Here is a 112718-nt window from a genome sequence, read left to right as displayed (position 1 = left end):
TGGCAAGAGCCAGCCACCTCCCCCTTGCGGGGGAGGACTGAAGGAAGGGGTTACCGCGCTGGCGGCAACCAGCGCAGGTCGAGCCCTTCGAAGCGGTCGATGTAGTTCGCGGCCTGCGCCAATTGCACCTCGTTGAGCAACGTCACTCGGCCCATCTCGCGGCGAATCAGGCCGTCCTCTTCCAATTGTCGCAACATGCGGTTGACGTGGACCGCAGTGAGGCCTGTGGCGTCGCCGATCTCCTCCTGCGTCAGCCCGAGCGTGAAGCTGTTGCCCGTCGCGCGATCGCGCATCCGCAGGCGGTTGCGCATTTCGAGCAGCAACGCCGCGATCCGCGCCTTGGCCGAGGTCCGGCCGAGGGCGGCGAGACGGTCGGTCAGCGCGACCTTCTCCATCTGGTTCATGACCATGATCAACGCCGACAGCCGCGGGTGATCGGTGACGAGCCCGGTCATCGCCGACCGATCGAACGAACAGACCGTGCAGTCGGTCAGCGCGACCACCGTCTCGGGCGAATCGCGATAGACCAGCGCGGAGACCGCCAGCATGTCGCCGGCATAGAGAAAGCGCAAAATCTGGCGGCTGCCGTCGTCGAGCAGCACATAGCTCATCGCCATGCCACGTTGCAGGATGAAGAGTTCGGCCTGCGGATCATTCTCGCGCACGAGGACGGCACCGCGACGCAAGTCTCGCGGGCGCTCCTCCAACCGCGCTAACGCAGCCTTCTCGTTCATCGACAGGTCGATGAGATCGCCGACGCGGTCGGCGAAGCAGCTGTCCGGCACTCTGTAATGGTCCCCAATGTTCGAGAACCACAGAGCAAAGCTAGGATTTCCGCGCATTAAAGTCGATCAAGCGGGGTGTGTTAGCGCTTCGGAAGGCGCGCCCGGTCCCGACGCGGGACTCGACCCCCGGCCAGCATCCGCCTGTCGCCCGATCGATGCGCGGCCCTTGCGCAGAACGCCAGCCGCGATAGACACCCGGGATGGACCGTATTCTCATTCGCGGCGGCAATCGCCTGTCCGGGCGCTTGCCCATTTCCGGCGCGAAGAACGCCGCGCTCACGCTGATGCCGTGCGCGTTGTTGACCGAAGAGCCGCTGACGCTGCGCAATTTACCGCGGCTGGCGGATGTCGACGGCTTCGGCCATCTGCTCAACCAGCTCGGCGCGTCGACCGCGATCCAGGGCACGCGGCCGGAGGATTTCGGCCGGGTGATGACGATCCGTGCGGGTAACCTGACCTCGACCGAGGCGCCTTACGACATCGTACGGAAGATGCGTGCGTCGATCCTGGTGCTCGGGCCGCTGCTCGGGCGTGGCGGCGAGGCGACGGTGTCGCTGCCGGGCGGCTGCGCGATCGGCAATCGTCCGATCGATCTGCATTTGCGCGCTCTGGAAGCGATCGGCGCCGAGCTGGAGATGGCGGCGGGCTATGTGAAGGCGATCGCGCCGGGCGGGCGCCTGCCGGGCGGACGCTACCGCTTCCCGATCGTGTCGGTCGGCGCGACCGAGAACGTCGTGATGGCGGCAGTGCTCGCCAAGGGCACGAGCGTGATCGAGAACGCCGCGCGCGAGCCCGAGATCGTCGACCTGTGCAACTGCCTGGTCGCGATGGGCGCGTCGATCGACGGGATCGGCACCGAGACGCTGACGATCGAAGGCCGCGACCGGCTGCACGGCGCGACCTATGCCGTGATGCCCGACCGGATCGAGGCGGGCAGCTATGCCTGCGCGGCGGCGATCACCGGCGGCGACCTGGAGCTGGTGGGCGTGGCGATCCCGGACATGGGCGCGACGATCGATGCGCTGGTCGAGGCGGGCGTATCGGTGACGCCGACCAAGGACGGCGTGCGGGTCGCGTCGGACGGCGTGCTGAAGCCGCTGACGCTGTCGACCGCGCCGTATCCCGGGTTCGCGACCGACATGCAGGCGCAGTTCATGGCGATGCTGTGCAAGGCGGACGGCGCCAGCGTGCTGACCGAGACGATCTTCGAGAACCGCTACATGCACGTGCCGGAACTGGCGCGGATGGGGGCGGATATCCAGGTGCGCGGGCGGACCGCGGTGGTGCGCGGCGTCGACAAGCTGGTCGGGGCGCAGGTGATGGCGACCGACCTGCGGGCTTCGATGAGCTTGATTTTGGCCGGGCTTGCGGCGGATGGCGAGACGTCGGTTGGGCGGGTGTACCACCTGGATCGCGGGTATGAGCGGCTTGAGGAGAAGCTGAGCGCGGTGGGTGCTGATATCGAGCGCGCCAGCGACGGGTGATTGTGGCTGGGGCTTAGTTTGAGCCGGGGTAACCCTCTCCCCTTAGGGGAGAGGGTTGGGTGAGGGGCAGCCAAGCAATGCTGCGCCTGGAACAGCCCCTCACCCCGGCCCTCTCCCCGAGGGGAGAGGGAGCAGGATGCTGGGCATTTTGTGGTGGCACTCTTGTTCGCCGCGGACGCTGCGGGGTTCGGTTTAAACAGCGCAATCCTTCTTAGGTCCCCCGCGGGGGAGGGGGCCCAGGATCAAGCAGTACCGTCCTTGGTTATCCGGTAGACATCTACTCAGCGCCGCCGGCAAAGCCGCCGTCGGACGGGTTCGGCTAGCCGACCCGCCGGCCGTGCCGGGCGCTGCCCGCTTCGCTTTGCTCGCGGGCATCGGCGGCGCTTTGCGCTGCCTGCGCCCGTCAGTACATGTGCTGCCCGCCATTGATGCTGAGCGTCGACCCGGTGACGAATCCGCCCTCCTCCGAGCACAGGAACGCAACCCCGCGCGCGATCTCGGTCGCCTGGCCAAGTCGCCCGACCGGGATCTTCGCGACGATCTTCTCCAGCACGTCGGCCGGCACCGCCGCCACCATGTCCGTATCGATATATCCCGGCGCGATCGCGTTGACCGTCACGCCCGCGCGCGCGCCTTCCTGTGCCAAGGCCTTCGTAAAGCCGTGGATGCCGGACTTGGCTGCAGCATAGTTCACCTGGCCATATTGCCCGGCCTGCCCGTTGATCGAGCCGATGTTGACGATCCGTCCCCATTTGCGCGTGCGCATGCCGGGGAAGACGGCTTTGGCCATGTTGAAACAACCGCCAAGATTGGTGTCCATCACCTCTTTCCAATCCTGGTAGGTCATCTTCAGGATGGTGCCGTCGCGGGTGATGCCGGCGTTGTTCACGACAATGTCCACGTCGCCCAGATCGGCGGCGACCTGCGCGCAGCCGGCCTGGCACGCGTCGTAGTCGGCGACGTCCCACTTGTATGCCTTGATCCCGGTACGCTCGGTGAACTCACGGGCGCGGTCGTCGTTGCCGGCATAGGTAGCCGCTACGGTCAGGCCCATGTCCTGTAATGCGAGACTGATCGCTTCGCCGATTCCGCGCGTACCACCGGTTACAATTGCGACGCGTGCCATCAGTCTCTCTCCTCAGTGTTTTGTGGGAGGCTAGCCAGCCCGCACCCATCCTTCAAGCTCGCGCGCCAAAATGCTGCGCAACATTTCCACGCCGACCGGGCTGTCGTTGAGGCAGGGGAGATAGGCGAAGTGCGTCCCGCCAGCCTCTTCGAAGCTCTCGCGACCGCGGATCGACAGTTCCTCCAGCGTCTCCAGGCAATCGGCGGAGAAGCCGGGCGCGAAGATCGCCACCTTGGTCTTGCCCGCCTTGGCGAGCGCGACGAGCGTCTCGTCGGTTGCCGGCCCCAGCCACTTCTGCGGCCCGAACCGCGACTGGAACGCGATCGTAAGCTCGCGCCCCATCCGCTCGCCGAGCAGCCGCGCGGTCTTCTGGCAGTGGCAATGATATGGATCGCCCTGCTGCAACGTCCGCTTCGGCATTCCGTGGAAGCTGGCCACGATCGCGTCGGGGGTGAAATCGAGCGCCGACAGCCCCTCTTCGAGCGAGTCCTTCAGCGCGTCGATATAGAGCGTGTCGTCATAGTAAGGCGGCAGTGTGCGGATCGCCGGCTGCCAACGAAGCCCGGCGAGATGCTTGAACGCCTTGTCGTTCGCGGTCGCGGTCGTTGCTGCGCAATATTGCGGGTAGAGCGGCGCAAGCAGGATGCGTTCGCAGCCCGCAGCTTTCATCGCGGTCAGCCGGTCCGAGATCGACGGATTGCCGTAGCGCATCGCCCAGTCGACCAGCACTTCCGGACCGAACGAATCCTTCAGCGCGGCGGCCTGCAACCGCGTGATCGCGGCGAGCGGCGAGCCGTCCTCGCGCCAGACCTGCGAATAGGCGTGCGCGGATTTTTTCGGGCGCGTGTTGAGGATGATGCCACGCAGGATCGGCTGCCACGCGATCTGCGGGATCTCGACGACGCGTGAATCGGACAGGAACTCGCCGAGATAGCGCTTCACCGATTTCGCATCGGGGCCATCGGGCGTGCCGAGGTTCATCAGCAACACGCCGATCTTGGGTTTCGGAATCGGGGGATGATCGGGGGGCAGGGTCATGGCGCTGGTCTTAAAGGCAAATTGCGGATGCGGAAGCCCGTTGACGCATAGAGCGCGTTCGCGATCGCCGGTGCGACCGCGGGGACGCCGAGTTCGCCGACGCCGCCGGGGGCCTCGTCGCTGCGGATGACCTCGACCGTGATGTCGGGCGTGTCGGCGAGGCGGGGCAGGCTGATCGTGTCGAACCCGCGTGCGTGGGCGAGGCCGCGGGTGAAGCCCGTGGAGGCTCCGAGTGCGGAGGCCATGCCGAAGATCAGCCCGCCCTCGATCTGCTGGCGGACGATATCAGGGTTGATCTGCGCGCCGCAGTCGACCGCGGCGACGAGGCGGTCGACGACCGGGCGCTGGTCGGGCCCCATGTGCGCCTCTGCCATGACCGCGATGTAGCTGCCGCGAAAGGCGTGGGCTGCGATCCCCTGGCCGCTGCCGGCTACGCCGCCGTCCCATCCGCCGAGCGCTGCGGCGGTCGACAGGCAGCGTGCGAGTCGCGGTTCGCCGCCGAGCATGGCGATGCGGAACGACATCGGTTCGGACTGCGCGGCGCGCGCGAGTTCGTCGAGAAAGCATTCGGTGAAGAATGCGGTGTAGCCATGCGCGCCGCCGCGGAGGTGGCCGGTCGGGATGCCGATTTCGGCGGGGTGGTGCTCGATCGCAAAGGCTGGGATGCGATAGACGGGCGTCGCGCCCGCGACGGCGTAGCGATCGCCTTTGACGCCGATCAGCGCGGCTTCGGTCGGGAGGCCCGGCATCATCCGGCCTGCCATCTCGGCGCCGGTGGAGGGGGCGGCGATGTTTGCCGACCAGCCCATGATCGCGCCGTTGGGGGCGAGCCGTGCGGCCATCTTCGCGACGGCGGGTGGGCGGTAGTGATCGTGGAGCGAATCCTCGCCGCGCGACCAGACGAGGCTGACCGGGCGTCGTAGCTTTACCGCCAGCACCGCCGCTTGTTCGGCGACGTCGTGTTCGAGTGCGACGCCGAATGATCCGCCGATGAGCATCGGGTGGACGACGACGGCGTCTTCGCTGAGGCCCGCCGCGCGCGCTGCTGCCGATCGTGCGAGCCCCGGCGCTTGCGTTGCCAGCCAGAGTTCGAGGCGGCCGTTGGAGAAGGACGCGGTTGCGCTGCGGGTCTCGATCGCTGCGTGCAGGCCGAGGCCAGCGCGGTAGGTTGCGGTGACGAGCTTGGCGCCCTGGAAGGTTGCGGCGACATCGCCTGCGGACGCTATCTGCGTGCCGGGACGGGCTAGCGCGGCGTCGAGTGCTGCGTCGATCGACCTGGTATCGGGGAGGGGGGTATCGTTCTCGAACCGCGGGGCGAGCGCGTCGAGAGCCTTTTGCGCGGCCCACCCTGTCGTCGCGACGGCCGCGACCCAGCGCGGGTTCTCGACTACCGACAGCACGCCGCGGATGCGGTCGGCGGCGGCGCGGTCGACCCTTGTCAGGCGACCGCCGACGGGGCCTTGGCGGATTGCGGCGTGGACCATGTCGGCGAGGCGGACATCGCCTGCGAAGTTAGCCGAGCCGTCGACTTTCGAGGGGGTGTCGAGGCGGGGGACGGATTTGCCGACCAACTTGCCGGCGCCCTGGATGCCGAGCGGTAGGGGATCGGGGAGGGTAAACTTCGCGGCCTCCTCGGCGAGTTCGGCGAAGCGGATGCGCTTGGCTTGGTAGGTGCAGAAGCCGGCGTCGACGTTGACCTGGGTCCAGTCGGCATCCCAGCGCTTGGCCGCCGCCATGCAGAGCAGTGCGCGGGCGCCCGCGCCGGCCTCGCGACAGGCCTGCTCGAACATCCGGATCGAGCTCGATCCGCCGGTGAGCATCGGTGGTTGCGGGGTGCCTTGCGGGAGGCGGTCGAACAGGCCTTCGAACAGGTCGTGCGTGCCGATTGGGTTGGCGTAGAGCGGGTTGAGCGGGGCGGGCTCGACGCCGATCGTGCGCCAGTCCGCGCCGAGCTCGTCCGCGACGATCTGGGGGAGGGTGGTGTAAACGCCCTGGCCGTGCTCGACCTGCGGGACGGCGACGGTGACGTGGCCGTCGGTGCCGATCTTGAGCCACGCGCCGAACGGGGTTTCGCCGGGGTTGGCGACGAGGTTTGGGGCGTATGTTCGTGGCCAGAGGCTCCAGGCAACGACGAGCCCGATCCCTGCGCCGCCGCCGACTAAAATCTCACGCCTGTTGATCATGAGGTGGCTCTAATCCTTCTCCCTCACGGGGAGAAGGTGGCGCGAAGCGGCGGATGAGGGGGAGTGGGTCTCCGGGACTCTGCCGGGAGTCTCACTCCCCTCTCCCTTCCGTCGCCAAGTGGCTCCTCCCTCCCTCTCCCCGAAGGGGCGAGGGATATTAGGCCATCGCTCGATACGTGGCCTTGAGCGAGACCTTGTCGATCTTTTCCGTCCCCAGTCTTGGCAGCGGCTCTTCCGAAATCCAGATCCGCTGCGGTATTTTGAATGCGGCGATGTGCTGGTGGAGGAACGCGGTCAGGTCGTCGGAGGTCAGCGTTTCGCCGTCCTGTGGCACTACTACCGCACCGGGGACCTCGCCGAAGCGCTCGTCTGCGAGGCCGAAGACGGCAGCCTCCGCGACGGCTGGATGCTCGTACAACGCAGCCTCCACCTCCTGGCACGAGATGTTCTCGCCGCCGCGGATGATAATGTCCTTCTTGCGATCGACGATGAACAGATAGCCGTCCTCGTCGAGGTAACCGATGTCGCCGGTGCGGAAATAGCCGTCCGACGTGAACGCGGCGGCGGTCGCGTCGGGGCGGTTCCAATATTCCTTGAAGTTGCAGATCGTGCGGATGCAGACCTCGCCGCGCTGGCCCTGGTCGACCGAGTGGCCGGCATCGTCGAGGATCGCGAGATCGACCAACGGCGCGCCGGGGCGGCCGGCGGAATTGGGCTTGGCGAGATAATTGCCGCGCCAGTTGCCGGTGCCGACCGCGTTGGTTTCGGTCAGGCCGTAGCCGATCAGCGGCGCGCTTCCGCCCATTTCCTCGTCGATGCGGCGGACGTGATCGACCGGGCGTGGGGCACCGCCTGCGGCGAAATCGGTGACGGTCGAGAGGTCGTAATTCGCGCGGTCGGGGTGGTTTAGGATCTCGAAGCTCATCAAGGGCACACCGACGAAATAGGTGACGCCTTCCGCTTCGATCAGCCGCATTGCCTCGCCAGCATCCCATTTCGGCATCAGCACGAGTTTGCGCCCCATCGCGAAGCTCTGGAGGAACACGGGAACCTCGCCGGTGATGTGGAACAGCGGGATCGTCAGCAGCGTGACCGGCTGGCCGACCGGCGGATTGCCTTGCGCGGTGGCGATGCCGACCATCATCATCGCCTGGCCGAGATAGTTGAAGATGCCCTGCACGACCGCACAGTGTTCGGAGAGCGCGCCCTTCGATTGGCCGGTCGATCCGCTCGTGAACAGGATCGTCGCATGATCCTCGGGCCCGAGCAGCGGCAGCTCGGCGGTGTGGTCGTCCTTCGCCAGCACTTGCTCGAGCGCTTCGGCAAGCGGGCGCGAATCGTCGATCTCGACGACCGGCGCGCGTAGGCCCGCGATCTGGGCAAGGCGCTTTACGCGCGGCGGATCGGCGAACACGAGCGTGCAATCGACCTCGCCGATCGCGGTCTCCAGTTCCTCCGACTGCCACCAGCCGTTGAGCAGCGTCGTGACGCCGCCGGCCATAATGATGCCCATGTACAGGACGATCCACGATGGCGAATTGCGCATCGCGATGCCGACTCGGTCGCCCTTGGCGATGCCGTAGCCGCCGACGAGGGCGCGGGCGGTGCTCTCGGCCGCCGCGTAGACCTCGCCGAACGTCAGGCGCTCGGCGCCTGATACCAAGAAGACGGCGTCGCGGTGCTCGTTGGCGTAGTGCGCGAAATAGTAACTGAGTGCGGGCGGCGCGGCGGCGATCGTCGGCAGCGTCACGCCGAACCGCTCGGCCGACCCGAGCGCCAGCATGCCGTCGGGCGCGGTCAGCGCGGCCATCGTCGAATCCATAGCCAGGTCCAGCTCGGTCCGCATATCGCTCTCCTACTTGGTCTTATCGTTATCGGCCTTTATGCAGGGGCGAACGCGTGGGGAAAAGCCTTTGATCCTGTCGACCATCACCGCCGCTGCGGGCGCCGTAGCGCCTGCCGTCGGCAGTCACATCCGCTTCGAGGATCTCGGGCTGCATCCCGACGTCTTCTCGATCGGATTCTTCACGCTGCGCTGGTACAGCCTTGCCTATATCGGCGGGATCCTGCTCGGCTGGTGGTATCTGCTGAAGCTGCTCGCCCAGCCCGGCGCACCGATGGCGCGGCGACATGCCGACGACCTGGTGTTCTACGCGACGCTCGGCATCATCCTCGGCGGGCGGCTCGGTTATGTGATCTTCTACGCGCCCGAGATGTTCCTGCACCCGCTGCGGATCTTCCGGCTCTGGGACGGCGGCATGTCGTTCCACGGCGGTGTCATCGGCACGTCGATCGGGCTGATCCTGTTCGCGCGGAAGCATCAGCTCAACTGGTTACGCGTGCATGATTATATCGCGTGCTGCGTACCGTTCGGGCTGTTCTTCGGGCGGCTGGCGAACTTCGTGAATGGCGAGCTGTGGGGCAAGCCGACCGACGTCGCTTGGGGTATCATCTTCGAGCGTACCGTGCCGTTCGGCATGGTCGAGCCGGCGCGGCATCCGAGCCAGCTGTACGAGGCGGGGCTGGAGGGCGTGGTCCTGTTCGCGCTGCTCTGGTTCGCGTTCTGGAAGACCAGGGCGCGCTATGATCCGGGCAAGCTCGTCGGGTTGTTCGTGCTGGGGTACGGGATCGCGCGGTTTACCGTCGAGTTCTTCCGCGAGCCGGATTCGCAGCTGCGGGCGTTTGCCGAGCATACCGGGCTGCACATGGGGCAGTGGCTGTGCGTGCCGATGATCGTCGGTGGCGCGTATCTGGTGGCTACGTCGGCCAAGCGCCGCGTGCGGGTCGAATCGATCGCGGGGACGGCGAGCGTCGCCTGACGCCCCTTCCGCTTGCGGGAGGGGTTGGGGGAGGGCATGGCCGCAAATGTCATGGCCAACGATAATCCAGCCCCTCCCCTAACCCCTCCCGCAAGCGGAAGGGGGATAGACACCGCCCTCCCCGAACGCCTCGCCCGCGCGATTGCGCTCGCGGGTCCGATCCCCGTCGCGCAGTATATGGCGGCGGCGAACGCGCACTATTATGCGACGCGCGATCCGTTGGGGGCGGGGGGCGACTTCACCACTGCGCCTGAGATCAGCCAGATGTTCGGCGAGCTTGTCGGTTTGTGGTGTGCCGATCTTTGGGACCGCTCGGGTCGGCCGGATGTCGCGTGGGTCGAGTTGGGACCGGGTCGCGGGACGCTTGCTGCCGACGCCGCGCGGGCGATGGCGAAGGCGGGGCTCGAGCCGCCGGTGCATTTCGTCGAGACCAGCCCGGCGTTGCGAAAAGCTCAAGCCGAGCGGGTGCCCGCTGCCACGTGGCACGACGCGGTCGATACGCTGCCGACCGATCGGCCGCTGATCGTCGTCGCCAACGAATTCTTCGACGCGCTGCCGATCCGGCAATTGGTGAAGCGCGAGCAGTGGCACGAACGTCTGGTCGCGGCACAGGACCTGCTGTTCCTGCCGATCGCTGGCAAGCCGCTTCCGGATGCCGTCATTCCCGAGCCGTTTCGGGACGCGCCCGCGGGTTCGATCCTCGAAACCTCGCCTGCTGCCGTGACGATCATTCGCGGTCTCGCCAAGCGGATCGCCGCGCAGGGCGGTGCGCTGATCGCGGTCGACTATGGCTATGAGGGGCCGGCGCTCGGCGACACGTTGCAGGCGGTGCGTGGGCATGCGTTCGCCAATCCGTTCGATGCGCCGGGCGAGCATGACCTGACCGCGCATGTCGACTTCACCACGCTCGCCGCCGCGGCACAGGCCGAGGGGGCTGTTGCTTGGGGGCCGGTGACGCAGCGCGACCTGCTCGGTGCGCTCGGCATCGATTCGCGGACGTCGGCACTCGCCAAGGCGTCGCCTGCGCGAGCGGAAGCATTGGCAGCGGATCGAAGGAGGTTGATGGACGATATGGGCACGCTTTTCAAAGCGCTGGCGATCACCGCGCCGACTTGGCCGACGCCGGCGGCGTTTGCATGATCGCCTATCGTGATGCCGTGCCCGCTGATGGCGCAGAACTCGCCGCGATGGCGAAGCGCTCGTTTACCGACACGTTCGGTACGCTGTACCGGCCTGAAGACCTTGCCGCCTTCCTCGACCAGACGTTCGGTGAGACGGGGTTGCCTGCGCAACTGTCCGATCCTGCCTTCACGGTGCGGGTCGCGGTGAACGAGGCGGGTGCGATCGTTGGGTTTGCGAAGATCGGCCCGGTGGCATTTCCGGGCGACTGGCCGGCGGCGGCGATCGAACTTCACCAGCTTTATGTGCGGGGTGACCAGCATGGTGCGGGTGTCGGCCCTGCGTTGATGGACTGGGCGATCGATGTTGCGCGCGCCGATGGGCGGACGGAGATGATCCTCAGCGTGTATGTGGAAAATCACCGGGCGCACCGGTTCTATCAGCGTTACGGGTTCGTCGAGATCGGGCGGTATGTGTTCATGGTTGGGGAGCAGCCTGACGATGACCGGATCATGCGGCTCGTGTTGTGATGGTCGTTACCTTTCAGGAGCGCCACCCCGGCGGAGGCCGGGGCCCAGTTGGAAAGGTCTTGGTAACGGCGCGATGTCTGCTGTTAACAACGTCACCCAACTGGGCCCCGGCCTCCGCCGGGGTGGGGATGTGTTTGATGTTAGGTGACCTGAAATGACCATCGACCTCATCCGCGCGAAAGCGCTTGGCGACATCCCGCACGGCTTTTTTGGACGGCGTGGCGGCGTTTCGACCGGGGCGTATGCGAGCCTCAATGTCGGCATCGGGTCCGACGACGACCCCGCCGCCATTGCCGAGAACCGTCGTCGCGCGACCGAAGTCGTTCTACCCGGCGCGAAGCTGGTCGGTCTGTATCAGGTCCATTCCGCCGACGCGGTCACCGTGATCGAGCCGTTCGACGACGCGATCCGTCCGCATGCCGATGCGCTGGTCACCAACCGTCCCGGCCTCGCGCTCGGCATCCTCACCGCGGACTGCGCGCCGGTGCTGTTCGCCGACCGCGAGGCCGGTGTCGTCGCGGCCGCGCACGCCGGGTGGAAAGGCGCGCTCGGCGGCGTCACCGATGCGACGATCCTCGCGATGGAGGCGATCGGTGCGCACCGCGACCGGATCGTCGCCGCGGTCGGGCCGTGCATCGCGCGCGCCAGTTACGAGGTCGACGACGGCTTCATCCGCCGGTTCTGCGAGGCGGATCCGGAGAACGAGCGCTTCTTCGCGGACGGTCGCGCCGTCGAGAACAGGGGCGATCATTACCAGTTCGACCTGGAGGCCTATGTCGTCAGCCGGCTCGCGGTCGCTGGGATCGATCGGATCGAGGCGCTTGGGCTCGACACTTACACCGACGACGATCGCTTTTTCAGCTATCGGCGCGCGACCCATCGCGGTGAGCCCTCCTATGGGCGTCAGATCAGCATCATCGGCCTGTAACGGGAGGCCGTAACGGTTCCCAAAGCCCTCGCCGGTCGTTTAGGCTCCGCACATCGGCTCGCATAAGACGGGCCACGCAGGAGCATATTGATGTCCGATACCCCCGAAAACGCCGGCGCCGTACCCGCTGAGACAGAAGCGGACCTGACCGGCGTAGCGGCGCGCGTCGCGCCGAAGCCCGAGGTCGAGAAGATCGGCGGGCGCAAGTTGAAGCCGTCGACGCTGATGATGGGCCACGGTTACGACCCCGCGCTGTCGGAAGGCTCGCTGAAGCCGCCGATCTTCCTCACCTCGACGTTCGTGTTCCCCAACGCGGCGGCGGGCAAGCGTCACTTCGAAGGCGTGACCGGCAAGCGTCCGGGTGGTGCCGAGGGCCTCGTCTATTCGCGCTTCAACGGGCCGAACCAGGAGATTCTCGAGGATCGCTTGGGCGTCTGGGAAGAGGCTGAGGACGCGCTCGCTTTCTCGTCGGGCATGTCGGCGATCGCGACGCTGTTCCTCGCGATGGTCAAGCCGGGCGACACGATCGTCCATTCGGGACCGTTGTACGCGGCGACCGAGACGCTGATCGGTCGCGTGCTTGGCAAGTTCGGCGTGAAGTGGCTCGACTTTCCGGCGGGTGCGACTCGTGAAGAGATCGATGCGGTGATGACCGAGGCGGCGACGGGCAACGTCGCGCTGATCTATCTGGAAAGCCCGGCGAACCCGACCAACGCGCTGGTCGACGTCGAGGCGGTCGCGGCCAGCCGCGACGCGATCTTCAAGGGTGAAAAGCCGCCGATCGCGATCGACAACACGTTCCTCGGGCCGCTGTGGTTCCAGCCGCTCAAGCATGGCGCCGACATCGTCGTCTACTCGCTGACCAAATATGTCGGCGGGCATTCGGATCTCGTCGCCGGCGGCGTGCTGGGCACGAAGGAGCACATCAACACGATCCGGACGATGCGGAACACGATCGGGACGATCACCGATCCGAATACCGCGTGGATGCTGTTGCGATCGCTGGAGACTCTCGAACTGCGGATGAGCCGTGCAGGTGAGAATGCCGCGAAGGTCTGCGCTTTTCTCCGCCACCATCCGAAGGTGGAGCGGGTCGCGTATCTCGGCTTCCTCGAGGACGAGCCGGGTATGGAGCGGCAGGCGGATATCTATCGTCGCCATTGCACCGGCGGGGGCTCGACCTTCTCGCTGTATCTCAAGGGCGGCGAGCGCGAGAGCTTCGCGTTTCTCGATGCGCTCAAGATCGCCAAGCTGGCCGTTTCGCTTGGTGGGACCGAGACGTTGGCTAGCCATCCTGCGGGCATGACGCATCTGTCGGTGCCCGATGCGCGGAAGCAGGCGCTGGGGATCACGGACAACCTCGTGCGAATCTCGATCGGCGTAGAGGATCCGGACGATCTGATCGCCGATTTCGAGCAGGCGCTGGATACAATTTGAGCTGCTAAAACAACCCCCGCTTCTTGTTCTCCCGCGAAGGCGGGAGCCCAGTCTGGGTCCCCGCCTTCGCGGGGAAACAAGGAGTGGGCGTTACATCTATGGCGCAAGGCGGGCGGGTTTTGGGTGAAGTCTTCGTCATGACCCGCTAGCATCCTGTCGATGCCGATCTTTACCCCTATCCCGCAGCACGAGTTCGTCGCTGCGGTCCACATCCTCGCCGCCAAGCTGGTCGAGGATACCGCGTGGAAACCCGATTACATCATCGGCATCGGCCGTGGCGGGCTCGTGCCGGCGGTATTCCTTAGCCATGCGATCGGGCTGCCGACGCTGTCGGTCGATTATTCGAGCCAGGTGAAGGACTTTGCCGACGAACCGCTGGTGAAACTTGCCGCGCGGACGCGAGGGGGCGAGCGGCTGCTGTTTGTCGACGACATTAATGATTCGGGGCGGACGATCACGCATCTGCGGCGCGCGCTGGCAGCGGCGGGTGCTGTCGAGGGGGCGGTGCGATTTGCGATGCTGATCGACAACGTCAGTTCGGCCGAGCGGATCGAGTATTGTGCGCGGACGATCGACCGGGCTGTGACGAAGGACTGGTTCGTGTTTCCGTGGGAGGCGGTGGCGCCGGCGGCTGCGATTGCCGAGGATGCGGCCGAAGTGCCTGAGCGGATCGCGTAATGTCCTGTTCTCCTGCGAACTCAGGAGCCCAGGGTCTCGGGGGCTGGGCCGAGTAACCCTGGATTCCTGCGTTCGCCGGAAAACGATAGACGAACAAAGGGCCGGCTCCCGTACGGGAAGCCGGCCCTCGCCCTCGATACGCTACGCGAGGGAACTGGGAAACTGGTTGGGTGGCTCGAACGGGCGCGACGTCGGCAAAGCCGTCGTCGGTCGGGACAGGCTTAGCCTGCCCGCCGTCCGTGCCGGCGGTTGCTCGACCGCTTTCGCGGCGAGCACCGGCCCGGGCTTTGCCGGGCTTACCGCCGGCAATACCCCGGGTTATCCGACTTATCGATCGCGTTGCCGGCTAGGCCGCCACCGGCCGCACCGAGGACTGCGCCTAGCGTCCGGTCACCACGACCGGCGACGGTGTGACCGAGCAGGCCGCCGGCGAGGGCGCCGATGATCGTGCCGCCGGTGTTGTCGCAGCCGCGACGGCTGCGTGCGTTGTAGCGGCGGTCGTTGCCGCGATACTCGCGGTAGCCCCGGTCGTCGCCGCGATAGCCACGATCGTAGCCACCGTCGCGATAGCCGCCACCCTGATAGCCATCGTAGCCACGCTCGTAGCGCGAGCCCCAGCGCTGCGCATCGGCGGCGGCGGGAACGAGGGCGGTCGCACCCAATGCGAGGGCACTGGCGGCGAGAGTAAAAGTCTTGAACATCGTGCGTCTCCCGTTGGGGATTTCGGCGGCGGCGGGGGCCGTGCTTCCATCCTCGATGAAACGCTTATGAGTGATTCGCATTGAGCCGAGCCTGAATGCCTCCGTTATCCGCTGTTCATGCTTCCGCGGATCGCCGGACACCCTATGAGGGACGCGATGCGGCGCCTGATCACTGTCCTGTTCGTCGCCGTGAGCGTCTGTGCGATCGTGCCCACCTGGTCGGGCGAAGCGCGGCTCGACCTGCTCGGCAAGCGGGCACAGCTGACCGCGACGCGCGTGATGCTCGATCGCACCAACCCGCGGCATGTGCGCGTAGGCGGGCTCACTTATCTCGGCGGGGTGGCGCTCGACAGTCGCGATCCGGCGTTCGGGGGTTTCTCGTCGCTCGACGTTGCGCCGGCCGCGACGGGCAACCGCTTCACGATGCTGAGCGACGGCGGCAACATCGTGCAGTTCGACATGGGGACCGACTGGCGCCCGCACCGGGTCGTGTTCAAGAACCTCCCCGCTGGGCCCGGCATCGGCTGGGAGAAACGCGACCGTGACAGCGAATCGATGGCGATCGATCCGGTAACGGGAAAGGTCTGGGTCGGCTTCGAGAGTAGCAATTCGATCTGGCGTTATGCCGCGGGATTTGCGCGGTACGAAGCGCGAGTGGTGCCCGAGGCTATGCGGAAATGGCCGTCGAACGGTGGACCCGAATCGATGGCGCGGCTTCCCGATGGACGATTCGTCGTGATCAGCGAGGAGGCGCATGTGCGTCGGCCGGACTGGTCCGGGTCGGAACGCGAGCGGTTGCACACGCGGCAGGCGCTGATCTTCGCGGGCGATCCGACGGGGGCGGGGGTGCCTGAGCGATTCGCGTATGAACCGTTTGGGCGATACGACCCGTCGGACGCCACCGCGTTGCCGAACGGCGACCTGCTCGTGCTCGATCGTGGTTTCCGGCTGCCGTTCACGTTTTCGGCGCGGATATCGCGGGTCGCGGCGCGGGACGTGGCGGCGGGGCGAATCGCACGCGGCCGGCTGATCGCGACGATCGACGCGCCGCTGATCCACGATAATTTCGAGGGGATCGACACGACGGTCGTGAACGGCGCGAGGATCGTGTGGATCGTGTCGGACGACAACCAGATGTTTCTCCAGCGCACGCTGCTGCTGAAGTTCCGGCTGGATCGCTGACTACACAAACGCCGACGGCCCGCCCTGCTAGGTGCAGGGCGGGCCGCGGTGATCGCAGTACGACGTCGCTTGTAGGCGACGACCGCCAACCGTCGCTGTTAGGCGGCGACGGCCGAGGCTGCGATCTTCTTGACGACTTCGCGCTTCAGGCGACGAACGCGGAGCGACAGCTTGTCGTCCGAGACCTTCACCAGCCAGTTGTCGAGGCCGCCGTTATGCTCGACGGTGCGCAGGCCATGCGTCGAGACGCGCAGCTTGACGCCCTTCTCGAGCGAATCGGACAGCAGCGTGACGTTCTGCAGGTTCGGCAGGAACGTGCGCTTGGTCTTGTTGTTGGCGTGGGAGACGTTGTTCCCGACCATCCGGCCCTTGCCGGTCAGTTCGCAGATGCGCGACATGTGATTACCTATTCAAGTGTCGGGAGGAACCCCGGAAAGGCGCGCGGATAGCTGGCACGCCGGCTTTCGTCAACCGATTCACGTGAAACGTGCCTACGGTCGTCCGCAATGAGCATTGTGCAACCCACAGCGATCGACGACGTTGTTACGCTATCGAACTGTTCAATAAAAGGGGATGTCCCATGCGTACGCTCTTGTCACTGGTCGCGATTGTGGTGCTCGTCGTGGTCGGCCTGATGTATTTCGGGATCATCAACATCGACCAGACCCGCCAGGGCGTCGTCCAGGCCCCGAAGTTCCAGGCCGACGTCGCCAAGGTCACGCTCGGCACCGAGAACAAGACCGTGGCGGTGCCGACGATCAACGTCGAGAAGCCCGCCAACAGCCAGGCGCCGAACTGATCTTTACGCGGGTGTTTACGCGGGGCAGGCGGCAGGGCAGGGCCTGAGGCCATGTTCCCTGTCCCCGACCCTATGCGCCGCGCGCTCGACGCGGCGCGCAATGCGGCGCTGGCTGGGGAAGTCCCGGTTGGCGCCGTTGTCGTTAAGGACGGCGTGATTATCGCGACGGGGGCGAATGCGCCGCGGGCGTTGTGCGATCCGACTGCGCATGCCGAGATCCAGGCGATTCGTGCTGCTGCATTGGTTATGGGCAGCGACCGACTCGAGGGGTGCGATCTGTGGGTAACGCTGGAGCCTTGCGCGATGTGTGCCGGGGCGATCGCGCATGCCCGGATCTCGCGGCTCTATTATGGGGCAGCGGATGTTAAGGGCGGGGCGGTCGAGCATGGACCGCGGTTCTTCGGGCAGCCGACGTGTCATCATCGGCCTGAGGTTTATGCGGGGATTGCCGAGACCGAGGCGGCGATGATCCTGCGCGAGTTCTTTACAAGCCGCCGGTAGGGGCGTTGCGATCCTGCGATCCTCCCCCTGGCGGGGGAGGATCAAATCGGTTCAGCCCTCCAGGCTCTTGGACGCCTGCTCGAACACATCCTTCGACAGCCCCGGCGTCCGCACGATCCGCTCCAGTTCCGCGCGCATCAATCCGGCGCGCGCCGCGTCGAACCGGCGCCAGCGCCCCAGCGGCGGCAGGAGTTTCGCCGCGGTCTGCGGGTTGAGGCGGTCCAGCGCGATCAGCTGGTCCGCGAGGAACCGGTATCCACTCCCGTCGGCATTGTTGAACGCCCGCTGGTTCGCGCCGAACGCGCCGATGAGCGATCGCGCGCGGTTTGGGTTGCTCAGCGTGAAGTCGGCATGCTCGGCGAGCCCCGCGACGATCGCGCCGGTATCGTCTCGCGACGACTGCGCTTGCGCCTGGAACCACTTGTCGAGCACCAGCGGATTGTCGCAATATTGGCTGTAGAAGATGTCGAGCGCAGTGGTGCGGATCTCGGACTCGCTGCTGACCAGCGTCGTCAGCGCGCCCATCCGGTCGGTCATGTTGTCCGCCGAATCGAACTGCGCGAACGCGAGGTCCGCCGCATCCGCCGCGCCGCTCGCCGCTATATAGCCGAGTGCGACCGTGCGCAGGCGGCGCAGGCCCTTGCCCTCCGGGATATAGGCATAGGGCTGACCCTCGCCACGCGCATAAGCCTGCCGCCATTGCGCTTCCAGCCGCGTGCCGAGATCGCGGCGCAGTGCCTCGCGCGCACGGAAGATCGCGTCGGGATCGACGACGGCCATCTGGTCGCCGATGAAGCTCTCCGACGGCAGCAACACCGCTTCCGCAACGAACGCGAGATCGAGATCGGTATTGGCGAGCGTGTTCGCGACCGCGGCGATGACGCCCTCGTGATCCGCATGCCCGCCCGCCGAGGCGACCAGCGTATCGAGCATCAACTGCTGCATCGCCTCGTAGCGCGCGAACGGATCGTCGTCGTGCGCGCTGAGGAAGGCGAGGTCGGCGGCGGTGCGGTCGCTCTCGACCACCACCGGGGCGGAGAAGCCGCGGTTGATCGACAGCACCGGGCGTTCGGCCAGATTTTCGAATTCGATCGTGTCGAGCGTGTCGTCAAACAGGACGAGGCGCTCGTCGGTCAGCGCCGTACCCGATTCGGCACCGAACAGCTTCACCCGCAACGGTAGCACCATCGGCGACTTGACCGGCTGGCCGGGCGTCGCAGGTACCTGCTGTGCGAGGTGCAGGGTTGTGCGGTCGCCGTCGTGCGACAGGCTTGCCGAAACCCGCGGCGTGCCCGCCTGCGAATACCAGAGGCGGAACTGGGTGAGGTCGACCTTGCCGCCCTTCTCCATAGAGGTGACGAAATCCTCGCAGGTCGCCGCCGTGCCGTCATAGCGGTCGAAATACAGGTCGGTGCCCGCGCGGAAGCCCTTCGGTCCGAGGATCGCGGCCATCATCCGGATCAGCTCGGCGCCCTTGTTGTAGATCGTCGCGGTGTAGAAGTTCGAGATCTCCTGGTAGGATTCAGGCCGCACGGGGTGCGCGAGCGGGCCGGAATCCTCTGGGAATTGCGACGCGCGCAGGCCCCGGACGTCCTCTATCCGCTTGACCGCGCGCGAGCCCTGGTCGGCGGAGAAGCCTTGGTCGCGATAGACGGTGAAGCCTTCCTTCAGCGATAGCTGGAACCAGTCGCGGCAGGTGATCCGGTTGCCCGACCAGTTGTGGAAATATTCGTGCGCGACGACCGCGGCGATCGCGTCGTAATCGTAGTCGGTCGCGGTATCCGGGTCGGCCAGGATGTAGCGCGAGTTGAAGATGTTGAGGCCCTTGTTCTCCATCGCGCCGAAGTTGAAGTCGTCGACCGCGACGATGTTGAACACGTCCAGATCATACTCGCGGCCATAGGTCGTCTCGTCCCACGCCATCGCGAGCTCTAGCGCCTTCAACGCGTGGTCGGTCTTGGGGAGGTCGGCCTCGCGCACCCAGATACCAAGCGAGACTTCCCGGCCCGACATCGTCGTGAAGCTGCCGCGGTTCACCGCGAGATCGCCGGCGACCAGCGCGAACAGGTAGGAGGGTTTGGGGAAAGGGTCGTGCCAGGTCGCCCAGTGGCGGCCGTCGTCGAGATCGCCCTGTTCGACCGGGTCGCCGTTCGCGAGCAGCACGGGGAAGTGCTTCTTGTCGGCGGTCATCCGCACCGAATAGACGCTGAGGACGTCGGGCCGATCGGGGAAGTAGGTGATGCGACGGAAGCCTTCCGCCTCGCACTGGGTGCAAAGATTGCCGCCCGAGGCGTAGAGCCCCATCAACTGCGTGTTGCGATCGGGTGCGATCTCGACCTGAGTCTCGACGACGTGTGCGGCGCCGGTGAGCGGGATGACGAGCTGTTCGCCGTCGATCCGCCAGTCGTTAATGGTCACGCCGTCGACCGTGACCGACAGCGGCTTCTGGCCCGCGCCGTCGAGCCGGAGCGGTGCGGCGTGATCGCCGTTGCGCGTGACGGACAATGTTGCCGTTACGCGGGTGGTGGAGGGATCGAGGTCGAAATCCAGTTTCGTCTCGGGGACCAGCCACTCGGGCGGGGTATAGTCCTCGCGGCGAATGACGAGCGGGTGGGCGAGACTGTTCTGGATATCGAGCATATGTTTGCGAATATAGGGCTGCGCCCGCCTATCGCCAGCCAAAGCTTGCGCGGGTGACGGTGGGTGCTACGCCGCTGCAACACGTTCCCTTTGCAAGGATTTCCGGATGTATCGTCCTATCGGCGCGCTCGCGTTGCTCGCGCTTTCTACCTCTGCCCTTGCTCAGATTGCGCCCCAAGTTGCCCCCGCGCCGGCTCCGGTGACCGCTCCGAGTACGGCCGAGCTGAACGCCAAGCTCGCTGCGCCGCTGCCGGCGGATCAGGCGGCGATGAAGGCGCATGTGCTGTTTCTCGCGTCGGATGCGATGAAGGGTCGCGAGGCCGGCAGCCCCGAGTTCGACATCGCCGCGCAATATGTCGCCGCGCAGTTCTATGCCGCGGGGCTTCGTCCGGGTGGCGATGCGGGGGGATATCTTCAGGCGGTGCCGCTGGTCAGCTACAAGGCCGCGAGCAAGGGCGATTTCGTCTGGACGGGTCGCGGGCCTGCGCAGCCGCTCGTGTTCGGTGAGGATTACGTGCCCGCCGCGAACGGCGCGAAGGCGGAGACCAGCGTTTCGGCGCCCGTCGTGTTCGTCGGCTACGGCATCGACGCGCCGCAATATGGTCAGGACGACTACAAGGGCGTCGACGTGCGCGGCAAGATCGTCGCGTATTTCGGCGGCTCGCCCGCGCGGTTCGGTGGCGAGGAGCGTGCGTTCTTCGGCTCGGGCGGCACCAAGGCGGCGATCGCGCAGGCCAAGGGCGCGGTCGGCGTGATTACGCTGGAAAGCCCGCGCTCGGCCAAGGTGCGGACGTTCGGCAAGATGGCTGAGTTCTACGCGACGCCGCGGATGACGTGGGCGAATCCCGACGGCACCGGCAAGGTCGATGCGCCCGGCGCGCCCTCGCTCGGCACGGTCAGCATGGTCGGCGCGGCCAAGCTGTTCGCCGGTGCGAAGACGCCTTGGGCCAGAATCGTGAAGCAGGCAGACAGCGACAATGCGAAGTTCAAGGCAGTGCCCTTGGTCGGCACGCTGACCGTTGCGACCAAGACGAGCTTCGTGCCCGGCGCGAGCAGCAACGTGGTCGGCGTGATCCCGGGCAGCGATCCGGTGGTCGGCAAGGAGGTCGTCGTGCTCTCCGCCCATCTCGATCACATCGGCATCACGAAGCCCGTGAAGGGCGACTCGCTCAACAACGGCGCGCTCGACAATGCGATCGGCATCGCCAGCCTGATCGAGGAGGCCAAGCGCTTCACGGCCAGCGGGCAGGCGCCCAAGCGGACCATCATGTTCCTGGCCGTCACCGGCGAGGAGAAGGGGTTGGTCGGCAGCGATTACTTCACCAATCACCCGACCGTGCCGCTGAGCTCGATCGTCGCGGACGTGAACCTCGACATGCCGATCCTGACCTACAAGTTCGAGGACATGGTCGTGTTCGGTGCCGAGCGTTCGACGATCGGCCCGATCGTGCAGAAGGCGGTGGCGGCGATCGGCGTCGGCCTGTCGCCCGACCCGATGCCGGAGGAGGGCATCTTCGTCCGCTCGGATCATTTCCGCTTCGTCCAGAAGGGTATTCCGTCGGTGTTCCTGTGGCCGGGTCAGAAAGGGCCGGGCAAGGCTGCGGTCGCGTATTTCATGGCGAACAATTATCACAAGCCGTCGGACGACCTGACGCAGCCGATCCTGTGGGATCAGGGCGTGCGGTTCGTCGATGCGAACTACCGGATCGCGCGCGAGATCGCCGATGGCGCGCAGCGGCCGGTGTGGAACGCGGGCGATTACTTTGGGACGCTCTACAAGGGGCCGATGGCTGGCGCGGCGGTGGGCAAATGAGCCGGCTGCTGGTCTTCGGTCTCGGCTACACCGCGTCGCGGCTTACCGAGCGGCTCGCGGCGGATGGCTGGCATGTCGTCGGCACGACGCGGGATGGGCGGGGTGATACGCTCCGGTTCGACGATGTGGACGCGGTGACGGCGGAGATCGCGGCGGCGACGCACATCCTGTCGTCGGTGCCGCCCGAGCATGAGGCGGACCCCGTGCTCGGTCGCTACGGTTCGCTGTTGCTGCGGACGCGGGCGTCGCTCGGGTATCTGTCGTCGACCGGGGTGTACGGTGACGCTCAAGGCGCGTGGGTGGACGAGACGGCACCCATCGGTGGCGGTCGTCGGAGCGCGCGGGCGGCGGCGGATGCGGACTGGCTCGCCATTGGTGCGCGGACGTTTCGGTTGCCGGGGATCTATGGTCCTGGCCGCTCGCCGCTCGACCGGGTGCGACAGGGCAAGGCGCACCGGATCGAGCAACCCGGACAGGTATTTAGTCGCGCGCATGTCGACGATATCGTCTCGGGTGTGATCGCCGGGTTCGATGCGCCGGCAGGGGCGTATAATCTTGCGGACGACGTGCCTGCGTCGCAGAACGACGTGGTGGCGTTCGCGGCGATGTTGCTTGGGATGCCCGCGCCGCCGTTCGTGACGCTCGAGGAACTCTCGGCGATGGGGCGCGGATTTTATAACGAGAACCGGCGGGTGGCGAACGGCAAGGCCAAGCGGGTGCTCGGCTGGACGCCCGCCTGGCCCGACTACCGCGCGGGTCTGCGTGCGCTGAGTGCGATGACTAGTCCGATGCCCGACAGGATCGCGCCGGCGACGGCCAGCGTCGACCAATGATAGCGCTCGAAGATCGTCGATAGCAGCATCGCGATCACCGGCACGATGACACCCGAATAGGCCGCCTTGGCCGGGCCGATCGCGCGGATGACGTTGAAATACAGCGGGAAGGCGAGCGCCGACGCGAACACGCCGAGATAGAGGATGCCCGCGACATAGCCGAAGCGCGGCTCGAACACCGGCGGGCCGGTGGTGATCCAGGCGAACGCCGCGTCGAGGGTCGCGCCGATCAGCATCGCCATCGCGAGCGTCGGTGCCATCGGATAGCGCTTGGCGAAAGCGCTGCCCTGGATGACGTTGGCGACCGACGCCGCCATCACGCCGCACAAGGTCAGGACGATGCCGATCGTCGCCGAGCGCGGCCCGTGCGGATCGACCCGCGCCTCGTTGACGAACAGCAACGCGACCCCCGCCATCGCTACCGCGCAGCCGACCATGAGCTGTCGTCCAAGGCGCTGCTTGAGGAAGATGCGGCCGAAGATCGCGTTGGGGACGAGCAGCAGCGCAAACACGACCGCGACGAGCCCGGAGGTGACGTAATGCTCTGCGCGGTAGACGAAGTTGAAGTTGAACGTGAACAGCGCGATGCCGATCACGGCCGCGAACGCGTAGCCGCGCGCGTCGAACTTGAAGCTCTCGCGCTTGATGCCTGCGTAGATCGCCATCGCGATGCCGGCGACGAGGAAGCGGTAGCTGATCGACCAGCTCGGCGGCACCACCGCGATTTGGTCGCGGATGACGAGCCAGGTCGAGCCCCAGATCAGCGTCACGATGCCGAACGGGATCAGTACGGCCGCACGGGTCGACTGTGGTGGATCGGTGGGGCCGGTCACAGCTCGCGGAGGGCGTCGGCGAGGAGGCCGACTGCGTCCGCGGGGCTGTCCCATGCGGTGACGAGGCGAATCTCGCCCGCCGCCCAGTCGTAGAAGTCGAAGCCCTTCGCGCGGAGGGCGGCGGCTTCTTCGGGGGTGGCGCGGAGGAAGACTTCGTTGGCTTCGACCGGGTGGACGAGGCGGTCGCTGGCCGCGGTGGCGAGCTTGGCGGCGGCGTCGTTCGCAGCCTTGGCGTTGGCGAGCCAGAGGTCGTCTTCGAGCATCGCGAGGATCTGTGCGGCGAGATACCGCCCCTTCGATAGGAGGAGCCCGGCGCGTTTGCGGCGGTATTGCGTGACGGCGGCGAGGTCGGGCTTGAAGAAGACCAGCGCCTCCGCGCTCATCGCGCCGTTTTTGACGAAGCCGAAGCTCAGCGCGTCGACACCGGCGCGCCACGTCATCTCGGCGGGCGAGCAGCCGACGCGTGCCATCGCGTTGGCGAAGCGCGCGCCGTCCATGTGAAACCCGAGCCCGCGCTCCTTCGCCAGCGCGCCGATCTCCGCGACTTCGTGCGGCTGGTAGACGCGGCCATATTCGGTGGCGTTGGTGATCGAGATCGCGTGCGGCTGGACGCGGTGGACGTCGTCGGGGATCGCGTCGATGACGGTGCGGATCGTGTCGGGGGTCAGCTTGGCGCCGTCGCCGTCGGCTAGGAACAGCTTGGCGCCGTGGGTGTAGAATTCGGGGGCGCCGCCCTCGTCGTTCTGGATGTGCGCGTCGCGGTGACAGACTATGCCGCCGTGCGGGGGGCAGAGGGCGGCCAGCGCGAGGCAGTTGGCGGCGGTGCCGGTGGGGACCCAGAGGACGGCGACGTCGGTCTCGAACAGCGCGGACAGGCGGCCGTCGAGCTGCTGGCTCCACGCGTCGCCAGCATAGGCGGTGTCGAGCGTGTCGGCGGCGGCGATCGCGGCCATGACCTGCGGGTGGATCGTGGCGGCGTTGTCGGAGAAGAAGCGCATGCGTGAGACATGCTGCGATGCGGTGGTGGCGTCAACGGGGGTGAGGCCGCTCAGACGCACATCAAAGCTGCTCTTCCACCCCGGCGAAGGCCGGGGCCCAATTGGGGGCGGCAGGTGGCGAAGGCTGCGCGTCGTTACCGCGACCTTTCCAATTGGGCCCCGGCCTCCGCCGGGGTGGTGCCTAATAGCTGGGGGTGGTGCCTAATCTCTGAAGTGGTGCTGAGTGACGGATGGTGCCGATCAGGGTTCTACTGCCCATCGTCGGGCCCTTGTTCTTCCTCCGGCGGTCGGCGATCGTCGCGGGGGGGCGGGCCTTCCTGGCGGTCGCGGCGGGAGGGGCCGACGGAGATGGTGCCGTCCTCGCCCATCTTCAGGTTGAAGCCCATTCCTTCGATCTCCCCGCCCAACGGCAGAATGGAATTCTCCTGGTCTTCCGCCGGCAGTGCGTCAGGATCGACTTCCTCGACAGCGGGCGCCGGCGCAGCGATCGGTGCGATGCCCAGCGCGCTTTGCATGAAGTCGCGCCAGATCCGTGCGGGGATACCGCCGCCCGACAGGCCGGGGTTCGACGAATTGTCATCGTTGCCGACCCATACGCCGACCACCAGATCGCGCGCGAAGCCGACGAACAGCGCGTCCTTGTTGTCCGAGGTCGTGCCGGTCTTGCCGAACGCGTCGACCGTCAGGTTCGCGCCGCGCCCGGTGCCGGTGCGGATCGAAGCCGCCAGCAGGTCGAGCATCTCGTCGTGGATCTTGCTCGGCATCTCGGTCGCGCCACCCGTCAGCGACTGGTACCAGCCCTTCTCGCGGACGTCGGCGAGACCGCGCGGCTGGACCGGATATTGCTCGCGCGCGATCGCGGCATAGGCGGCGGTCAGTTCGAGCAGCGACACCGTCGAGGTGCCGAGGCCGATCGTCGCCTCACTCGGGATTGGCGTCGAGATGCCGAGATCGCGCGCCGCCTTGATCACCGCCTTGACGCCGACCTGTTGCGTGAGACGTGCTGCGGCGACGTTGGAGGAGCGCGCGAACGCCTGGCGGAGCGTGATCGTCCCCTGATAGCGGCCGTCGCTGTTCTTCGGCGTCCAGTCGCCGATCGTGACCGGGCGGTCCTCGATCGTCGAATCGGGCGTCAGCCCCTGCCGCATCGCGGCGAGGTAGACGAACAGCTTGAAGGTCGAGCCGGGCTGGCGCCGGGCCTGCGTCGCGCGGTTGAACGGGCTTTTCGCGTAGTTCTTGCCGCCGATCATCGCGACGACGCGGCCATCGGGACGCATCGCCACCAGTGCGACCTGTGCCTGACGCAGACCCGCGCGCGCTATGGTGCGTTCTGCTGCGCGCTGTAACCGCGGGTCGAGTGTCGTCTGGACGGTCGCCTCGGTCTTGATCTCGCCGGCTTGGTCGCGCGCTTCGGGGAGGATCCAGTCGGCGAAATAGGTGCCGTTGGGGAGCTGCGACGGACGGCTGCCGAGCACGCGCTGCGGCTGGACCGCGTCGCCCTCCGCCTTGGTGAGGAAGCCCGCGTCGACCATCGCGCTGACCACCACGGCCTCCCGCTTGCGCGCGCCTTCGAGGTTCGACGTGGGGGCGAGGCGCGATGGCGCCTTGACCAGACCGGCGAGCATCGCCGCCTGGCCGACGTTGAGCTTGTCGGGGGTGCGGCCGAAATAATGCTTGGCGGCGGCGCTGATCCCGTAGGTGTTGTCCCCGAAATAGACGTTCGAGAGATAGCGCGAGAGGATCTCGTTCTTCGACAGCCACGCCTCGAGCCAGAACGCGATCATCGCCTCGCGGATTTTCCGCGTCGCGGTGCGGTCCGAATCGAGGAACGCGTTCTTCGCGAGCTGTTGCGTGATCGTCGAGCCGCCCTGGCGGACGCCGCCCGAGCCCATGTTCGCCCATGCCGCGCGCGCGATGCCGCGCGGATCGACGCCCCAGTGCGAATAGAAGCGCCGGTCCTCGATCGCGAGGAACGCCTGCGTGACGTGGGGCGGGAGCTTCGAGGCATCGACCGACTTGCCGATGATCGCGCCGCGTCGCGCGATCGGCGTGCCGTCGTCCGCGGTGAGCGTTATCGAGGGCGGGGTCGGCGGCTGGAGCGACTTTGACAGCGGCGCGGTGATCGCCAGCCAGATGATTGCGATCACCAGCAGGACGATGCCGATCCCCGCTCCGCGCAGGATCCAGCGACCGATCGGGCGCTTGCGTCGTGGCGCGCTGGGGGTGGCGTAGGCCGCGCCGAAGTCGCGATCATACGGGGCGGGATCTTCGCCGTCCCGCTCGGCTTCGTATTTCTGACGCAGGCGCTCGCGTTCGGTGATCAGCCGCTCGCGCTCATAGGCGTAGGGCTCGCGATCGCCGCTGGAGCCGGAACGGTTGGTGTCGAAGGGATCGGGGCGCATCGGTCGTTCCAGCGGGTCGGCCAAGCGGCGGACTTCAGGTGTATTATCGTTCTATGACAGCTCGGGCAAGTCTGTGCTTACGCCGTTCGTTCCTGCGCATGCTTAACGTGTACAGGGGCTTAGCGACAGCGGCACGACGTTCGCGGGACGAGAACCGACCGAAGCTGTTGTCATCGCGCGACGAAACGGGAAAGAGCATCCCATGACGTTCGAACAGGATAAAACCGTGGCCGCTTCCGGCACTCTTCCCGCCGTTCTGCCGCTGGTCGTCGGCATAGGCGGCACGATCGGCGGCGTCTCGTCGACCGAGCGCGCGTTGCGGATCGCGCTCGATGCGGTCGAGAAGCAGGGCTATCGCACGCAGATGTTCGGCGGTGCCGACATGGCGCGGCTGCCGCTGTACGATCCGAAGGCGACCACGCGGACAGCGGACGAGCAGGCGTTCGTGGAAGCCGTACGTGGTGCATCGGCGGTGATCATCGCAAGCCCGGGCTATCACGGCAGCATCTCGGGCGTGGTCAAGAACGCGCTCGACCTGCTGGAGGAGACGTCGCGCGACGAACGCCCGTATCTGGCGGACATGCCGGTCGGACTGATCGCCACGGCGTACGGCTGGCAGGCGACGGGGAGCACGATCGCGGCGTTGCGCTCGATCGTCCATGCGTTGCGCGGGTGGCCGACGCCGTTTGCCGCCGCGATCAATACGCAGGTGACGAAGTTCGACGACGAGGGCGGGGCGAGCGATCCTGCGGTGCTCGAGCAGTTGCGGCTGGTCGGGCGGCAGGTTGCGCGGTTCGCGCCGTTGTCCGAGCCGGCGAACTAGGACCTTCTCGCCCCTCCCTGAAAGGGAGGGGTTCGGGGTGGGTCGGTTTCGATCTGTCCAGACGTCGCGACACTAGCAGGCCTACCCACCCCCAGCCCCTCCCTTCCAGGGAGGGGGGCAGGTCATGCCGTTGGAAGCGGGCCTTACTTCAGGCCACCGCCGAGCGAGCGGTAGAGTTCGACCGCGTTGCTGTCGCGGACCAGGCGTGTCGCGAGCAGGCTCTGTTGCGCGGTGTAGAGTGCGCGCTGCGAATCGAGCGTGTTCAGGAACGGGTCGATCCCGGCGCGGAAGCGGAGCTGCGACAGATTGTACGCACCCGCCGCATTATCACGCAGCGACGTCTGCGCCTCGAGCTGGCTGTTGATCGTGCCACGGCGCGCCAGCGCGTCGGCGACCTCGCGGAAGCCGGTCTGGATACTCTTCTCGTACGTGGCCAGCATCGCGTCGCGCGTCGCCTTGGCGTATTGCAGGTTACCCTTGTTGCGGCCGAAATCGAAGATCGGCTGCGTGATCGACGGCGCGACCGACCATTGCTGGCTGCCGCTGCCGAACAGGTTCGACAGGCCGAGGCTGAGCGTGCCGAACGCTGCGGTCAGCGAGATGTTCGGGAAGAATGCCGCGCGCGCCGCGCCGATGTTCGCGTTGGCGGCGATCAGATTATGCTCGGCCGCGGCGACGTCCGGACGGCGCAACAGCACCTCCGACGACAGGTTGGCTGGCAGATTCTCCAGCGTCGGCGTCTTGTCCGGCATCCGCGCGGGGAGCAGCTCCGGCGTCACGGTCGTCCCGGCGAGCAGGTTGAGCGCGTTCTGGTCCTGCGCGATCAGCGTGGTCGCGTCGGCAATGTCCGAGCGCGCCTGATCATAGGTGGTGCGCGCCTGACGCACTTCGAGTTCGGAGGCGATGCCGATGCGGAAACGATCCTGCGTGAGCTTCAGCGTCTGGCCGAACGCGCGCTCGGTATCCTGCGCGATCTTGAGACGGTCCTGGTCCGCGGCCATCGTCAGCCACGCGGTCGCTGTTTCCGAGATCAGCGAGACCTGGGCTGCGTTGCGGTTTTCCTCCGCCGCGAAATACGCTTCCTGCTGTGCCTGCGTCAGGTTGCGGATGCGGCCGAAGAGATCGATCTCCCAAGCCGAAACGCCGACATTGGCCGAGTAGATGTCGATACGACCGCTGCCGGCCACCGCGCCTGCGCCGGTTCCTCCGCCAACGCCACCCGTGCCACCGCCACCCGTGCCGCCGCCGACGCCACCGCCGCCGACCGCGTTGAACGGCGACTTCTGGTAGGTCGCGCTGCCGGTCGCGCCAAGCGTAGGGAACAGATCCGCGCGCTGGACGCGGTATTGCGCGCGCGCCTGCGCGACATTGGCGACCGCGATGCGGACGTCGCGGTTATTGTCGAGCGCGAGGCGGATCACGCCGCGCAGACGGTCGTCCGTGAAGAACGCCTCCCACGCGGTGTCCGCCGGTACGATCGCGTTCGCGGCGTTGCCGGCCGAATAGGCTGGCCCGATCGGTCCGCTCGGCGCCACGGGAAGCTCCGGGCGGACGTATTTGGGGGCGAGATTGCACCCGGCGAGCGTGAGCCCGGCAGCGAACGTGAGCGCGGTGCGGCTGGAGATCTTGGTCGAGAACATCTGGATCAGGCCTCCTGCGGCCGCTGGTCGTGGGGCGGATGGCCGCCGTCACGGTTGTCGTCACGGGTGTCGTCGTGGTCGGGCACCTGGTCGCGGTCTTGCCCCGAGCCGGCCTTGTCCTGCTTGAAGACGCGCTTCACGAGCAGGAAGAACAGCGGCACGAAGAAGATCGCGAGGACGGTCGCGGACAGCATGCCGCCGACCACCGCCCAGCCGATCGCGTTCTGGCCACCGGCACCGGCACCGCTCGACAGTGCGAGCGGCAACACGCCGAAGATGAACGCGAACGACGTCATCAGGATCGGGCGAAGGCGAAGCTTGGCCGCCTCGACCGCGGCATCGGCCGCGTTCATCCCGTCGCCCATCTTCTCCTCGGCGAACTCGACGATCAGGATCGCGTTCTTCGCCGCCACACCGATCGTCGTGATCAGCCCGACCTGGAGGTAGATGTCGTTGTTCAGCCCGAAGATCATCGCCGCGCCGACCGCGCCGAGAACGCCGAGCGGCACCACCAGCAGGACGGCGATCGGGATCGACCAGCTCTCGTACAGTGCGGCCAGGCAGAGGAACACGATCAGCAGCGACAGCGCATAGACCGTGGTCGACTGGCCGCCAGACAGGTTTTCCTCGTAGCTGAGCCCGGTCCACTCATAGCCGATGCCGGGGGGCAGCTTGGCCGCCATCTCCTCCATCGCCTTGATCGCGGTACCGCTGCTGACGCCGGGCGCCGGCGAGCCCATGATCTCGAACGAGGCTACGCCGTTGTACCGTTCGAGGCGTGAGGGACCGTAGTTCCAGCTCGTTGTCGAGAAGGACGAGAACGGCGCCATCGCGTTGCTGGTCGTGCCGCGGACGTAGAAGTTGCCGAGATCGGCGGGCGTCGTGCGGAACGGTGCGTCGGCCTGCACGAACACCTTCTTCACGCGACCGCGGTCGATGAAGTCGTTGATGTAGGCGCCACCGAACGCGGTGCTGACGGTGGTGTTGATGTCCTGCTGGCTGAGGCCGAGAGCGCCCGCCTGCGCCTGGTCGACGTTCAGTTTCAGCTGTGGCGCATCCTCCAGGCCGTTCGGACGGACCTGCATCAGGCGCTTGTCCTGGCTGGCCATGCCGAGCAGCATGTTGCGCGCTTCGAGCAGTTTCTCGTGACCGACGCCGGCATTGTCCTTCAGCATGAAGTCGAAGCCGTTGGCGTTGCCCAGTTCCTGCACGGCGGGCGGCACGAAGCCGATCACCATGCCGGCCCGGATCCCGGCGAGCGCCTGGTTGGCGCGTGCCGCGACCGCCGCGACGCCGTTCTCCTTGCCGCTACGATCTTCCCAGGGCTTCAGCTGGATGAAGGCGATGCCGACATTCTGGCCCTGGCCGACGAAGCCGAAGCCGCTGATCGTGAAGATGCCCGCGGTGTTGGCCTTCTCGTCGATCATGAAGTGATCGCGGACCTTGTCCATCGTCCGGGCGGTCTCCTCCATCGGCGTACCCGACGGCATCGAGACCTGTGCGAACATCACGCCCTGATCTTCCTCGGGGAGGAAGCCCGACGGCAGGCGGACGAAGATGAAGGCCATCGCGACGACGATTACGGCATAGACCAGCATCGTGCGGACCCAGCCCTTCTCGACGCGGCGCAGGCCGTTACCATACTTGCCGACGCCCTTGTCGAAGGTGCGGTTGAACCAGCCGAAGAAGCCCTTCTTTTCGCTATGGCCTTCCTTGGCAGGCTTCAGGATCGTCGCGCAGAGCGCGGGCGTCAGGATCAACGCGACCAGCACCGAAAGCGCCATCGACGACACGATGGTGATCGAGAACTGCCGGAAGATCACGCCGGTCGAGCCGCTGAAGAACGCCATCGGCAGGAACACCGCCGACAGAACGAGGCCGATGCCGACCAGCGCGCCGCTGATCTCGTCCATCGACTTTTTGGCGGCTTCCTTGGGGGAGAGCCCTTCCTCCTGGATCAGGCGCTCGACGTTCTCGACGACGACGATCGCGTCATCGACGAGCAGGCCGATCGCCAGCACCATGCCGAACAAGGTCAGCGTGTTGATCGTGAACCCCGCGACCTGGAGCACGGCGAGCGAGCCGAGCAGCACGACCGGGACCGCGATCGTCGGGATCAAGGTGGCACGGAAATTCTGGAGGAACAGGAACATCACGAGGAAGACGAGGACGATCGCCTCGATCAGCGTGTGGATGACCTGCTCGACCGAAAGCCGCACGAACGTCGAGTTGTCGATCGGGAACGCAACCTTCACGTCGGGCGGGAACTGCTTGGCGATCCGGTTGACCTCGGCCTTCACCAGCTTGACGGTATCGAGCGCGTTGGCACCCGGTGCCAGCTTCACGCCGAAACCTGCCGCCTGCTTGCCGTTATAGCGTGCCTGGAAGCTGTAGTTCTCCGAACCCATCTCGACGCGGGCGACGTCCGACAGGCGCACGGTCGCGCCGCTGGTCGCCGAGCGGACGATGATCGCGCGGAACTGCTCCGGCGTCTGGAGGCGCGACTGCGCGGTCACGGTGGCGTTGAGCGACTGACCCTTCACCGCGGGCAGACTGCCGACTTGCCCCGCCGAGACCTGTGCGTTCTGCGCGGTCAGGGCGGAGGTGATGTCGGTGACCGTAACGCCGAGGTTCGACATCTTGAAGGGGTCGACCCAGATCCGCATCGAATATTGCGCACCGAACACCTGCGTGTCGCCGACGCCCTTGATGCGGCTGAGCGGATCCTGGAGCTTCGACGCGATCATGTCGCCGAGATCGACCTGGTCGTGGTCGCCGTTTTCCGAATAGGCGGCGATGATGAGCAGGAAGTTGGCGGTCGCCTTGGTAACGCGGAGACCGGCCTGCTGCACTTCCTGCGGCAGGAGCGGCGTCGCCTGTTGCAGCTTGTTCTGCACCTGGACCTGCGCGATGTCCGGGTCGGTGCCCTGCTCGAAGGTGAGCGTGATCGCGAGGTTGCCCGAGCCGTCCGACGTCGAGGCGAAGTAGCGAAGGTTGTCGATGCCCTTCATCTGCTGCTCGATGATCTGCGTCGTCGTGTTCTCGAGCGTCTGCGCGTCGGCGCCCGGATAGGACGTCGCGACCGTCACCTTGGGGGCGGCGATCTCAGGGAACTGCGCGATCGGCAGCGACCGGATCGCGAGGATGCCGGCCAGCATCAGGATGATGGCGATGACCCATGCGAAGATGGGTCGATCGATGAAATAGCGTGACATGGGCGGTTACTTCCCGGCCTGCGCGGAACTGTTGCTGGTCGCACCGGACGCGTCGCCGCCTCCGGGTGCAGCGCCAGGCGCGCCAGCGGGCTTGGCGACCTGCTGCGGGGCGGCAGGCTTGACGGTCGCGCCGGGACGCAGGTTGAGCAGGCCCTCGACGATCAGCTTGTCGCCGGGCTTCAGGCCGCTGGTGACGATCCACTTGTCGCCGATCACGCGATCGGTGGTGACATTACGCTGCTCGACCTTGTTCTGCGCGTTGACGACCAGAGCGGTCGCGCCGCCGCGCGGATCGCGCGTGATGCCCGCAGTCGGCGCCATGATCGCCTGGCGACGCGTGCCCTCGACCAGCTTGGCGCGGACGTACATGCCCGGCAGCAACAGGCCGTTGGGGTTCGGGAAGCTCGCGCGCAGCGTCACCGCGCCGGTGGTCTGGTCGACCGTGACTTCGGCGAACTGGAGGCGCCCCTCGATCGGATAGGTCGTGCCGTTAGGAAGGATCAGCTGGACGCGCGCACTGCCGTCGCCGCGGGTCACGCCGCCGGTCGCCATCGCCTGCTTGAGATCGAGCAGCTGCGCCGCCGACTGGACGACGTCGACATACACGGTGTTGGTGCGCTGGATCGTCGCGAGCGGATCGGTCTGGCCCATCTGGACCAGCGCACCGACGGTCACCAACGACCGGCCGATGCGGCCCGAGATCGGCGCCTTGATCCGCGTGAAACCAAGGTTGACGCGGGCCGACTGGACCGCTGCCTGCTGCGCTGCAACATTGGCACGAGCCTGTTGTGCGGAGGCGTTTGCGTTGTCTGCTTCCTGCTTGCTGACTGCGTTCAGCTGTACGAGCTGGCCGTAGCGCTGCGCCTGAAGACGGGTCGCATTGATCTGCGACTGGGCCGCGCCGAGCTGGCCCTGCGCGCTGGCGAGCGCCGCGCGGTAGGGGGCGTCCTCGATCGCGTAGAGCACCTGGCCCTTGCTGACCATCGCACCCTCGGTGAAGAGGCGATCGCGGACTACGCCGCTGACCTGCGGACGGACCTCCGAGGTCTCTACCGCGGCGATACGGCCGGGAAGCTCGGAGGTGAGGACGACCGCTTCCTCGCCGACCGTGACGACGCCGACGGTCGGTGTGGGCGGAGGCGGCGGAGCCTGCTCCTTGCCGCAAGCCGACAGCAGGGCGAGCGCGAAGAGCGCCACCGATCCCTTGAGGTTCAATTGCTGCATGTTAAGCATCCCGACGTCCGTGCAGATTAGGTTCACCGGAATGAACGTTCATTCCGCTTGCTTGCCCGCTAGGATTGTGCGAGCGGCCGGTCAACCTAAAAACGCGTCGGGAACATGGTTTTGAGTGCAGTGCAGCATGAAATGGGAAGTCGGGAGCGTATCGTCTCGTCGGCCCGTCATCTGTTTGCGACACAAGGGTTTCATCAAACCCCGATGTCCGAACTGGCCGTGGCGGCGGGTGTGTCCGTCGGCCAGATCTATCGCCTGTTCACCGGCAAGAACGCGGTGATCCAGGCGATCGTGATGGAGGATGCGGCAGCCAAGATGGGCGAGCTGCAGACGATGAACGACTCGGTCAAATCGGAGCGGTTCTCGATCGAGGAAGGGTTCGTCGAACTGGCGCGGCGTGCCTTGTCCAAGGGTGACGAGGCGCTGTCGTTCGAGATCATGGCGGAGGCGCACCGCAACGCCGACGTCGCCGACACGATCGCCGACCTGTGCCGCGATTTCCGCCGGATGATCCGCGAGCTCGCCTGCGTTGCCAATCCGGACTTGCAGGAGAACGAACTGGAGGGCGCGGAGGAGCTGATCCTCGCCTTCATGTTCGGGCTCGGCCACCGTACGCTGTCGCGGCCGCGGCTGTCGGAGGACGAGACGGCGCGGTTGACGGGACGGATGATCCTGGCCGCGGTCCGCGCGCTCTAAAATCCTGCAGAAAACCCCGTTCGTGCTGAGTAGCGACCGAGTAGCTTCGTAGAAGCGTATCGAGGACGCGTATCGAAGCATCGGTTCCGCACGCCAACCTGTCCTTCGATACGCCCTCTCGATACGCGGCTATGCCGCTACTCGATGGCTACTCAGGACGAACGGTAGAGGGCACGACGGGCGAATGATTCCGTCGTTGTAACTTGCGTGCCCTATCGTACCGCCGCGCGGAGGGTGGCGCGGACGCCGGTGTGGGTGGGGTCGTACTCGACGATCGACTGCAGGCTCTGCGCCATCGCGCGGATCAGCTTCGTGCCGAGGCCGGTGCCGCGCGGGACGGCGTCTTCGGGAATGCCGCAGCCATCGTCCTCAACCGCGAGCAGGAAGACGTCATCGTCGATCCGGCGCAGCGCCACGCGAACTTCGCCGCCGCCGGTGGGATAGGCGTATTTGCACGCGTTGGTGACGAGTTCGGTGACGATCACGCCGAGCGACACCGCGCGGTCGGTGGGTAGGCGTATCGGCTCGGCGGCGAGGCTCAAGGCGCGGGGGAGCGCTTCGGTCGACCAGGTCTCGGCGAGTTCGTCGACCAGCGCGCCGAGATATTCCTGCATGTCGACGCTCTCGACGTCGTTGCTGGTGTAGAGCCGGCGGTGGACCTGCGCGATCGCCTGGATGCGGCGCTGCGTGTCCTCCAGCGCCTCGCGTGCGGAAGGATCGGTCAGCGCGGTCGCCTGGAGGCGGACCATCGCCGAGACGAGTTGCAGCGAGTTGGCGACGCGGTGGTTGACCTCGCCGAGCAGCGCCTCGAGCCGCGCGTTGCTGGCGCGGAGATCGGCCTCGGCGGACGCCTTTTCGTGCTCCAGCAGGGCGCGGGCGCGGACCTGTTCGAAGGAAGCGGCGAGCAGGTCGAAGAAGTCCTCGCCGATCGTCTTCACGACGTAATCGGCAGCGCCGGCCTTCAGCGCGGCGACCGCGATGCGGCCTTCCTCTGAGCCGGTGACGTACACGACTGGGGGCGGATCGGGCAGGCGGCGGAGTGCTTCCAGGGTTTCGAGGCCGTCCATGCCGGGCATGTAATGGTCGACCGCGATCAGGTCGAAGCGTTCGGCGGCGGCTTTCACGACACCCTCGGCCCCCGTCTCGGCAACGGTCATCCGGTAGCCGCGGCGTTCGAGCGCACGCGCCGCCAGCCGCCGGATGCCGGCGTCGTCGTCGATGTAGAGGACGCGCGTTTCGCTCACTCGGCTTCGGGAACCTGGATCACCGACAGGAACAGCCCGAGCTGGCGGATCGCCTGCGCGAAACTCTCATAGTTCACCGGCTTGGTGATGTAGACGTTGCAGCCGAGATCGTAGCAGCGCTCGATCTCGACCTTGTCGTCGGTGGTGGTGAGCACGACGACTGGCGTGCGCTTGAGCGGGCTGCCCTCCGCCTTGATCCGGGCCAGGATGTCGGTGCCGCTCATGTCGGGGAGGTTCAAGTCGAGCAGGATCATCGCCGGGCCGCTCTTCGCGGGGCCATCGGCGGCGTTGAACAGGAAATCGAGCGCAGTGGTGCCGTCGGTGAAGTGACGGATATCGTTCAGGATTCCGGCGCGGCGGATGTTCTTCTCGATGAGGCGGGCATGGCCCTCGTCATCCTCGATCATCACGATACCGACGGTCTTGTGATCGTTCATGCTGCGTCCTGGATGGTCATGTGGGTCGGCAGGTTGAGCCGGAAGGTCGCGCCGTCGCCGAGCGTCGACTGTACGTCGATCGTGCCGCCCAGACGATAGGCGAGCGCGCGGACATGCGCGAGTCCGATGCCTTCGCCCGGCTGGTCCTGCGCGCCCGAGCGGCGAAACAGGTCGAACACGCGCTGGTGATCGCGCGGATCGATGCCGCGGCCATTGTCGACCACCGAAAGGATGACGCGGCCGCGTTCGGTATGGCCCTTGACCGTGATTTCGCCGGGGCGGCCGGGCTTCAGATATTTGGTGGCGTTCTCGATCAGGTTCGACAGGATCTGTTCGAGCGCGAGACGATCGGTGACGATGGCCGGCATCGGCCGCTCGACGCGCACCACCGCCCCGCGATCGTCGACGATGTGCTGCATCGCGCCGACGATCGTATCGACCAGCTGCGCGGGGTCGATATGCTCGGGCGCGATCGTCCGGCGACCTTCGCGCGCGAGCTTGAGGATGGCGTTGATCAGCCGGTCCATCTTCTGCGTCGAGGTGCGGATGAAGCCGATCGCCTCGGGCAGGTCTTCGCGCGCCGCAAGACGCGCGTCTTCGGTGAGGATGTGCGGTGCCTCGGCTTCGGCACGGTCGACCAACTCGGCAAGCGGCACCGCGGCGGCGGCGAGTTCGGCGGTGAAGCCCATCACGTTGACGAGCGGCGAGCGCAGATCGTGGCTGACGATATAGGCGAAGCGCTGGATTTCCTCGTTCGCGCGGCTGAGGTCTGCGGTGCGTTCGGCGACCTGTTCCTCGAGCGTCTCGTTGAGGGTGCGCAGGCTGTCGCGCGACGCGGCGAGGTCGGCGGTATAGCGGCGGATCAGCAGGACCGCGAGGATCGCGACGATCAGCAGCAGCGCCGCGGCGAGCCCGGCGACCGAGAGGAACAGCGCGCTGGTGCGTTCCTGCCGCTCGGTGCGGATCGCGAGCAGGCGAACCTCGTCGGCGGCCATCGCCTGGAGGCGGTAGCGGATGCCGCGCATCAACGGCACGCTGGCATCGACCGCGAACCGGCGCTGCGCCTCGGCGATCCGACCCGCGGCGACCAGGGTCATCGATTGCGTCCGGAGCGCGCGCAACTGGACGAAGCGCGGCTCGATCAGGTCGAGGCGGGCACCCTGCCGCGGATTGTCGCGGGTCAGATGGCGCAGCTTGCGGATCGACGGCACGAGGTTGCCCGCAGTCCGCGCATAGGCGGTGGCGAATAGCGGTTTGCCGGCGAGGATGTAGCCGCGCCGCGCCGTCTCGGATTGCTCCATCTGGATCTGGAGCGTGGCGATCGCCTGGCGGACGTCCTGCGTATGGAGGATTTCGGCGGTGTAGGTGCGGTTGCGGACGGTGATCCAGCCGATCGCGATCGCGGCGGCGGCCAGCGCGATGAAGCCGAGCGTCATGAACGCGACCAGCCAGCGTGCGACTCGCCCTTCCGAAGAGGGCAGTTTCAAGCGTACGCGAACCATAGGACGGGCGGTGTAGGCTGGCGGATGTCGTTACGCCAGCGATACTGCCGGGTCCGCCAGCGCAACGATATTGATTTAGAGCAGCAGGTCCTGTGCGCTCGCCTTGCCGACGCGGCCGCCACCGCTGCGCCGGTCCATCTCGTGGTTGGCGGTGAAGCGGATGTCGGGATCGCGATCGGTCATGAACGCCATCAGCGTCTCGTGATCGAGCTCGGACCATTCCTTGCCGCGATCGGGGCCATAGCGGACACGGGGGATGAGCCCCGGATCACGCGACCATTCGAGCAGCTGCGCAAGGCTCGCTTCGTTCAGCATGTCGCGGAGGTGGAACGCGGTGACGTAGGCGTCGGGGAACGCGCGGTGCGCAGGCAGGCCGCGCTCGTGCTCCATGCCGTGCGGTTTGCGCCAATAGCGCAGCACCTGGTTCGAGAAGCTCGGCGAGTCGGGCCAGAGCCGCAGCGCGCATTTCCACGTGCAGATCCACTCCGCGTCGCGGGTGAGCGCGGGGGTGCTGAACTTCTGCTCAAAATCAGCGCGGTGCGCGGCGAGTGCGAGCCGGCGCGGCCACGGGTCGAGCACTTGGCGGGCACAGTCATGCCAATACGGCGCGTCGGCGACATGCTCGTCGAGGATGTGGTGGATCGCCTGAGTCACCGGCGGGATCAGTCGGCCGGGATTGACGAGCAGGCTGCCGCCTTCGCCGTAGATTTCCCAGCGGCCGTCCTCGCCGAGCGCGACGTCCTGCCAGCCGATCTCGCAGACGCCGTGCGCGGGCGGGGCCGAGCCGGTGGTCTCGAGGTCGACGACCCGGATCATCTGGGGTTGCTGTTTGAGCTTGGGATAGGGGGGCGCCATGCCCGCCATGTGGGGACAAAAGCGCGCTTAATCCAGCGCGTATGAGTCGTCCACGTCGAGTTCGCGAACGCCGCGGCGCTGGCGGGCGCGGTCGACCAGTTTCCGCAGGCCTTCGCGGCGGTCGCGCGCCATCGGGATGTCGCGGAGGGTGAACTCGCCGCCGCTGGTGGTGCGATCGCTCGAAGTGAGGATGATCGTGCCAATGTCGGTCATCTGGTTGAGGAGGGAGTAGCCGAGGCGGACGTCCTTGATCCGGTAGAGCTCGATCTCGTCGATCGTCTTGAACAGGATGCCGCGCTTGATGATGAGGCGCTGGTCGGTGATCTCGTAGCTGGCGCTGCGGTTCTTGAGCCAGCGGACGCCGATGATGACGAAGCCGACGCCGGCGAAACAGGTGAGCAGGGTGCCCCAACCGGCAAAGCTGCCGAGCAGCCAGCGGCGCGTGCTGGAGCGGAATTCGTCGACTGGGCGCTCCACTTGGGGACTCCTTGGGGTGGTGGGACGGTAGGCTGGGGCGTTACGGTGTCAGTCGGCTCGGCAGCGGATGCAAGTGTGCGATCTCCTTTTCATCAGCACCTCCCCGGCGGAGGCCGGGGCCCAATTGGGGGAGGTTGCTAACGGAAGACAGCGCGCCGTTACTTCCACCTTTCCACTTGGGCCCCGGCCTTCGCCGGGGTGGTGCAATTCTCGCGGTTAGCGTCGTGTTACACCGCTTGCCGACAGGTGTGCATCTACCTCGGCCAGCAGCGCATCGAGCGCTGCCTGATCCTTTGCCTCCGCGCGGACGGTCAGCATCGCCTGCGTGTTCGAGGCGCGGAGGAGCCACCAGCCTCCCGCGGTCGTGACCCGTGCACCATCGGTAAGGTCCATCTCCGCGCCATCCGACTTCAACCGTGCGATCACCTCGTCCACCACCGCAAACTTCCGCACATCCTCGACCGGGAAGCGCAGGTCGGGCGTCGCCACCAGCGCCGGCATCGCGTCGCGCAACTCGGTCAGCGAACGCGCTGACAGATGCACCGCGCGGATCAGCCGCACCGCCGCGTAGTGCGCATCGTCGAACCCGTAATATTCGCCCGCGAAGAACAGGTGTCCGCTCAACTCGCCGCCGATCGGTGCGCCGGTGCGGGTCATCGCGGTCTTCATCAGGCTGTGGCCTGTGGCGGCCATCACCGGCTTGCCGCCCAGTTCGGCGATTCGGTCGAACAACGCCTGCGACGACTTCACGTCGGCGACGATCGGCGCGCCGGGATGTTCGCGCAGCGCAGGTTCGACCAGAATGGAGAGGATCTGATCGCCCCAGATCATGCGGCCCAGCCCGTCGACCGCGCCGATCCGGTCGCCGTCGCCGTCGAAGGCCAGTCCGAAATCGAGGTTTTTCTCCGCGACCAGGCGTTTCAGATCCGCAAGGTTCGCCTCTTCGGTAGGATCGGGATGATGGTTGGGAAAATTGCCGTCGACTTCGGCGAAGATCACATGATGCTCACCCGGCAGGAGCTGGACGAGTTTCTCGATTACCGGACCGGCGGCGCCGTTGCCGGTGTCCCAGCCGATCCGGTACGCGCCGCCCGCATAGCCTGCCATCAGCCGGTCGACATAGGCGTCGAGCACGTCCGCGGTCGTGACTTCGCCCTCGCCTTCGCTCCAGGCGCCGGACGCCGCGAGCGCCGCCAAGTCCTGGATGTCGTCGCCGAAAAATGGCGCGTGGGCGTGCACCATCTTGAAGCCGTTATACTCGGGGGGATTGTGGCTGCCGGTTACCTGGATGCCGCCATCCACCTCTAGCGTCGCTTCGGCGTAATAGAGCATCGGCGAGGTGCTGAGGCCGATCCTGACGACGTCGACGCCGCCTGCGGTCAGGCCGGACACGAGTGCGGCTTCGAGTTCGGGGGAGGAGTTGCGGCCGTCATAGCCGACCGCGACGCGGTGGCCGCCGGCGGTGCGGATGCGGGTGGCGAAGCCTCGGCCGATCGCCACGGCGTCGGAGGGGCCTAGCGCTTTGCCGACGATCCCGCGGATGTCGTATTCGCGGAGCGAGGTCGGGTCGAACTGGTGGGTCATGGGCCTCTCGACGATTATATCTCACTGCGGTTCCCCCGCGAAGGCGGGGGCCCAGGAGCCAAGAGCAATAGCGTTTGTAACCCTGGACTCCTGCGTTCGCAGGAGAACGGTTTAGCGCGTGCGCTTCAGCAGCAGGTCGCGCGCCGCGTTCACTCGCCGGGTCAGGTCGGTCGAGCCGCCCCGGTCGGGGTGGACCGAGGCGATCAGGCGGCGGTGCGCGCTGCGGATCGCATCGGCGTCCGCGCTGCGATCGATGCCGAGGATCGAGCGGGCCTCGGCTTCATCCGTGACCACGCGCTGTTTTGGCTTGGGGCGGAGGTAATGCCATGCCAGCCAGATGAAGACTGCGGCGACGATCCACTTCACGCAGCGACGCCCGGAACCTGCTCAACCACGTCGGGCAGCTGCAACGCGGCCATCATCTCGCGCAGTTCCTGGCGCGCGGCGACATGCGCGAGGCCCATGCTGCCGAACGCCTTCGAATCAATCATTGTCAGGCCGGCGGGGAACATCTCGCGGTAGATCACGCGCTCGCCGAGCCCCGGGATGATCCGGAAGCCGACGCGCTTGGCCAGTTGCGCGAGCGCATCCGACACGCGGCGCATGTTGCGCGCCTCGATATGCTGGAGGCGGTTGCGCAGCACGACCCAGTCGATCGTCGTGCCGTCGGCGCGCGCACGCTGTTTCCGCGCATCCCAGATCAGCTCGGAATAGAAGCTCGGGCGGGTCACCTGATAGGTCTCGGGATCGACCTGGCCGATCAGGTCGAAGTCGACGAAGCTGTCGTTCATGGGCGTGACCAGCGTGTTCGCGAGCGCCGCTGCGGTGCGCGCGAACGGATCGTCGCGGCCCGGCGTGTCGACCACGAGGAAGTCCGACCCCTCGCATAGCGAATGCCACAAATCCTCGAACTGGTCCTCGCTCTGCTCCGACAGCGTGGCGTGGCGCGGCATCGGCAGTATCGAGCCGTTGCGCCTCATCGTCTCGGCGCGGTTGTCGAGATAGCGGCCGACGGTGCGCTGGCGGTGATCCAGATCGAGACACGCGACGCGCGCACCCTTGGCGGCGAGCGCGATCGCGACGTGCACCGCGGTCGTCGACTTGCCGGTGCCGCCCTTCTCGTTGGCGAACACGATGACGTGCGTCGAAGCTTGGGGTGAGTCGGGGCCCGTGGCCAACGCGCGTTTCCTTATTGATCGTAACAGTCACCCTTCATAGAAGCCGCGACCGCACTTATCGAGTAGGAGTTTCACGTGGACACCGTCCGGGACCTTAATGCGTTGCGCGAAAGCGTCGCCGCCTTCCGTGCGGCGGGGCAGCGCGTCGCGCTCGTCCCGACGATGGGCGCGCTCCACGCCGGCCATGTCGCGCTGATCGAGGCGGCGAAGCGGCCGGGGACCAAGGTCGTCGCGTCGATCTTCGTCAACCCGACGCAGTTCGGGCCGAACGAGGATCTGTCGCGCTATCCGCGGCGCGAGATGGCCGACATTCGGATGCTGACCGAAGCCGGGTGCGACCTGCTCTGGCTGCCGTCGGTCGAGACGATGTATCCCGATGGGTTCGCGACGTCGGTGCGCGTCTCGGGTGTCAGCGATGGGTTCGATGGCGCCTCGCGGCCCAGCCATTTCGACGGCGTCGCGACGGTCGTGTCGAAGCTGTTCAACCAGGTCGGGCCTGATGCGGCGTATTTCGGCGAGAAGGATTACCAGCAGCTCGCCGTTGTTCGGCGGTTCGTCGCGGATCTCGATTTTGCGATCGATATCGTCGGGGTGCCGACGCAGCGCGACGACGACGGCCTGGCGATGTCGTCGCGCAACATCTATCTTGACGACGAGCAGCGCAAGCAGGCGGTCGCCTTGCCGCGAGCCTTGGGTGTCGCCGCGCGGGCGATCGCGAAGGGCGAGGGCGTCGACTCGGTGCTGGACGATGCGCGTACGGCGTTGGTCGGGGCGGGGTTCACGATCGATTACGTCGCGCTGGCGGACGCCGAGACGCTCGCGGAAAACCCTGCGGCGGACCGTCCGCGGCGGTTGCTGGCGGCGGCGCGGATGGGTGCGACGCGATTGATCGATAACATCGCCATCGATGCGCCAGACGCGTTGTAAAAATCGAGCGTTAACCCATTAACCATTTCGTAGCCCGAATCACCGCAGGATGCCTTTAAGAACATTGGGGGCAAGACCATGGGCAGCAGTCTCAAGAATGCGAATATCGGAATCGAACGCCGTCTGGCGGATGCCGCGCGCGGCGACGACCGGGCGTGTTACGAACTCGGGATGGTGTATTCGACGGGGACGTCGGGTGTCGTCCTCGACCTGATCGAGGCGCACAAGTGGTTCAACTTGGCGGCGGTGTCGGGGAACATCGCCGCGCAGGAATGCCGGGCTGAGATCGCCGAGGACATGACTGCGCGGGAGATTTCGGTGGCGCAGCGTGCTGCCCGGGATTGGATGCAGTTGACGCAACGCCGGGCTGCTTGAGCTGAAGGCTCCCCTTCCGCCTGCGGGAGGGGTTGGGGGAGGGGATCACCGCGAACGTCGCGTTCGTAGGGTATTTCGGTCCCTCCCGTAGCCCCTCCCGCGAGCGGGAGGGGAATTAGGCTTCGGCTTTCTTCTTTGGCGCGGCTTTCTTGGCGGGGGCCTTTTTAGCCGGCGCCTTCTTTGCCGGAGCCTTCGCTTCAGCCTCGTCCTTGGCCACTGCTGTCTTGGCCGGAGCCTTTTTCGCCGCCGGCTTCTTGGCGGGCGCTTTCTTCTTCTTCGTTGCCGGCGCCGCGGCGGCGCGTGCGTCGATCAAGGACGCGGCTTCCTCAAGCGTCAGCTGATCCTTTTCGATCGACTTGGGCAACGTCGCGTTGGTCGTGCCGTCGGTGACGTAGGCGCCGTAGCGGCCCTCCATCAGCTTGATCTCGGCCTCGGTGCGCGGGTGGTTGCCGAGCACCTTGAGCGGCGCCTGCGCCCCGCGTGCGGTGCGTCCGCCGCCGGCTGCGGCTTCGGCGAGCTTCACGACTGCCGCGTTCATCCCCGTCTCGAACACGTCCGCGGTCGTCTGGAGCCGCGCATACTTGCCCGCATGCTTCAGATACGGGCCGAACTTGCCGATCGTCGAGATGATCGGTTCGCCGGTCTCGGGGTGATTGCCGACCGTTCGCGGGAGCGACAGCAGCTTGACCGCCCATTCCAGGTTCAGCTCGCCGATGTCCTTCGGGATCGACGCCATCTTGCGGTCTTCGCCTTCGCCGATCTGTAGATACGGGCCGAACCGACCCGACTTGCGCTCGATCGGCTGCCCCGTGTCGGGGTGCGTGCCAAGCGTCGACGGGCCGGCATCCGCTTCGGCGTCGCCGCCGGGTTGCGCGAAACGACGTGTGTACTTGCACTCGGGATAGTTCGAGCACGCGATGAACGCGCCGAACTTGCCACCGCGGAGCGCGAGCTGTCCCTCGCCGCAGTTCGGGCAGAGACGCGGATCGCCGCCGTCCGCCTTGGCCGGGAACAGATACGGCGCGAGGAAGGTGTCGAGCTCGGCGGTGATTGCGGAGGGCTGCTGCTCCATCACCTCGTTGGTGCGCGGCTTGAAATCGCGCCAGAACGCGTCGAGCACCGACTGCCACTGCGCGCGGCCGCCGGAGACGTCGTCGAGTTCTTCCTCTAACTCGGCGGTGTAGTCGTAGCCGACGTATTTCTCGAAGAAGCGCTCGAGGAACGCCGTCACCAGGCGCCCGGATTCCTCGGCGAAGAAGCGGTTCTTCTCGATCCGGACGTAGGCGCGGTCCTTCAGCGTCTTGATGATCGACGCGTAGGTGGACGGGCGGCCGATGCCGAGTTCCTCCATCCGCTTGACCAGCGAGGCTTCGGAGAAGCGCGGCGGCGGCTGGGTGAAATGCTGCTCGGCGTCGACCTTCTTCTTGGCAGGCGCATCGCCTTCGCGCATCCGCGGCAGGCGGCGGGCGTCCTCATCGGCCGAGTCATCCGACCCTTCCTCGTAGAGCGCGAGATAGCCGGGAAAGAGCACGACCTGGCCGGTCGCGCGCAGGATGTTGCGGCCGGTGCCGTCGGCCATCTCGACCGTCGTGCGCTCCATGCGGGCGGACGCCATCTGGCTCGCCAGCGCGCGCTTGAAGATCAGGTCGTAGAGGCGTGCGTGATCGCCGCCGCCGGCCTTGTCCTTGCCGAAATCGGTCGGGCGGATCGCTTCGTGCGCTTCCTGTGCGTTCTTCGCCTTCGACTGATATTGCCGCGGCTTGTCGGGGACATAGCTCGCGTCGAAGCGGTTCGCGACGGCGAGGCGCGCGGCGCTGATCGCGCTCGAATCCATCTGCACGCCGTCGGTACGCATGTAGGTGATCGTGCCGTCCTCGTAGAGGCCCTGCGCGATCCGCATCGTGTGATCCGCCGAGAAACCGAGTTTGCGCGAGGCTTCCTGCTGCAAGGTCGAGGTGGTGAACGGCGGCGGCGGGTTGCGACCGGCGGGCTTCGTCTCGACCGACTGGACCGAGAAATTGCCGTCGAGCACGGCCTGCTTGGCGCGCAGGGCGTCACCCTCGTTGCCGATCGAGAGGCGGTCGAGCTTGTTGCCCTCGAACTGCGTCAGGCGCGAGGTGAAGGCGGTGCCATCATGCTCCATCTCGGCGGTGACGGACCAATATTCCTGCGGCTTGAAGACGTCGATCTCGCGCTCGCGCTGGACGATCAGGCGGAGCGATACCGACTGGACGCGACCGGCCGACTTGGCGCCTGGCAGCTTGCGCCACAGCACCGGAGAGAGCGTGAAGCCGACCAGGTAATCGAGCGCACGACGAGCGCGGTAGGCGTCGATCAGATCGTCGTCGAGCTCGCGCGGGTTCTTCATGGCCTCGGTGACGGTGGCCTTGGTGATCGCGTTGAAGGTGACGCGCTCGACCTCCTTGGGGAGCGCCTTCCTTGCCCGCAGCACTTCGCGGACGTGCCACGAGATCGCCTCGCCCTCGCGATCCGGATCGGTCGCGAGGATCAGGCGGTCGGCGACCTTGGCGAGATCGGTGATCGCCTTCAGCTGCTTCGACTTGTCCGCGTAATTCTCCCACGTCATCGCGAAGGCGTCGTCGGGATCGACCGAGCCGTCCTTGGGCGGCAGATCGCGGACATGGCCGTAGCTGGCCAGGACGCGGTAATCGCTGCCCAGATACTTCTCGATGGTTTTGGCCTTGGCAGGCGATTCGACGATGACAAGCTGCATGGGGAAACCGGGGTCCTTACGTGTACGCGTACGAGGGTGGGGACGAAGGGGCGGTGCCGTCAACCCGGGGTGGGTATGAGCGAAGTACGCAGATGAGGACGCAGGCGCTGCTTTTCGAGAGGGGTCCTGGGGGCGGGGTATTTCCCGGATTATGCCGGCGCTGCTGGCACAATATCCGTGTCGGTATGATGACAGTAGACCAGTCCCTTTCGTTGCGTCCGATCAGATCAGGCGCAGAGATCGTTACAATTGACGGTCCTCAGCCATCCCTTTCACCGGCCGCTATATCTGGCCGCGCGCACGATTTTCGTCCAGCTTCCTGGCTACCGCAACCAGATACCTCTTTTCGCCAAGGACTTGCAGTTCGGCGTAATCATGATGGATCGTTGCTGGCAGGCGCGAGCCAATGTTTCGTACTGGACCGGAAGGATAGAGCGTGACCCGACATGACCTCGCGATAGCGAAATGGAAGTGTTCGTTCCTCGCCAAAAATATCGTCATCCTTCGCCAGTCGGATCCGGAGCCTCATGTCCTTAACCTGATCGCCTCGCATCAGCACGAACTGGACCTGCTGCTTGCGGCTATAGTGAAGACGCATGAGGCAAAGGACTGGGCTGCGGCCTGGATGGCGAAATCGCAGACTGAGGGTGGCGTGGCCTTGGCGGCGTCCTGAAACCAGGACGATCAGCGCAGGCTGGCTCGGCCGCCCGCATGACGTTCCAGATGGCCGCCGAGTTCGAGTTCGAGCAGCACGGTCTGGACGACCGCCGGGCTCAGGTGCGACTGGCGGATGAGTTCGTCGATCGTCACCGGTACGGGGCCGAGCAGGTCGGTGATCCTGCGGCGCTCGCTATCGGTCGCGTCTTCCGGGGGCGAGGCGGCGTAGGCATCGATTGGCGAGCGGACCGAACGCGGGTCGAACGGGCGGATCTGTTCGAGAATATCGGCGGCGGACTGCACCAGCGTAGCGCCTTCGCGGATCAGCAGGTTGCAGCCTTGCGCTCGGGGGTCGAGCGGGCTGCCGGGGACAGCCATGACTTCGCGGCCGGATTCATTGGCGAGGCGCGCGGTGATCAGCGAGCCCGATTTGGGGACGGCCTCGACCACCACCGTGCCGATCGCGAGACCGGCGATTATGCGGTTGCGCGAGGGGAAATTGCGCGCCTTGGGCTCGGTGCCGGGTGGCTGTTCGGCGAGCAGAAGGCCTTCGGTGGCAATGCGCTCCTGCAACGCGGTGTTGTCGGGCGGGTAGGCGATGTCGATGCCGCTGGCGATGACGCCGATCGTGGTGCCGCTGGAGTAGGCGCCGAGTGCCCCAATGTGCGCGGCGGTGTCGATGCCGCGGGCTAGGCCGGAGACGATCGTCGTGCCCTCCTCGGCAAGTTGCAGCGCGAGCTGGCGGGCGAAGCGGCAGGCGGCGGCGGACGCGTTGCGCGCGCCGACCATCGCGATACAGGGGCGGCTGGCGTGGGCGATGTCGCCGCGGAGGGTGAGTGCCGGGGGTGCGGTCTCGATCTCGGCCAGCAGGCGGGGATAGTCGGGGTCGTCGAGGAAGAGGTAGCGAGCGCCGAGCCTGGCGGTGGCGGCTATTTCGCGTTCGGCCATGGCGGCATCGGCGATCTTGGGCGCGCGTCCGCCGCCGCGTTGGGCGAGCATCGGGAGTGCTTCGATCGCGGCGTCTGCGCTGCCGAAGCGGGCGATGAGCTGGCGATAGGTGACCGGTCCGATCCCGGTCGTGCGGATGAGCCGAAGTCTTGAAACGGTAGCGTCAGTCACCCGGCGGTCGTTTGGAGCGGCCGATGCGTGGCTCGGTGCCGGAGAACAGGCGATCGACGTTTTCGCGGTGCTTCCACAGGACGATCAGCGCTAGCGCGAGGAGCAGCAAAACGAGATCGAAGCGACCGAACAGGGCCGCGGCAAATGGCGCGCTGAGGGCTGCGGCCATGCCGGCGACCGACGAGATGCGCAGGCCGGCGAGCAGGCCGAGCCAGACTACCGCGTAGACCAGCCCGAGCGGCCAATGGAGTGCGACGACGATGCCCATGAGGGTTGCGACGCCCTTGCCGCCCTTGAACTTCAGCCAGACGGGGTAGCAATGGCCGATGAACGCACCGGCAGCCGCGAGCAGTGCGTTGCCGGGGAACAGGTGTGCGACCAGCAGCACGGCGACCGCACCCTTGGCCATGTCGAGCAGTAGCGTGGCGGCGGCGAGGCCCTTGCGTCCGGTGCGCAGGACGTTGGTCGCGCCGATGTTGCCCGAGCCGATCGTGCGCAGATCGCCTGCGCCACCGAGCCGCGTCAGGATGACGCCGAACGGGATCGAGCCGAGCAGATAGCTCAGCACGAGCGATAGCGTGGGCGCGACCCAGAGAATTTCCGTCTGCAACTATGTCCCCCGTTCTGGAGGGGCTTATAGGCTACGCGGGGCTGACGGCAAATGGGGCGACCACTTGCTCCGTCATCCTGACGAAAGTCAGGATCCAGAGCCACGAAGGACGACGCTCGCTACCCTGGGTCCTGACTTTCGTCAGGATGACGAGGCGGGCGGGCACGACGGGGACTGGTTTGCACGGGCCGATCCAGCCTAAGGACCGCGCATGGACACGCGCCCTATCCTGTTCTTCGATTCCGGTGTCGGCGGGCTGTCGATCGTCGGTCCGGCGCGCGCCGCGCTGCCCGATGCGCCGTTCGTCTATGCCGCCGACTCGGCCGGCTTTCCCTACGGGACCAAAAGCGAGGCGGAGATCGCGGCGCGGGTGCCGGTGTTGCTGGGGCGGCTGGCGGAGCGGTATCGGCCACGGCTGATCGTGATCGCGTGCAACACCGCCTCGACGATCGCGCTACCGGTGGTGCGCGCCGCGCTCGACCTGCCGGTGGTGGGGACGGTGCCGGCGATCAAGCCCGCAGCATTGCTTTCGAAGACCCGGACGATCGGCGTGCTGGGGACCGAGGCGACGGTGCGGCAGGCGTATGTCGATGATCTTGCCGCGAGGTTCGCGGGCGATTGCACGGTGCTGCGCTACGGCTCGGCAGCTCTAGTAGAGATGGCCGAGGCGAAATTGCATGGCCGAGTCGTCGCGCCGGAACGCTATGCCGCCGTACTGGATGGGCTGTTTTCGCAACCCGGCGGCGACGCGATCGACGTGATCGTCAACGCCTGCACACATTTTCCGCTAGTCGAAACGGAGCTTGCGGAGGCGGCGCCCGGCGTCCGGTTCGTCGACGGCGGTCCCGGAATCGCGCGGCGGATCGTTCATCTGATGCAGGGCGAATCGTGGTCGGGAGCGGGGGAGGGCGTTGCCGTCTTTACCCGGTTGGGTGAAGACGAACGTGCGCTCGGCCCCGCTTTGGCTGCGCATGGATTCGCCAGGATCGAGCCGCTCTGAGCGTCAGCCTGAGACACTATGGCACCTTGCGTCGCGGGCGCATCGTGGCAATGTGCGCCCAGGATGAGGAAAGCGATCACCGTAAGAGCGGTATTGCGCTGGAAACGAGTGAAAGCGAGGCGTAGTGCCCAAGCCTATGATTACCAACGGCATCTCGGCAACGGACTCTACCTTGGGTCCACGAGTCGATTATTCGCGCGTTTTCACGCAGGCGATCGATCGGTTGCATGCCGAAGGGCGCTACCGCGTGTTCATCGACATTCTCCGCAACAAGGGTGCGTTTCCGAACGCGCGCTGTTTCGCGGGGCACAACGGGCCCAAGCCGATCACGGTGTGGTGCTCGAACGATTATCTCGCGATGGGCCAGCATCCGAAGGTGATCGCGGCGATGGAAGAGGCGTTGCATGACGTCGGCGCGGGCTCGGGCGGCACGCGCAATATCGGCGGCAACACGCATTACCATGTCGACCTGGAGGGCGAACTCGCCGACCTCCACGGCAAGGAAGCGGCGTTGCTGTTCACGAGCGGGTACGTCTCGAACGAGGCTACGCTGGCGACGTTGGCGAAGGTGCTGCCGGGCTGCATCATCTTTTCCGACGAGCTGAACCACGCGTCGATGATCGCTGGTATCCGCAATTCGGGATGCGAGAAGCGCGTGTTCCGCCACAACGACCTCGCGCATCTCGAAGAGCTCCTCGCGGCCGAAGATCCGGCGGCACCAAAGCTGATCGCGTTCGAGAGCGTGTATTCGATGGAGGGCGACATCGCGCCGATCTCCGCGGTGTGCGATCTGGCCGACCGGTACAACGCGCTGACCTATTGCGACGAAGTCCATGCGGTCGGGATGTATGGCGCGCGTGGCGGCGGCATTTCGGAACGGGACGAGGTCGCGCATCGGATCACGATCCTCGAGGGCACGCTCGGCAAGGCATTCGGCGTGATGGGGGGCTATATTGCCGCCGATCGCACTATCGTCGACGTGATCCGTTCATATGCACCGGGGTTCATCTTCACGACCTCGCTGTCGCCGGTGCTGGTCGCTGGTGTGCTTGCGAGCGTGCGGCATCTGAAAAGCTCGAGCGTCGAGCGCGAGGGACAGCAGGCTTCCGCGGCGATGCTCAAGGCGATGCTGAAGGACGCCGGGCTGCCGGTTATGATCGGCGATACGCATATCGTGCCGCTGATGGTCGGCGATCCGGTCAAGGCAAAGAAGATCAGCGACGTGCTGCTCGCCGAATACGGTGTGTACGTGCAGCCGATCAACTATCCGACCGTGCCGCGCGGCACCGAGCGGCTGCGATTCACGCCGGGTCCTGCGCATACCGAGGCGATGATGCGCGAACTGACGGATGCGCTGGTGGAGATCTGGAGCCGCCTGGATTTACGCAAGGCGGCTTGAGGCTGGCCTCGCTCACTGCGGGGCAACTCTGGTCAGTCGATCGTGATCGCGCCGTCGGTGCTCGGCACGTCTAGTGTTTCGCCGAAACCTACCGAATGGAACCGCGTGTAATCGCCTTCCAAGGGGTTGGCGTAGACATGGACGACGGACCGGTTTCCATCGACCACCCAGTAGTGCGGAATGCCGCCGCGCGCATAGGCGAAGCGCTTCATCGTGGTATCGCGCGCGACCGACGTTTCCGCGACTTCGACGACGAGCAGGAAGTCGGCGGCGAGCAATAGGCGGTTTTCTTCCACCGATGAGCGTAGAACTGCGACGTCGCAGCCAAGCACCGTATCGTTACCCAGATCGACGCCGGCCTCGCCAACGATTCTCGACTCCGCAAATAGACGCGACAGGCGAATGGCTATCTTGGCTTGGCGCGAGGCGTGCGCAAACTGGGGCGGGTTCATCCGGACGAGTTCCCCTTCGACCAGTTCGACTTTCATGTCGTCGAACGCGCCGGACTCACCCATGCGCAGGAACTCGGCGGTGGTGAAACGCGCCTTTTCCTGCCGATCGGTGCGGAGACTCGCGGCGGATGTATTCATGACCGATTCGTACCATGAATCGAGCCAGCCCGCGAATCGCGTGGCGCAGCCCTAAAGCGCGGCGGCGAGCATCGTCAGGACGCCGAGGCCGAGCGACAGGGGTATGCGCAAGGCCATCCATCCGGGTGGGGCGATGCCGGCTTTGACCAGTGCGCGGTCGACGAGCAGCGCGGCGATCAGGCTGATGCCGAGCACTACCAGCGAGGGGCCGGGCCAGCGCAGGCCGACCATCCAGGGCCAGGCGGTGACCAGTGCGATCAGCGAGGGGGCGACGCTTGCGAACCAGAGCCAGCGCGGCGGCGAGTCGGTGCGTGCGGCGAGGCCCCACCAGAGACCGCCGAGGAAGCTCAGGATGATCGCGGCATAGGCGTAGGCGATCGCCAGCGCCGAGAACCGGCTTTGCGGGTCGCCGCTCAGCAGCAGCGCGACCGCCGCGAGTTGCGGGAGGAGGCCGCTCAGTCCGAGCAGGCGCGCGATCGGCGGGATGCCGCCGGTCGCGGCGGGTCGCTTGGTCATCAGACGCGCGCGACCACGCCGGTAGCGACGACCGGACCGGTCGGCAGGCCGGTCGGCGAGCCGCCGAGCGGTTCGACAGAGATCGCGAGCGTTGCGCCCGGCGCTATGCGACCGCGATCGACGCCCTTGGGTGCGAGCGAGGTCGGACGGCCGGAGAGCAGGCCGAGCGAATGCGGTACGCCGTCTCCGCCGATCACCCAGAGCTGCGCGACGCGGGCGTCCGGAACACCGGGGCCTGCCGCGACGCGGAGCCCGCCGTTTGCGGGATCGTACACTGCTGCAACCGGCGACTTCGCATCGCCGAGCATCGCAACGAGCACGCTGGTCGGCCGCGCGGCCGGTATTGAGGGGGCGATCGGTTGCGAAACGGGCACGGTCGGCTCCGGGCGGACCATGACGAACAGCAACAGCGACGCGGCGATCGCGCTGGTGACGGCGGCGAGCGCCGGCCAAGCGAAGCGACCTGTTTGCGCACTCGCTGGCGTTCCGTCGAGACTGGCTTCGATCCGGGCGGCGAGATGCGGCGGCGCGGCGCGTTCGGGCCAGAGGTCGAACAGGACTGCCAGACGCGACCGCCACCATTCGACCTGCGCGGCGAAACCGGGCTCGGCGAGTACGCGGCGCAGCGCTGCCCCGCGTTCCTCGCCTTCGAGCAGGCCGAGTGCGAGTTCGGCGGCGGCAACGTCCTCAGGCACGCCGGTATCGGTGGCTGGATCAACCATCAAGGCAATCCTTCAGGCGGGCGAGGCCGCGGCGGACCCAACTCTTCATCGTGCCCAGCGGCACGGCGCGCTTGATCGCGAGTTCGGCGTAGGTGATGCCGTCGAAGAACGCGGTACGGATCGCGTCGCGCTGTTGCGGTTCGAGGCCGTTCAGGCACTCGATCAGTTCGCGCGACGATTCGCTCGCCAGCATTCCCGCCTCGGCGCCTTCGCCGGGATCGGCGATGTCGGGCGCGTCGTCGAGCGGGCTCGTGCGGCGGACGCCTTGCGCGCGCTGCCAGTCGATGGCGCGGTTGCGCGCGATCGTCGCCAACCAGGTTATCGGGCTCGCGCGGCCGGGTTCCCAGGCACCGGCGCGTTTCCAGATCGTGAGATAGACCTCGTGCAGCACATCCTCCGCGGCTTGGGCGTTGCCACAGATACGGTGGGTGATGCCGAAAAGCTTCGCGCTGGTCAGCGTATAGAGTTCGCGAAACGCGTCGCGGTCCTCCTGGCCGGTGCGCAGGAGCACTTCGGAAAGGTGCGCGCGGGCGGCGTCGGCGTTGGCATGTGCGATAGTCACGGGCGGGAACCTAGCGGCTAAGTCCGTCGCGGCAATAGCCTTCGCCGGGCTTGACGGTAAGGCAATCGGTTTTGCCGGCGAGGTATTTGAGCCCGGTCGCGTCGCCGTTGGTCGGCCGCAGGGTTTCGCGGATGCCACCGCGATCGAACGCTATCGTGTCGCCGGTCGCGATGCCGTCGAATTTGCCCTTGTTGTCGAGGTCCCACTGCATGGTCAGCGCGTAGTGGCTGGCGGTGGCGGTCGGGGCGACGTCGAGGACCATGCCTTCGACGCCGATCCAGCGACCGGTGTAGTCGGGCGCCGGTTTAGGCTTGGGAGCGGCAACCTTGCGTTCGACCGATCCGGCGGACGTCATGTTGCCGTCGCTGGAGGTATCGGGGGCCGGGCCTGAGCAGGCGGTCAGCGCGGCGGCGGCGAGCAGCGTGAGGGCTTTCATGGCGCTTCTCCTTTTGCGCGGTCGAACGAGCGCGCATTGTGCTCCGTCATCCTGACGAAAGTCAGGACCCAGAGTAACGTAGAACTGCGCTTTGTAGCCCTGGGTCCTGACTTTCGTCAGGATGACGGGGTGAAATGGGATGCCGTCGTCCATCACGACCCGCGAACAGGTGTGGCAAATTCCGGCTTGGGTGGGTAAGGGGCTGGGCACCCGATCTCCCGTCACAGGATTACGCCAGGTGCGCATCGCCATCGCGTCCGATCACGCCGCCGTTTCGTTGAAAGCGGTGCTCGCCACGTGGCTGCGCGAGGCGGGGCATGACGTGCTCGATCTCGGGCCCGAGGGCACCGCCAGCGTCGATTATCCTGACTATGGGTTCAAGCTTGCGTCAGCGATCGCCGATGGTAGCGCCGAGCGCGGTATCGCGCTGTGCGGCTCCGGGATCGGCATCTCGATCGCCGCCAACCGCAACCCCGCCTGCCGCTGCGCGCTCGTGTCCGAACCGCTGTCGGCGAGCCTCGCGCGCATCCACAACGACGCCAACGCCATCGCGATGGGCGCGCGCCTGATCGGCGAGGAAATGGCCAAGGCGTGCGTCGAAGCTTTCCTGTCCGCCGATTTCGCCGGCGGTCGTCATCAACTCCGTGTCGACAAGTTAAAGGTCCCCGCATGAGCACTCAGCCCCGCGAACTCCACGACGTCCAGCCCGATGGCTTTTTCACGCGCGGCCTGGCCGATGCAGACGCTGCCGTATTCGCCGGCGTGGCTGCCGAACTCGAGCGCGAGCAGACGCAGATTGAGCTGATCGCGTCGGAGAACATCGTCTCGAAGGCGGTGCTCGAGGCGCAGGGTTCGGTGTTCACGAACAAGTACGCGGAAGGCTATCCGGGCAAGCGCTATTACCAGGGCTGCGCGCCGTCGGACACGGTCGAGACGCTGGCGATCGAGCGCGCCAAGCAGATCTTCGGCTGCGGGTTCGTCAATGTTCAGCCGCATTCGGGCGCGCAGGCGAACGGCGCGGTGATGCTGGCGCTGGTCAAGCCGGGCGACACGATCCTCGGCATGAGCCTCGATGCGGGCGGTCACCTGACGCATGGCGCGAAGCCGGCGATGTCGGGCAAGTGGTTCAACGCGGTTCAGTACGGCGTCGACGCGACCACGCACCTGATCGACTACGATCAGGTCGAGGCGCTGGCGGTCGAGCATCAGCCGAAATTGATCATCGCGGGTGGCTCGGCCTATCCCCGCGTCATCGACTTCGCGAAGTTCCGCGCGATCGCGGACAAGGTCGGCGCGTATTTCATGGTCGACATGGCGCATTTCGCCGGGATCGTCGCAGCGGGCCTGCACCCGACGCCGTTCGGCCACGCGCATGTCGTGACCACCACCACGCACAAGACTCTGCGGGGCCCGCGCGGTGGCATGATCATGACCAATGACGAGGGCGTAGCGAAGAAGATCAACTCGGCAGTGTTCCCGGGGCTTCAGGGCGGGCCGCTGATGCACGTGATCGCGGCGAAGGCGGTCGCGTTCGGCGAGGCGCTGCAGCCTGACTTCAAGAGCTACATCGCCGCGGTCGTCGAGAACGCGAAGGTTCTGGCGGCGACGCTCAAGGAACGCGGTTCGGACGTGGTCTCGGGCGGCACCGACACGCATCTCGCGCTGATCGACCTCACGCCGCTGGGCATCACCGGGCGCGATGCGGACGAGGCGCTCGAGCGCGCGGGGATCACCTGCAACAAGAACGGCATCCCCAACGATCCGCTGCCGCCGGTCAAGACCAGCGGCATCCGCGTTGGCTCGCCCGCAGGTACGACGCGTGGCTTCGGCCCGGCGGAGTTCCGCGAGATCGGCAACATGGTCGCCGACGTGCTGGACGGCCTCGCGAAAAAGGGCGAGCATGGGGACCCGGAAGTCGAGGCGGACGTTCGGACGCGTGTTCGTGCACTGTGCGCGCGCTTCCCGATCTATCAAGGATAAGTAGCATGTCGAAGTTCGACGACGTTCAGAACGACATCAAGGCAACGCCCGGCCTCGGCAAGAGCATGGCCAAGTGGAGCGCACTCGGCGCGGTCGTCGCGATCCCGGTGCCGATCGTCGGCCCGATCTTCGGCGCACTCGCGGGCGCGGGCTACGCGTACTACAAGGGCAAGAAGAAGGTCTGAATGCGCTGCCCCTTCTGCGGACATGAAGACAGCCAGGTAAAGGACAGCCGCCCCACCGAAGACGGGGCGGCGATCCGACGCCGGCGACAGTGCGAGGGGTGCGCGGCGCGTTTCACGACGTTCGAGCGCATCCAGTTGCGCGAGCTGTTCGTGTTGAAGAGCGAGGGGCGGAGAGAGCCGTTCGATCGGGAGAAGCTGCTCAGGTCGCTGTCGATCGCGACGCGGAAACGGGCGATCGAGGCTGGGCGGATCGAGAAACTGGTGAGCGGGATCCAGCGGCGGCTGGAGACGCTAGGCGAGAACGACGTCACGTCGAAGCGGATCGGTGAGATGGTGATGGACGGGCTCAAGGGGCTCGATTCGGTGGCGTATATCCGGTTTGCTAGTGTTTATCGGGACTTCAGCGAGGCGAAGGACTTCGAGGCTTTTGCCGGGAGTGTGGAGGAAGTTGGCCGGGCGGAGTGAGTTGGGCCGTAGCTGTCCTTCGATATGCGCTTGGGATGCCCTTTGCTGGCAAGAACGTAGCACTTACCCTATCGACACATCTCACCACTCCCGTTCGTCCTGAGTAGGGACTGAGCTCGGCGAAGGCCCGTATCGAAGGACAGGTTGCATGAGCTTTTACGCCTACATGCTGCGCTGTTCAGACGGCAGCTACTACATCGGCCACACCGATTCGCTCGAACGCCGCATCGCGCAGCACCAGCACGGTGAACTCCCCGGATACACCCACAATCGGCGCCCCGTTACGCTGATGTGGTCGCAGGATTTCCCGAGCAGGATCGAGGCACTGGAGGCCGAGCGTCAGCTGAAAGGCTGGACGCGGGCGAAGAAGGAAGCGCTGGCAGCGGGGGATTGGGACGCGGTGCGCTTACTCTCGCGCAAATCCTTCGATACGGGTCTTCGGCTTCGCTCAGCCCCTACTCAGGACGAACGGGGTGGGGTGGATGAGCGGGATGATTTGGCTGAGCAAAGTAGATTGGCCGAGCCGGACGACTTTGGTGAGCTTGGCGAGATTGGTGGATTTGGCGACGTGATTGACGAAAACATGATTGGTACGGACGCGGCTGTGGACAGCGATGTGCTTGCGGATGGCGATGGGGCGGTTGGCGCTCCACCTCCCGTCATTGTTCTCGTCCGCCCCCAACTCGGCGAGAACATCGGCAAGGCCGCGCGCGCCATGCTGAACTTCGGCCTCACCGAAATGCGGCTAGTCTCCCCGCGGGACGGCTGGCCCAACCCCTCAGCCGGTCCCGCCGCCAGCGGTGCCGACATCGTCCTCCAAAACGCAAAGGTCTACGACAGCGTCGCCGCCGCCACCGCCGACTGCGCGCAGGTCTTCGCCACCACCGTCCGCAAGCGCGGCGTGACCAAGCCCGTCGTCACCCCGGAGCAGGCGTCGACCGAGATCCACGCCGCCCCCGGCCGTTCCGCGATCCTGTTCGGGCCCGAGCGTTCCGGCCTCGAAACCGACGACGTCGCGGTCGCGCGCACGATCATCACGGTGCCGATCAATCCGGAGTTCGGCTCGCTCAACCTCGCCCAGGCGGTGATCCTGGTCGCGTATGAATGGTCCAAGGGCCTCACCGCCGAACGCGAACTGTCGCAGCCGTCGATCAACCCGATCATGCCGCCTGCGCCGCAGGAGGAGCTCGACGGGATGATCGGGCAGCTCGATGCGATGCTGATGGGCGCGGGATTCTTCCACCTGCCCGACAAGATGCAGTCGACGCGGCGGACTCTGCGCACGTTGCTAACCAAGCCGGGCTGGTCGAGTCAGGAGGTCCGGACTCTCCGCGGGGTCCTGTCGTCGCTGGCGGGGAAGAGGCCGCGGGCCTGAGTCCCTTCCCAAATAGGCGTACCTCTTCCCCCCTCCCTGGAAGGGAGGGGCCGGGGGTGGGTCGGCTATTTGGTGGGCGTGGCGGCAGCTACGGGCCGACCCACCCCCAACCCCTCCCTTCCAGGGTGGGGAGTGCGTTATCCTAGCGGCGGTCGAACGCGACCAATTCATACGCGATCGAGGCTTCGACTAGAGTTTCCCAAAGTTCCGCGACCACCGCGTCCGGCACCCCAAGCTTCACCGCCTCAGCCCGCGCGTTGTCGATCACCTGCGTCTTCCGCGCCTCGTCGCGGACATGCCCGCGCTCGGGCTTGATCCGCGCGGCGGCGTCCATGTAGGCGAACCGCTTGGCGAGGAGAGCGACCAAGTCGCGGTCGAGCGCGTCGACGCCTGCGCGGACGTCGGTCATGGTGGTGCAATCTGGGCCCGGGAGAATGGTCATGCGCCGTCTCTTGCCGAGCCCCATCCGGCCTGTCCAGCTTGACTCTGGACCGCCCCCCGTCTAGGCGCCCGCCTTCGCAATGGCCCTGCACCCCGGTGAAGCGGTGGCCCTGCCCTGTCTGGACATCCGTCTCGTACAGCCAGCAGAGCGATACCGGGAACAACGTTGTTAGCATTTGCCAAGGACTTACTATGTCGAAGCGTCAAAGCGCGAAGTACAAACTCGATCGCCGCATGGGTGAGAACATCTGGGGTCGTCCCAAGTCGCCCGTCAACAAGCGTGAATACGGCCCGGGCCAGCACGGCCAGCGCCGCAAGGGCAAGGTCAGCGATTTCGGTATCCAGCTGCGCGCCAAGCAGAAGCTCAAGGGCTATTACGGCGACGTGACCGAGAAGCAGTTCCGTGCGTGCTACCATGAGGCTGCGCGTCTGAAGGGCGATACCTCGCAGAACCTGATCGGCCTGCTCGAGCAGCGCCTCGACATGATCGTCTACCGCGCCAAGTTCGCGCCGACGATCTTCGCGGCGCGCCAGATCGTTTCGCACGGCCACATCCGCGTCAACGGCGTGAAGTGCAACATCGCCTCGCGTCGCTGCTTCGTCGGCGACGAGATCACGCTGGGTTCGAAGGCGCAGGAAATGGCGCTGGTCATGGAAGCCCAGAGCCTCGCCGAACGCGAGATCCCCGACTACGTCGCCACCGACGGCGCGGCCAAGGTCACCTTCACGCGCGTCCCGACGCTCGACGAAGTGCCTTACCCGGTGAAGATGGAGCCGAATCTGGTCGTCGAGTTCTACTCGCGCTGATATCTCGGTACGACTGTTATACGAAAAAGGGCGGTCCTGCGGGGCCGCCCTTTTTCATTCTACATCCCCAGCGACGTCCGCAGGAACGCATCGGCCTTGGTCAGCATCGCGGTACGCGCGACATCGTCGTCGAGCTGGTGATCGAGACCGGGGAACTCTACCAGTTCGACCTTTCCACCCGCGCCCCGCAGCTTGGCCGCCATCAATCGCGATTCACCGATTCCGACGTTGCGATCCCGATCGCCGTGGAACAACAGTACGGGCACCTTGATCTTGTCGGCGTTGCGCGCGGGCGATCCCGCCTGGATATGCGCACCATGCCCGATGAACGTGTCGACTTGGGCGAAGGCCGTAAAGCCTCGCGACTCCTCGCGCAACGCGTCCAGATCCGTCACCGGCGCAATGCCGATGACCACCTTGAACAGGCCAGGATCGAGCACCGCCGATTGTAGTGCTGCATAGCCGCCATAGGACCAGCCGACGATCGCAAGCTTGTCCGGCGCCGCAATCCCTTGCGACATCAGCCAGCGTCCGGCATCGTTGACGTCGCCGATCGCGGTCCGCCACGACTGGAAGCCGTTTTTCTGGAACCATGCCGACCCATAGCCGGTCGAACCCCGGAAGTTCGGCTGCAGCACAGCAAAACCGCGCGCCGCGAAATATTGCGAGAGCCAGTCGAACCCCCATTCGTCGCGTGAGCCCGGCCCGCCGTGCGGCATGACGATCGCGGGCAACCCCTTGCCAGTACCGCCAATGGGCAAAGTCAGATAACCGGGAATCATCGTGCCGTCCGCGGCGTGAAAGGTGATCGACTGGACGCTGGCGAGTGTCGTCTTCCCCAACTCCGGACGTGACGGCGCAACTTCGCCCATCTTGTTGGTCGTCCGATCCAACAGGTAATAACGGCCCGGATCGACGTCGCTGCCGGCGAACAGCAACAGCTTGGTCTCGTTCGCGCTCGCGTCGACGAACGTGATCAGCGGCCTGCCGGGCAAGGCCTTGCGTAACGACGCGGCGAGCTTTTGCAGCGTAGGATCAAAGAATTCGACTTCGCGGCGGTCGGTTGCGTAGGCAGCACCCACCACCCGGTTCTGGCGACCCAACCGGATCAACTGGTCGACGTCCACATCCGGGCGTGCAAGTACGAGATCGCGCTTGAGGCTGCCGTCTAGCGCGATTTTGTACAGCGCTTGCCGGCCGTCCCTGTCGTCGAAGCCGTATGCGACGTTCAGCGCGGGATCGATGGCGTAGGGATCGAACCCGCTCTTGCCACCACTGACAGTACTGGCGACCTGACTTAACGGCTGCCAAGCGCGATCACCGGCCTTGCGGTATGAATAGATCACCTTCGCACCGTCATAGCCTCCACTGGTCATGGCCCGCGAGCCAACGATCCGGACGGAACCCTGGCCGTCGCTGATATATTCGATGGCATTCGCACGGGCCGGCTCGACGACCCGTCTTGTCAGCGTGACGGTGTCGATCAGCTCGACGCCCAAGCCAACCGCCGAACGGGCCAGGAGCGTGCCGATCATCGCTTCGGGTACGAACTTGCGGGTCATCAGCACGGCACCCTCCGCGCCGTCTGCAGTCCAGTCGATGACGTTGCCGCCGTCTTGCATGATACCAAGCGAGCGTTCGTTCGTGCGTGCGCTCAGGATCTTTCTGTTGCCGCCATTGCTGTCGATGGCGAGCGCCCGGCTGAAGGCAAGCAGATCGGTTCCGGTATGTGCGGTAGTGATGAACCGGCAGACGAGGCGCGTATTGGTCGACCAGCGGCAATCCCTCAGGCTTTCGGGGTCGCCGGAGGACGACAGGATCGGGTCGGCGATCTTGCCTCCGACCATGTCGGCGATGCGCAGCATGGCGCCGCGACCCTTCATCGGCACGATCATGGCGATGTGCGTACCGTCGGGCGAGAGGCTCAACTGCTGGATTTCACGAGCGCCGAACGCTGCTTCTGTCGAAATGACCGCCGCGGTGTCCTGCGCTGCCGCGGCTACCGGCAGCGCCAAGACGGCCGGTAGCGTCATCATTTTCCAGACCGAACTACTCGCGCGCAACCCGCCAAGATATCGCATCCTCGTCGCTCCCCAAAGCCCCTGCCCACATCCTATCGAAGCCGGACAGCACGGCAAGCGATGCTTGCGCGGTGCCGGCGCCGCTGCCAAAACGCGCGGCATCTCTTTGGGGGAATGACCTTGCGCGCTGCCATCCTGCCTCTCCTGCTGCTTGGGACCGGTGCGTCCGCGCAGATGTCTCCCGCGATTTCGGTCGAGACGTTGAAGACCGTCACGCAGGTGCTGGCGTCGGACGCGTATGAAGGCCGCGCGCCGACCACGCCTGCGGAGGCCAAGACGGTTGCGTATATCGTCGAGCGGATGAAGGCGGCGGGCCTAAAGCCGGGCAATAAGGGGTCGTGGACGCAGGACGTGCCGATGGTGGAAATTACGGCCACGAACGTGCAGCCTTACGTGTTCACTGGCGGCAAGGCGCCTGTCAGCCTTGCCTATCGCACCGACATGGTCGCGGGCACCTACCGCGTGGCGCCAAAGTCCGCGGTGGCGAACAGTGACGTGGTGTTCGTCGGCTACGGCATCACCGCACCCGAAAAGGGCTGGGACGATTATGCCGGCACCGACGTGAAGGGGAAGACGGTGGTCATCCTCATCAACGATGCCGACTGGCAGACGATGTCGCGTCAGGGGCCGTTCGAGGGGCGGGCGATGACGTGGTACGGGCGCTGGCCGTACAAGTTCGAGAATGCCGCCAAGCACGGCGCGGCGGCGGCGATCATCGTCCACGATACCGAGCCGGCCGCGTATCCGTGGGCTGTGGTGCAGTCGTCCTGGACCGGACCGCAGCTCGAGCTGGACGAGAAGGGCGATCATCTCGACCAGTCTCAGATCGTCGGCTGGCTGCAGAAGCCCGCGGCGGAGCGCGTGTTCGCGAGCGCGGGCAAGGATTACGCGACGCTGGCGGCTGCGGCGAAGGTGAAGGGGTTCAAGGCAGTGCCGCTCGGGCTGAAGTTCGGCGGTGGATTCGACAACACGATCAAGCGGCAGGCGTCGAAGAACGTCATCGGCGTTCTGCCGGGGACAACGGCGTCGAATGATTACGTGATGTATTCCGCGCATTGGGATCATCTCGGGCGCTGTGACGCGGTCGATGGCGACGACATCTGCAATGGCGCGGCGGACAATGCGAGCGGGGTCGCCGGGCTGGTGGCGTTGGCCGAGGCTCAGGTAAAGGCGGGGCCGGCCAAGCGCTCGATCGCGTTCCTGGCGGTGACCGCGGAGGAGTCCGGGCTGCTCGGGTCGCGCTATTATGCCGAGCATCCGATCTATCCGCTCGCGCACACCGTCGGCGGCGTGAACATGGACGTGCTGAACGTCGATGGCCGCGCGAAGGACTTCGTGCTGACCGGCGCGGGGAAGTCGGAGATCGAGGATCTGGTGAAGCCGTTCGTCGCCGCCGAGGGCCGCGTGATCGGCGTCGAGGCGAACCCGGAACGCGGCGGCTATTACCGGTCGGATCACTTCAGTTTTGCGAAGCTCGGCGTGCCGATGCTCGATGGTGGTAGCGGCGAGGACCTCGTCGTCGGTGGTACGGCTGCGGGGCATGCCGCGCGCGAGGATTATGTCGCACATCGCTATCACAAGCCGGCGGACGAATATGACGCGAAGTGGGACTGGTCGGGCGCGGTCGAGGACCTGACGATCTATTACGGGCTCGGACGGAAACTCGCGGACGATACCAGTCTGTGGCCGAACTGGTATAAGACCGCCGAATTCCGCGGCATCCGTGACCGCGATCGCGCAGGAGCCAAGTAAGTGACCCCGACGACTACCGCAGTCTCTACCCCCGCCGAATGGGCGCACCACAAGGCCGTCTGGATCGGCTTTCCAAGCCATGCGGACCTGTGGCTGGAGGATCTGGAGCCGGCGCGGGACGAGGTCGTCGCGTTCGCCAAGGCGGTGCATGCCGGCGGCAAGGGCGAGACGGTGATCCTGGTCGCGGCCGATGTCGGGTCGGCGACGACGGCCAAGCGTCTTGCTCCGTTCGCGGACGTGGTGGTCGAGCCGTTCGGCGATATCTGGCTGCGCGATACCGCGCCGATCATCGTCGGCGACGGCAGCGCGCGGGACTTCCGGTTCAACGGCTGGGGCGGGAAGTACGATCTGCCGGGCGACGACACGATCGGTCAGCGGCTGGCGGAGAGCCGGAACACGCAGGTCGAGGCGTGCGACTGGGTGCTGGAAGGCGGCGCGATCGATGGCGATGGTACCGGGACGGTGGTGACGACGCAGCAGTGCCTGCTCAACCGCAACCGCAATCCGTCGCTGACCAAGGCGGAGATCGAGGCGCGGCTGGCGTCGGATCTTGGCTACACTCGCGTGGTGTGGCTGGGCGACGGGTTGGTCAACGATCATACCGACGGCCATGTCGACAACCTCGCGCGGTTCGTCGGCGAGGGACGCGTGGCGATCCCGAAGGCGACTGACAACGATCCGAACTGGCAGGTGTACCAGAACGCGGCGCGGGACGCCGAGGTTGCCGGGCTGGAAGTCGTGACGATCCCGTCGCCGGGCCGCGTGCTGCGCGACGAGGAGGTCGTGCCGGCGAGCTACATGAACTTCTATATCGGCAATGCCGCGGTGGTGGTGCCGTTATATGGTGCGGAGAATGATCAGGCGGCGGTGGTGGCGATCCAGGCGCTGTTCCCGGACCGTGAGGTGGTCGGGCAACGTGCGGACCATATTCTGACCGGAGGCGGGAGCTTCCACTGCATCTCACAGCAGATTCCGGGATGATCTTCTGCTCCCCTCCCTGGAAGGGAGAGGCCGGGGGTGGGTCGGCCTGGGGCGGGTGCCTACGTCAGCCAATGGGCCGACCCACCCCTAACCCCTCCCTTCCAGGGAGGAGGATGCCTGTATCAGCGGCTCCAGCGGGCCCAGATTGCCGTGGGGAGGACTAGCCCCCGCGCTTCTTCGCGGACGCCGAGTTCGCCGACTTCGACCTTGCCCGGCAGGTCCGCGAACACCTGGTTGAGCAATTCCCCGATTGCCAGTGCTGACATGCGGACGGCATAGACCGTCAGGAACAGGAACCGCGAATTCTCGTCGAGCAGCTTCCGGCAATCGGCGATCAGCTTCGGCAGGTCCTCTTCCAGCCGCCACACTTCACCCTCCGGCCCACGCCCGTATTTAGGTGGATCGAGCAAAATCCCATCATACCGCCGCCCGCGCCGCACCTCGCGGGCGACAAACTTCGCCGCGTCGTCGGTCATCCAGCGGATCGGCGCATCGGCCATGCCCGACAGTTTCGCGTTGGCCTTGGCCGCCTCGACCGATTTCTTCGACGCATCGACGTGGACCATGCGGACGCCTTTGGTCGCCATCGCTAGCGTGCCGACGCCGGTATAGCCGAACAGGTTCATGCATTCGGGCGAATCGAGCCCCGCCACGCGCTCGCGCATCCAGCTCCACACCGGCGCCATGTCGGGGAAGAAACCGAGGTGGCGGAACGGCGTGGTCTGCGCGGTGTACGACACCTCGTTCCACTTGAGCGTCCAGCCCTCGCGGGGGACGGGTTCGGAGAATTCCCAGCGGCCGCCGCCGTCCTCGTCCGAACCGGGGACGAATTCGCCCTGCGCCTGCCAGTCGGTCGAGGCAGGCGCCCACATCGCCTGCGGCTCGGGACGGATGAAGCGGAAGCGGCCATAGCGTTCAAGCTTCTTGCCGTGGCCGGAGTCGATCAGGCCGTAATCCGCCCAGGGCTCGCCGATGAGGGTTTCCAGCTTCATGCTGACGGCTTCGCGCGCTCGGTGATGTAGGCGGTAATTGCTTCGAACGTCGCTGGCAGCGTGGCGTAGCGCTCCTCGCGGTCGAAGAGGTCGCCGACGCGGGCGGGAAGCGAGGGTCGGACCCCGGTCGCGCGCTCGACCGCGTCGCCGAACTTAGCCGGATGTGCGGTGGCCAAAGTCACAATTGGCACGCCGGCGGGGACCTCGGTGCGCAGGGCTGCGGCGAGGCCGATCGCGGTGTGCGGGTCGATCACTTGGCCGGCGTGCTCGTGTGCCCAGCGCATCGCCAGTGTCATGTCGTCGAGGTCGATGCGCTCGCTCTGGAAAACGGCCGAGGCGCCTTCCGACTGCGCATTGGTGAGACGCATCGCGCCCGAGGATTCGAAGCCAGCCATCTGTGCAGCGAGCGCTGCGCCATCGCGGTCGCCGAGGTCGAACAACAGGCGTTCGAAGTTCGAGCTCACCTGGATGTCCATCGACGGGGTCGGGGTCTGCTGGACGCCCCCCTTCGAATAATCGCCGGTGCTGAGCGCGCGGTGGAGGATGTCGTTGACGTTGGTCGCGACCACCAGCTTGGCGACCGGCAGCCCCATCTTCGCCGCGACGTAGCCCGCGAAGACGTCGCCGAAATTGCCGGTCGGGACCGCGAACGCGACCTCGCGATCGGGCGCGCCGAGGCGAACGGCAGCGTAGAAGAAATACACCACCTGCGCCATCAGGCGGGCCCAGTTGATCGAGTTGACCGCCGACAGCGCGAACTTGGTCGAGAAGGCGCGGTCGTTGAACATCGCCTTCACCAGCGCCTGCGCGTCGTCGAAGCTGCCTTCGATCGCGATATTGTAGACGTTGGGGCTGAGCACCGTGGTCATCTGGCGGCGCTGCACGTCGGAGATGCGGCCGACCGGGTGGAGCATAAAGATGTCGATGCCCGCGCGGCCCGCGACTGCGTCGATCGCGGCCGAGCCGGTGTCCCCGCTGGTCGCGCCGACGATCGTCAGGCGCTTGTCCGTGCCGGCGAGGAAGCGCTCGAAGAAAAGGCCAAGCAGCTGGAGCGCGACGTCCTTGAATGCGAGCGTCGGGCCGTGGAAGAGTTCGAGCAGCCACTGGTCGTGGTCGAGCTGCACCAGGGGTGTGACGGCTGCGTGCGAGAAGCGGCCATATGCCTGTTCGCAGAGTGCCTTCAGTTCGTCGTACGTCATCGCGTCGCCGACGAACGGGGCCATTACCGCGACTGCCGTGTCGACATAGGAGAGCCCGGCGAGCGCGGCGATCTCGTCGCGGGTCATCGTCGGCCACGCCTCGGGGAGGTAGAGGCCGCCGTCGGAGGCGAGGCCGGTGAGCGTCGCCGCTTCGAAATCGAGGATTGGCGCCGAGCCGCGGGTGCTGATGTAACGCATGGCCAAGCGGTTAGCGAATGGGCGGGGAGGCGACAAGCTGCCCGCACCGCTCGTTTTCCTGCGAACGCAGGAATCCAGGGTTACGAAGGAAAGCGCGCGGTACCCTGCGCTCCTGCGTTCGCAGGAGAACGGCTAGCGTGGCCGGCGGCGCAGCGCGAGGGTGTAGATGATCGCGGCGATGGCGGCGAAGAAGAACCATTGGCCGGCGTAAGCGAGGTGGTTGTTCGGGACTGAGGCGATGTCGGGCTTGCCGTTGGGGTTGAGACCCGCTTGCGGGGTATCCGCGACCAGCATCAGGCGTTGCGGGGTGTGATCGAACAGCGATCCGATCAGCGAGCGGCCGTCGGGGGCGTGGCTGATGTAGCCGAAGACTTCGCCGCCGGTCCACGCGATCTTGGCCATCGGATCACGCGTGGTGCCAAGCTGGACGATCATGCCGGGGCCCTCCGCGCCGGTGCGGCACTCGGCGATTGCGCGGAAGCCGGACTTGCCGGCGCCCGCGAGCTTGATGTCGGTCGGCTGGAGGCAGAGGCCCGAGGCGCGGCGGAACAGCAGCGTTTCGTCGGGGATGCGCGGAAACGCCATTGGCGGCTTGGCGGGGTTGGCGGCGAGCTGTGCGAGGAACGCTTCCTTTTTCGGGAGGCGGTCGAGGAGTTGCCACAGGCCGAGGCCGATCATCGCCGCGATCGCGAGCGTGACGAGGATGGTCGGGATGACGGGGATGCGTCGTGCAGGTCGGGTCACGGGTCGATTCGGCCTTCGCGGGCTGCGTTGCGGTATTCGGCGGACATGAGCGCGCCCTTGGCTGCTCGGAGCGAGAGGACGACCCCGCCGGCGGTGAAGGGGATCCAGATCAGCATGTGCAGCCAGAGCGGGGGATGGACTTTGAGTTCGAGCGTGATCGCGAGCGCGACGACTAGCGCGCCGAGGATCAGGGTCAGGAATGCGGCAGGGCCGTCGCCGACGTTGAACTTGCTGAAGTCGAGCGCGCAGTTCGGGCAACGATCGGCGAAGTTGGACCATTTCGCGAAGAGCGTGGGCTTGCCGCAGCGGGGGCAGAGGCCTTTCAGCGCGACCTGGGCGATCGTGGGGGCGTTGGCGAGCGGGTATGGGTCTTCGGTCATGCGGTCAGCGCTCTCCCTTGTTTCCCCGCGAAGACGGGGATCCAGACTGGGCTCCCGCCTTCGCAGGAGAACAAGGGGAGGGAGCGACGGTTGGTTCGCGTCCGTTCCGCATCCAAAACCGCCACCACCCCGGCGAAGGCCGGGGCCCAATTGGAGGACGCCGCTAACTGCGGACAGCGCTTCGTTACTGCAGCTTTGCCAATTGGGCCCCGGCCTTCGCCGGGGTGGTAGCCGCCGAGGTGGCGGCCAAAGATGAGCTGGTAGAAGCTCAACCGCCGTGGACGGGGGCGCCCCAGCCGCCCCAGACGTAGACGGTGACGAACAGGAACAGCCATACGACGTCGACGAAATGCCAGTACCACGCCGCCGCCTCGAAGCCGAAATGCTGGCGCGGGGTAAAGTCGCCGCGGTACGCGCGGACCAGGCAGACGATCAGGAAGATCGTGCCGATCAGCACGTGGAACCCGTGGAAGCCGGTCGCCATGAAGAACGACGCGCCGTAGTTGATGCCCTTGAAGGGGAACGGCGCGTGGGCATACTCGTACGCCTGGATCGAGCTGAACAAGATTCCGAGGATCACGGTCAGCCACAGGCCCTTGAGTACGCCGTCGCGGTTGCCGACGCCGATCAGCCCCCAGGCCCCCGTCTTCTCGCCGCCGCGCTGGTTGTGGATCAGCGCGTGATGCGCCCACGTCACGGTGGTGCCCGAGGTCAGCAGGATCAGCGTGTTGAGCAACGGTAGTTCGAACGGATTGATGACCGTCAGGCCCTTCGGAGGCCACTGCGCGACGATCGCCGCACCGCCTTCGACGGCGCGCGTGACGGTGCCGTCGGCAAACGTCATCGCGGTCGGGAACAGCGAGAAGTCGAAGAACGCCCAGAACCAGCCGACGAAGAACATCACTTCGGAAGCGATGAACAGGATCATGCCGTAGCGGAAATGAAGCTGGACGACGGGGGTGTGATCGCCCGCACGTGCCTCGTGCACGACCTGCGTCCACCAGGAATACATCGTGAAGAGCACGCCCGCGAGGCCGATGAAGAACACCCAGCCGCCGCCATTGGGCTTGTCGATATGGCCGCCGTGCATCCACATGATGCCGCCGACCGCCATGATCAGTGCCGAGAACGAGCCTACCAGCGGCCAGATGCTCGGCGGCAGGATGTGGTAATCATGGTTCTTGGCGCCGGCCATCGGTACTCCCCTATTTTCTTTGGCGTCGTTCTAGCTGGCTGTTTTCGCAGAATCCACCGGGTAAAACGTATAGCTGAGTGTGATCGTCTGGATATCGGCCGCGTCGGGGTCGGTCAGGATCTTCGGATCGACGAAGAAGATCACCGGCATCCGGGCGGTCTCGCCGGGTTTGAGCGTCTGCTGCGTGAAGCAGAAACACTGGATCTTGGTGAAATACTTGCCTGCCTGCGCGGGCTGGACGTTGAAAGTCGCGGTGCCGGTGAGCGGCTTGTTCGAGGTGTTGGTCGCGGTGAAGAACGCCATGTCGCGCGCGCCGACGTCGATCGTGTCCGAGCGATTCTCGGGCACGAACTTCCACGGCAGCTTGGGGCTGACGTTGGTGTCGAAGTCGACGGTGATCTTGTGGTCGACCGCACCAGGGGCGGCCAGCCCGCGGTTGGTGGTGCCGTTGAGCCCGGTCGCGGCGCAGAACAGGCGGTAGAGCGGCACGCTGGCCCAGGCGAGCCCGGTCATGAAACAGATGAACAGCACGGCTAGTGCCGCGGTACGGTTGGTGCGCGACATGGCCTTCCATGTGGCCATCAGTGCGGCATCCCCGCGCGGATCTTGGCGATCGAGATCGCGAAGACGAGGATGACGAACGCCCCGAGCAGTATGGCCATGACGCGCGCGCGACCGCGCTGGCGGCTGCGGATCAGGTCTTCGTCGCGGATGGGATCGGGCATGCTCATGCGAACCACCGATCGACGACCAGCGCGCCGAACATCACGAACAGATACAGGATCGAGTATTTGAACAAGGCCTTCTCCGGTTTCATCGCATCGTCGGCATGCGTGGTGCGCTTCGCGACGCGGACGGCGAGCAGTGCGAACCAGCCGGTCAGCAGGACGGCCGCGATGCCGTAGATCGGACCGGTGAGCCCAAGCGGCCAGGGCAGGATCGCGACCGCCGCCATCGGGATCGTGTAGAGCCCGATCTGCGTCCGCGTGGTCCGCTCGCCCGACACGACCGGGAGCATCGGCACGCCCGCGGCGGCGTAATCGCTCTTCATGAACAACGCGAGCGCCCAAAAATGCGGCGGCGTCCACAGGAACACGAACAGGAACAGCAGGACCGGGAGCAGGGCGATGTCGCCGGTCGCTGCGGCCCAGCCGATCAGCGGCGGGAACGCACCCGCGGCACCACCGATGACGATGTTCTGCGGCGTGCGGCGCTTGAGCCATACGGTGTAGATCAGCACGTAGAACAGGATCGAGACGGTCAGGATCGCGGCGGCGACCGCGTTGACCGCGAACCCCATGAACAGGACCGAGAATGCACCGAGGCCGACGCCGAAATGGAGCGCGGCCTGGCGTTCCATCCGGCCATCGGGCAGCGGACGCTTCTGCGTGCGGCGCATGACCGCGTCGATGTCCGACTCATACCATTGGTTGAGCGCCCCCGCGGCACCCGCACCGAGCGCGATGCACAGGATCGCGGTGAAGCCGATCACTGGATGCACGCCGACGGGCGCGGCCAGCATACCGCAGAGCCCGGTGAAGACGACGAGCGTCATCACGCGCGGCTTGGTCAGCGCGAGGAAATCGCGCCAATGCGCTGGTGGCAGGAGGGGGGTGGCGGAAGTCATGGTTCGGGTACGCTATACGCGTTGCGGCGGAGGTCGGAAAGCCTTCGTGATGGTTCAGCGGTTTGCCCGGTACGTGGGTACGGCTTGGTGAATGACCGCGGTATCGTCCGCGTAGATCCGCCGCCAAGCGGGGTCATGGTCGAGCAGGCGGACCAGTGGCGAGCGCAGCGGCAGGATGGTCCAGCCGAAATGCCACTTCGCATTCGCTGCATGCCAGCGATCTGCGTCGCCGCGGGCAATCGAAAAATAGTCGAGCGTGAAGGCGTCGCCGTACATGTCGGTCCGCCCGTCGATATACGGACGGATGCCCGCGAGGATCAGTGACCCGCCGAAGCCGTATTCGTTGAAGACTCGCTGGTAGCGTAGCGCGGGCGGCAAATGCGCGAGCGCGCGGACGGGAATGCCCTTGGTTTCCGTGCGGACGACCGGCACTGCCACGCGGTAGGCGGTGAGACTGATTGCAAGCGCGGATACCAGAAAGGCTACGATTAGTCGCTCTGAGCCATGAGGAAGGGGGTTCGAAAAGCTGGTATCGCGGTAGCGCCACGCGCGGCCGAGCGGCTTGGCCAGCACGAGTATGCCGACGGTCACCAGGATGATCTCGTGGCGGGTGTGCTGCAGCGTCATGTGGAGCATGCCGAGTACCAGCAGCAGGCGGATCGGTGGGATACGGATCGGCCGCGCCAGCAGGAACGCGAGGCTAGCGAGCAAGATCGCCTCGAAGCCGGAAAAGGTTCTGAAGTCGGATGGCTGCCATTCGTTGATCTGACCGAGCGCTTTCAGGTCGTTCAGATAAAATGGAAACGTCAGGCCGTGCACGCCCCACGGCGTGACGGCTGCGGCGATCGTCGCGCTAATTCCGAATAGGCCCCAGCGCTGGATCACGGTGCGGCGGTTGGAAGGCTTGGCGGCCAGCAACGCCTCGAGCGCGAACACGCCGACCAGCGCCAGTCCGAAGACGTAGCTGCCATGCGCATTCGCCCAGATCAACATTGCCGCCGCCATCGGCAGTGGTGGAGCTCGGTCGTGTTCGCGCGCACGCAACAGCGCGATCGTCCAGCCGACAAGGATCGGCAGCACCAGCATGTGCGGCCTTGCGATCAGCGACGGAAGTAGCCCGGTGGCGAGAAGGAGCAGCGCGATGATACTTGCCCGCGCGCTCATCCAGCGGCGGAGTTCGGCGGCTGCCAACGCGAACAGCGCCGCCGTTGCCACGCCGACTAGGACGATCAGGCCGCTCCAACCGCCCGCGCGGTAACTCGCGTACATCGCCACTTCGGAGAGCCATTCGTGTGCGACCCAGGGACGGCCGACGACGCTGAACGAGAACGGATCGGTGATCGGCACAGCCGCATGCGCGACGATCCAGGCGCCGGCGACGAGGTGCCAGCCGGTATCGCCGTCGCGCAGCATGGTGGGGACGATGATCGTGAACGCAAACGCCGCGAAGGCGGAGAGCAGAGCGAAGGTCGAATAGGGGATGCTGATTGGCGCGTCGGGGCTGATTGGGAGTTGCGCGTTCGGCATGACGCGGGGTTAGCGCGAATGTCCTGTGGAATGGTGAATGCGAGGTGCTTGAGGTTGGTATTTGGCCAACGCTATCTGGTCACCCTAGGAAAAGCTGGGGTCTCGCTCCTGGCGTGCGAGTGGAGTCCGAGGGTGAGATCCTAGCTTTCGCTCGGATGCGGATGATGACGTACGCAGGCATCCCCTTCCCTTGTTCTCCCGCGAAGGCGGGAGCCCAGACTGGGTCCCCGCCTTCGCGGGGAAACACGATGTGGCCGGGGACGGCTGTTCAACGAAAAACGCCCCGGGTTTCCCCGAGGCGTTCTCTTTTTTGGCTGGCTCCAACACGGGAGCAAGTCCCGCGTCGTCGGACGCGGCGTTGCCGCGCCGGCCGGGGGCCTGATGGCCCTTGTCCGCCTCAGTCGATCCGCGGCAGCGTCTCGAACTGGTGGTACGGCGGTGGCGAGGAGATCGTCCACTCCAGCGTCGTCGCGCCGTCGCCCCAGGGGTTGTCGCCCGCCTTCTTGCCGGCCGCCAGCGACCAGATCAGGTTGACGAAGAACACCACCATGCCCGCTGCCATGATCATGTAGCCGACCGACGCGACCGTGTTCCAATGCTCGTACTGCGGCGTGTAGTCCGGGATGCGGCGCGGCATGCCCTGGAGGCCGAGGAAGTGCATCGGGAAGAACATCACGTTCACGCCGACGAAGAACACCCAGAAGTGCAGCTGGCCGAGGAACTCGTTGTACATCTTGCCGGTCATCTTCGGGAACCAGTAATAGAACCCGGCGAACAGCGAGAAGACGGCGCCCAGCGACAGCACGTAGTGGAAATGCGCCACCACGTAGTAGGTGTCCTGCATGTAGTCGTCGATGCCGCCGTTGGCGAGCACCACACCGGTCACGCCACCGACGGTGAACATGAAGATGAAGCCGATCGACCACACCATCGGCGTCTTGAAGGTGAGCGAGCCACCCCACATCGTCGCGATCCACGAGAAGATCTTGATGCCGGTCGGCACCGCGATGACCATCGTCGCCGCGGTGAAGTACATCTTGGTGTTAACCGACAGACCCGTCGTGAACATGTGGTGCGCCCACACGACGAACCCGACGACGCCGATCGCGACCATCGCATAGGCCATGCCGAGATAGCCGAAGACGGGCTTACGGCTGAACGTCGAGATGATCTGGCTGACGATGCCGAAGCCCGGCAGGATCATGATGTAGACTTCGGGATGGCCGAAGAACCAGAACAGATGCTGGTAGAGGACGGGATCGCCGCCGCCGGCCGGATCGAAGAAGGTCGTGCCGAAGTTGCGATCGGTCAGCAGCATCGTGATTGCCGCGGCGAGCACCGGCAGCGCGAGCAGCAGCAGGAACGCGGTGACGAGCATCGACCACACGAACAGCGGCATCTTGTGCAGCGTCATGCCCGGCGCGCGCATGTTGAAGATCGTCGTGATGAAGTTGATCGCGCCGAGGATCGACGACGCACCCGCGAGATGGAGCGCGAGGATCGCCATGTCGGTCGACGGTCCGGGCTCGCCGTACGTCGAGAGCGGCGCGTAGAGCGTCCAGCCGTTACCCGCGCCACCGAAGAACGGCGAGGCGAGCAGCAGCGTGAAGGCGGGGATCAGCAGCCAGAACGACACGTTGTTCATGCGCGGGAACGCCATGTCCGGCGCGCCGATCATGATCGGCACGAACCAGTTGCCGAAGCCACCGACCATCGCCGGCATGACCATGAAGAACACCATGATCAGGCCGTGCGCGGTGATTAGCACGTTCCAGAGATGGAGCGATTCGTCGAGGCTGGCGGGACCGCCGTGGAGCATGCTCGCCCAGCCCTGCAGATACTGGATGCCGGGATGCGCGAGCTCTGCGCGCATGAGGCCCGAGACCGAGCCGCCGATGATCCCCGCGACGATCGCGAAGATCAGGTACAGCGTGCCGATGTCCTTGTGGTTGGTCGACATGAACCAACGCGCGAAGAAGCCCGGCTTGTGATCGGTATCGTGATGGTCGTGCGCTTCGTGGGACACGAAGGCCGACGGGGTGAGAGCGGTGTCGGTCATCTTACTGTCCCGCGTTGCCGGCGCCGGCCGGATTTGAGGTCGCGCCCTGCGTCGTCGCGGGGGCTGTTGCGTTGGCGGGGGTCGCTACGTTCTCGACCGGGCCGGTGGCGTTGGCGGTTTCCGCGGCCTCCTCGGCCTTCGCCGCGGAGCCGTCGGCGCCGGGCTGCGGGATGACCTTGTCGGACGCCTTGCCGGGGGTCGGCATCGTGCCGCCCTTGGCCTTGACCCACGCCGCGTATTCGGCGGGCGGAACCGCCTCGACCGCAATTGGCATATAGCCGTGGCGCGCGCCGCAGAGCTCCGAGCACTGGCCGAAATACAGGCCGGGCTTTTCGATCGTGAAGCTGGTCTCGTTCAGGCGACCGGGGATCGCGTCGAGCTTGATCCAGAACGCGGGTACCGCCCAGCTGTGGATCACGTCGTTCGAGGTCGTGATCAGGCGGATCGGCACGCCGACGGGGAGGACGATTCGGTTGTCGGTGGCGAGCAACTTAGGGCCGTCGGCATCGGTGCGCGGGCGCTCGCCGGCGGCGACGTCAGCCTTTTCCTTCAGCATGTTGGCGGTGATCTCGAAGCCGCCATTGTCCGGATACTGGTAGGTCCAATACCATTGGTTGCCGATCGCCTTCAGCGTCACGGCACCGGAGGGGGCGGGCTTGAACTGGGCTTGCAGCAGACCGATCGAGGGAACCGCGATCAGGACGAGGATCACGACCGGTGCGAGCGTCCAGATGATCTCGATGAAGGTGTTGTGGCTGGTCTTCGACGCGACCGGGTTGCGTGCCTTGCGGTAGCGGAATGAGACCCAGAAGAGCAGTGCGAGGACGAACAGCGAGATGATCGTGATCGTCGGCACCAGAATCGAATTGTGCATCCAGTGCGCGAACTGGCCGTTCTTTGTCACCTGGGGCTGGAGGCCGAACAGGCCGTCGGTCGGCTGGCCGATCATCGGCTTGACCGTCATCGCGGGCGCACCGTCCATCGCGAGCTCGGGGCTAGACGGGTTGGCGGTGGGCGTCGCGGCGGCGGTCGTCGGCGCAGTGTTCGACACGCCCCCCGGAGCGGCAGCGGCTTGCGGCGCGGGTGCTGCTGACGTCGGCGTGCTTGCAGGCTGGGCCGCATGCCCGGCGACGCCACCGAGACTCGCCAGTGCGAGCCCCGCTGCCATCGCAAATCCTCTCATCCCCATCTTGCGCATCGTTTTTCTTGACCCCGGTTTATAGCGAACCCGATTCCGGACGCGCGGATGTCTGCTTATGATTTGGGAAGAGCTATACCCAGCGGGGGGGCTCGCCTCAAGCCTTGTCTCTAAACCTCCGTCATCCCGACGAAAGTCGGGACCCGGAGCTGGGATGGTGTTTGCGATCCTGGGTCCTGACTTTCGTCAGGATCACGGCGGTGCGCCGGTTCTCGTTGCACGTGGTTTCGCGCGCTCGTATCAGCGCGTGCAGACCATTTGGAGCGATGACCCGCGATGACCGAAGACGACGTGCTCGCCGAATTCCGCGCTGCCGAAGCGTTGCTCGAAGGGCATTTCATCCTGTCCTCCGGCCTGCGCAGTTCGCGCTATCTGCAATGCGCGCGGGTTTTGATGGACCCGGCGCGAGGCGCTCGGCTTTCGGAAGCGCTGGTGGCGTCGATCCCCGAAGAACTACGTGCGCAGATCGATATCGTGGTCTCGCCGGCGATGGGGGGCGTGATCGCCGGCCACGAGATGGGCCGCGCGCTGGGTGTCGAGGCGGTATTCCTCGAGCGGCCCGACGGCGTGTTCGAACTGCGCCGCGGGTTCCGCTTGGCGCCAGGCCAGCGCGTGCTGATGATGGAGGACGTCGTCACCACCGGGCTGTCGTCGCGCGAGGCGATCGCGGCGATCGGGCGCGCGGGCGGCGTGACGGTCGCGGCGGCAGCACTGGTCGATCGCTCGAACGGGACGGCCGATCTGGGCGTGCCGTTCTTCCCGCTGATCCGGCTCGACGTGCCAACCTATCCGGCGGATGCATTGCCGCCTGAGCTGGCGGCGATCCCTGCGATCAAGCCGGGAAGTCGGGCGGCGGCATGAGCCCCCTTGGCAACGACCATCTGCGCCTTGGGGTGAACATCGACCACGTCGCGACGGTGCGGAATGCGCGGGGGGCGGGGTATCCCGATCCGGTGCGCGCGGCGCTGGTCGCGGCGGCGGCGGGCGCTGACGGAATCACCGCGCATCTGCGGGAGGACCGGCGGCACATCACCGACGACGACATCGCGCGGCTGTCGGGCGAGCTGACGATCCCGCTGAACCTAGAGATGGCGGCGACCGACGAGATGCTCGGCATCGCGCTGCGTCACAAGCCGCACGCGGCATGCATCGTGCCGGAAAAGCGCGAGGAACTGACCACCGAGGGCGGGCTCGACGTCGCCGGGCATTACGAGCGGATGGCGCGACTGGTCGACTCGCTCGGTGGCGCTGGCATTCGCGTGTCGCTGTTCATCGAACCGGACGCGCGCCAGATCGAGGCGGCGGTTCGGCTCAAGGTGCCGGTGGTCGAGCTGCACACCGGGCTGTACGCGGAACTGTCGGGCGAGGCGCGGACGGTGGAGTTGCGGCGGCTGACCGACGCGGCGGCGTTGGCGGCGAAGAACGGAATCGAGGTGCATGCGGGGCATGGGCTGACCTACGACAACGTCGCACCGATCGCGGCTATCCGGCAGGTTCGGGAGCTGAACATCGGGCACTTCCTGGTGGGGGAGGCGCTGTTCGTCGGGCTTGGTGAAGCGGTTCGGTTGATGCGCGAGGCTATGGATGCGGCGCGGTAGCTTTCAGAATTTGTTCACGCAAAGGCGCAAAGGCGCGAAGAGAAAGGAGAGAGCCGATAGTTCGCTTCCCTTCTTGTTCTCTTCGCGCCTTAGCGCCTTCGCGAGAACCAAATCTGTCTTCCGACTCCAGGCCGCCTCGTGATCATCGGACTTGGCTCCGACCTGTGTAACATCAAGCGGATCGCGGCGTCGATCGAGCGGTTCGGCGATCGGTTCGAGCAGCGGGTGTTTACCGATGTCGAGCGGGCGAAAGCGGCGCGGCGGCCTTTCACAAAGGCGGGGACGCTGGCGAAGCGGTTCGCTGCTAAGGAGGCGTTTTCGAAGGCGGTCGGGACCGGGTTTCGCGCGGGCGTGTTCATGCGCGATATCGGCGTGGTCAACGCCCCCAACGGCGCGCCGACGCTGACGCTGACCGGGGGCGCCAAAGCGAGGCTTGACGCGTTGACCCCCGAAGGCCACGCCGCGCGCGTGCATTTGACGATGACCGATGATCATCCGTGGGCGCAGGCCTTCGTGATCATCGAAGCTATACCTCTGATATCCCCGGACATGCGCCAGGATACGAATCGATGAAGGACGCGGCGTTGGACGGCAACGAGTTCCCCGAAAAGCCCCTCGCGCAGACCCCCCTTGCGCAGACCAGCGCGGTCGATCCCGCGCCCTCGGCCATCACCACCCCCGAAACGTCGCGCCGCCGCGGCACCGACTGGTGGGGCGAGGTGAAGGGCATCTTCTGGCTGATCCTGGTCGTGCTCGGCTTCCACAGCTTCATCGCCAAGCCCTTCTATATTCCCAGCGAATCGATGCTGCCGGGCCTGCGCATCGGCGACCGGCTGGTGGTGACCAAGTTCGCGTACGGCTGGTCGTTCGTCTCGCCGACGATCCCCAACCCGGTCGCGATCTTCAAGGGCGTCGTACTGCGCCAGCAGGAAGACAGCTGGAGCGTGTCGCTGCCGTTCATCCACGGCCGCCTGTTCGGCTCGCTGCCGACGCGCGGCGACGTGGTGATCGTGACGCCGCCGGGGACGCATAACGACTATATCAAGCGCGTCATCGGCCTGCCCGGCGACAAGCTGGCCGTGCGCGGCGGGATCGTGTTCCTCAACGGCGTCGCGGTGAAGCGCGGCCCCTTGCACGACACGCTGATCCCGGTCGACACCAACAGCCCGTGTAGCGAGATCGACTATCCCGGCGCGCGCGAGACGCTGCCCGACGGGCGCGAGATGTGCCGCCTGCCGACCTATACCGAGACGCTGCCCAACGGCCGCCGCTACGAGACGATCGATCTCGAATCGGACAGCCAGGGCGACAACTTCGCGGAAATTACGATCCCCGCGAACCATGTTTTCCTGATGGGCGACAACCGCGATCGCTCCGCCGACAGCCGGTTCGCGCTGAGCCAGCTCGGGCTCGGCGGGCCGGTACCGTACGAGAATCTCGGTGGCCGTGCGGAGTTCATCACTTTCAGTCTCGACGGCGATGCGACGTTCAATCCGCTGAGCTGGTGGGGTTCGTTGCGGTCGGATCGAGCGGGTACCTCGCTGCACCCTGCCAAGGTCAACTGACATGGTCGAGACGAAGACGGTCGACGAACTGAGCCCGGTCGAGATGCGCGATCCGTTCCTGCGCAAGGAACTGAAGCGCGCGATGATCTGGCTCGGGCTCGCCTGCGTGATCGCGCTGCTGATCGTGCTGGTTCAGCCGTTGCTAATCATCTTCGCTGGCGTCGTGTTCGCGGCGCTGCTCGATGGCGGCGTGCGGCTGCTCGGGCGGGTGCTGCCGATCGGGCGCGGCTGGCGGTTGCTGATCGTCGTGCTGCTGACCTTCGCGTTCCTCGTCGGCACGTTCGTGCTGACCGGCGTGCAGGTCACCGAGCAGGTGACGCAGCTGCGCTCGACGCTGGAATCTCAGGCCAATCGCTTTACCGGCTATCTGACGTCGCAGGGGCTGATGCCGGGCGCGTCGGACGTCAACGGGATCGTCAAGCAGGCACTTGGCTCGGTCGGGCGCGTGACGTCGTGGGTGGGCAGCGCGATCGGCGCGATCACCAGCATGTTCATGATCCTGATCCTCGGACTGTTCATCGCGATGGACCCGGGAACGTACTCGCGCGGGCTCCAGTGGATGGTGCCGCTCGACCTGCGCCCCGAGTTCGCCAGAACTTTGGTCAAGATGGGCGCGACGTTGCGGCGGTTGCTCGCCGGGCGCTTGCTCGGGATGGCGGTCGAGGGTGTCGCGAGCGGCATTGCCTTGGCGGTCGGGGGCGTGCCGATGGCGATGCTGCTCGGCATCATCGCGGGTATCCTGGCGTTCATCCCGAACGTCGGCGCGATCGTGACCGGCGTGCTGATGGTCGCGGTCGGGTTCAGCGCGGGGGTCGATACGGGCTATTGGGCGATCGGGACGTACCTGATTGTGCAGACGATCGATGGGTATGTGATCGTGCCGATGGTCGCCAAGCGCACGGTCGATTTGCCGCCGGCACTGACGCTTGGTGCGCAGATCCTCGCGAGCGCGTTGTTCGGGATTCTGGGGCTGGCGCTGGCCGACCCGATGACCGCGATGCTGAAGACCGCGCTCGAGCGGCGGTCGGAGCGGGAAGAGGAGAAGGCCGAGGCGGGCGAGGGTGAGGCTACGGCCTGATCGAGTTTAGTGCCCCCTCTTAATCCGGGTTCATCGCACACCCCCGTCATCCCCGCGGACGCGGGGACCCATATCCTTCGAGGTTTGCCAGTATGGGTCCCCGCGTCCGCGGGGATGACGGGGGGTGAGGGCCGGGGACATCAATGGGGCGGGTAATCGAGTGGGGTGTTACCGCCTCACCAGTTGGTCGAAGAGTGCGAGGTAGCGGTTGGCTGAGTCCGTACCCGGTTGGGGGATTGTTTCGGGTCGCTGCCGAGTTGGCTCTAGCCACGCATCCAGCGCTCCAACCAATGCGGCAGCGTCGTCCCTCGCAATCACCGTCCCAAGCTCCGGCCTATCAACGATCTCCACTACCGCCGCGCTCGAGTCGGTCGAGATTACCGGCGTCCCAACCGACAGCGCTTCTCGCAAAACCCCCGGTACGCCTTCGTAATCCGACGTCAGTACCAGTACCGCCGCGCGGGCCATGACCGGGAGCGGATCGCTACTGTGGCCGAGCAGGAGAACGCGGCCCCCCAAGCCGAGCGCGTGGATTTGCGCTTCAATCGCCCCCCGCTCGCTACCTTCGCCGAGGATGACGAGCGGTAACGTCCGGTCCGCTAGCAGCGGGAGCGCGGCGATCAGGCGATCCCAGCGTTTCTGCGGTTCGAGCCGGCCGACGCCGAGAATGTAGCGCGGTGGCAGAGCGGGCAACGTGCCGGGGATGGGCACTGCGGGCGGGTTCGGGATCACGCTGGTCCGCCCGACCATGCGTGTCGCCAGCGCCGCCTCGTCCGCGGTCGCCGGAGTCATCGCGACGAGGTGATCGAGGAAGCTGCCGTGCCGCGCGAGCCAGACCTGGTGTGCGGCGTGCATCAGTCGGGTATGATCGGCGCGCGCGGGGGCGTTGGACATCTTGGCGACGATCGGCGGACACGTCTTGCCGAGTCGCAGCCGGGTCCATGCCGCGATGCCGGTATAGAAATTACCGGGGCAAAATATGATGTCCGGCCTGAGACGTCGCACGACATTCGGCAACGCGAGCAGCCGCGACGGCGTGACGATCTCCAGCCCTTCCGGGAGTTCCGCCGCCAGCGGCCCGGAAATATCCTCGATCGCCAGCGTCACGAGCCGGCCCGCCGCCAGCCAGCCGCGCGCGAGCCGCAGTTGCGCGCGCTCGACCCCGCCGCCGCGCAGATCCTCGGCATAGGTCAGGATGTGCTGGGCGGTCGGTGGCTCGGTCACGAGTGAAATATGGGGGTCATCATAGTGCGCGATGGATAAAGCGGAGATCGCGACCGATTGAAACCGACTTTGCGTGCATGCGCGACGGCGGGCGGCTATCAGGCCGCGCGACGGAGGGTGGGCAACGGGCGGCGGAACGGCTTGAGGACAAAGGTTTGAGGACCAGCGAGTGAATTTCCGTACCAAAACTGCCGATCGCGACGGCTATGCGGATATCGCGCGCGCCGGGCTCGAGCCGCTAAAGGCGCTCGGCAGCCGTTGGCCTGCAATTATTGGCGCGGTGCTGACGCTGGCGATGATCGTCGGGCTGGGGCGCGAACTGCTTGGGCATGGCCTTGCCGGACTGTCGCGCTCGGTGCCGCAGGATCCGCGCTTCTATGTGTGCTTCGGCCTGCTCTACATGTCGCCGCCGACCGGGGATTACGTCATCTTCCGTCGGCTCTGGGGTATTCCGCTCGGTGGCCTCGTTGCGCTCATCAAGAAGCGGATCGCGAACGAGGTCGTGTTCGGATACTCCGGCGACGCGTATTTCTACGCCTGGGCGCGGGCGAAGGCGCGGATGGTGGCGTCGCCGTTCGGTGCGGTGAAGGACGTGTCGATCCTGTCGGCGATCGCGGGCAATGCGGTGACGCTGTTGCTGGTGGCGATCGCGTTGCCGCTCGGCCGGCACCTGCTGACGCACGACCAGTTCCGCACCGTGCTGGCGTCGGCGGGCGTGACGCTGGCCATTTCGCTGCCGTTCCTGATCTTCTCGCGCCGCGTGTTCTCGTTGCCGCGCGCGAAGCTTTGGTGGGTGTTCGGGATCCACTGCATCCGATTGCTGTGCGGATCGGTGCTGATCGCGTTCGCGTGGCATTTCGCGTTGCCGGGCGTGCCGGTGGGGATGTGGCTGTTCCTTGCAGCCGGACGCCTGCTGGTGTCGCGCCTGCCGCTCGTGCCGAACAAGGACCTGCTGTTCGCCAACGCCGCGATCCTGTTGATTGGGCAGGACCAGGCCTTGTCCGAGCTGATTGCGTTCACCGCCGCGCTGACCCTGCTGGTGCATGTCGCGCTGATCATCCTGTTCGGTATCCACGCCGGGCTTACTCGGTTGCGCGCGTGATTCGCGCCTGTGTCGCGCTGGTCGCGATTGCTGCATTTGCGGGGCCGGCCGGGGCGCAGGTGCTCGGGAGCGATGCGGCGGCGTGCCGACCGGGGGAAGGACCCGCAATCGCGGTGGAGGTCACTGGGCTGAAGGATCGTACGGGCGAGTTGAAGCTCGAACTCTATCCTGATGACGAAGCGGGCTTTCTCAAGGATGACCACGTGCTGATCGCGGCGGGAAAGACGTTTCGGCGGGTGGTGGTGCCGACGCCGCCGAGCGGGGCGCCGATGCTGTGCATCCGGGTGCCGCGGCCGGGGCGCTATGCGCTGTTGCTGACGCATAATCGCGACGGGAAGAACAAGTTCAGCTTCTGGACCGATGGCGCCGGGTTCGCGAGCAACGCGAAGCTCGGGCGGTCGCGGCCGAAGGTCGAGCAGGCGCTGGTCGAGGTCGGCGCGGGCGTGACGACGGTGCGGATCACCGTGCAGTATCTGCGCGGGCTCGGCGGGTTCGGGCCCGTCACACCGTGAGAGTGGTCGCATGAGGATCGTCGACGTTAACGAGTTCTACTCGCCGACCGGTGGTGGCGTTCGGACCTATGTCGATCGGAAAATGGGCATCATGTCGGACATGGGCCATGAGTTGATCGTCGTCGCGCCCGGCAAGGAAGACCGCGTCGAGGAGCGGCCTGGCGGCGGGCAGATCGTCTACCTCAAGTCGCCGGGCATGCCGTTCGATCGCAACTACGGGTTGTTCTGGGATGAAAGCGCGATCCACCGCGTGCTCGACGATCTCGATCCGGACGTGGTCGAATGCTGCTCGCCGTGGCGGCCGGCGTGGTTTGTCGGCGACTGGCAGGGACGGGCCGTGAAGTCGTTTTTCATGCACAACGACAATATCGCGGCCTATGCGCAGCGCTGGTTCGCGGGCGTCGCGAGCCATGACCAGATCGAGCGCGGCTTCGCCTGGTACAGCCGGTACATGCGGCGCTTCCTCGAAAAATACGATGTCGTCGTTACCAACGGCCCGGCGCTGGAGAAGCGGCTGCGCGCGCGGGGGCTGAGGATCGACGCGGCGATGCCGCTCGGGATCGAGCGCGGGCATTTCTCGCCGGACCTGCGCGACACGCGGTTGCGCGCGGCGTTGCTGCGGCAGTGCGGGTTGCCCGAGGACGGGATGCTGTTGCTCGGGCTAGGGCGGCATCACGGCGAGAAGCGCTGGCCGCTGGTCGTCGATGCTGTGGCGCGGGCAGGCGCTACGCTGCCGGTCGGGCTGGTGCTGATCGGGGCGGGTGCGCAGACCAAGGCGATCCAGCGGCGGATCGGTGGCTCGCCGCATATCCGGATGTTCGCGCCGGTGTATGACCGCGAGCGGCTGGCGCGGATCATGGCGAGTTGCGATGCGCTGATCCACGGGTCGGAGGCGGAGCCGTTCGGGCTGGTCGCGTCGGAGGCGATGGCGTCGGGCCTGCCGCTGATCGTGCCGGATACGGGCGGATGCGCGGAGGTCGCCGACCGCCACGCGAGCGAGCTTTACGCGGCGCGCGACGCGGAGAGTGCGGCGACGGCGATCGGACGATTATTCGCACGCGATCCGGCGATGTTGCGGCGGGCGGCGGCGGTGGCGGCGCGGCATGTTCGCAGCGACCGCGAGCATGCGGTCGAGCTCATGGACTATTATGCGAAGCTGGTCGCGGCGAAGCACGGCGTGCGACGTACAGGGTGAATCGGGTGTCGGGGGCGGGGACCGCGCGGTAGCCTTCCCGGACCGCGTAGGTCGCGAGCGCTGCGTCGATCCGGTCGTCGCCACTGCTCCACGCGCCTTCGCCGCCGGTCATGATCGCGGGCGGTTGGGCGAGAAGATGCATCCGCGCGTGCGAGACGAGGTGCAGTCGGTATTCCTGATTGCCGTTCAGGAGCGCGGTGCTGCGGAAATAGAAGGGGCCGGTGGCGAAGCGCGGGTCTATCGCCCGGCCAGGGAGGAATTGCGGGGAGAGTGTCGCGACCGGGCCGATGACGTGCTCGCGGTCGAGTGTCGCTCGCACCACTGCGGCGTCGCGCATCGCATCGAGCATCGGGATACCGCCGCTCGCGACGGCTTCGACAGTGGGGGCGAGCCCTGCGCAGGCGAAAACGATTGCGGCGATCCGCATCGCCTTGCCGGGCGGGTGCGCGTGCCAGACAAGCGCCAGCCGCACGAACAGCGCGGGCAGCATCGGCAGCAGATATTGCCGCCATGTCGGCACCGGCGCGAGCGCGGCGATCAGGCCGGCGAGGATCAGCAGGTCGAGGATCAGGTGCCAGCGATGGCGTCTGCCCGCGGTGGCGACGATCGCGAGCAGGGCTGGGCCCAGTGCGAGGAACTTGAGCGTGTCGATGATCTTGGCCGCGTTCGACAGCTTCCAGGGGCGGGCCTGATACCATTCGGTGGGCGCCTGGCTGGGGAAGCTTAGTACGCCGAACAGGAAGCCTTCGGGGGCCTTGAAGAACAGCGCGGTCGTCAATGCGACGAGGGGGAGCGCGCCGAGCAGCGTCCACCACGAGCGGCGGTCGGCGCGGAAGAGCGTCCAGATGCCGTAGGTTATCGCGGGGAGGGCATAGGAGATTTTCGCGGTCGTCGCGGCGGCGAGCAGCGCGCCGATGAGGATCGCGTCGCGCCGGCTTCCCTGGTCGCGCGCGGTTCTGACGATCGCGGGGAGGGCCAGCGCGAGGCAGGCTGCGGGGAGCGCGTCGTTGCGCGCTGTGCCGATGCTGAAAAGGAGGATGTCGCAGGTTGCGAACAGGGCGGCGGCGGTGGTGGCGGCGCTCGTGCTGGCGCCGCCTATGCGGGCGGCGCGGTGAACGGCGGCGATCGTGGCTGTGCCGAGGAGGGCGTTGGTTATGCGGAGGGCTGGCCAGATCCAGGCGCCTGCCAGGGCTGCGATCGGGGCGAAGAGATAGGGTTGGAGTGGGGTTTGGAGGTAGGCGAAGTCTCGGTAGGGGAGGAGGCCGTGTGCGGTGAGGAGGGCGGCGGCGACGTATTGACTCTCGTCGTGGTCGACGGGGCGGAGGAGTGCGAGCGCGATGAGGACCATCGCCAGCGCTGCGAGCATCAGAAGATTGTTCACCCGCGAAGGCGGGTGTCCAGTCTGGGCACCCGCCTTCGCGGGTGAACAATTTTGGGGAGCGGTGTTCCCCATCACTCAGCTCCACCCCGCTCGCTACCACCCCGGCGGAGGCCGGGGCCCAATTGGGGAACGGTTATGACTGAGGGTGGCGGTTCGTTACCATGGCCTTCCCAATTGGGCCCCGGCCTTCGCCGGGGTGGTGTGATGGGGGGCAAGATTAGGCTTTTACCGCGGTCAGGAAATAATCGAGGCTCGTCGAATTGCTCAGCGCGAACCCCGTCGCCGGCGAGAAACTCAGCCCGCGCGTATCCGTTACCCAAAGCCCCGCATCCTTCAGCAACGCGGTCAGTTCCTCAGGCGTCAGGAACTTGTTCCAGTCGTGCGTGCCCTTCGGAATGACGCCTGCACCCTCAGCCACGGTGATCATCGCCAGCCGAGACAGCGGCGTACGATTAGGTGTCGACAGGATCAGCAACCCGCCCACCGCCAGCGTCCGTGCCAAGCCTCGGACGAAGCCCGCAGGGTCGCTGACATGCTCGATCACCTCCAGGCTGGTGACCAGATCGAATTGCCCGACCAGCCCCTCGACTCCCCCCGCGCGGTAGTCGATCGCAAGACCACTCTGCGCCGCATGGATCTCCGCCACCGCGATATTCTCGGGCGCCGCATCGATCCCCGTCACCGCCGCCCCAAGCCGCGCGAGCGGTTCGCACAGCAATCCCGCGCCGCAGCCGACGTCGAGCGCGGTCTTCCCCGCCAGCGGCGTGAAGGTCGAACCGTCCCCCCCCCAATGCGCATCGACCTGCTCGCGGATATAGCGCAACCGTGGCGGGTTGAGCTTGTGGAGCGGGGCGGACGAGCCCTTCGGATCCCACCAGTCCTTCGCCATCGTGCCGAAATGCGCGGCCTCGCGCGGATCGATTGTTGCGCCGTTTACGGTGTCACTTGCCAGTATCATGCGCGCTACCTATCAGGGCCGCCGCTTCGACCCAAAGGGATTTGCGCTGCCAATGGCCCGTATCGTGATGAAATTCGGCGGGACGTCGATGGCTGGGATCGAGCGTATCCGCAACGTCGCCGCGCGCGTGAAGCGCGAAGTCGACGCCGGCAACCAGGTCGCCGTCGTCGTCTCCGCGATGGCCGGCGAGACCGACCGGCTGGTCGGCTTCTGCCGCGAGGCGTCGTCGCTGTACGACGCGAAGGAATATGACGTCGTCGTTTCGGCCGGCGAGCAGATTACGAGTGGTTTGCTCGCGATCGCGCTCCAGGCGGCAGGCTGCAAGGCGCGGTCCTGGCTGGGCTGGCAGTTGCCGATCAACACGTCGGACGCGCACGGATCGGCCCGCATCGGCGAGATCGACACGGCCGCGCTCGACGCGAGCCTAGCGGACGGCGTCGTCGCGGTGATCCCCGGTTTCCAGGGCGTCGCGGATGGCCAGCGCGTCACGACGTTGGGCCGCGGCGGCTCGGATACGTCGGCGGTGGCAATGGCGGCGGCGATGAAGGCCGATCGCTGCGACATCTATACCGACGTCGATGGCGTCTACACGACCGACCCCAGGATCGTGCCCCGCGCGCGGAAACTGAGCAAGGTCACGTACGAAGAGATGCTGGAACTCGCCAGCGTCGGTGCCAAGGTGTTGCAGACGCGGTCTGTCGGCCTTGCGATGAAAGAGAATGTGCGTGTGCGCGTATTGTCCTCGTTCGAGGATGGCGACACCAATGATGGTCACCGCGGCACGTTGATCGTGGGCGAAGAGGAAATCGACGATATGGAACGCCAGCTCATCACCGGCATCGCGCACGACAAGAACGAGGCGAAGATCACCCTGACGCAGGTCAGCGATCGGCCGGGCTCGGTCGCGGCGATCTTCGCGCCGCTCGCGGATGCGGGGATCAACGTCGACATGATCGTGCAGAACGTCGCGCATTCGACGGGATCTACGGACGTGACGTTCACGGTGCCGGCGGCCGATCTCGCGCGCTCGCTCGACGTGCTCGACAAGGCGAAGAGCGCGATCGGTTATGCGACGATCGTCCACGACACGCGCGTTGCCAAGGTGTCCGTCGTTGGCGTCGGCATGCGCAGTCATGCAGGCGTCGCCTCGACGATGTTCACGACGCTCGGCGAGCGCGGCATCAACATCCAGGCGATCGCGACGTCGGAGATCAAGGTCAGCGTGCTGATCGAAGAGGATTATACCGAGCTGGCGGTGCGCGTGCTGCATACCGCGTACGGCCTCGATGCCGAGGATGCGGCTTGAGCTTGATAGATAACGACATGATCCCGGCAGGCGCCGGGACGACGGGGATGGATGCATGACGATCGGTACTGAGCGGCTGCAACGCCGGATGGCGCGTGGCGCCGCGTTCCTCGGGTCGGAGGTCGCGATTCTCGGCGGCGCGATGTCCTGGGTGAGCGAGCGGCATCTCGTGTCGGCGATCTCCAACGCGGGCGGGTTCGGCGTGATCGCGTGCGGCGCGATGACGCCCGCGCTGCTCGATACCGAGATCGCCGCGACCAAGGCGATGACCGACAAGCCGTTCGGCGTGAACTTGATCACGATGCACCCCGATCTGTTCGAGCTAATCGCGGTCTGCGCCAAGCATAAGGTCGGCCATGTCGTGCTCGCCGGTGGCCTGCCGCCGAAGGGCAGCATCGAGGCGATCAAGGAGACGAGCGCCAAGCTGATCGCGTTCTCGCCCGCACTGGCGCTGGCGAAGAAGCTGATTCGTTCGGGCGTCGATGCACTGGTGATCGAGGGGATGGAGGCCGGTGGGCATATCGGTCCGGTCTCGACCAGCGTGCTGGCGCAGGAAATGCTGCCCGAGATCGCCGAGCAGGTGCCGGTGTTCGTCGCGGGCGGAATCGGTCGCGGCGAGGCGATAGCAGGGTATCTCGACATGGGCGCGGCGGGCGTCCAGCTCGGCACGCTGTTCGTGTGTGCGACCGAGTCGATCGCACACGCCAATTTCAAGAAGGCGTTCATCCGGGCGTCGGCACGCGATGCGATCGCCAGCGTGCAGATCGATGCGCGGCTTCCGGTGATCCCGGTGCGCGCGCTGAAGAACGCGTCGAGCGAGTTGTTCACGGCCAAGCAGCGCGAGGTCGCCGGGCATCTCGATGGCGGTGTCGTCGAGATGGCCGAGGCGCAGTTGCAGATCGAGCATTACTGGGCGGGTGCGCTGCGTCGCGCGGTGATCGACGGCGATGTCGAGCATGGCTCGGTGATGGCGGGCCAGTCGGTCGGCATGGTCAAGCGCGAGGAGCCGGTCGCGGACATCATCGGCGGGCTGATGGCGCAGGCGGCCGCGGCGCTGGAAGCGCGCGCGGTTTAACGCTCGATCCTCCCCCGCAAGGGGGAGGTGGCAGGCTCTTGCCTGACGGTGGGGGAGGGTGACGAAACGTCTGTTCCGTGTCCTCCCCCTCCGTCACCTGCGGCGCCACCTCCCCCTGGCGGGGGAGGATTGAGACGGCGGCGACTTCTGCTCAGTGGTGATGCACGGGCGTCTTCCTAGTACCACCCCGGCGGAGGCCGGGGCCCAGTTGGGGGACGTCGCTGACTGAGGTCGCGCTCCGTTACTGCAACCTTTCCAACTGGGCCCCGGCCTCCGCCGGGGTGGTGGAGTGGTGGGGCGGCTTAACGCCGCACGGCGCCGAAGCAGCACACCGCCAACCCCCAACCTCATCCCCTCTCCACTCGCCGCAAAGCGCGTACGGCTTACGTCTCGTTAACCTAACCCGTGCATAGAGTGTCCCGTCGGGGGACGTTACGAGGTGTTGCGATGAGTCGTCGGTTTGCTTTGCTGTCCGTTACCGCGCTAGGCCTGCTGGCCGGCTGCGCACAGAAACCACGGACCGTGGCTGCCGTTGCACCGCCCGTCATCATGGTGCCGGTGCCTGCCCCGGTGATGCCGAAGGGCGCGTCGCCGACCATCGTCATCCCGGTCGCGCTGGCCGACGGCACGTATCCGACGCCGAATCGCAACCTGACGACGTCCGCCAAGGTTTGGCACCTCCGTGCCGCGCTGAACGTCGCCGCGCTGGCGTGTCGCGGGCCGCAGGAATTGACGATCGTCGCGGGTTACAACGCGTTGCTGTCGGCGCAGAAGCCGGTGCTCGCCAAGGCCGAGGCGACCTATGCCAGCGAGTACAAGTCGGGCGGCGGCGACTGGCAGGATCGCTACGACGATTCGATGACGCGCCTCTACAACTTCTTCTCGCAGTCGCCCGCACGCGACGACTTCTGCGCCGCGGCGCAGACGGTTCTCGCGCAGAGCGCCGGTCTGACGGCCGAGGCATTGCCTGCTTTCGCTGCACAGAATCTCCCTGTGCTCGAGCGGCCGTTCACCGATTTCTACCGTGCGGTCGACGCGTGGCGCGGTCGCACCGTGCGTCCGGTTCAACCGCAGCTGATGGTCTCGCGCCAATATGCGTCGAACATGCCGGTGCAGACGGTCACGCAGGCGCGGCTCCAGCCGATCTCGCAGCCGGTGCCACCCGCGCAGCCTCGCCTGAAGCTGGACCCCAGCGTTTTTCAGTAGGCTGATCAGGCCTTGATGGGCGATCCGACCGACCAGCTATGGCCGAACGGATCGCGCACCTGGCCGTAGCGATCGCCCCAGAACTGGTCAGCGACGGGCATCGTCACGACCGCTCCCGCTGCCACCGCGCGGTCCACCCAGGCGTCGGTATCGTCGACCTGGAGATGTAGCGTAATGCCGGCAGGTTCAGGCTCGGCATGACCGCGCCATTCCGGGAACTCGTCGCACAGCATCAGCCAGCCGCCGTTGATTCGCAGGCTGGCCTGCATCAGCCGGACGCCGTCGTCGGCGACGTTCGTCTCGACGATCTCCGCGGCGAATGCAGCCTCGTAGAACGCGAGCGACTCGCGTCCCCGCTGGTTGCGGATGACGAGGAACGGTGTGATTCCGCTGGTGGGACGATCGGCCATGCGAGTCTCCTGCGTTGAACCCTGCCGGCGTACGCCGCTCGCCTGCCCCCGACCAGTGCCGACATGGTGAAGGCAAAGCTTGGCTTACCTGCAAAGACTGGGTTAACAGCCGCGGGAATGGCTGAGGTTTCAGATCGTCCGGCGGAAGGCCGCTTCGAAGGGCGCGAGCACCGGTTTCCGGTGCGCGTCTATTTCGAGGACACCGATCTGTCGGGCGCGGTCTATCACGCCAATTACCTGCGCTACATGGAACGTGCACGCTCCGACATGCTGCGGCTCGGCGGGATCGACCAGCGCGCGACGTTCGAGGCGGGCGAGGGCTCCTACGCGATCGCCAGCGTCGCCATCCGCTATGCCGCACCGGCGAAGCTCGACGACGCCTTGCTGGTCGTCTCGCGAATACGCCGTGTCCGCTCGGCCGGGGTCACCATTCATCAAAGGGTCATGCGCGACGGGGTTGTCTTGGCCGAGGCGGACATTGTGGCGGCATTGGTCGCTCCCAACGGTCGCCCACGCCGCCAGCCACGCGCATGGATCGATATCTACGAACGCCTAGTCTGGCAGGGGGAAGCATGAATCCGGTGTTGACTATGGATAGCGCGACGCTGTCGCCGATCCACTTGTTCCTCCAGGCCGACTGGGTGGTGAAGGGCGTGATGATCGGGCTGCTGCTCGCCAGCATCTGGACCTGGGCGCTGATCGTCGCGTTCTGGCGGCGGATCGGCAAGACGCGCAAGGGCATGACCCGGTTTGAGCGCGATTTCTGGAAGGCCGAGGACATCGACGTCTTCTACAAGGCGGAGGGCGAGAACGACCTGCCGTCGGCGCGCGTGTTCGCGGCGGGCGTGACCGAGTGGCGGCGCTCGACCGCGGGCGGCACGATCGACAAGAGCGGCACGCGCGAGCGACTGGCGACCACGATGGGTGCAGCGGTCGCGGGCGAGATCGACAAGCTGTCGGACCGGCTGAACGTGCTGGCGACGGTCGGCTCGGTGGCGCCGTTCGTCGGGCTGTTCGGGACGGTCTGGGGTATTATGCGGAGCTTCACCAGCATCGCGGCCGCGCAGAACACGTCGCTGGCGGTGGTCGCGCCGGGGATCGCGGAGGCGTTGTTCGCGACCGCGATCGGCCTGTTCGCGGCTATTCCGGCTGTGATCGCGTACAACCGGTTTTCGCACGGCATCAACCGGATCGAGGCGAGCCTCAACCGGTTCGCCGACGGTTTCCACACGACGTTGAGCCGCCAGCTGGACGGCTCGCGATGAGCGCGACGCAAATCCTCCCCGGCACGGGGAGGGGGACCGCGACGCGCAGCGACGTGGTGGAGGGGGTTTTCCCCGCAGCACAGCGTCTGTGGAAAGGCGCCCCCAACGCAACACAGCGCATGGCGCACGCCCCCACCACCAGCTTCGCTGGTCCCCCTCCCCGCGTGCGGGGAGGATTTTAGATGGCGATGAACCTTCCCTCCTCCCGCGGCCGTGGGCGGCGGGCGCCGATGGCGGATATCAACGTTACGCCGCTGGTCGACGTGATGCTGGTGCTGCTGATCATCTTCATGGTGACCGCGCCGCTGATGACCGCGGGCGTCCCGGTGAACCTCCCCGACGCGCGTGCGAAGGCGCTCGACCAGGAGCAGAAGCCCGTCGAGATCTCGATGGACGGCACCGGCGCGCTGTTCATCGACAAGGATCAGGTGACGGACGATGCGCTGCCGGTTCGGCTTGCCGCGATCGCCGCCAGCCGAGCGGTCGGCGACGAGCCGCAAGTGCTCCTGCGCGCGGACCGGAAGCTCGATTACGGGCGCGTGATGCGCGTGATGGGCGAACTCAACCGCGCCGGTCTGAACCGCGTCGCGCTGGTCACCGTCGAGGGTAACCAGAACTGATGGCTGGCTGATGGACCGTTCGGAGAAGATCGGCTTAGGCGTCGCTGTCGTCGGGCACGTCCTGCTGTTCGGCGCGCTGTCGCTCGGGTTTCTCGGCGCGCCCGAACTGCCGAAGAAGATCGAGCAGCAGCCGATCGATGTGAGCCTAGTGCCCGACGTCGCGCTCGAGGCGACCGCGCCGCAATCGGTCGAGACGCCGGCCGAATCGGTCGCGCCGGACGAGGGTGCGCCCGAGGATGCCGCGCCGCCTGCTCCGGAAGAAGCCGAGCCCGAGCCGAAGCCCGATCCCGTGCCGCCTGCGCCGCAGCCCAAGCCCGCACCACCGAAACCTGTGCCCAAACCGCAACCGGCACCCGAGCCGAAGCCTCAGCCCAAACCCAAGCCCGCGCCGCCGAAACCCGTCGCAAAGACCGCGCCGGTCCCGAAGCCCGTCGTGAAGCCACAGCCCAAGGCCGAGAAGGCGCCACCCGCCAAGGCCGCGCCCGCGAAGTCCGCGCCGACCAAGGCTGCGGCGAAACCGAGCGCCACGCCCGCGAAGGCATCGTCGTCCGCGTCGTCGGCCAAGCCCGCCAAGCCGTCCTCGACCAAGGGCAGCGGCTCGACCGCCGAGGCCAAGACCTCGCGGCCACACGGCTCGCGGCTCGGCGACAATTTCCTGAAAGGTCTGTCGGCCGATCCGTCGCCGAGCAAGTCGGAAGCGCCCAAGGCCGCCAAGCTCGGCGCACAGGCGGCGGCGAATATCGGCTCGGCGATCCTGCGGCAGGTGCAGCCCTGCGCCAACCGCCAGGTCACGCCGGGGCCCGGCGCGGAGCGGATCCGCGTGACGATCAACCTGAAGCTCAACCGCGACGGCACGCTGAAATCACGGCCGACGATCAGCGGTCATGCCGGCGTCGACGACGACAACCGGCGCTATGTCGACCGCGTCGACGATCTGGCGATCGCGACCTTCGTCGGATGTTCGCCGCTACGCGGTTTGCCCGACGACCTGTATGACGTGCAGAACGGCTGGAGCAATTTCAGCCTGCGCTACAAACTTCCCGGCTGAGGATGTCCGTTATGACTCGATCGATCCTGGGGTTTTTCCCTTCACCGCTATCGCTGACCCAGCTTGACCGCCACCCCGGCGAAGGCCGGGGCCCAGTTGGAAAGGTCGATGTAACGATGCGCGGACCTCAGTCAGCGGCGTCCCCCAACTGGGCCCCGGCCTTCGCCGGGGTGGAAGCTGTGTTGGTTGGGCGTAAAGCTCGTGCGGTACTGGCTTCGGTTGGGTTGCTCGCGTTCGTCTCCGGCAGTGCAGCGTACGCGCAGGACGCACCCGTTCCAGCGCCCCAGCAGACCCCCGCCGATCCGGCCGCGCCAGCCCCCGCAGGCGATCAGTCCGGCGGACTCGTGGTCGACGTCACCGGCGGTATCTCCGCGCCGATGCCGATCGCGATCCCCGTCATGCCTACCGCAGCGGTCGTCTCGACACCCGCCGGCCAGACCGACGTGCTCGGCCGCCAGCTCGCCGACATCGTCACCAACGACCTGCGCAACTCCGGCCTGTTCACGCCGCTGTCGCCCGGCCAGCTCCGTCCGATCACCTTCCCCGAAGTCACCGCCCCCGGGTTCGACTACTGGGGCAGCACCGGCGCGCAGGCGCTGGTGCAGGGCTTCATCCGCGCGAACGGCGACGGCAACCTGACGGTCGGCTGCTACCTCTACGACGTGTCGTCGAAGGCCGAGCTGACCCGCACCGGGTTCGTCGTGCCGCCGTCGGACTGGCGTCGCGCCGGGCATAAGTGCGCAGACATGGTCTACACCCGCCTCACTGGCGAAGGCGCGTATTTCGACAGCCGCGTCGTGTACGTGTCCGAGACCGGACCCAAGGGCCACCGCATCAAGCGGCTCGCGATCATGGATCAGGACGGCGCCAATCACCGCTTCCTGACCAACGGCCAGTCGATCGTGCTGACCCCGCGGTTCGCGCCGAACCAGCAGTCGATCGTCTATATGAGCTATCTCAACAATCGCCCGGCGATCTATGTCTACGACATCGGCTCGGGCAAGCAGCGCCTGGTGGTCGCGAACGCGAACCTGACGTTTGCGCCGCGCTTCTCGCCGGACGGTCGCAACATCCTGTTCTCGATGGCGCAGGGCGGCAACACCGACGTATACCGCGTGTCGTCGCAGGGAGGGACCCCGCAGCGGCTGACCAACTCGCCGGGGATCGACACCGGCGGCAGCTATTCGCCCGACGGGTCGAAGATCGTGTTCGAGAGCGATCGTTCGGGCGGGCAGCAGATCTACGTGATGAACGCGGACGGATCGAACCAGCAGCGGATCAGCTTCGGCGGCGGGCGCTATGCGACGCCGGTGTGGAGCCCGCGTGGCGACCTGATCGCGTTCACCAAGCTCGGTGGCGGCTTCCGGATCGGCATCATGAGCCCGAGCGGCGGCGGCGAGAAATTGCTGACCAACGACTGGCAGGACGAGGGTCCGAGCTGGTCGCCGAACGGTCGCGTGATCAACTTCTACCGCTCGGGACGCGGCAGCGGCGGCAAGGCCGATCTCTGGTCGGTCGACCTCACGGGCGTCAACGAGCGGAAAATCCCGACGCCGCTCGACGGCTCCGATCCGGCATGGGGCCCCCTGCGGCCCTGAACCTGCTATGGGGGCATGAACGGGAAACGTGATTTTCTACGGGAGACTATCTATGTCGAAGCTTTCCAACATCTTGCTTGCGTGCACCGCACTGATCGCCGTTTCGGGTTGCGCGAAGAAGCGCCCCGCCGTGCTGCCGCCGGCACCGGTCGACAACAACGTTGCGGTCGATCCGAGTGCGGGGATGAACAACGGCAATGTCGGCGGGGCGATCGTGCCAGGGTCGGATGCCGACTTCCAGCGCTCGGTCAGCTCGAACACGGTGAATTTCGGGCTCGACATGTACGACATCGATCCGACCGCGCGCGCGATCCTCGACAGCCAGGCGCAGTGGCTGGCCAAGTTCCCGAACCAGCGCATCACGATCGAAGGCCATGCCGATGAGCGTGGCACGCGTGAGTATAACCTCGCGCTCGGCGATCGCCGTGCGAACGCGACCAAGAACTATCTCGCGGCGAAGGGCGTGTCGTCGTCGCGGATGACGACGATCAGCTACGGCAAGGAGCGCCCGGTGGCGATGGGCTCGGACGACCAGAGCTGGGCAGCGAACCGTCGCGCGGTAACGGTGGTGCTGAACTAGGGTTGTTGCGGCAGTCCCTCTCCCCTGCGGGGAGAGGGAAGGAGGAGCCGCTTGGCGACGGGAGGGTGAGGGGCTGTTGGGATTAGTGTCCCGAGCCTCAAGCCCCTCACCCTCCCACGTGCAAGAGCCCGCGGGCCCCTCCCTCTCCCCGGTGGGGAGAGGGGTTTTAGCCCAGCGCCTTGTCGAGCAGTTTCGCTAACCGAATACCCCCGCGGCGAACCTCTTCGCGCGACAACGGCACCATTTTGGCGATCGTCGCATCGTCCATTTTCACGCGCGCCGGCACCGCTCCGCAAGCGTCTCCACCAAGCGCCGCCGCATACGCCTCATGCGAGGCTTCCCACGACTCCCGGCTCCAGTCGGTAACCGTCCCCGCCCCGATCTTCGCGCGCTCGGCCGCCGGATACCGCCTTACCAGCGACGGCGGCGTCGAGATCGCGCGCTCCGCCAGCGGCCCGTCCCAGATCGAATGCAGGTTGAACCGCGCGGGGCCGTAGATGCCGTAGTCCGCCTTCACGTCGTTGCCGCCCTTGTCGTGGCGGTCGCCGGCATGCAGCGGCTGGTGGAGATCGCCGACGAAATGGATCAGGAACGCCAGCGCCTGGACGCGGTCCTTCGGCGATGTAGCGCGATCCCGCAGGAGCTTTACGTCGCGGTCGATCTGCACCGAGACGCAGTCGCCGTCCTTGCACGCGGGCGTCAGGTCGAACGGCGCGCAGACGTCGGCGTTCTGATAGTGCCAGCTATAGGCGAACCCGAAGCGCGGCTTGCCGTCCGCGGTCTTCAGCGGCTTGATGCAGTCCGGCCAGACGCTGGCCTCCTCGATCGTGCCCGCGGGGCAGGTCGGGGTATCCAGCAATGCCTGTTGCGCGAGCAGCTTGCGGATCGCGGCCTTGGTCTTCGGCGTGACGTTGGCATAGGCGATCTGCGCGACGGTCTGGTGGCCGTACTCCCAGAATGCGGTGGCGGGGGAGGCGAGGCCGAGCGAGGCAATCGCGGCGAGGAGAAAGCGCTTCATGCTGGCTCGTTAGCGTAGATCGCGACCGTCCGGCTACCCACGGACGACGCGCGTCCGCGGTACATGCCGACGGTGTTGAAACCCCACGCCATGTCGCCGTCCGGCCCCGCGACGATGACGCCGCCGGTGCCGCCGAGCGCCTTTACCTCGGCAAGCACCGCGTCGGCCGCGACTTGCAGCGACTCGCCCGACAGGCGGACGCGTGCGGCGATCTCGTGGCCGACGCCGACTCGCAGGAAGAACTCGCCAGAGCCGGTGCACGAGACGGCACAGGCGCGATCGTCGGCGAAGGTCCCCGCGCCGATCACCGGCGTATCGCCGATCCGGCCCCAGCGCTTGCCGGTGACGCCGCCGGTCGAGGTGGCGGCTGCGACGTGGCCGAGCGTATCGCACGCGACCGCGCCAACCGTGCCGTATTTCATGTCGACGTCGAACCCGCCGCCATTGGCCTGGAACTCGGCGAATTGCCGGCGGCGTTCGTCGGTCGCGAACCACGCGGCATCCGCCTGGGGAAGGTCGCGTTCGAGCGAGAACGCATCCGCGCCCTTGCCGGCAAGGAAGACGTGGTGGCCATCGTCGAGAATCGCGCGCGCGAGGCCGACGGGGTTGCGCGTGGCGGTCGCTGCGGCAACGGCCCCCGCCGCCCGCGTGCGACCGTCCATGATCGCGGCGTCGAGTTCGAGCGTACCGTCATGCGTGAAGACCGCGCCGCGCCCCGAATTGAAGTGCGGGTCGTCCTCCAGCACGCGGACCGCCGCCTCGACCGCATCGAGCGCGCCGCCGCCGTCTGCCAGCACCTTCGAGCCCGTGTTGAGAGCTCGCGACAGGCCGGCTCGCGCGCCCGTATCCTGCTCGGGCGAGACCATCTCGCTGTCGAGTTTACCGGCGCCGCCGTGAATGACGAGGGTCCAGGTCATGCTGAGTCTTTCGAGGGTAGGGCGCGGAGGCCGATGAGGGGACGTAAGGGCGCGATGCTGCGGCCGATCCAGTAGAAGCCGATGCAGCCGATCGTGGTCGCGGCGAGCAGGCACGCGAACTCCGCCCAGCCTGGCAGGCCGGCGGGGAGCAGCGCGTACATCACGAGCACGATGATCGTCTGGTGGATCAGGTAGAACGGGAACACCGCCTCGGTCAGCGTGCGGCGCCAGCGATGGTCGCGGTTCCAGTGGCGCTCGGCGATTCCGATCAGCGCGACGATCGCGCCCCATTGCTCGAGTGCATGCGCGACGCCGTAACCGGGATAGATCCAGCGCGGCGCGACGATGTCGCCCGGCCATTCGAGCTCGACGCCGATGATCGCGCCATAGCCGAGCACCGCGGCGACGGCGCCGACCTTCCACCAGCGTGCGATCGCCGCCATTGCGGGCTCGGAACGGGCTAGGCCGAAGCCGAACAGGAACGCGGGAAAATAGGTGACGTGCGCGACCCAGTCGCCGTACAGCGCTTGGGTTTCGGCGGCCATCTGGAACCACCAGCCGTGGACGAAGACGAGCCACGCGACGGGGAGGACGAACACCGCCCAGCTGCCGAAGATCCAGTCGAATACGCGCTGCAGCCAGTCGCCGCGGACGACGATCAGGCCGAGCGTCAGCGCGGTGGTGTAGGCCCAGAGATAGACAACGAACCAGAGATGGTTCCAGGTCGGCAGCGTGAGCCCGGCGAGCTTGCCGAAGCGGAAATAGTCATGGCTCCAGAACGTCAGATAGCTGCCGGCATAGGCGTGCTTGGTGACCAGCTCGACCCAGGGTTGCGGCGGCACGATCACCGCCATGCCGAACAGCAGCGGTACGAGCAGGCGGTAGCAGCGGTTGGCGAAGAACCCGGCCGTGCCGCTCGACCGGGCAAGCAGCGCGCGGCTGGCATAGCCCGAGACGACGAACAGCAGCGTCAGCCGCCACGCGTTGCTCGCCAGCATCGGCAGCCGCACCCAGTCTTCGACATGGAGCGACTTCACATGGAAGTTCCACGGCACGAAGACCATGCCGATATGGTAGAGGATCAGCAGCGCGAACGCACCGATCCGCAGCCAGTCCATGCCATAATGCCGCGTCATCGCGCGGCCCTACGGGGCGGGGAGCGGTGCCGCAAGCGTCGGGAAGCCCAGCCGTTCCCCGCGCCGGTTCACGCTTTCATGCGGGGCGTGCCCATGAAATCGCGCTTGCCGATCGGTACGCCCTGCGCGCGTAGGATCGCGTAGGCGGTGCTGGCGTGGAAGTAGAAGTTGGGCTGCGAGAACGAGAGCAGGAAGTTCGCGCCCGTGAACGGCATGACGAACGTGCCGAACTCGAAGGTCGTGTCGTTGTCGGCGAGCGCGTCGAACGTCTCCCGGTCGATCGCTTCCAGCTTGGCGATTGCGTCACGCATCAAAGCATGGAGCCCCGCGAAATCCGTCGGCCAAGCCGAGCGATCGGGCGCGAAGGTACCAGCGCGGACGCCTTCGATCCCACCGACCGAATGCCCGGCGCACGCCTTTACCTGGTAGCCGAACGGCAGCATGTCGTCGGCAAGCTTCGCATCGATCAGCGTCGCGGGGTCGATACCCTTCTCGACAGCGAACGCTTCCGCCTTGTCGAGCAGCGCGTCGACCGCGCGGAGAATCTGGAGGTTCGAGGGAATCGTCGCATCGTAAAGGGACAGGGTCATCGCGTTCGCTCCTAAAGCCGTGCGCCGCTATGGCCGACGATCGCTACTCCGGCCAGCGATGTTCCGTTCCAGCGCGCGAGTCGCTATATAGGCCTCGAACTCCCGAGGAATCTCCATGTCCCTTCGTCCCTGGCGCGATATCACCCGCCGCAAGAGCCGCCAGATCATGGTCGGCAACGTCCCCGTCGGCGGCGATGCGCCGGTCACGGTGCAGACGATGACCAACACCCCGACCGACGACGTGCGCGCGACGGTCGACCAGATCCGCCGCTGCGAAGACGCGGGCGTCGACATCATCCGCGTCAGCTGCCCCGACGTCGAATCGACCGCCGCGCTGAAGCAGATCGTCCGCGCCAGCCGCGTGCCGATCGTCGCGGACATCCATTTCCACTACAAGCGTGCGCTCGAAGCGGCGGACGCCGGCGCGGCCTGTCTGCGGATCAACCCGGGCAATATCGGCTCGGCGGCGCGCGTGAAGGAAGTCGTCGATGCAGCCAAGTCCAATGGCTGCGCGATCCGAATCGGCGTCAACGGGGGGTCGCTCGAGCGGCATCTGCTCGAGAAATACGGCGAGCCGTGCCCCGATGCGTTGGTCGAGTCGGCGCTCGATCACATCAAGCTGTTGCAGGACCATGACTTTCACGAGTTCAAGGTCGCGGTGAAGGCCTCCGACCTGTTCCTCGCGGTGGCCGCGTACCAGCAGCTCGCCGAACAGGTCGATTGCCCGCTGCATCTCGGCATCACCGAGGCGGGCGGGTTCGTCGGCGGTACGGTCAAGTCGGCGATCGGGATGGGCAGCCTGCTCTGGTACGGCATCGGCGACACGATCCGCGTCTCACTTTCGGCCGAGCCGGAAGAGGAAGTCCGCGTCGGCTTCGAGATCCTCAAGGCGCTCGGCATCCGCAATCGCGGCGTCCGCGTCGTGTCGTGCCCGTCGTGCGCGCGCCAGGGCTTCGACGTGATCCGTACCGTGCAGGCGCTGGAGGAACGGTTGCAGCATATCCGCACGCCGATGTCCCTGTCGGTGCTCGGCTGCGTGGTGAATGGTCCGGGCGAAGCGCGTGAGACCGACATCGGCATCACCGGCGGCGGCAACGGCAAGCACATGGTGTATCTGTCGGGCGTCACCGATCACCACGTCCAGGACGCTGACATGGTCGACCACATCGTCCGGCTGGTCGAGGCGAAAGCGGCCGAGATCGACGCAGCGGACGAGGCGATGGCGGCGCTGGTGCCGGTAGCGGCCGAATAGGGGCTACCACCGTACCCCGTCATCCTGACGAAAGTCAGGATCCAGAGCCATGAGGGGCAACGTTCGTTACCCTGGATCCTGACTTTCGTCAGGATGACGCCGTGTGGACGCGGCCCTTCTCGTTCTCCCGCGAAAGCGGGAGTCCAGGGTTACCGGCGATGGCGTCGCGATAGGATGCGGGTTAAGCGGACCGCATGAGGATGATCCGAACATTGACCGTTCACGATGCGGTCTAGTCCGGTGACGAACCGCGTCGTTTCCCCAGCATTGGCCTTCGCGATCGCCGCGCTCGGCATCGGACTGTTCTCGATGATGGACGCGGTAATGAAGTCGCTCGTGCTGGCGATCGGCGTCTATAACGCGCTGCTGTGGCGTCAGATGATCAGCGTCGGTCTCGGTGCGGTCGCGTGGAAGCTCGGGAAGAGCGGACGGCCGAGCGGGCGCGCGTTGAAGCTGCATCTGGCGCGCGGGTTGGTGACGACGGCGATGGCGGTGCTGTTCTTTTGGGGGCTCGCGCGTGTGCCGATGGCGCAGGCGATTTCGCTGACCTACATCGCGCCGATCCTCGCATTGCTGCTCGCGGCGGTTACACTGGGCGAGCGCGTGGGGTGGAAGACCTTCGTCGCGTCGATCGCCGCGCTGGGTGGCGTGCTGGTGGTGATGATCGGGCAGGGACGCGAGGTGCCGGAACCCGAGACGTTCCACGGGACGCTCGCGATCCTTGGTTCGGCAGTGCTGTACGCGGTGAACCTCGTCATCGCGCGGCTGCAGAGCCAGGCGGCGCGGCCGGGGGAGATCGCATTCTTCCAGGCGCTCGTCATCACTGCGACGCTGGCGCTCGCCGCGCCGTGGCTGGTGGTGGTGCCCGAAGCGGCGCAGTTGCCTAAGCTCATACTCGCCGCCGGGCTCGCGACCGCATCGCTGTGGCTACTCGGCTGGGCGTATGCGCACGGCGATACGGGGTTTCTCGCGACCACCGAATATACCTCGTTCGTCTATGCCGCCGTGCTGGGTTTCCTGGTGTTCGGCGAGCGGGTATCGGCGTTCACGCTGGCGGGCGCGGCGATCATCGTCGTCGCGTGCCTGTACGCGGCGCGGCGGCGTGACATCGCGCAGACATCGATCGAGGCTAGTGCATGACCGTCATCCGTTCCGCCACCGCTGCCGATGTCGGCACGATCCTGCGCTTCGTCCGCGAACTCGCCGCGTTCGAACGCGAACCGGATGCGGTCGAGGCGACCGAGCCGATGCTGGCGGAGGCGTTGTTCGGGGAGCGGCCTGCCGCGGAGGCTCTGATCGCGGAGACCGCGGAAGGCCCGCTCGGGTTCGCGCTGTTCTTCCACAATTTCTCGACGTGGACGGGCAAGCGCGGGCTGTACCTCGAGGATCTCTACGTGACGCCGGAAGCGCGCGGGCAGGGGGTCGGCGGCGCGCTGCTGGCGCATCTGGCCGGCATGGCGCTCGATCGCGGCTGTGCGCGGTTCGAATGGTCGGTGCTCGACTGGAACGCCGACGCGATCGCGTTCTATCGGAAAGTCGGCGCGGTCGGGATGGACGACTGGACGATCCAGCGGATGTCGGGGGATGCTTTGGTGAAGCTCGCGGGTCGGTAGGGCAGCAAACGATCCTCCCCCGCCAGGGGGAGGTGTCACCGCAGGTGACGGAGGGGGAGGACACGGAACGTCGGTCGGCGCTTACCTCCCCCTCCGTCTGGCAAGTGCCAGCCACCTCCCCCTGCGGGGGAGGATTGTCCGTTGCGCCCGCCTAGCCCTTCACGTCGATATTCATTGCGATTGAGATGCGGTCGCCTGTGCCCAAGTGCGGCCGGACGCCGTGGCGGAGCCAGGCGGGGAACAGGATCAAGTCGCCCGCCTCGGTCGGCAGGCGGCGTTCGATGGGCTGCGGCTGGCCGTCGATCCCGACGAGGCGAAACCCCGGCAGCCGCATGAACGGCACCGGGAAGCGCGGGTCCTCGAAGAACAGCTCGCCGCCCGCTTCGCCCTCCGCAGGCGGGGTGCCCATGTCGATATAATAGACAGCGGCCCACAAAACGCCGGGATGCGCGTGGCTCATGTTGAGCGCGCCGGGCGGCGAGACGTTCGCCCACATCTTGACGGTCCACTCGACGGTCGCCGCATCGCGCCCATCGAAATGCGAGGCGCGCTTCGCCATCTTTACCGCGATATCGGCGAGCGCGACCGCTGCCGGCCCGCCCCAGTCGAGCATGTCGGTAGCGGAATGCCAGCCACCGACATTCGATCGAGCCAAGCTGGGCGCGGCGGCGTAGCGATCGAGGATCGCGGTGCGCAATGCCGCAGTCAGGGCGGCGGCGTCGGCCAGCCGTCCGTGCAGGATCGGCGTCTCGTACAATCCGATCTGCGCCGCGCGGACGCGGATGCCGTCGAACGAACGAGACGCCGTCGTCATGCTATCAGCGTCCTGCGGTGTCGTCCGCGTTCATCGGCTCTTTGCCCTTGGCCTTCTCGGCGTTGTAGCGCTCGATCGCCTCGATCGTGACGCGCTTGGCTTCTTCGGCATCACCCCACTTGCCGACGCGGACCCACTTTGTCTTCTCGAGGTCCTTGTAGTGGGTGAAGAAATGCTCGATCTGCTCGAACACGATCTCGGGCATGTCGCCGCGCTCGCCGATGTTGGCGTAATACGGGAACACGGCGTCGACCGGAACGCAGATGAGCTTCTCGTCGCCGCCGGCTTCGTCTTCCAGGTTCAGCACCGCGATCGGGCGGGCGCGGACGACGCAGCCCGGGATGAACGGCGAGCGTGCGATCACGAGTGCATCCAAGGGATCGCCATCGGGGCTCAGCGTGTGCGGCACGAAGCCATAGTTCGCGGGATAGCGCATCGGCGTGTGCAGGATGCGATCGACGAACAGCGCGCCACTGGCCTTGTCGAACTCGTACTTCACGGGCTCGCCGCCGGTCGGCACTTCGATGATGACGTTCAAATCCTCGGGCGGGTTCTTGCCGGTCGGGATGAGGTCGATACGCATGGCGGTCCTTTCGATATGAAGATGCCGGCGCTCCTCGTCTGGGGAGCGGCCGGCACCACGTTGGATTAGTCTCTGGTCAGCGCGGCGTCAGCAGCTTGTCCAGTCCGCCGTCACCTGTACCCACCTTCTGTAGCTGCGGATAGCGCGGGCCGTCATGGTAATCGAGCAAGATGTCGCGGAAACGGTCATTGTTCTTTACAGTCAGACGGATCGGCACCTTCGTGCCCTTAGCGGCCAGGATCGCCGCCTTGATCCGGTCGGACGAATAGGTCTCGCTGTTGACCGCTTCGATCTCGGTACCGACGTCGAGGCCCGCCTTGAACGCGGGGCTGTCCCAGATCGACGACGTGACCACGCCCTCCTTGTTGATCACCATGCCCAGCGAATAGCTGACGTCGGTGCCGCGGGTTTTCTCGGCCTGCTTCAGATACGGGCTCTGCTCGGGGCCGTAGACCAGCTTGTAGCCGTTCATCGCGAAGCCGTTGATCGGCGCGGGCTTGCCCGTCTCGGTTAGGCGCGTGTTGAGGAACGTCGCCCAGTCATAGGGGACGATGCCGTTCAGCGTCTTCGCGACGTCGGCGAAGGTGTAGGTCAGCTCGCCGTAATCGCCGTCACGCACGCCGAAGAAGGCCTTGGCGAAATCGTCGATCGACCTGGTCCCGTTCGACTTCTGGCGGAGCATCGCGTCGACCTCCATCCAGACCATCAGGCCTTCGTTGTAGTAATCCTCCGACCGCTGCCAGCTGGTCCAGCCCTTCGGTTTCCGTGCCGAGATGACGGGATCATTGGTCGTATCGATCAGCGGCCGCCATTCGCGACCCTTCGCGGTGTCGTAGATGCCGAGGATCGAGGCGTAACCGTCGAGCGTGTCCTGCTTGCTGACCAGCCCCGACCGCGCCTGGAGCACATAGCCCCAGAACTGCGTCTGGCCTTCGTAGACCCACAGCAGCGAATCGCGCATCGGCGTGCGGAAGTCCGGCGTCCACAGGTCGGCGCCGCGGCGGAACTTGCCGTCCCAGCTGTGCGTGAACTCGTGCGGCAGCAGGTTGCGCGCGGCGGCGCCGGTTTCCCATTCGGTGAAATAGCCGGGACGGACGCCGTTCTCCGAACTGCGGTGATGCTCCAGCCCGATCCCGCCGAGCTGGTCGGTGATCGACAGCAGGAATTCGTAATGATCGTAATGCTGCGCGCCGAACGTCTTGGCGGCCTGGTCGACGAGGCGCTTGTGCGCGTCGATCTGCTCGGGCTTGGCGGCGAGCTGGTCGGGGCTGTCGGCAAAGACGTTGAGATCGACGCGGGGGGAGAGCGGCCAGACCTTGCCGTACTTGCCCGCGAGCGTTGGCGAATCGACGAGGATCTCGTAGTTGGTCGTGTCGTAGCTGTAGGTCGAGCCCGCCACCTTGGCCGGCACCGCGCCCGCCGCGGTCCAGCCAGCGGGATAGGTCGCGGTCATCTTGATCGGGATCTGACGCGTGAAATAGCCCGCCGGGTAGAGGCTGACGAGGTTCGGTTGGAGGCTGACCATCGTCGGCGTCATCACGATGCGGCCCTGGTCGCCCTTGGTCGCCGAGATGAACTGGAATTCGGCGACGACGGTCTTCGCGCCGGTCGGCACGTCGATATGGAACGCGAACACGTCGACCGGATCGCGCGTCCAGGGGAGGATCTTGCCGTTCGCGCGGATCACGAGACCGGCGAGCTTCTCGATCTCGCCGCGCGGGGAGTGCGCGCCGGGGAGCCACTTCGGATAGAGCAACGCCATCGGGCCGGACTTGGCGACCGGAATCGTCTCCTTCACGCGGAAGATGCCGCGCTCGGTGTCGGTCGCGTCGACGTCGAGCAGGAGCGTGCCGGGATAGGGCGCGTCGACCGCGTCGGGAATGGTGTCGACGAACGGCACCGGCTGCGGCGCGGTGTTGCCCGCAGGGACTTGCGCGATTGCGGGGGCGGCGGACGCGAGCAGGGATGCGACGATAAGCTTGCGGATCAAGGAAGGGCCTTCCGGCTAAGAGACGATGACCCGAGGTGTAATCGCGATAAAGGGCAGCCGTCCAGTCCTTTACCCGGTACCCTCAGCCAGCACTCCCGAGCACGTTGATCGTGAACGCGAGCACGCCGATGTTGAACACGAACGCCGCCATGCACTGGCCGAGCGCGGCTTTGCGGACCCGGCGCGACGTGATCTCGACGTCCGAGGTCTGGAACGTCATCCCCAGCGTGAACGCGAAATAGGCGAAGTCCCAGTAATCGGGCTCGTCGCAGCTCGGGAAATCGAGGCCCTTCGCGTCCTTCCCATCCGGATCGTCGACATAATAGAGATGCGCGTAATGCAGCGTGTAGATCATGTTCGAGAACAGCCACGCGAGCGCCAGCGTCGTGATCGTCAGCGCGATCCCGACCGCGTCGTTCTTGCCCTGCAATTCCTTGGCGACCGCGACCAGGATGACCAGCATGATCGTGCCGCTGAACCCGAGCAGCACGGCGCGGTTGGCGTCGTTCTCTTCCGCCGCGCGACGCATTCGGGCGGCGGTGGCGTTGCGGAACAAGGTCGACACCGCGATCAGGAACACGACCGCGGCGACGTCGAACGCCGCCATCGTGCCCCGCCCGAGCCCGAACCGCGGGATCAGCGTGGCCAGCCCGATCGCGAAGACCAGCACGAACAGGATGAAGCGCGGCGGGGCAACGCGTTGGCCGAGACCCCAATATCTGGCTTTTTCAGTCATGCCACAGCGCTAGCGCTTCGTGGGCACGTCGCCTAGATACGCGCGCATCATGGCCAAGACAGAAACCCCGCGCCGCATCCGTGGCACCCAGGACATTTTCGGCGACGAGCAGCGCCGGTTCGCTCACGTCCTTGCCACGTTCGAACGGGTGCGGGCGCTGTATTGCTTCCAGCGCATCGACATCCCGGTGTTCGAGTCGACCGCGGTGTTCGCGCGCTCGCTCGGCGAGACGACCGATGTCGTGTCGAAGGAGATGTACACGTTCGAGGATCGCGGCGGGGATTCGCTGACGCTGCGGCCCGAGTTCACCGCCGGCATTGCGCGCGCGTACCTGACCGAAGGCTGGCAGCAGTTCGCGCCGCTGAAGCTCACCACCAGCGGCCCGGTGTTTCGCTACGAGCGCCCGCAAAAGGGGCGCTTCCGCCAGTTCCACCAGATCGACGCCGAGGTGATCGGTGCGGCTGAACCAGCGGCGGACGTCGAACTGCTCGTGCTGGCGGACCAGTTGCTGCGCGAACTCGGCATTTCCGAGGGCGTGACGTTGCAGCTCAACACGCTGGGCGACGCGGCGACGCGCGACGCCTGGCGCGAGGCGCTGGTCGCGCATTTCGAGGCGCACCGCGGGGAACTGTCCGAGGACAGCCTGACGCGGCTCGAAAAGAACCCGATGCGGATCCTCGATTCGAAGGACCCGCGCGACCGCCCGATCGCCGACAGCGCGCCCGATATCGATGCGTATCTGACGCCCGAGGCGCGCGCGTTCTTCGAGGCGGTGACGGCCGGGCTCGATGCGGCGGGCGTCGCATGGGAGCGCAATGCGCGCCTAGTCCGCGGCCTCGATTACTACCGCCACACCGCGTTCGAGTTCGTGACCGACCGGCTGGGTGCACAGGGGACCGTGCTGGCGGGCGGGCGATATGACGGGCTGATCGGCTCGCTCGGTGGGCCGGATACGGCCGGCGTCGGCTGGGCCGCTGGCGTCGAGCGGTTGATGTGGCTTTGCGAGCTGGAAGAGGCTGACCGACCTCAGGTTGGCCTGATTGATGATAGCAGTCGCTCGGAAGCAGCGCTGATCAAAATAGCTACGTCGCTACGGCGGGCGAACATATCGTTTGCGGGCCCGTTTAAGGGCAAACCGAAGCGCCAGTTCGAACTTGCTAACAAAGCGAATGTCATAGCGCGACTTAATTTGAGGCGCTGGGAACCCAATGACGTTCTCACCGCCGAAGATTTGGCCTTAAATGACCCAGTCATTGCCACGATCCGATATTCCCTCGGGACAGATGGTGTCGAAATTGATGGTAAGCTAACGGCGCGAATTTTTGCTGCGTTACGTGATGCATTTGAAGTCAGTACGCCGGTCGGGTCCGACGGGCTTGTGCTGCTTCGAGAAAAGAAGCTGTGACTCAGATCTCCCCCGACCGCATCCGCGCGATCGAGGCGCGGCGTGACGAGCTGCAGGCGCTCATGTCGACCGGCGATCTCCCCTCCGACCGCTTCGTCGCGGTGTCGAAGGAATATGCCGAGCTCGAACCCGTCGCCCAAGCCGCCACCGAAGTGCGCCGGTTGCGACAGGAGGCGGAGAGCCTCGCGTTCATGGCCGAGGATGCCGACGACGAACTCCGCGCAATGGCGTCCGACGAGTTGCACGAGAACCGCACGCTGCTCGAAACCGCGGACCGAAAACTCGCGCTCGCGCTGTTGCCGCGCGATTCCGCCGACGAGCGTTCGGCGATGCTCGAGGTCCGCGCCGGCACCGGTGGCGACGAGGCGGCGCTGTTCGCGGGCGACCTGTTCCGGATGTACCAGCGCTATGCCGAATCTCAAGGGTGGCGGGTCGAGATGATCTCCGGATCGTCGTCCGACGCGGGCGGTTTCAAGGAAGTCGTCGCCAGCGTCACCGGCCAGGGCGTGTTCGCCAAGCTCAAGTTCGAGAGTGGCGTCCACCGCGTCCAGCGCGTGCCGACCACCGAAGCCGGCGGCCGGATCCACACCTCGGCGGCGACCGTCGCGGTGCTGCCCGAGGCGGAGGAGGTCGACGTCAAGATCGACGACAAGGACTTGCGCATCGACGTCTATCGCTCGTCGGGGCCGGGCGGGCAGTCGGTCAACACGACGGACTCGGCGGTGCGGATCGTCCACATCCCGACCGGGCTGACGGTGATCCAGCAGGACGAGAAGTCGCAGCACAAGAACAAGGCCAAGGCGCTGCGCGTGTTGCGGACGCGGCTGTACGAGGCGGAACGCGACCGGTTGCATGCCGAGCGCGCGGGCGCGCGGAAGTCGATGGTCGGCTCGGGCGACCGGTCTGAGCGGATCCGGACGTACAATTTCCCGCAAGGCCGCGTCACCGATCACCGCATCAACCTGACGCTGCACCGCCTGCCCGAGATCGTCGCGGGCGAGATGGACGAACTGATCGGCGCGCTGGTCGCGCAGGACGAAGCGGACCGCCTGGCGCAGCTGGATGGCTGAGCCCGCCTACTTCCCCCCCTCCCGCAAGCGGGAGGGGGCCGGGGGGTGGGCTCGCGGCCGGTTCCAGACGGGCGTTGCGTTCGGGTCTTCCGATCCATCGCAACCGGTGCGTCCGCGGTGAGCGCGTGCCCACCCCGCAACCCCCTCCCGCAAGCGGGCGGGGGGGTAAGCGCAGCCCTCGCCACCGCCGCTGCGCGCCTCACCTTCTCCGCCACCCCCCGCCTCGACGCGGAACTCCTGATGGCGCACGCGCTCGGCGTCGAGCGCAACGCGATCCTCCTCGACCCCGATCGCTACACCGTCCCCGACACCTTCGCCGCGTTCGTCGACCGCCGCCTCAACCACGAGCCGATCGCCTACATCACCGGCTCCCGCGGCTTCTGGTCGATCGACCTCGCCGTCGGCCCTGGCGCACTCGTCCCCCGCGCCGACAGCGAAACGCTCCTGATCGCAGCCCAAGCGCACTTCGCAGGCCGTGCCCCCGCAACGATACTCGACCTCGGCACCGGACCCGGCACATTGCTCCTCGCGGCGCTCGACGAATGGCCAGCGCAAGGCCTCGGCGTAGACTATTCCCCCCAAGCGCTCGCCTACGCCCGCGCCAACGCCGCAACCCTAGGCATGGCCGACCGCGCGCAGTTCATCCGCTCCAGCTGGGCCAGCGCGATCGTCGGCCAGTTCGACCTGATCCTCGCCAACCCCCCCTACATCGCCACCGCCGAACAGCTCCCGTCCGAAGTCCACGACCACGAACCCCACGCCGCGCTCTTCGCCGGCGCAGACGGGCTAGACGACTACCGCATCCTCGCCGAACAACTCCCCGCCTTGATCGCCCCCGGCGGCGCGGCGGTGATCGAGATCGGCTCGACGCAGGCCGCCCCCGTCACCGCGTTGCTCGAAGCGCAGGGCCTGCACGTCGCGCTCCACCACGACTATGGCGGCAACGCGCGTGCGTTAGTGGCAACCCACGCCCCCGCGACTTGAACAATATGGCGCTAAACCTCACATTTCGCTTGTAGTAGGTCCCTTGCGGCCGCTATCACGCGGGCAGGGGCACGCACTCTCGACGATTGGTCGGTTTAGAGCGATGACCCGCATCCTTCGCTTTGAGGTCGCTGCAGTCCGGCGGCCCTGGCAAGTTCGACGCACCGATCTCGTCTAGATCGTCGGTGCGCGACGGGGGTTTGCACCGCATTTCGGAGCACGACCAGATTTTGGTTCGACGACTGAGGACACAAGCTTGATCAACAACCGGCAAGCCGGCCGCCGTCGCGGTCGTGGCAACAATAATAATGGCGGCGGCGGTAGTGGTGGCGGTCAACGCCAGGGTGGCGGCGGCGGCCAGGGTGGTCGCGACACCGGCAACCGCATCGACAGCCGCGCGCGCGGCAACGCGAGCCAGCTGTACGAGAAGTACAAGAACCTCGCACGCGACGCGCAGCAACAGGGCGACCGCGTCAACATCGAATATTACCTCCAGTTCGCGGATCATTATTTCCGCGTCCTGAGCGAAACCCGTGCCCGCTTCGAAGAGAGCCAGCCGCAGGCACAGCAGCAGCCACGCCGCCAGCAGCCGTTTGATCTCGACGGCGACGACGATTACGGCGACGAGGGCGAACCGATCCGCTCCGGCGAGCAGCAGGGTACGCCCGAGCAGCCTCGTGGCGAGCAGAACGGTGGCCAGCAGAACGGCCAGTACCAGAACGCGCCCCGTCAGAATCGTGACACTCAGAATCGCGAGGACCGCCCTCAGCGTGAAGATCGTCCGCGGTACGAGAACAACCGCTACGAGGGCCAGCGTAACGATGGCCCCCGTAATGAGGGTCAGCGCAACGACGCTCAGGCGCGTAACGATGGGCAGCGCGAAGACCGCGTCCGGGGCGACAATCCGCGCAACCAGCGCAACGCCCAACCGCGTGATGCCCAGTCGCGTGATGCTCAGCCCCGCGACGACCGCAACGGCGAAGAGCAGGATCAGGCCCGCGAGGCACAGGCACGCGAGACCCAGCCGCGCGACGAGCAGGTCCGCGAGCCCCGCAGCGATTACCGCGATGCGCCGCAGCGCGAGACGATCCGCCGCACGCCCCGCGTGAGCGCGCCGGTCGCCAACGCCAACCAGGACTCCGAAGCCGATGCGGTCCGCTCGGTAACCGAAGCCCCCGAGCAGGCGGCCCAGCCGACCGAAGCCGTCGAGACCGCCGCGCCTGTCGCAGCGACCGAGGAGCAGCCCCGCCGTCGCGGTCGCCCGCGCCGCGATCGCAGCCTCGACGCACCCGTCGCTCAGGACCAGGGCGCGACCGAAGATGCGGCACCGACCGCATTCGACGCGGACCGCCTGCCGCCATCGCTCGGGATCTCGGCAATAACACCGGCGCCAGCACCTGCGAAGGACTCGCCCGCCGCCGATGCTGCGCCCGAAGAAAAGCCCCGCCGTCGCCGCGTTCGTGCGGTACCGGACGAGGTCGCAGGCTGAAGCCGCCATCCCGGACTCCTCCGGGGTTTCGCCAAGACCTGAAAAGGCCGGTGCCGCTTAACGCGACACCGGCCTTTTTCATGCCCGACTATATTAGCGCAGCCCGCTCAATCGAGCCGCGTCACGTTCTCGTCATGCCCGCTTCCCGAACTAAGGAATGCGAGCCCCATCAACAGTCCGGCCATCATCACCGATCCGCCGACCCCGCCCATCACCGCCAGCATCGTCACAAGATGCAGCGGCCCTTGCACATGCGCCATCGCCGCAATGATCGCCGCGACGCATATCGCCGCCGCCAGCACCATCCACGCCATGATCCCGCGAAACCGCGCCCAGGCGAATGCAGCGTAATGCGGGTCGTCCAACCCAGCCGGTGGTTCAGGCAGTCGATCGGTCATCGCTTCACATTGCCGCGCAAACATGGTTTCCTCAAGCCAAGCGCAACATACGCAGTTGAGGAGAGGCGAAGATGACGATCGCGGCGATCCTGAAGGACAAGGGCGACATACAGTCGTTGACCCCCGACTCCACCGTGGCCCAGGCGGTGGCCCTGCTCGCGGAGAAGCGGATCGGCGCGGCGCCGGTGCTCGATGGCGGCAAGGTCGTCGGGATATTCTCCGAACGCGACGTCATCCACTGCCTGCAGTCGGATGGCGCAGCGGCGCTCGAACGGCGGATCGGCGACGTGATGACCACCGCGGTAAAGTCGATCGGACCTAATGAATCGGCGATCGGTGCGCTGTCACTGATGACCCAGCGACGGATTCGTCACCTGCCCGTGATCGACGGCGACACGCTGGTGGGGTTCGTCTCGATCGGCGACTTGGTCAAATACCGCATCGATCGGATCGAAGCCGATGCTGCGGCGATGCGCGAATATATCCAGTCCGCGTAACTAGGCGGCGACCGGCTGCTTCCGCGCAACGGCGATCAGTTCGCGCACGGTCGCCCGCGCAAAGACCAGCATCCACGCCGCATAGACCGCCGCGCCGATCGCGACGAGCACCACCAGCCGCCAGTGCGCGTCGAGCGGTGGCAATGCGCGATCCACCAGCCCGACGATCAGCGCCATCGCGATCGCTGCCAGTGCCGGCGACGCGACCGCGCGTGCCACGTCGCGCGCGCGCACGCCGATCACCGGCAGCGTCCGCCAAGCGCTGATCCCGAGGTAAAGGGGATAGGCCGCGATCCACGCCACGCCCATCCCGGTCGGCCCCCACTGGACACCGACCAGGAATGCTGTGGTCAGGATCAACGCCCCCACCGCGCCGTTCTGGACGCCGATCCCTGGTCGGCCGCGCGCATCGGACGCCGGCGTGAACAGCACCTGCAACGTCATGAACGGCATCGCCAGCGCGAGCAGGTGGACGATCGGCGCCGTTTCGCGCCATTTGTCGCCCAGCACGGTGAGTACCAGCGGCTCGGCAGTCGCGGCCAGCCCCATGTAGAACGGCATCGCTACGATCATCACCATCCGGACGCCCTTCACGAACGCCCGCCCGATCGCATCGGGATCGGCCTGCATCCGCGCATAGGCGGAGAAGGCGACCTCGTTCAGCGGTGGCACGAACTTCGAGACGAAGATCTGCGTCAGAAACAGGCTCGTCGTGTAGATTCCCAATGTGTGTGCGGAGAAGCTGCGCCCGGCGATGAACACGTCGGTCTCGCTTTGCAGGAACCAGAACAGTTGCCCCGCCGCCATCACCCCGCCATAGCGCGCGATCGTCCCAGCACCGCGAAAGTCGAAACTCGGCCATACGAGGGACCGCGCGCTCCACGTCATCATCGCGCCGCGCACGCTGAACAGCACGATCGGCGCGATCACGAGCGTCCAGACCCCAAGACCGTACAGCGCGCCACCCAAGGCAACGCTGGCGGAGGCGATCGACGCGGTGATGTTGGCCTTCGCCTGATGGCGAAAGTCCATCGCCCTGGAGAGCAATGCGTACGGCAGCGCGATGAAAGGCGTCGTCAGATACAGCAGCGCCTGTACCCGGAGCATGTCACCGACGATCGGTTGCCGGTAATAGGCTGACGCAAGCGGCGCCAACGATACCTGTATGATCGCCAGCGTGACGTTAAGCAGAATCAGCATGCCGAACAGCTGGCGAACTTCGCGCTCGGTAATCGTCTTCTGCTGGATCAATCCGCTGGCGAGGCCATAGCCGTTGAGCATCCCCATGAAGGTCAGGATGACCTGGCACATCGCGAACAGGCCGTAATCCGACGGTGCCAGGATACGAATGACGAGGAAGGTGGCGCTCCATTGCACGAGCTGCGCGACGATCTGGCTCCCCGACCGCCAGATCAACGCGCTACGTACCTGTCCGGCGAGCGAACTCGGCTCGCGGGGAACGGGAGTGGCGGCGACAGGTGCGGGGCTCACGGTGTCCATCGTATCGGGCATGTAGCGGTAATGGCCTTCACAATCGCTTAAGGCGATGACGTAGAGACGATCGAGCCAAGGCGTCGGACGTGACGTGCAGCGGCAAAGGCGCGGGACGTGGTCGTCGAACGTAGTGTGATCAGCGGCTTGGAAGGGGTGGGGCGTCCTAAACGCGCCAATCCGAGAAAATTGCCACAAATGTGAAAGATTGTGTTTGACGCGAATCGGAACCCCGCCTAGAGGGGTGTCACCGCAGCGGAGTGCCTCACCGGCTTCTGCGGCGGTCGCAAGAAAACCAGATGCTCCAAGCTTTCTCGGAAGAGAGGGTTATGCGAGTGTCGGTATTTTTGTCGGCTCTTTGACATTGTAGGTAAAGATGAAGGGACATGTGGGCGGCGGCTTGCGGTTTCCGGGCTCCTCAAGGGTTCGGAGTATCGTTTAAAGCTAAGTCGTTCTCATATGTCCTTC

At 66.3% G+C, this 112718-nt stretch carries 109 protein-coding genes; 52 read left to right on the top strand and 57 right to left on the bottom strand.

What is annotated here, in order from left to right:
* Window positions 1-50 precede the first annotated feature (50 nt).
* Entirely contained in the window at window positions 51-734 is a 684-nt protein-coding gene (locus tag C8J25_RS08835; RefSeq protein ID WP_244186955.1) for a Crp/Fnr family transcriptional regulator, read from the bottom strand.
* Between the two features lie 251 nt (window positions 735-985).
* Here C8J25_RS08835 and murA point away from each other — a divergent pair, with 251 nt between their 5' ends.
* Complete coding sequence (murA, locus tag C8J25_RS08830; RefSeq protein ID WP_107954107.1) at window positions 986-2269, top strand: UDP-N-acetylglucosamine 1-carboxyvinyltransferase; 1284 nt, start codon at window positions 986-988, stop codon at window positions 2267-2269.
* Window positions 2270-2672: 403 nt separating this feature from the next.
* Here murA and phbB read toward each other — a convergent pair whose 3' ends face one another.
* The 4 genes from phbB to C8J25_RS08810 all read right to left on the bottom strand — a co-directional run bounded on the left by phbB (window position 2673) and on the right by C8J25_RS08810 (window position 8462).
* Window positions 2673-3395, bottom strand: coding sequence for an acetoacetyl-CoA reductase (phbB, locus tag C8J25_RS08825; protein WP_056066403.1), 723 nt, complete (start codon window positions 3393-3395; stop codon window positions 2673-2675).
* Between the two features lie 30 nt (window positions 3396-3425).
* Complete coding sequence (gene hemH, locus C8J25_RS08820; RefSeq protein WP_107954106.1) at window positions 3426-4433, bottom strand: ferrochelatase; 1008 nt, start codon at window positions 4431-4433, stop codon at window positions 3426-3428.
* Window positions 4430-6616: a xanthine dehydrogenase family protein molybdopterin-binding subunit gene (locus C8J25_RS08815; RefSeq protein WP_107954105.1), complete on the bottom strand. Its 2187-nt coding sequence runs from the start codon at window positions 6614-6616 to the stop codon at window positions 4430-4432. The genes hemH and C8J25_RS08815 overlap by 4 nt, the downstream gene beginning before the upstream one ends.
* A gap of 157 nt (window positions 6617-6773) precedes the next feature.
* A complete protein-coding gene (locus C8J25_RS08810) occupies window positions 6774-8462 on the bottom strand; it encodes a class I adenylate-forming enzyme family protein (RefSeq protein WP_107954104.1) in 1689 nt (562 codons plus the stop codon).
* 37 nt (window positions 8463-8499) lie between these two features.
* On the opposite strand from C8J25_RS08810, the gene lgt reads away from it, so the two are divergent.
* The 6 genes from lgt to C8J25_RS08780 all read left to right on the top strand — a co-directional run bounded on the left by lgt (window position 8500) and on the right by C8J25_RS08780 (window position 14127).
* Window positions 8500-9435, top strand: coding sequence for a prolipoprotein diacylglyceryl transferase (gene lgt, locus C8J25_RS08805; RefSeq protein ID WP_107954103.1), 936 nt, complete (start codon window positions 8500-8502; stop codon window positions 9433-9435).
* A gap of 51 nt (window positions 9436-9486) precedes the next feature.
* The gene (locus tag C8J25_RS08800) at window positions 9487-10575 is read left to right on the top strand and encodes a class I SAM-dependent methyltransferase (protein WP_107954299.1); all 1089 of its coding nucleotides are present in this window, start codon (window positions 9487-9489) and stop codon (window positions 10573-10575) included.
* Window positions 10572-11084, top strand: a complete 513-nt coding sequence (locus tag C8J25_RS08795; protein WP_107954102.1) for a GNAT family N-acetyltransferase — start codon at window positions 10572-10574, stop codon at window positions 11082-11084. Before C8J25_RS08800 ends, C8J25_RS08795 begins: the two co-directional genes overlap by 4 nt.
* Window positions 11085-11238: 154 nt before the next feature.
* On the top strand, window positions 11239-12012 hold the full coding sequence (gene pgeF / locus C8J25_RS08790; protein WP_107954101.1) for a peptidoglycan editing factor PgeF: 774 nt from the start codon (window positions 11239-11241) through the stop codon (window positions 12010-12012).
* 90 nt (window positions 12013-12102) lie between these two features.
* Window positions 12103-13449 carry a cystathionine gamma-synthase family protein gene (locus tag C8J25_RS08785; RefSeq protein ID WP_107954100.1) on the top strand — a complete coding sequence of 449 codons (1347 nt, stop codon included), beginning with the start codon at window positions 12103-12105 and terminating at the stop codon, window positions 13447-13449.
* Window positions 13450-13608: 159 nt separating this feature from the next.
* Window positions 13609-14127 (top strand): phosphoribosyltransferase, encoded by a 519-nt coding sequence (locus C8J25_RS08780; RefSeq protein ID WP_107954099.1) that lies wholly within the window; start codon window positions 13609-13611, stop codon window positions 14125-14127.
* A gap of 296 nt (window positions 14128-14423) precedes the next feature.
* Here C8J25_RS08780 and C8J25_RS08775 read toward each other — a convergent pair whose 3' ends face one another.
* On the bottom strand, window positions 14424-14828 hold the full coding sequence (locus C8J25_RS08775; RefSeq protein WP_107954098.1) for a glycine zipper 2TM domain-containing protein: 405 nt from the start codon (window positions 14826-14828) through the stop codon (window positions 14424-14426).
* Window positions 14829-14984: 156 nt separating this feature from the next.
* Between C8J25_RS08775 and C8J25_RS08770 the strand changes: the two genes are divergently transcribed.
* The gene (locus tag C8J25_RS08770) at window positions 14985-16010 is read left to right on the top strand and encodes an esterase-like activity of phytase family protein (RefSeq protein ID WP_208622558.1); all 1026 of its coding nucleotides are present in this window, start codon (window positions 14985-14987) and stop codon (window positions 16008-16010) included.
* A gap of 98 nt (window positions 16011-16108) precedes the next feature.
* Here C8J25_RS08770 and rpmB read toward each other — a convergent pair whose 3' ends face one another.
* Complete coding sequence (gene rpmB, locus C8J25_RS08765) at window positions 16109-16408, bottom strand: 50S ribosomal protein L28 (protein ID WP_056053386.1); 300 nt, start codon at window positions 16406-16408, stop codon at window positions 16109-16111.
* A 182-nt stretch (window positions 16409-16590) separates the two neighbouring features.
* Between rpmB and C8J25_RS08760 the strand changes: the two genes are divergently transcribed.
* Window positions 16591-16809: a hypothetical protein gene (locus C8J25_RS08760; protein ID WP_055874129.1), complete on the top strand. Its 219-nt coding sequence runs from the start codon at window positions 16591-16593 to the stop codon at window positions 16807-16809.
* A 51-nt stretch (window positions 16810-16860) separates the two neighbouring features.
* Window positions 16861-17310, top strand: coding sequence for a nucleoside deaminase (locus C8J25_RS08755; protein WP_244186917.1), 450 nt, complete (start codon window positions 16861-16863; stop codon window positions 17308-17310).
* A 51-nt stretch (window positions 17311-17361) separates the two neighbouring features.
* On the opposite strand, the gene pepN is transcribed toward C8J25_RS08755, so the two are convergent.
* Window positions 17362-19950, bottom strand: a complete 2589-nt coding sequence (gene pepN, locus C8J25_RS08750) for an aminopeptidase N (RefSeq protein WP_107954096.1) — start codon at window positions 19948-19950, stop codon at window positions 17362-17364.
* A 106-nt stretch (window positions 19951-20056) separates the two neighbouring features.
* On the opposite strand from pepN, the gene C8J25_RS08745 reads away from it, so the two are divergent.
* The gene (locus C8J25_RS08745; RefSeq protein ID WP_107954095.1) at window positions 20057-21763 is read left to right on the top strand and encodes a M28 family metallopeptidase; all 1707 of its coding nucleotides are present in this window, start codon (window positions 20057-20059) and stop codon (window positions 21761-21763) included.
* Window positions 21760-22596 carry a Rossmann-fold NAD(P)-binding domain-containing protein gene (locus C8J25_RS08740; RefSeq protein ID WP_107954094.1) on the top strand — a complete coding sequence of 279 codons (837 nt, stop codon included), beginning with the start codon at window positions 21760-21762 and terminating at the stop codon, window positions 22594-22596. Before C8J25_RS08745 ends, C8J25_RS08740 begins: the two co-directional genes overlap by 4 nt.
* Here C8J25_RS08740 and C8J25_RS08735 read toward each other — a convergent pair.
* From C8J25_RS08735 to C8J25_RS08725, 3 genes are all read right to left on the bottom strand, one after another.
* The gene (locus C8J25_RS08735; RefSeq protein WP_244186915.1) at window positions 22509-23429 is read right to left on the bottom strand and encodes a DMT family transporter; all 921 of its coding nucleotides are present in this window, start codon (window positions 23427-23429) and stop codon (window positions 22509-22511) included. The genes C8J25_RS08740 and C8J25_RS08735 overlap by 88 nt on opposite strands.
* Entirely contained in the window at window positions 23426-24427 is a 1002-nt protein-coding gene (locus C8J25_RS08730; protein ID WP_107954092.1) for a threonine aldolase family protein, read from the bottom strand. Before C8J25_RS08730 ends, C8J25_RS08735 begins: the two co-directional genes overlap by 4 nt.
* 248 nt (window positions 24428-24675) lie before the next feature.
* Entirely contained in the window at window positions 24676-26829 is a 2154-nt protein-coding gene (locus C8J25_RS08725) for a transglycosylase domain-containing protein (protein ID WP_107954297.1), read from the bottom strand.
* A 226-nt stretch (window positions 26830-27055) separates the two neighbouring features.
* On the opposite strand from C8J25_RS08725, the gene C8J25_RS08720 reads away from it, so the two are divergent.
* Entirely contained in the window at window positions 27056-27652 is a 597-nt protein-coding gene (locus C8J25_RS08720) for an NADPH-dependent FMN reductase (RefSeq protein WP_244186914.1), read from the top strand.
* A 143-nt stretch (window positions 27653-27795) separates the two neighbouring features.
* Here the strand turns inward: C8J25_RS08720 and C8J25_RS08715 are convergent, their stop codons facing one another.
* The 3 genes from C8J25_RS08715 to C8J25_RS08705 are packed head-to-tail and all read right to left on the bottom strand — an operon-like array spanning window position 27796 to window position 33731.
* Window positions 27796-29292, bottom strand: coding sequence for an efflux transporter outer membrane subunit (locus tag C8J25_RS08715; RefSeq protein WP_107954090.1), 1497 nt, complete (start codon window positions 29290-29292; stop codon window positions 27796-27798).
* Between the two features lie 5 nt (window positions 29293-29297).
* Complete coding sequence (locus C8J25_RS08710) at window positions 29298-32507, bottom strand: efflux RND transporter permease subunit (RefSeq protein WP_107954089.1); 3210 nt, start codon at window positions 32505-32507, stop codon at window positions 29298-29300.
* A gap of 6 nt (window positions 32508-32513) precedes the next feature.
* On the bottom strand, window positions 32514-33731 hold the full coding sequence (locus tag C8J25_RS08705; RefSeq protein ID WP_107954296.1) for an efflux RND transporter periplasmic adaptor subunit: 1218 nt from the start codon (window positions 33729-33731) through the stop codon (window positions 32514-32516).
* Between the two features lie 213 nt (window positions 33732-33944).
* Here C8J25_RS08705 and C8J25_RS08700 point away from each other — a divergent pair, with 213 nt between their 5' ends.
* Window positions 33945-34436: a TetR family transcriptional regulator gene (locus C8J25_RS08700; RefSeq protein WP_243650215.1), complete on the top strand. Its 492-nt coding sequence runs from the start codon at window positions 33945-33947 to the stop codon at window positions 34434-34436.
* A gap of 212 nt (window positions 34437-34648) precedes the next feature.
* Here C8J25_RS08700 and C8J25_RS08695 read toward each other — a convergent pair whose 3' ends face one another.
* The 8 genes from C8J25_RS08695 to C8J25_RS08660 all read right to left on the bottom strand — a co-directional run bounded on the left by C8J25_RS08695 (window position 34649) and on the right by C8J25_RS08660 (window position 41713).
* A complete protein-coding gene (locus C8J25_RS08695; RefSeq protein ID WP_107954088.1) occupies window positions 34649-35680 on the bottom strand; it encodes a sensor histidine kinase in 1032 nt (343 codons plus the stop codon).
* On the bottom strand, window positions 35677-36117 hold the full coding sequence (locus C8J25_RS08690; RefSeq protein ID WP_056053360.1) for a response regulator: 441 nt from the start codon (window positions 36115-36117) through the stop codon (window positions 35677-35679). The genes C8J25_RS08695 and C8J25_RS08690 overlap by 4 nt, the downstream gene beginning before the upstream one ends.
* A complete protein-coding gene (locus C8J25_RS08685) occupies window positions 36114-37604 on the bottom strand; it encodes a sensor histidine kinase (RefSeq protein WP_341871531.1) in 1491 nt (496 codons plus the stop codon). The genes C8J25_RS08690 and C8J25_RS08685 overlap by 4 nt, the downstream gene beginning before the upstream one ends.
* A 90-nt stretch (window positions 37605-37694) precedes the next feature.
* Entirely contained in the window at window positions 37695-38474 is a 780-nt protein-coding gene (locus tag C8J25_RS08680; protein ID WP_107954294.1) for an exonuclease domain-containing protein, read from the bottom strand.
* A 27-nt stretch (window positions 38475-38501) separates the two neighbouring features.
* Window positions 38502-38951: a PH domain-containing protein gene (locus tag C8J25_RS08675; protein ID WP_107954086.1), complete on the bottom strand. Its 450-nt coding sequence runs from the start codon at window positions 38949-38951 to the stop codon at window positions 38502-38504.
* 216 nt (window positions 38952-39167) lie between these two features.
* Window positions 39168-40535, bottom strand: a complete 1368-nt coding sequence (pgmG, locus tag C8J25_RS08670; RefSeq protein ID WP_107954085.1) for a phosphoglucomutase/phosphomannomutase PgmG — start codon at window positions 40533-40535, stop codon at window positions 39168-39170.
* Window positions 40536-40646: 111 nt separating this feature from the next.
* Window positions 40647-40901, bottom strand: coding sequence for a DnaJ domain-containing protein (locus C8J25_RS08665; RefSeq protein ID WP_107954084.1), 255 nt, complete (start codon window positions 40899-40901; stop codon window positions 40647-40649).
* Window positions 40898-41713, bottom strand: coding sequence for a division plane positioning ATPase MipZ (locus C8J25_RS08660; protein ID WP_107954083.1), 816 nt, complete (start codon window positions 41711-41713; stop codon window positions 40898-40900). Before C8J25_RS08660 ends, C8J25_RS08665 begins: the two co-directional genes overlap by 4 nt.
* Before the next feature lie 75 nt (window positions 41714-41788).
* Here C8J25_RS08660 and panC point away from each other — a divergent pair, with 75 nt between their 5' ends.
* On the top strand, window positions 41789-42640 hold the full coding sequence (gene panC, locus C8J25_RS08655) for a pantoate--beta-alanine ligase (protein WP_107954082.1): 852 nt from the start codon (window positions 41789-41791) through the stop codon (window positions 42638-42640).
* A gap of 78 nt (window positions 42641-42718) precedes the next feature.
* A complete protein-coding gene (locus C8J25_RS08650; protein ID WP_056487338.1) occupies window positions 42719-43015 on the top strand; it encodes an SEL1-like repeat protein in 297 nt (98 codons plus the stop codon).
* A 115-nt stretch (window positions 43016-43130) separates the two neighbouring features.
* Here C8J25_RS08650 and topA read toward each other — a convergent pair whose 3' ends face one another.
* Entirely contained in the window at window positions 43131-45749 is a 2619-nt protein-coding gene (gene topA, locus C8J25_RS08645; protein ID WP_107954081.1) for a type I DNA topoisomerase, read from the bottom strand.
* Between the two features lie 436 nt (window positions 45750-46185).
* Here topA and C8J25_RS08640 point away from each other — a divergent pair, with 436 nt between their 5' ends.
* Window positions 46186-46422: a hypothetical protein gene (locus tag C8J25_RS08640; protein ID WP_107954080.1), complete on the top strand. Its 237-nt coding sequence runs from the start codon at window positions 46186-46188 to the stop codon at window positions 46420-46422.
* A gap of 11 nt (window positions 46423-46433) precedes the next feature.
* Here the strand turns inward: C8J25_RS08640 and dprA are convergent, their stop codons facing one another.
* Window positions 46434-47525 (bottom strand): DNA-processing protein DprA, encoded by a 1092-nt coding sequence (gene dprA / locus C8J25_RS08635; protein WP_107954079.1) that lies wholly within the window; start codon window positions 47523-47525, stop codon window positions 46434-46436.
* Window positions 47518-48135: a glycerol-3-phosphate 1-O-acyltransferase PlsY gene (gene plsY / locus C8J25_RS08630; RefSeq protein WP_056066307.1), complete on the bottom strand. Its 618-nt coding sequence runs from the start codon at window positions 48133-48135 to the stop codon at window positions 47518-47520. Before plsY ends, dprA begins: the two co-directional genes overlap by 8 nt.
* 211 nt (window positions 48136-48346) lie before the next feature.
* Between plsY and murI the strand changes: the two genes are divergently transcribed.
* Window positions 48347-49135, top strand: a complete 789-nt coding sequence (gene murI, locus C8J25_RS08625) for a glutamate racemase (protein ID WP_107954078.1) — start codon at window positions 48347-48349, stop codon at window positions 49133-49135.
* A 136-nt stretch (window positions 49136-49271) separates the two neighbouring features.
* Entirely contained in the window at window positions 49272-50534 is a 1263-nt protein-coding gene (hemA, locus tag C8J25_RS08620) for a 5-aminolevulinate synthase (protein WP_107954293.1), read from the top strand.
* Between the two features lie 32 nt (window positions 50535-50566).
* On the opposite strand, the gene C8J25_RS08615 is transcribed toward hemA, so the two are convergent.
* Genes C8J25_RS08615 through C8J25_RS08595 form a run of 5 tightly spaced genes read right to left on the bottom strand, consistent with a single transcriptional unit; the run spans window position 50567 to window position 53360 of the window.
* Entirely contained in the window at window positions 50567-51124 is a 558-nt protein-coding gene (locus C8J25_RS08615; RefSeq protein ID WP_107954077.1) for a Uma2 family endonuclease, read from the bottom strand.
* 51 nt (window positions 51125-51175) lie between these two features.
* Complete coding sequence (locus tag C8J25_RS08610) at window positions 51176-51640, bottom strand: DUF3429 domain-containing protein (RefSeq protein ID WP_107954076.1); 465 nt, start codon at window positions 51638-51640, stop codon at window positions 51176-51178.
* Window positions 51640-52362, bottom strand: a complete 723-nt coding sequence (locus tag C8J25_RS08605) for an anti-sigma factor (RefSeq protein ID WP_107954075.1) — start codon at window positions 52360-52362, stop codon at window positions 51640-51642. The genes C8J25_RS08610 and C8J25_RS08605 overlap by 1 nt, the downstream gene beginning before the upstream one ends.
* Entirely contained in the window at window positions 52355-52924 is a 570-nt protein-coding gene (locus tag C8J25_RS08600; protein ID WP_107954074.1) for a sigma-70 family RNA polymerase sigma factor, read from the bottom strand. The genes C8J25_RS08605 and C8J25_RS08600 overlap by 8 nt, the downstream gene beginning before the upstream one ends.
* 10 nt (window positions 52925-52934) lie before the next feature.
* The gene (locus C8J25_RS08595) at window positions 52935-53360 is read right to left on the bottom strand and encodes a hypothetical protein (protein ID WP_107954073.1); all 426 of its coding nucleotides are present in this window, start codon (window positions 53358-53360) and stop codon (window positions 52935-52937) included.
* A gap of 238 nt (window positions 53361-53598) precedes the next feature.
* On the opposite strand from C8J25_RS08595, the gene rpiB reads away from it, so the two are divergent.
* The 5 genes from rpiB to C8J25_RS08570 all read left to right on the top strand — a co-directional run bounded on the left by rpiB (window position 53599) and on the right by C8J25_RS08570 (window position 57365).
* Window positions 53599-54033: a ribose 5-phosphate isomerase B gene (rpiB, locus tag C8J25_RS08590; RefSeq protein WP_107954072.1), complete on the top strand. Its 435-nt coding sequence runs from the start codon at window positions 53599-53601 to the stop codon at window positions 54031-54033.
* A complete protein-coding gene (locus tag C8J25_RS08585; RefSeq protein ID WP_107954071.1) occupies window positions 54030-55340 on the top strand; it encodes a serine hydroxymethyltransferase in 1311 nt (436 codons plus the stop codon). The genes rpiB and C8J25_RS08585 overlap by 4 nt, the downstream gene beginning before the upstream one ends.
* Before the next feature lie 5 nt (window positions 55341-55345).
* Window positions 55346-55525: a hypothetical protein gene (locus tag C8J25_RS08580; RefSeq protein WP_056066278.1), complete on the top strand. Its 180-nt coding sequence runs from the start codon at window positions 55346-55348 to the stop codon at window positions 55523-55525.
* On the top strand, window positions 55526-55990 hold the full coding sequence (gene nrdR, locus C8J25_RS08575) for a transcriptional regulator NrdR (protein ID WP_056487307.1): 465 nt from the start codon (window positions 55526-55528) through the stop codon (window positions 55988-55990).
* 148 nt (window positions 55991-56138) lie between these two features.
* Window positions 56139-57365, top strand: coding sequence for a TrmH family RNA methyltransferase (locus C8J25_RS08570; protein WP_107954070.1), 1227 nt, complete (start codon window positions 56139-56141; stop codon window positions 57363-57365).
* A 142-nt stretch (window positions 57366-57507) separates the two neighbouring features.
* Here C8J25_RS08570 and C8J25_RS08565 read toward each other — a convergent pair whose 3' ends face one another.
* Complete coding sequence (locus tag C8J25_RS08565) at window positions 57508-57807, bottom strand: chorismate mutase (RefSeq protein WP_107954069.1); 300 nt, start codon at window positions 57805-57807, stop codon at window positions 57508-57510.
* 191 nt (window positions 57808-57998) lie between these two features.
* Here C8J25_RS08565 and rpsD point away from each other — a divergent pair, with 191 nt between their 5' ends.
* Window positions 57999-58613, top strand: coding sequence for a 30S ribosomal protein S4 (gene rpsD / locus C8J25_RS08560; protein ID WP_056053294.1), 615 nt, complete (start codon window positions 57999-58001; stop codon window positions 58611-58613).
* A gap of 59 nt (window positions 58614-58672) precedes the next feature.
* Here the strand turns inward: rpsD and C8J25_RS08555 are convergent, their stop codons facing one another.
* Window positions 58673-60646 (bottom strand): alpha/beta hydrolase family protein, encoded by a 1974-nt coding sequence (locus tag C8J25_RS08555; protein WP_107954292.1) that lies wholly within the window; start codon window positions 60644-60646, stop codon window positions 58673-58675.
* A gap of 162 nt (window positions 60647-60808) precedes the next feature.
* On the opposite strand from C8J25_RS08555, the gene C8J25_RS08550 reads away from it, so the two are divergent.
* Complete coding sequence (locus C8J25_RS08550) at window positions 60809-62446, top strand: M28 family peptidase (RefSeq protein ID WP_208622557.1); 1638 nt, start codon at window positions 60809-60811, stop codon at window positions 62444-62446.
* On the top strand, window positions 62447-63427 hold the full coding sequence (locus C8J25_RS08545) for an agmatine deiminase family protein (RefSeq protein ID WP_107954068.1): 981 nt from the start codon (window positions 62447-62449) through the stop codon (window positions 63425-63427).
* A gap of 122 nt (window positions 63428-63549) precedes the next feature.
* Here the strand turns inward: C8J25_RS08545 and C8J25_RS08540 are convergent, their stop codons facing one another.
* From C8J25_RS08540 to coxB, 11 genes are all read right to left on the bottom strand, one after another.
* Window positions 63550-64419 carry a class I SAM-dependent methyltransferase gene (locus C8J25_RS08540; RefSeq protein WP_107954067.1) on the bottom strand — a complete coding sequence of 290 codons (870 nt, stop codon included), beginning with the start codon at window positions 64417-64419 and terminating at the stop codon, window positions 63550-63552.
* The gene (gene thrC, locus C8J25_RS08535) at window positions 64416-65816 is read right to left on the bottom strand and encodes a threonine synthase (RefSeq protein WP_107954066.1); all 1401 of its coding nucleotides are present in this window, start codon (window positions 65814-65816) and stop codon (window positions 64416-64418) included. Before thrC ends, C8J25_RS08540 begins: the two co-directional genes overlap by 4 nt.
* 132 nt (window positions 65817-65948) lie before the next feature.
* Entirely contained in the window at window positions 65949-66560 is a 612-nt protein-coding gene (locus tag C8J25_RS08530; protein WP_341871530.1) for an SURF1 family cytochrome oxidase biogenesis protein, read from the bottom strand.
* Entirely contained in the window at window positions 66557-66940 is a 384-nt protein-coding gene (locus C8J25_RS08525; protein WP_107954065.1) for a DUF983 domain-containing protein, read from the bottom strand. Before C8J25_RS08525 ends, C8J25_RS08530 begins: the two co-directional genes overlap by 4 nt.
* Before the next feature lie 268 nt (window positions 66941-67208).
* On the bottom strand, window positions 67209-68135 hold the full coding sequence (locus C8J25_RS08520) for a cytochrome c oxidase subunit 3 (protein WP_107954064.1): 927 nt from the start codon (window positions 68133-68135) through the stop codon (window positions 67209-67211).
* A 30-nt stretch (window positions 68136-68165) separates the two neighbouring features.
* A complete protein-coding gene (locus tag C8J25_RS08515) occupies window positions 68166-68717 on the bottom strand; it encodes a cytochrome c oxidase assembly protein (RefSeq protein ID WP_107954063.1) in 552 nt (183 codons plus the stop codon).
* A complete protein-coding gene (locus tag C8J25_RS20710) occupies window positions 68717-68866 on the bottom strand; it encodes a hypothetical protein (protein ID WP_167397693.1) in 150 nt (49 codons plus the stop codon). Before C8J25_RS20710 ends, C8J25_RS08515 begins: the two co-directional genes overlap by 1 nt.
* Window positions 68863-69762: a heme o synthase gene (locus C8J25_RS08510; protein ID WP_107954062.1), complete on the bottom strand. Its 900-nt coding sequence runs from the start codon at window positions 69760-69762 to the stop codon at window positions 68863-68865. Before C8J25_RS08510 ends, C8J25_RS20710 begins: the two co-directional genes overlap by 4 nt.
* 54 nt (window positions 69763-69816) lie before the next feature.
* Window positions 69817-71289, bottom strand: coding sequence for a hypothetical protein (locus tag C8J25_RS08505; RefSeq protein WP_107954061.1), 1473 nt, complete (start codon window positions 71287-71289; stop codon window positions 69817-69819).
* A gap of 397 nt (window positions 71290-71686) precedes the next feature.
* The gene (gene ctaD, locus C8J25_RS08500; RefSeq protein ID WP_107954060.1) at window positions 71687-73348 is read right to left on the bottom strand and encodes a cytochrome c oxidase subunit I; all 1662 of its coding nucleotides are present in this window, start codon (window positions 73346-73348) and stop codon (window positions 71687-71689) included.
* A gap of 1 nt (window position 73349) precedes the next feature.
* Entirely contained in the window at window positions 73350-74516 is a 1167-nt protein-coding gene (coxB, locus tag C8J25_RS08495) for a cytochrome c oxidase subunit II (RefSeq protein ID WP_244186912.1), read from the bottom strand.
* A 306-nt stretch (window positions 74517-74822) separates the two neighbouring features.
* Between coxB and pyrE the strand changes: the two genes are divergently transcribed.
* The 5 genes from pyrE (at window position 74823) to C8J25_RS08470 (ending at window position 78787) form a co-directional block, all read left to right on the top strand.
* A complete protein-coding gene (gene pyrE / locus C8J25_RS08490; protein WP_107954059.1) occupies window positions 74823-75407 on the top strand; it encodes an orotate phosphoribosyltransferase in 585 nt (194 codons plus the stop codon).
* Window positions 75404-76144: a pyridoxine 5'-phosphate synthase gene (locus C8J25_RS08485; protein ID WP_107954058.1), complete on the top strand. Its 741-nt coding sequence runs from the start codon at window positions 75404-75406 to the stop codon at window positions 76142-76144. Before pyrE ends, C8J25_RS08485 begins: the two co-directional genes overlap by 4 nt.
* A 138-nt stretch (window positions 76145-76282) precedes the next feature.
* Window positions 76283-76717: a holo-ACP synthase gene (gene acpS / locus C8J25_RS08480; RefSeq protein ID WP_107954057.1), complete on the top strand. Its 435-nt coding sequence runs from the start codon at window positions 76283-76285 to the stop codon at window positions 76715-76717.
* On the top strand, window positions 76714-77709 hold the full coding sequence (gene lepB / locus C8J25_RS08475) for a signal peptidase I (RefSeq protein ID WP_107954056.1): 996 nt from the start codon (window positions 76714-76716) through the stop codon (window positions 77707-77709). The genes acpS and lepB overlap by 4 nt, the downstream gene beginning before the upstream one ends.
* A 1-nt stretch (window position 77710) precedes the next feature.
* Complete coding sequence (locus tag C8J25_RS08470; RefSeq protein ID WP_107954055.1) at window positions 77711-78787, top strand: AI-2E family transporter; 1077 nt, start codon at window positions 77711-77713, stop codon at window positions 78785-78787.
* A 168-nt stretch (window positions 78788-78955) separates the two neighbouring features.
* Here C8J25_RS08470 and C8J25_RS08465 read toward each other — a convergent pair whose 3' ends face one another.
* Entirely contained in the window at window positions 78956-80011 is a 1056-nt protein-coding gene (locus C8J25_RS08465) for a glycosyltransferase (RefSeq protein WP_244186910.1), read from the bottom strand.
* 169 nt (window positions 80012-80180) lie between these two features.
* Here C8J25_RS08465 and C8J25_RS08460 point away from each other — a divergent pair, with 169 nt between their 5' ends.
* From C8J25_RS08460 to C8J25_RS08450, 3 genes are read left to right on the top strand one after another with little or no spacing between them, the layout of a single operon-like run.
* Window positions 80181-81113 (top strand): hypothetical protein, encoded by a 933-nt coding sequence (locus C8J25_RS08460; RefSeq protein WP_107954054.1) that lies wholly within the window; start codon window positions 80181-80183, stop codon window positions 81111-81113.
* Window positions 81110-81625 (top strand): DUF2141 domain-containing protein, encoded by a 516-nt coding sequence (locus C8J25_RS08455; protein ID WP_107954053.1) that lies wholly within the window; start codon window positions 81110-81112, stop codon window positions 81623-81625. Before C8J25_RS08460 ends, C8J25_RS08455 begins: the two co-directional genes overlap by 4 nt.
* Window positions 81626-81635: 10 nt before the next feature.
* Window positions 81636-82820 carry a glycosyltransferase gene (locus C8J25_RS08450; protein ID WP_107954052.1) on the top strand — a complete coding sequence of 395 codons (1185 nt, stop codon included), beginning with the start codon at window positions 81636-81638 and terminating at the stop codon, window positions 82818-82820.
* Here C8J25_RS08450 and C8J25_RS08445 read toward each other — a convergent pair.
* Window positions 82762-84186: a glycosyltransferase family 39 protein gene (locus C8J25_RS08445; RefSeq protein ID WP_208622556.1), complete on the bottom strand. Its 1425-nt coding sequence runs from the start codon at window positions 84184-84186 to the stop codon at window positions 82762-82764. The two genes, C8J25_RS08450 and C8J25_RS08445, sit on opposite strands and share 59 nt — an antisense overlap.
* Window positions 84187-84418: 232 nt before the next feature.
* Window positions 84419-85159 (bottom strand): bifunctional 2-polyprenyl-6-hydroxyphenol methylase/3-demethylubiquinol 3-O-methyltransferase UbiG, encoded by a 741-nt coding sequence (gene ubiG, locus C8J25_RS08440; protein ID WP_107954050.1) that lies wholly within the window; start codon window positions 85157-85159, stop codon window positions 84419-84421.
* A 52-nt stretch (window positions 85160-85211) separates the two neighbouring features.
* Here ubiG and C8J25_RS08435 point away from each other — a divergent pair, with 52 nt between their 5' ends.
* The 3 genes from C8J25_RS08435 (at window position 85212) to C8J25_RS08425 (ending at window position 88746) form a co-directional block, all read left to right on the top strand.
* A complete protein-coding gene (locus C8J25_RS08435; protein ID WP_107954287.1) occupies window positions 85212-86465 on the top strand; it encodes an aspartate kinase in 1254 nt (417 codons plus the stop codon).
* Window positions 86466-86520: 55 nt separating this feature from the next.
* On the top strand, window positions 86521-87540 hold the full coding sequence (locus C8J25_RS08430) for an NAD(P)H-dependent flavin oxidoreductase (protein ID WP_107954049.1): 1020 nt from the start codon (window positions 86521-86523) through the stop codon (window positions 87538-87540).
* A gap of 447 nt (window positions 87541-87987) precedes the next feature.
* Window positions 87988-88746: a hypothetical protein gene (locus C8J25_RS08425; RefSeq protein WP_107954048.1), complete on the top strand. Its 759-nt coding sequence runs from the start codon at window positions 87988-87990 to the stop codon at window positions 88744-88746.
* A 5-nt stretch (window positions 88747-88751) separates the two neighbouring features.
* Here the strand turns inward: C8J25_RS08425 and C8J25_RS08420 are convergent, their stop codons facing one another.
* Window positions 88752-89156: a VOC family protein gene (locus C8J25_RS08420; RefSeq protein WP_107954047.1), complete on the bottom strand. Its 405-nt coding sequence runs from the start codon at window positions 89154-89156 to the stop codon at window positions 88752-88754.
* 117 nt (window positions 89157-89273) lie between these two features.
* On the opposite strand from C8J25_RS08420, the gene C8J25_RS08415 reads away from it, so the two are divergent.
* From C8J25_RS08415 to pal, 6 genes are all read left to right on the top strand, one after another.
* Window positions 89274-89732: a YbgC/FadM family acyl-CoA thioesterase gene (locus tag C8J25_RS08415; RefSeq protein WP_107954046.1), complete on the top strand. Its 459-nt coding sequence runs from the start codon at window positions 89274-89276 to the stop codon at window positions 89730-89732.
* A complete protein-coding gene (tolQ, locus tag C8J25_RS08410) occupies window positions 89729-90421 on the top strand; it encodes a protein TolQ (protein ID WP_056053223.1) in 693 nt (230 codons plus the stop codon). Before C8J25_RS08415 ends, tolQ begins: the two co-directional genes overlap by 4 nt.
* 182 nt (window positions 90422-90603) lie before the next feature.
* Entirely contained in the window at window positions 90604-91041 is a 438-nt protein-coding gene (gene tolR / locus C8J25_RS08405; protein WP_056053220.1) for a protein TolR, read from the top strand.
* Window positions 91042-91051: 10 nt separating this feature from the next.
* Window positions 91052-92089 (top strand): cell envelope biogenesis protein TolA, encoded by a 1038-nt coding sequence (locus C8J25_RS08400; protein WP_107954045.1) that lies wholly within the window; start codon window positions 91052-91054, stop codon window positions 92087-92089.
* 209 nt (window positions 92090-92298) lie between these two features.
* Window positions 92299-93687: a Tol-Pal system beta propeller repeat protein TolB gene (gene tolB, locus C8J25_RS08395; RefSeq protein ID WP_425275462.1), complete on the top strand. Its 1389-nt coding sequence runs from the start codon at window positions 92299-92301 to the stop codon at window positions 93685-93687.
* Between the two features lie 52 nt (window positions 93688-93739).
* The gene (pal, locus tag C8J25_RS08390) at window positions 93740-94267 is read left to right on the top strand and encodes a peptidoglycan-associated lipoprotein Pal (RefSeq protein ID WP_107954043.1); all 528 of its coding nucleotides are present in this window, start codon (window positions 93740-93742) and stop codon (window positions 94265-94267) included.
* Window positions 94268-94433: 166 nt separating this feature from the next.
* Here the strand turns inward: pal and C8J25_RS08385 are convergent, their stop codons facing one another.
* The 4 genes from C8J25_RS08385 to C8J25_RS08370 all read right to left on the bottom strand — a co-directional run bounded on the left by C8J25_RS08385 (window position 94434) and on the right by C8J25_RS08370 (window position 97928).
* Window positions 94434-95285, bottom strand: a complete 852-nt coding sequence (locus C8J25_RS08385; protein WP_107954042.1) for a S1/P1 nuclease — start codon at window positions 95283-95285, stop codon at window positions 94434-94436.
* Window positions 95282-96202, bottom strand: coding sequence for an isoaspartyl peptidase/L-asparaginase family protein (locus C8J25_RS08380; RefSeq protein ID WP_107954041.1), 921 nt, complete (start codon window positions 96200-96202; stop codon window positions 95282-95284). The genes C8J25_RS08385 and C8J25_RS08380 overlap by 4 nt, the downstream gene beginning before the upstream one ends.
* On the bottom strand, window positions 96199-97338 hold the full coding sequence (locus C8J25_RS08375) for an acyltransferase family protein (RefSeq protein ID WP_107954040.1): 1140 nt from the start codon (window positions 97336-97338) through the stop codon (window positions 96199-96201). Before C8J25_RS08375 ends, C8J25_RS08380 begins: the two co-directional genes overlap by 4 nt.
* Window positions 97339-97406: 68 nt before the next feature.
* The gene (locus tag C8J25_RS08370) at window positions 97407-97928 is read right to left on the bottom strand and encodes a DUF1993 domain-containing protein (protein ID WP_107954039.1); all 522 of its coding nucleotides are present in this window, start codon (window positions 97926-97928) and stop codon (window positions 97407-97409) included.
* 115 nt (window positions 97929-98043) lie between these two features.
* On the opposite strand from C8J25_RS08370, the gene ispG reads away from it, so the two are divergent.
* From ispG to C8J25_RS08355, 3 genes are all read left to right on the top strand, one after another.
* Window positions 98044-99180, top strand: coding sequence for a flavodoxin-dependent (E)-4-hydroxy-3-methylbut-2-enyl-diphosphate synthase (gene ispG / locus C8J25_RS08365; RefSeq protein WP_107954038.1), 1137 nt, complete (start codon window positions 98044-98046; stop codon window positions 99178-99180).
* A gap of 225 nt (window positions 99181-99405) precedes the next feature.
* Window positions 99406-100320 (top strand): DMT family transporter, encoded by a 915-nt coding sequence (locus C8J25_RS08360; protein WP_107954037.1) that lies wholly within the window; start codon window positions 99406-99408, stop codon window positions 100318-100320.
* Entirely contained in the window at window positions 100317-100793 is a 477-nt protein-coding gene (locus C8J25_RS08355) for a GNAT family N-acetyltransferase (RefSeq protein WP_107954036.1), read from the top strand. Before C8J25_RS08360 ends, C8J25_RS08355 begins: the two co-directional genes overlap by 4 nt.
* Before the next feature lie 151 nt (window positions 100794-100944).
* On the opposite strand, the gene C8J25_RS08350 is transcribed toward C8J25_RS08355, so the two are convergent.
* From C8J25_RS08350 to C8J25_RS08335, 4 genes are all read right to left on the bottom strand, one after another.
* On the bottom strand, window positions 100945-101607 hold the full coding sequence (locus C8J25_RS08350) for a TIGR02466 family protein (protein WP_107954035.1): 663 nt from the start codon (window positions 101605-101607) through the stop codon (window positions 100945-100947).
* A gap of 4 nt (window positions 101608-101611) precedes the next feature.
* Window positions 101612-102190, bottom strand: a complete 579-nt coding sequence (gene ppa, locus C8J25_RS08345) for an inorganic diphosphatase (protein ID WP_107954034.1) — start codon at window positions 102188-102190, stop codon at window positions 101612-101614.
* Window positions 102191-102266: 76 nt separating this feature from the next.
* A complete protein-coding gene (locus tag C8J25_RS08340) occupies window positions 102267-104180 on the bottom strand; it encodes a M61 family metallopeptidase (protein ID WP_107954033.1) in 1914 nt (637 codons plus the stop codon).
* An 82-nt stretch (window positions 104181-104262) separates the two neighbouring features.
* On the bottom strand, window positions 104263-104916 hold the full coding sequence (locus C8J25_RS08335) for a DUF1345 domain-containing protein (protein WP_107954032.1): 654 nt from the start codon (window positions 104914-104916) through the stop codon (window positions 104263-104265).
* Window positions 104917-104965: 49 nt separating this feature from the next.
* Between C8J25_RS08335 and hisS the strand changes: the two genes are divergently transcribed.
* The 4 genes from hisS to C8J25_RS08315 all read left to right on the top strand — a co-directional run bounded on the left by hisS (window position 104966) and on the right by C8J25_RS08315 (window position 109864).
* A complete protein-coding gene (gene hisS / locus C8J25_RS08330; protein WP_244186949.1) occupies window positions 104966-106321 on the top strand; it encodes a histidine--tRNA ligase in 1356 nt (451 codons plus the stop codon).
* Window positions 106318-107391 carry a peptide chain release factor 1 gene (gene prfA / locus C8J25_RS08325; protein ID WP_056053173.1) on the top strand — a complete coding sequence of 358 codons (1074 nt, stop codon included), beginning with the start codon at window positions 106318-106320 and terminating at the stop codon, window positions 107389-107391. The genes hisS and prfA overlap by 4 nt, the downstream gene beginning before the upstream one ends.
* A 117-nt stretch (window positions 107392-107508) precedes the next feature.
* Window positions 107509-108375: a peptide chain release factor N(5)-glutamine methyltransferase gene (prmC, locus tag C8J25_RS08320; RefSeq protein WP_107954031.1), complete on the top strand. Its 867-nt coding sequence runs from the start codon at window positions 107509-107511 to the stop codon at window positions 108373-108375.
* Window positions 108376-108631: 256 nt separating this feature from the next.
* Complete coding sequence (locus tag C8J25_RS08315; RefSeq protein WP_107954030.1) at window positions 108632-109864, top strand: DUF4167 domain-containing protein; 1233 nt, start codon at window positions 108632-108634, stop codon at window positions 109862-109864.
* A gap of 107 nt (window positions 109865-109971) precedes the next feature.
* Here the strand turns inward: C8J25_RS08315 and C8J25_RS08310 are convergent, their stop codons facing one another.
* Window positions 109972-110262, bottom strand: coding sequence for a hypothetical protein (locus C8J25_RS08310; protein ID WP_244186907.1), 291 nt, complete (start codon window positions 110260-110262; stop codon window positions 109972-109974).
* 71 nt (window positions 110263-110333) lie between these two features.
* Here C8J25_RS08310 and C8J25_RS08305 point away from each other — a divergent pair, with 71 nt between their 5' ends.
* Window positions 110334-110759, top strand: a complete 426-nt coding sequence (locus C8J25_RS08305) for a CBS domain-containing protein (protein ID WP_107954029.1) — start codon at window positions 110334-110336, stop codon at window positions 110757-110759.
* On the opposite strand, the gene C8J25_RS08300 is transcribed toward C8J25_RS08305, so the two are convergent.
* Entirely contained in the window at window positions 110760-112259 is a 1500-nt protein-coding gene (locus C8J25_RS08300) for a lipopolysaccharide biosynthesis protein (RefSeq protein ID WP_107954285.1), read from the bottom strand. It lies immediately after the preceding gene.
* Window positions 112260-112718 lie beyond the last annotated feature (459 nt).

The sequence above is a fragment of the Sphingomonas faeni genome (genome assembly GCF_003053745.1).
GTDB lineage: Bacteria > Pseudomonadota > Alphaproteobacteria > Sphingomonadales > Sphingomonadaceae > Sphingomonas > Sphingomonas faeni.
Note: the sequence above shows the minus strand (reverse complement) of the source record. Positions and strands in the feature narration are given on the sequence as shown.

Bases quoted from the DNA above. Each gene is read 5' to 3' on its own strand.
- C8J25_RS08615 (WP_107954077.1), bottom strand. From the start codon at position 51,124: ATGAATACATCCGCCGCGAGTCTCCGCACCGATCGGCAGGAAAAGGCG.
- ppa (WP_107954034.1), bottom strand. From the start codon at position 102,190: ATGCGTATCGACCTCATCCCGACCGGCAAGAACCCGCCCGAGGATTTG.
- C8J25_RS08610 (WP_107954076.1), bottom strand. From the start codon at position 51,640: ATGACCAAGCGACCCGCCGCGACCGGCGGCATCCCGCCGATCGCGCGC.
- C8J25_RS08485 (WP_107954058.1), top strand. From the start codon at position 75,404: ATGAGCCCCCTTGGCAACGACCATCTGCGCCTTGGGGTGAACATCGAC.
- C8J25_RS08570 (WP_107954070.1), top strand. From the start codon at position 56,139: ATGAGCTTTTACGCCTACATGCTGCGCTGTTCAGACGGCAGCTACTAC.
- C8J25_RS08715 (WP_107954090.1), bottom strand. From the start codon at position 29,292: ATGTTCTCGACCAAGATCTCCAGCCGCACCGCGCTCACGTTCGCTGCC.
- C8J25_RS08420 (WP_107954047.1), bottom strand. From the start codon at position 89,156: ATGGCCGATCGTCCCACCAGCGGAATCACACCGTTCCTCGTCATCCGC.
- C8J25_RS08310 (WP_244186907.1), bottom strand. From the start codon at position 110,262: ATGACCGATCGACTGCCTGAACCACCGGCTGGGTTGGACGACCCGCAT.
- C8J25_RS08710 (WP_107954089.1), bottom strand. From the start codon at position 32,507: ATGTCACGCTATTTCATCGATCGACCCATCTTCGCATGGGTCATCGCC.
- tolR (WP_056053220.1), top strand. From the start codon at position 90,604: ATGGCGATGAACCTTCCCTCCTCCCGCGGCCGTGGGCGGCGGGCGCCG.
- C8J25_RS08565 (WP_107954069.1), bottom strand. From the start codon at position 57,807: ATGACCATTCTCCCGGGCCCAGATTGCACCACCATGACCGACGTCCGC.
- phbB (WP_056066403.1), bottom strand. From the start codon at position 3,395: ATGGCACGCGTCGCAATTGTAACCGGTGGTACGCGCGGAATCGGCGAA.
- C8J25_RS08335 (WP_107954032.1), bottom strand. From the start codon at position 104,916: ATGACTGAAAAAGCCAGATATTGGGGTCTCGGCCAACGCGTTGCCCCG.
- pyrE (WP_107954059.1), top strand. From the start codon at position 74,823: ATGACCGAAGACGACGTGCTCGCCGAATTCCGCGCTGCCGAAGCGTTG.
- hemH (WP_107954106.1), bottom strand. From the start codon at position 4,433: ATGACCCTGCCCCCCGATCATCCCCCGATTCCGAAACCCAAGATCGGC.
- C8J25_RS08520 (WP_107954064.1), bottom strand. From the start codon at position 68,135: ATGGCCGGCGCCAAGAACCATGATTACCACATCCTGCCGCCGAGCATC.
- C8J25_RS08515 (WP_107954063.1), bottom strand. From the start codon at position 68,717: ATGGCCACATGGAAGGCCATGTCGCGCACCAACCGTACCGCGGCACTA.
- C8J25_RS08380 (WP_107954041.1), bottom strand. From the start codon at position 96,202: ATGACCTGGACCCTCGTCATTCACGGCGGCGCCGGTAAACTCGACAGC.
- C8J25_RS08555 (WP_107954292.1), bottom strand. From the start codon at position 60,646: ATGACGCTACCGGCCGTCTTGGCGCTGCCGGTAGCCGCGGCAGCGCAG.
- C8J25_RS08770 (WP_208622558.1), top strand. From the start codon at position 14,985: ATGCGGCGCCTGATCACTGTCCTGTTCGTCGCCGTGAGCGTCTGTGCG.
- C8J25_RS08510 (WP_107954062.1), bottom strand. From the start codon at position 69,762: ATGACTTCCGCCACCCCCCTCCTGCCACCAGCGCATTGGCGCGATTTC.
- C8J25_RS08300 (WP_107954285.1), bottom strand. From the start codon at position 112,259: ATGGACACCGTGAGCCCCGCACCTGTCGCCGCCACTCCCGTTCCCCGC.
- C8J25_RS08540 (WP_107954067.1), bottom strand. From the start codon at position 64,419: ATGAAGCTGGAAACCCTCATCGGCGAGCCCTGGGCGGATTACGGCCTG.
- C8J25_RS08800 (WP_107954299.1), top strand. From the start codon at position 9,487: ATGGCCAACGATAATCCAGCCCCTCCCCTAACCCCTCCCGCAAGCGGA.
- C8J25_RS08700 (WP_243650215.1), top strand. From the start codon at position 33,945: ATGTCCGAACTGGCCGTGGCGGCGGGTGTGTCCGTCGGCCAGATCTAT.
- pgeF (WP_107954101.1), top strand. From the start codon at position 11,239: ATGACCATCGACCTCATCCGCGCGAAAGCGCTTGGCGACATCCCGCAC.
- C8J25_RS08435 (WP_107954287.1), top strand. From the start codon at position 85,212: ATGGCCCGTATCGTGATGAAATTCGGCGGGACGTCGATGGCTGGGATC.
- C8J25_RS08580 (WP_056066278.1), top strand. From the start codon at position 55,346: ATGTCGAAGTTCGACGACGTTCAGAACGACATCAAGGCAACGCCCGGC.
- C8J25_RS08740 (WP_107954094.1), top strand. From the start codon at position 21,760: ATGAGCCGGCTGCTGGTCTTCGGTCTCGGCTACACCGCGTCGCGGCTT.
- lgt (WP_107954103.1), top strand. From the start codon at position 8,500: ATGCAGGGGCGAACGCGTGGGGAAAAGCCTTTGATCCTGTCGACCATC.
- C8J25_RS08415 (WP_107954046.1), top strand. From the start codon at position 89,274: ATGGCTGAGGTTTCAGATCGTCCGGCGGAAGGCCGCTTCGAAGGGCGC.
- C8J25_RS08360 (WP_107954037.1), top strand. From the start codon at position 99,406: ATGCGGTCTAGTCCGGTGACGAACCGCGTCGTTTCCCCAGCATTGGCC.
- murI (WP_107954078.1), top strand. From the start codon at position 48,347: ATGGACACGCGCCCTATCCTGTTCTTCGATTCCGGTGTCGGCGGGCTG.
- C8J25_RS08815 (WP_107954105.1), bottom strand. From the start codon at position 6,616: ATGATCAACAGGCGTGAGATTTTAGTCGGCGGCGGCGCAGGGATCGGG.
- ubiG (WP_107954050.1), bottom strand. From the start codon at position 85,159: ATGATACTGGCAAGTGACACCGTAAACGGCGCAACAATCGATCCGCGC.
- pgmG (WP_107954085.1), bottom strand. From the start codon at position 40,535: ATGACCCACCAGTTCGACCCGACCTCGCTCCGCGAATACGACATCCGC.
- C8J25_RS08505 (WP_107954061.1), bottom strand. From the start codon at position 71,289: ATGCCGAACGCGCAACTCCCAATCAGCCCCGACGCGCCAATCAGCATC.
- C8J25_RS08595 (WP_107954073.1), bottom strand. From the start codon at position 53,360: ATGAAAGCCCTCACGCTGCTCGCCGCCGCCGCGCTGACCGCCTGCTCA.
- C8J25_RS08690 (WP_056053360.1), bottom strand. From the start codon at position 36,117: ATGAACGATCACAAGACCGTCGGTATCGTGATGATCGAGGATGACGAG.
- C8J25_RS08550 (WP_208622557.1), top strand. From the start codon at position 60,809: ATGACCTTGCGCGCTGCCATCCTGCCTCTCCTGCTGCTTGGGACCGGT.
- C8J25_RS08470 (WP_107954055.1), top strand. From the start codon at position 77,711: ATGGTCGAGACGAAGACGGTCGACGAACTGAGCCCGGTCGAGATGCGC.
- C8J25_RS08775 (WP_107954098.1), bottom strand. From the start codon at position 14,828: ATGTTCAAGACTTTTACTCTCGCCGCCAGTGCCCTCGCATTGGGTGCG.
- C8J25_RS08375 (WP_107954040.1), bottom strand. From the start codon at position 97,338: ATGACGCGGCATTATGGCATGGACTGGCTGCGGATCGGTGCGTTCGCG.
- murA (WP_107954107.1), top strand. From the start codon at position 986: ATGGACCGTATTCTCATTCGCGGCGGCAATCGCCTGTCCGGGCGCTTG.
- ctaD (WP_107954060.1), bottom strand. From the start codon at position 73,348: ATGACCGACACCGCTCTCACCCCGTCGGCCTTCGTGTCCCACGAAGCG.
- thrC (WP_107954066.1), bottom strand. From the start codon at position 65,816: ATGCGTTACATCAGCACCCGCGGCTCGGCGCCAATCCTCGATTTCGAA.
- C8J25_RS08755 (WP_244186917.1), top strand. From the start codon at position 16,861: ATGTTCCCTGTCCCCGACCCTATGCGCCGCGCGCTCGACGCGGCGCGC.
- hisS (WP_244186949.1), top strand. From the start codon at position 104,966: ATGGCCAAGACAGAAACCCCGCGCCGCATCCGTGGCACCCAGGACATT.
- tolQ (WP_056053223.1), top strand. From the start codon at position 89,729: ATGAATCCGGTGTTGACTATGGATAGCGCGACGCTGTCGCCGATCCAC.
- C8J25_RS08780 (WP_107954099.1), top strand. From the start codon at position 13,609: ATGCCGATCTTTACCCCTATCCCGCAGCACGAGTTCGTCGCTGCGGTC.
- C8J25_RS08430 (WP_107954049.1), top strand. From the start codon at position 86,521: ATGACGATCGGTACTGAGCGGCTGCAACGCCGGATGGCGCGTGGCGCC.
- C8J25_RS08785 (WP_107954100.1), top strand. From the start codon at position 12,103: ATGTCCGATACCCCCGAAAACGCCGGCGCCGTACCCGCTGAGACAGAA.
- topA (WP_107954081.1), bottom strand. From the start codon at position 45,749: ATGCAGCTTGTCATCGTCGAATCGCCTGCCAAGGCCAAAACCATCGAG.
- C8J25_RS08760 (WP_055874129.1), top strand. From the start codon at position 16,591: ATGCGTACGCTCTTGTCACTGGTCGCGATTGTGGTGCTCGTCGTGGTC.
- C8J25_RS08445 (WP_208622556.1), bottom strand. From the start codon at position 84,186: ATGCTCGCAGCGCTGGCGATGGTCCTCATCGCGCTCGCACTCCTCCGC.
- C8J25_RS08810 (WP_107954104.1), bottom strand. From the start codon at position 8,462: ATGCGGACCGAGCTGGACCTGGCTATGGATTCGACGATGGCCGCGCTG.
- ispG (WP_107954038.1), top strand. From the start codon at position 98,044: ATGTCCCTTCGTCCCTGGCGCGATATCACCCGCCGCAAGAGCCGCCAG.
- C8J25_RS08705 (WP_107954296.1), bottom strand. From the start codon at position 33,731: ATGCAGCAATTGAACCTCAAGGGATCGGTGGCGCTCTTCGCGCTCGCC.
- C8J25_RS08795 (WP_107954102.1), top strand. From the start codon at position 10,572: ATGATCGCCTATCGTGATGCCGTGCCCGCTGATGGCGCAGAACTCGCC.
- C8J25_RS08350 (WP_107954035.1), bottom strand. From the start codon at position 101,607: ATGACGACGGCGTCTCGTTCGTTCGACGGCATCCGCGTCCGCGCGGCG.
- C8J25_RS08745 (WP_107954095.1), top strand. From the start codon at position 20,057: ATGTATCGTCCTATCGGCGCGCTCGCGTTGCTCGCGCTTTCTACCTCT.
- C8J25_RS08370 (WP_107954039.1), bottom strand. From the start codon at position 97,928: ATGACCCTGTCCCTTTACGATGCGACGATTCCCTCGAACCTCCAGATT.
- nrdR (WP_056487307.1), top strand. From the start codon at position 55,526: ATGCGCTGCCCCTTCTGCGGACATGAAGACAGCCAGGTAAAGGACAGC.
- C8J25_RS08680 (WP_107954294.1), bottom strand. From the start codon at position 38,474: ATGGCGCCCCCCTATCCCAAGCTCAAACAGCAACCCCAGATGATCCGG.
- C8J25_RS20710 (WP_167397693.1), bottom strand. From the start codon at position 68,866: ATGAGCATGCCCGATCCCATCCGCGACGAAGACCTGATCCGCAGCCGC.
- C8J25_RS08425 (WP_107954048.1), top strand. From the start codon at position 87,988: ATGAGTCGTCGGTTTGCTTTGCTGTCCGTTACCGCGCTAGGCCTGCTG.
- C8J25_RS08450 (WP_107954052.1), top strand. From the start codon at position 81,636: ATGAGGATCGTCGACGTTAACGAGTTCTACTCGCCGACCGGTGGTGGC.
- C8J25_RS08400 (WP_107954045.1), top strand. From the start codon at position 91,052: ATGGACCGTTCGGAGAAGATCGGCTTAGGCGTCGCTGTCGTCGGGCAC.
- C8J25_RS08305 (WP_107954029.1), top strand. From the start codon at position 110,334: ATGACGATCGCGGCGATCCTGAAGGACAAGGGCGACATACAGTCGTTG.
- C8J25_RS08525 (WP_107954065.1), bottom strand. From the start codon at position 66,940: ATGACCGAAGACCCATACCCGCTCGCCAACGCCCCCACGATCGCCCAG.
- C8J25_RS08585 (WP_107954071.1), top strand. From the start codon at position 54,030: ATGAGCACTCAGCCCCGCGAACTCCACGACGTCCAGCCCGATGGCTTT.
- C8J25_RS08385 (WP_107954042.1), bottom strand. From the start codon at position 95,285: ATGAAGCGCTTTCTCCTCGCCGCGATTGCCTCGCTCGGCCTCGCCTCC.
- coxB (WP_244186912.1), bottom strand. From the start codon at position 74,516: ATGGCAGCGGGGCTCGCACTGGCGAGTCTCGGTGGCGTCGCCGGGCAT.
- hemA (WP_107954293.1), top strand. From the start codon at position 49,272: ATGATTACCAACGGCATCTCGGCAACGGACTCTACCTTGGGTCCACGA.
- pal (WP_107954043.1), top strand. From the start codon at position 93,740: ATGTCGAAGCTTTCCAACATCTTGCTTGCGTGCACCGCACTGATCGCC.
- rpmB (WP_056053386.1), bottom strand. From the start codon at position 16,408: ATGTCGCGCATCTGCGAACTGACCGGCAAGGGCCGGATGGTCGGGAAC.
- C8J25_RS08730 (WP_107954092.1), bottom strand. From the start codon at position 24,427: ATGCGCTTCTTCTCCGACAACGCCGCCACGATCCACCCGCAGGTCATG.
- C8J25_RS08725 (WP_107954297.1), bottom strand. From the start codon at position 26,829: ATGCGCCCCGATCCCTTCGACACCAACCGTTCCGGCTCCAGCGGCGAT.
- C8J25_RS08650 (WP_056487338.1), top strand. From the start codon at position 42,719: ATGGGCAGCAGTCTCAAGAATGCGAATATCGGAATCGAACGCCGTCTG.
- C8J25_RS08835 (WP_244186955.1), bottom strand. From the start codon at position 734: ATGAACGAGAAGGCTGCGTTAGCGCGGTTGGAGGAGCGCCCGCGAGAC.
- pepN (WP_107954096.1), bottom strand. From the start codon at position 19,950: ATGCTCGATATCCAGAACAGTCTCGCCCACCCGCTCGTCATTCGCCGC.
- rpsD (WP_056053294.1), top strand. From the start codon at position 57,999: ATGTCGAAGCGTCAAAGCGCGAAGTACAAACTCGATCGCCGCATGGGT.
- lepB (WP_107954056.1), top strand. From the start codon at position 76,714: ATGAAGGACGCGGCGTTGGACGGCAACGAGTTCCCCGAAAAGCCCCTC.
- C8J25_RS08355 (WP_107954036.1), top strand. From the start codon at position 100,317: ATGACCGTCATCCGTTCCGCCACCGCTGCCGATGTCGGCACGATCCTG.
- C8J25_RS08605 (WP_107954075.1), bottom strand. From the start codon at position 52,362: ATGGTTGATCCAGCCACCGATACCGGCGTGCCTGAGGACGTTGCCGCC.